This window comes from Kitasatospora sp. NPDC101183, from assembly GCF_044767945.1.
In the GTDB taxonomy this organism is placed as follows: domain Bacteria; phylum Actinomycetota; class Actinomycetes; order Streptomycetales; family Streptomycetaceae; genus Kitasatospora.
Window position 1 is genome coordinate 1 of record NZ_JBIWOW010000017.1, and the last position, 113,961, is coordinate 113,961.

Here is a 113,961-nt window from a genome sequence, read left to right on the forward strand (position 1 = left end):
GCGACCGCGGCGTGTGTGCCTCCGGCCGGGGCTGTGTTTGTGCGGCCGCCGCCCCGGCGGGGGGGGCCCCCCCCCCCCCCCGCGGGGGGGCCCCGCCCCCCCGCCCCCCCCCGCGACGGGGGGCCGTGCAGCGGGCGAGGCGCGCGGGTTGTTGGTGGCTGCGAACTTGCCCCAGGCCATGCCCTCTTCTGAGGTCCTGGACGAGCCCTGGCCGTGCGGCGAACGAGGCGTCCGTCGGGGCGAGTTCGGCTGAGGGCGACCAAACCGGCGGGGCGCCCCGGGCTGTCGAGCCCGGGGCGCGGTGCCGTCGGGCCGCACAGGAAGTCGAACCCGCCGACTTCCTGTGCGGCCTTCTGTCAGTCGCCTGCCCCGGCTGGTGGCGGCCGGAGCGCGCAGGAAGTCGGACCGGCCGACTTCCTGCGCAACCCGGATCAGTGGGCGCGGTCGGCGCAGACGGGCGGGCCGGGCCGGGAAGCAAGGGGCGGCGGGCGGGGCGGGTGTGAACTCACCCTGGGCGAGTTGCTCCTCCGAACCCGGAACGATCGGCGCCCGACCGCATACGTTGGTCGGGCGGCGAACGAGGCGTCCGCCGAGGCGAGTTCGGCCGATGGCGACCGTACGGGCGGCTGCCTGCGGATCAGGCTCGGGGCGTGTGATGCCGTCGCGGCCCGGCGCTGCGGGCCGCGACGCTCTGGGGGTCTTGTGCAGCGTGTGAGGCGTACGCCCGTTCGAGGCGGCGAACTCGCCGATGCGAGGTCGTCGCCCTCGGCTTGCGTCCACGGGATCGGGCGCCGGGCCGGCCACAGCTGCGATGGCCCCGGCCGCTGGCCGTGGGGCGGATGAGACTGCGGCCTCAGGCCAGGGCGCCCGCGCGCCGCGCCGCGCGAGCTGCATGGGTGGCCACGAGGGCGGCGGACGTGGAGCCGCCGCCCCGGATCGTCGGGCCCAAGGCATCCCACGCCGTCGCGGTCCGGCGCTGCGGGCCGCGACGCAACAGGGGATCGTGCAGCGGGCGAGGTGCGAGGGTTGCTCGGGGCGGCTGACTCAACCCCGGGAGAGCCCCTGCTCAGAAGCCGCGCTCAGGGCGGGACGGCGTCGCGGCCCGGCGCTGCGGGCCGCGACACCGAAGGCGAGCGGGCGCCGGGCCCGCCAACGCCGGCGCCAGCCCGCCCCGGTGGGTCGGGTGGGTCACATGTGGGTGCCGCCGTCGATGCGGATCTCGGTGCCCGTGACGAAGGCGCCGTCGTCGGAGGCGAGCATGGCGATCACGCCGGCGACGGTCTCCGGGCCGGCGAAGCCGTGGCCGAGGGCGGGGGAGAGCTTGGCGAGGAGGGAGAGGTCGGCGTCGGCGGGCAGGCCGGGGTTGTTGGTCATGCCGCTGTCGATGCTGCCGGGGGCGACGCAGACGGCGCGCAGGCCCTGCTTGGCGTACTCGAGGGCGATGGCGTGGGTGAAGGACTGGATGCCGCCCTTGGTCGCGGCGTACGCGGCCATGTAGGGGTGGGCGAAGGTGGCGGAGGTGGAGCTGAAGTTGACCACCACGCCCTTGCCGCCGGCGAGCAGCGCCGGGAGGGCTTCGCGGGTCATCAGGAAGGTGCCGGTGAGGTTGACCGCGAGGACCTTGTTCCAGAACGCGAGGGTGGTCTCGTGGGTGTGCGCGGAGCGCAGGATGCCGGCCGCGTTGACGAGGACGTCGAGGCCGCCGAGCCCGGCGACGGCCTCGGCGACGCCCGCGACGACGGCGTTCTCGTCGGAGATGTCGAGGACCTGGACGGTGAGGCGGTCCGCGGTGCCGTCGGCCTGCGCGCGGTCCAGGGTCCTCTTCAGGCCGTTCTCGTCGACGTCGACGGCGACGACGTTCCCGCCCTCGGCGAGCATCCGGTGCACGGTGGCCCGGCCGATGCCCGAGCCGCCGCCGGTGACGAGGACGTTCCGTCCGCTGAAGCGCTCCATGGTGGTACTCCGTTCGTTCGTGGTCTCTCGACCTCGAGAGACACCGTACGCCCGAGTGGCACGTTGTGCCAATAAGGCGAGGAGTGTCACAAAGGCGCAAGCTGTCACAACGGCACGTCGCGCCGACATGGCACCCGGCCGCGTACGCTGAGCCCGTGACCGGACGCCCCACCCTGAACCAGCGCCGCCGCGAGGCCACCCGGCTGGAGATCGCCCGTACCGCCGCCTCGCTCTTCGCCGAGCAGGGCGCCGAGGCGACCACCGCCGAGGAGATCGCCCAGGCCGCCGGGATCTCGCTGCGCACCTTCTACCGCTACTTCTCGGTCAAGGAGGACGCCGTCGCCCCCCTGCTGGCGGCCGGCGGACGGGAGTGGGTCGACCAGTTCGCCGCCGCCCCCGCCGACCTGCCGCCGCGCGAGGCGCTGGAACGGGCGGCCGTCGCCTCCCTCACCCCCGCCGACGACGACGCCGTCGAGGCGATGCACTGGACCCGCAGCCTCCTGCGCGACCCGCGCCTGGACGGCACCTGGCAGCGCGTCCACGCCGACTCCGAGGCCCGGCTGCGCGAGGTCCTCGCCGAGCGCTGCCCGCCCGGCACCGACCCGCTGGAGATCCGGCTCGCCGCCGCCGCCGCGACGGCTGCGATCCGCGTGGCCCTGGAGCAGTGGGCCTCCTCCGAGGCCGCCGCCGTCGGCCCCGGCTCTCCGCAGGACCTCGGCGGCCGCTGCATGCTCGAACTCACCCAGGGCCTGCGCCTGTGGTCCCGCGCGAACGGGCCCGCCTGACCGCGCGTCAGGCCGATAAGCCGTCCCAACTCCCTTTCCCGGAACGGAATCCAGGGAACCGGGTGACGTGTCCACCGCCGGATGATTCGATGGCCCTCCGAGGCCGGACGACCGGCCGGGAAGGACCCGCCGGGAGGGGCAGCTCATGATCCGGATCGATCTGGGCGCGCGGGGCCTCGGCAGGGTCCGCTTCGCCGCGTCCCCGCTGGACACGGCCAAGGACCTCCTCTTCATCCTCGCCCGCTCCCCGCAGACCCTCGGCCCGCGCTGGCGCGACAACGCCGTACGGGCCCTGACCGACCGCGGGCTCGGCCTGCTCGCCGTCGTCGCCGGAGGCGGCCCGCTCGGCTACGCCCCCGACTTCCTGCGCCCCGAGACCGTCGGCCTCGACACCACGCTCGCCGCCGCCCTGCACCGGGTCGCCACCACCCCGGCCGAGCGCGTCCACTACGAGCTGGCGGCGGCCGTCGGCGGCCACTCCTGGGACCGCACCCCGGCCCGCCGCCCGCCCCGCCTGCTCCTCACGGCCCTGGAGCGGGGCGAGGAGCACCTCGCCCAGCGCCTCGCCGGGGAGCTGGAGCAGTTCTGGCAGGCCGCCCTCGCACCCCACTGGCCCGGCATCCGCTCACGCCTGGAGGGCGAGGTCGCCGCCCGCGCCTCGGCGATCGCGACCCGGGGGATCTCCGAGACCCTCGACCGCCTCGCCCCCAACCTGGAGGAGCACGACGGTGTCCTCCAGGTGCGGCTCCTCGCCCCCGGCGTCCACCACATGGAGCTGACCGCCGAGGCCGCGATCCTCGTCCCCAGCGTCTTCGTCCGCAGGGCCGTCTTCTGCGGCGGCGAACCCCCGGGCGCCCCGGCGCCCCGCAGCCCGATGATCGTCTACCCGGCCGCGCCTGCCGACTGCCTGCCCCGCACGGGCCGCGACGAACTGCTCGGCGCGACCAGGGTGAAGCTGCTGGCCGAACTCGCCCAGCCGCACTCCACCGGCGAACTCGCCACCCGCCTGCGCCTGAGCCCCGCCACCGTCTCGTACCACCTGCAGATCCTGCACCGCGCCGGCCTCGTCCAGCGCACCCGCCGCTCGCGCACCGTGCTCTACCAGCGCCTGCTGCGCACCCCCGGCGAGGCCCCGGCCAGGCCCTGACCACGTCCTGATCAAGCCCTGGCCACGCCCTGAGCAGGGCCCCAACGAGGCCCCCCGCCCACCTGACATCCAGCTTTCTCCCAGGTGACGCTAGGGTTGGACCTCACGCCCCGGCGGGGGAACCGGGTGGACCTCCCCGGATGTCCCTGGCCCCGGGGGCGGGGAGGCACGAGGCGTGGGAGCAACTGGGACATGGGTCTGACGAGCCACAAGGTGCTGGCACTGACCGTACTGATCGCCGTCGCGATGACGGTCGGCACGGTCTGGCTCTGGCCCAGACTGGCGGGCAGGAGCTGGCAGGCGGTGCTCGGCCGGATCGGGGCGCTGCTGGGCACCCAGCTCACGGTGCTCGCCGCACTCGGCCTCGTGGCCAACAACTACTTCGCGTTCTACAGCAGTTGGGACGACCTGCTGGGCACCGGCTCGACCGGCCCGGTGGTCATCCACAACAAGGCGGACGCCTCCGGGCGCCTGCTCGTCGACACGATCGGCACCGCCTCCGTCAAGGGCGGCGGCGCGATGGGCCGCGAGCCCGCCCAGTCCGGCGAGATCCGCAAGGTCCGCATCGACGGCAAGACCAGCCGCCTCTCCACCGAGGGCTACGTCTACCTGCCGCCGCAGTACTTCCAGCCCGCCTACGCGAACCGGCAGTTCCCGGCCGTGATCGTCAGCACCGGCTTCCCGGGGATCGCCGAGAACCTGATCACCCGCTTCAACTACCCGGGCGCCGCGCTGAAGCTCCTCCAGGAGGGGCGGATGCAGCCGACCGTCATGGTGCTGGTGCGCCCCTCGCCGGCCCTGCCGCAGGACACCGAGTGCGAGGACGTCCCGAACGGGGCGCAGTCCGACACCTACTTCACCAAGGACGTCCCCTCGGCGATCCAGGCCAGCTACCGGGTCTCCACCGACCCGCAGGCCTGGGCGTTCATGGGCAACTCCACCGGCGGCTACTGCGCCCTCAAGCTGGCCATGCGCCACCCGGACGTCTTCCCGACGGCCGTCGCCCTCTCCGCGTACTACGACGCCCCGACCGACGACCCGACCACCGGGGACCTCTTCGGCGGCAGCGAGCAGCGCCGCAACGAGGCGAACCTGATGTGGCGGCTCAAGAACCTGCCGCAGCCGAAGGTCTCCGTGCTGCTCGCGGGCACCAAGAAGGGCGACGGGAACTACCGGCAGGAGACGGAGGCGTTCGTCGACGCGGTGCAGAGCCCGATGAAGGTCTCGTACAGCCTGCTGGAGAACGGCGGCCACAACTTCGAGACGTGGAGCGCGCTGCTGCCCTCCTCCCTGGAGTGGCTCTCGCAGCACCTCAAGGTGCCGGACACGGTGCCGGACCGGCCGGCCGCGCCCGTCACCGCCTGAACGGGGCGGACGAACGGCACCGGGGCCCGGGATCGGCGATCGATCCCGGGCCCCGGTGCGTGCGTACGAGCCGGGCGTACGGGCCGGGCGTACGGGCCGGGCGTACGGGCCGTCCGGACGGCCTCAGGCCTGCGGCTCCAGCGTCCCGGTGTGCAGCTGGCCGACGCGGCCGCCCTCGCCCTCGAAGGTCCAGAACGCCCGGACGGTGAGCCCGGCCAGGTCCATCACGTGGCTGACGGTGAGCCCGCTGCGCTCCGTCCAGCTCACGAAGTAGATGTCCGGTGCGACCTCGGCGACGTGCAGCGGCACGTCCTCCCACTGGCCCGCGGACTCGCCGAGCCCCTCCCAGCGCAGCCGCGTGCCGTCGGCCGAGTAGGTGTTGCGGAACGCCGCGCCGTTGTCGACCCGGAAGACGTAGGTACGGCCGGCGAAGGCGGGCAGGGACGCGGTCATGGCGGGGCGGCTCCTCGGTCGAGCTGGCGGGCTCTTGTGCACTGCGGAAGATGTCAGGCCTCCAATTTATCCGACGGGGCGCAGGAGGGAGGGCGTCCTTTCGCGGTACGGGTGCGGCGGTGTCCGTACGGGCCGGACGGCTGTGATCAACTCGCCCGCCACGCAGTGTGGTTGATCGACACCACTGTGAAGTGCGCGACAACCTGCCCCGGAGGGTTGTCCGCCCACGCACGGCCTGCCTAGCCTGCAAAGGTCGTCCGCCCCCGCGGACCCCGCCGCCGGGACGCCGAGTCCCGTCCACCCGCCGGCGGGCAGTCGAGCACCACCGTGGACGGGAGCGGGGGACCCAAGGTCAGTGCCCGGCCCTGCGCGCTCCCGCGTGCGGCCGCGGCTCGGGGTGAAGCCGCCTCCCACCGGCGGCCGGGCTTCCTCAGCCCGAACCCGACAGCTCACCTCGCAGGCGTCGCAGAGGACAGCCATGCACAAGCCTGCCCGGGCCCGCGCCCCGCGCCACGCCCTCCCCTCCCACCGCGGTCGCACCGCCGCCCTCGCCGCCACCGGCGCGCTCGCCATCGGCGGCGCCGGCCTGATCGGCCTCCCGGCCGCCACCGGCGCCCAGGCCGCGACCGCCCCGACCGTCACCCAGGACCGTCTGACCCCCGCCACGATGACCCCGGGCAAGGCGGCCACCGCCTCGCTCGCCCTGCACTCCTCCTCCTGCTTCACCGCGAAGACGGTGGGCGTGGGCGTGCGCGACGCCGCGGGCACCAACCTGGACTTCCCCGGCAACGCCTCCAACGTGCGGATCTGCCCGACCGGCACGACCTTCACCAGCGCGGCCCGCAGCCTGCCCGCCGGGACGTACACCCAGTTCGGCTTCTGGCAGGACCAGGCGGGCGCCTGGCACAACCTGGCCGCGCAGCAGCTCGTGGTCTCCGCGACGGCGACGCCGACCCCGGCTCCCACGCCGACCCCGACTCCCACGCCGAAGCCCACCGCGACCCCGTCCGCGAGCCCGTCCGCCACCCCGACCACGGCGCCCACCGCCGCGCCGACCTCCCCGGTGGCCGGTAAGTCCCTCACCTGGTCCGACGAGTTCAACGGCCCGATCGCCTGGGGCCAGCGCTGGGTCGGCGACAAGAGCAGCTCGTACAAGTACGGCAACCACAACCCCGGCGACAACAAGCTGGACTGGCTGAACAAGAACAACGTCACCGTCGCCAACGGCGTCGCCACCTTCACCGCGACCCCCGGCGGCCCGGCGCTGGAGAACGGCCAGCAGTCCTGGAACACCGGCTTCCTGACCACCGAGGGCTCCGCCGAGGGCTTCCAGGTCAAGACCGGCGACTACGCCGAGACCCGCGTCAAGCTCCCCGCCGGCACCGGCGCCTGGCCGGCCTTCTGGACGTGGAAGGACGGCAACGGGGAGATCGACTCCTTCGAGTACCACCCCGACAACCCGAACCTGCTCGAGCTGACCAACCACGTCAACCCGAGCAACCCCGAGTACTGGACGGACGCCAAGGCCGTCGCCAAGGACCAGTGGGTCACCATCGGCACGTACTACGGCGCCAACTCCGTGGACTGGTACGTCAACGGCGTGAAGGTCTTCTCGGACGGCAAGGGCGTGGGCGCCAACTGGTCGGCGTACCTGATCCTCAACCTGTCGGTGGGCGCGGGCAAGTACCACCCCGCGCCGCAGGGGAGCGCCCCGCTCACCTTCTCCGCCGACTACGTGCGGGTCTACCGCTAGAGGGGACCCGTCCAGGGGTTCCGTCCAGGGGTTCCGTCGGCCCGCAGGGTCAACGGGCGGCCGGATCGGCGACCGTGAGGTCGAACGGCTGCCCGTCCCCCTGCGGGTCCTCCGTGCTGCGCGCCTCCACCCGCCCGCCGACGACCGTGCCCGGGCGCAGCTCAGGGTCCAGGCGCACGGGCACCAGCGCCGTGGCGGTGCGCAGCGGCGGCAGCCCGGGCCCGAAGACGCAGCGCACCAGGCGGCCGTGGCGCAGCACCTCGCAGTCCGAGGGGAAGTACGGGCCCTGCGGGGTGACGCCCGGCGGCAGGACGACCAGGACGGTGACGGGGGAGGCCGTCGCCTCGGGGCCCCGGTTGGCGACGAAGGCGTGCACGGTGGTGGTGCCGCCGGGCGGGGCGGGGTCGGGGTCGATGCGGACGACCTCCAGCTTCGCCGGGGAGGCCGCGGGCGCGGCCCCCACGAGGGCCGCCACCACCGCCGTGACCCCCGCCACCACGATCGCCGTGGCGCCCCGTACCGCTGCGCGCACCATGCCCGCTCACCCTGCCCTCGCTCCGGCCGCCCGCTCCGGTCGCGGGCCGCGTCCGCACCAGGGTGGCGGAGCCGCCGCCGGGGCCCGGGCGCAACCCGCCGGGCGTCCGCCCGAACGGGGTACGGGAGTTGACGGACCGTCAGATATCCGGGGCGTCAGATATCCAGGGCGTCAGGTTATTCAGGGCGTCAGGTGGTCAGGTGGTCAGGGCGCCAGGACCTGCCCGAGGCGTGCGGCGATGCGGTGCATCACCGGGACGAGGGAGGCGGCGCCGGTCTGCTCCTCCAGTGCCCGGATGCGGGCCTCCGGGCCGGAGACGGACAGCGCGGTGGGCGTCGGCGCGCCCGGGACGGCGAGGGCGATGCAGCGTACGCCGATCTCCTGCTCCTGGTCGTCGACCACGTAGCCGCGCTCGCGCGCCTCGGCGAGCTGGTCCATCAGCTCCTGCGGGTCGGTGAGGGTGTACTCGGTGTGCGCGGGCAGGGGGTTGGGGCCCAGGACCGCGCGCGCCTCGTCCTCGGGGAGCTGGGCGAGCAGCGCCTTGCCGACGCCGGTGCAGTGGGGCTGCACCCGCCGCCCGACCTCGGTGAACATCCGCATGGAGCGCCGCGACTGCACCTGTCCGACGTACACGACCTCGCCGCCCTCCAGCACCGCCAGGTTGGCGGTCTCGCCGGTGGCCTCCATGAGCTCGGCGAGGTACGGGCGGGCCCAGCTGCCGAGCAGGCGGCCGGCGGTCTCGCCGAGGCGGATCAGCCGGGGGCCGAGGGTGTAGCGGCGGGCGGTGTCCTGGCGGACGTAGCCCTGCTGGACGAGGGTGCGTACGAGCCGGTGGATGGTGGGCATGGGCAGGCCCGAGGCGGTGGAGAGCTCGCTCAGCGTGGCCACGCCGCCGGAGTCGGCCAGCGCCTCCAGGAGCTGGAAGGCGCGTTCGACGGACTGGACGCCGCCGCTCGCGCGGTCGGTGCCGTTCGTCGATGCTGAGTCGGGGGTACGGGCCACCGGTGTTCCCTTCGCTGTCGGGGCGGAGTAGAGTCCCGGCGATCTTTCAACAAACCGTTGAAATTCTGTATCGCGGAAACTAGTCTCCACCTTACAGAATCGGACCCGCCGACAGACGGGTTCCGATCGCGGAAGTTCCCCGAGGGGGCTCCCACCGGGGCGCCCTCCGCCAGGCTCAACCGTCTTAGGAGTGTCCTGCTCATGGCTGCAGATCCCGTCGGCGCCTCCATCGTCGCTCCGGTCGTCACTGTCGCCGGTCCGCACGTCCACCGGGAGCAGGAGGTGCTCACCCCCGAGGCGCTCGCCTTCGTCGCCGGGCTCCATCGCGCCTTCGAGGGGCGGCGGCAGGAACTGCTCGCGCTGCGCAGGGCCCGGCGCGCCGGGATCGCCGCCGCCGGCACCCTGGACTTCCTGCCCCAGACCGCCGACATCCGCGCCGGGGACTGGAAGGTCGCCGAGGCGCCCCGTGCCCTCCGGGACCGCAGGGTCGAGATCACCGGGCCCACCGACCGCAAGATGGTGATCAACGCCCTCAACTCCGGCGCCCGCGTCTGGCTCGCCGACTTCGAGGACGCCACCTCCCCGACCTGGGAGAACGTGGTCGGCGGCCAGGTCAACCTGACCGACGCCTTCGAGGGGCGCATCGACTTCACCGCCCCCGGCGGCAAGGCGTACGTCCTGCGGCCCGCCGCCGAACTCGCCACCGTCGTGGTGCGCCCGCGCGGCTGGCACCTCGACGAGAACCACCTGCTCGTCGACGGCGCCCCCGTCGCCGGCGCGTTCGTCGACTTCGGCCTGTACTTCTTCCACAACGCCGCCCGGCTCATCGCCAAGGGCGCCGAGGACCCGAACTCCGGCCCGTACTTCTACCTGCCGAAGACCGAGAGCCACCTCGAAGCCCGGCTCTGGAACGAGGTGTTCACCCACGCCCAGGCCGAACTCGGCATCCCGCACGGCACCGTCCGCGCGACCGTCCTCATCGAGACCGTCACCGCCGCCTTCGAGATGGACGAGATCCTCTACGAGCTGCGCGAGCACGCCGCCGGGCTCAACGCGGGGCGCTGGGACTACCTGTTCTCGATCGTCAAGAACCTCCGCGACGCGGGCGCGGCCTACGTCCTGCCCGACCGCAACGGCGTCACGATGGCCTCGCCCTTCATGGCCGCCTACACCCGGCTGCTGGTGCGCACCTGCCACCGGCGCGGCGCCCACGCCATCGGCGGGATGGCCGCGTTCATCCCCAGCCGCCGCGACCCCGAGGTCAACGCCGCCGCCCTGGAGAAGGTCCGGGCCGACAAGGACCGCGAGGCGGGCAACGGCTTCGACGGCTCCTGGGTCGCCCACCCCGACCTCGTGCCCGTGGCCCGCGCCTGCTTCGACGCCGTGCTCGGCGAGCGGCCCCACCAGAAGGACAACCCCGGCCCGGCGGAGCCCGTCACCGCCGCCGACCTCCTCGACGTCGCGGGCGCCGGCGGCTCCTGCACCCGCGCGGGGCTGCACAACGCCGTCCAGGTCGGCGTGCGCTACATCGAGGCGTGGCTGCGCGGGCTCGGCGCCGTCGGCATCTTCAACATGATGGAGGACGCCGCCACCGCCGAGATCTCGCGCTCGCAGATCTGGCAGTGGATCCACAACGGCGTCGTGCTCGCCGACACCGGCGAGAAGACCACCGCCGAGCTGGTGCGCTCCCTGGTCGCCACCGAACTGGCGGAACTGTGCGCCGAGTTGGGCGAGGAGGCGTACGCGGCCGGCCGCTGGGAGGAGGCCGCCCGGCTCTTCGAGCAGGTCGCGCTGTCGGAGGAGTTCGTCGATTTCCTGACCCTCCCGGCCCTGCCGCTGCTCGGCTGAGCGACGGCCCGGCCCCCTCAACTCCGTTCCGCACGGCGGCGATTCCACTGTCCTCACGCCGTCGTGCGGAACGGCCTTCCGTAGTCAAGGAGTTCAGGCATGGCGCGCATCTTCTTCAACGGCCAGGCGATGGCCGGCGGTCCCTTCCACGCGAAGGTCGCCGACGCGCTGATCGGCCCGGCCAGGACGGCCCCCGGCTACCGCTTCTTCTCCATCGACGACGTCTGCCCGGGGCTGCTCGCCGACCCGGGCGTGGACACCGCGATCGAGGGGGAGCTGTACGAGATCACCCTGGAGCACCTGCGGGACGTGATCCTGCCGGGCGAGCCGAGGGAGCTGGAGCTGGGCGTGATCGGGCTGGACGACGGCTCGGCCTGCCTGTCCATGCTGCTGGCCAGGGGCGAGCTGGAGCGCGGCGTCCACCGCGAGATCACTCACCACGGTGGCTGGCGCGCCTACCTGGCGACGCTGGGGCGTACGGCCTGACGGCGAACAGATCACAAAAGACGGCGAACAGATAACAGCGAACAGATAACAGCTGACAGATTTCACCGAACAGATGTCAGCGAACAGATGATGTTCGCTGACATCTGTTCGCTGTTTTTTGTGATCTGTTATCTGTCGTCTGTCAGTTGTCACCTGTTCGCCGCCCCCGCGCACATCACGGCCCCGAACCCTCGCCGTGGGTCCGGGGCCGCGCTCCGCCCCGGCCCGTAGGCCGGGGCGGAGTCCGGGTGGCGTACCGTCCCTGGTCGCTCCCGGAGTCATAGGGGTGTCACACCGGCCTGGCGGCCAGTTCCTTGGCGGCCCGCGCGCAGGCGAGGGCGATCTGGCCTTCGTCGACGGTGGTCAGCACGCCCTTCTCCACCACCGCGTTGCCGTTGACGAACAGCACGGACAGCGGCGGCAGCGCGCCGAAGGTCAGCGCCGCGACGGGGTCGGCTATCGAGGAGTGCATCACCCCGTCGACCTTCCACAGCGCGAGGTCGGCCAGCTTGCCCGCCTCCACCGACCCGATCTCGTGCTGGCGCCCGAGCACCCGGGCCCCGCCCATGGTCCCGAGCCGCAGCGCCTGCCGCCCGGTGAGCGCGGCGGGGGAGCCGTGCAGCCGGTTGACGAGCAGCGCGTTGCGCAGCTCCGTCCCCAGCTCGCCGGACTCGTTGGAGGCCGTCCCGTCCACCCCGAGCCCGACGGGCACGCCGGCCCGCAGCATGTCGGGCACCCGCGCGATGCCGGCGCCGAGGCGGGCGTTGGAGGAGGGGCAGTGCGCGACGCCCGTCCCCGTCTCGGCGAACTTGGCGATGTCGGAGTCGTTCATGTGCACGCAGTGCGCCATCCAGACGTCCTCGCCGAGCCAGCCCACCGACTCGAAGTAGTCGGTCGGCCCCATGCCGAACAGCTCCTTGCAGAACCGTTCCTCCTCCGCCGTCTCCGACCCGTGGGTGTGCAGCCGCACGCCCTTGCGCCGCGCCAGCTCGGCGGACCGGCGCAGCAGGTCCGTCGAGACGGAGAACGGCGAGCAGGGCGCGAGCGCCACGTGCAGCATCGAGCCGAAGGAGGCGTCGTGGTACCGGTCCACGGCGGCCTCGGAGGCGGCCAGGATGGCATCGAGGTCCTCGACGGCGTGGTCCGGCGGCAGCCCGCCGTTCTTGCGCGAGCGGTCCATCGAGCCGCGCAGCGCCGTGAAGCGCAGCCCCAGCTCCCGGACGGCCTCGACGGAGGCGCCGAGCACGTCCCCGCCGTCCCGGGGGAACACGTAGTGGTGGTCCGAGGCCGTGGTGCAGCCGGATTTGAGCAGCGCCGCCGCCGAGCCCTGGGAGGCGGCGTGGACGAGGTCCTCGTCGATGCGCGCCCAGGTCGGGTACAGGGCGACGAGCCAGTCGAAGAGGATGGAGTCCTGGGCGAGCCCCCGGGTGATCCACTGGTAGAAGTGGTGGTGGGTGTTGACCAGGCCGGGGGTGACGAGGTGCCCCTCGGCGTTGATGCGGCGCACCACGTTGTCCAGCCAGGCGGGCGCGGGGCCGTCGCCGACCGACTCGATCCGGTTGCCGAGGATCACCACGTGCCCGCGGGCGTACTCGGTGTCGACGGCGTCGACGGTCGCGATCGCCGCGTTCTCGATGACGATCCGCTGGTCGGCGGGCGGGGGCTGGACTGACATGGTGTGACTCCTTGGGGGCGGGGGCCGGGAGGGGCGCCGATGAAGGGGTGCGCCCCTCCCGGGCCGGTCAGGACGGTGTCGCGGTGGACACCGTCGCGCCGGAGGCCTGGCCGGATCTGGCCCGGCGGGCGGCTCCGACGTGGTGGAAGAGCAGGTTGAGCAGGACGGCCGTCACGCAGCCGGCCGAGATCCCCGAGTGCATGAGGGTGCGCACGGCCTCGGGGAAGGCGTCGTAGAAGGTCGGCACGGCGATCGGCACGATGCCGACGCCGAGCGAGACCGACACGAGGATGGTGTTGCCGCCGGAGTCCATGCCGGCCTCCGCGAGGGTGCGGATGCCGCTGGCGGCGACGGTGCCGAAGAGCACGATCCCGGCGCCGCCGAGCACGGGCTGCGGCACCACGGAGACGACCGACCCGAGCACCGGGAAGAGCCCGAGCAGGACGAGGATGCCCCCGCCGGCCGCGACCACGAAGCGGCTGCGGATTCTCGTCAGCGCGACCAGCCCGATGTTCTGGGCGAAGGCGCTGGCCGCGAACCCGTTGAAGACCGGGCTGAGCGCGGTGGCGAGGCCGTCGGCCCGCAGGCCGGCGGCGAGGACGGGTTCGTCCGCCTCGCGGTCGACGATCCGGCCCAGGGCGAGCATGTCGGCGGTGGACTCGGTCATCGAGACCACCATGACGATGCACATCGAGGCGATCGCCGCCACGTCGAACCGCGGGGCGCCGAAGTGGAACGGCGAGGGGAGCGAGAAGACCTGGGCGTCCTGGACGGCGCCGAAGTCGGCCAGGCCCAGCGGGAAGGCGATCAGGGTGCCGACCGCCAGGCCGAGGAGCAGGGAGAGCCGCTGCCAGAACCCGCGCAGCAGCCGGTTGCCGAGCACCACTGCGACGAGGGTGATCGCGGCGAGGCCGACGGCCCGTACGGAGCCGTAGCCGGGCGCGGACGGCGAGCCGCCGCGCGCCCAGTTGACCGCCACCGGCAGCAGGGACACCCCGATGAGGGTGATCACGGTGCCCTGGACGACCGGGGGGAAGAACCGGATGAGCTTGCAGAAGTACGGCGCCGCGAGGAAGCAGAGCACCCCGGCGACGATCACCGCTCCGAAGATCACCGGGAGGGCGTTGTCGGAGCCCTGCTCCCGGGCGATGGCGACCATCGGCGCGACGCCCGCGAAGGAGACGCCGTTGACGAACGGCATCCGCGCGCCGATCCGCCAGACGCCCAGGGTCTGGAGCAGGGTGGCCAGGCCCGCGGTGAACAGGCTGGCCGATATGAGGAGGGCGAGGTCGGCCGGGGAGAGCCCGACCGCGGCGCCGACGATCAGCGGGGGAGCGACGACCCCCGCGTACATCGCGGCGACGTGCTGCAGCCCGGTGGTGAACAGCTTCGCCGGGGGCAGCATCTCGTCCACGGGATGGGTCCCGGGCGCGGCCTGGCCGGCCGCGCCGCCGGGGGTGTCCGGCGCGAGGGTTCTCGCCGGGGTGGAACCGCCGTCTGTACTGCTGGTGTTGCTGGGTGCCATGTCGAGCCCCTCTTGTGCCCGTGGCTCCCGGCGCGCCAAGGGCGCCGAAGACCGGCTGACGATCTGACGAATGCGGGTGGCCGAGGGCGGGACGGCGGTGCAAGGGTCCCTCGGCCGCGGTCTCCGGACGCCCCGGGCCGGCCGCCGCGAGGCAGACACGAACTCCGGTTGGTGGGGGTGGAGATACGGATGAGACGGGTGAGGCGGAAGCGGGGCGCGCGGCGCCCGGACACGCGCCGGCCCGAGGGGCCGGTCGGTGCGGCGATTCCGGGCGGCGGACGCACGGTGGGGGAGCGCGGGCGGGTCAGGCGACCGGGATGACCGGCGTGACGCCCTCGCGGTGCACGGTGCCCTCGATCAGGCCGTACATGCGGTCCGCGGCGTAGTAGACCTCGTTCTCGTTCTTGAGCCCGAAGGGTTCGAGGTCCACCAGGAAGTGGTGCTTGTTGGGCAGTTCGAGGCGTACCTCGTCCACCTCGGGCCGGTTGTTGAGGACCCGGGTGCCCATCGCGTGCAGGGTCTGCTGCAGCGAGTAGGAGTACGTCTCGGCGAAGGCCTCCAGCAGGTGGCGCCGGGCCTGGGCGTAGGAGCGGTTCCAGTTGGGCTGGGCCTCGCCGTCGCGCCCCGTGAATCCGTACGCCCAGCGGGCGGTGACCTGGGTGGCGAGGATGCGGTCGTACGCCTCCTGGAGGGTGGTGTAGCGGTCCTTGATGTAGCCCCAGAACTCCGAGTTGGTGGAGTTCATGACGACGAGGTCCTTGAGGCCGGAGACGACGCGGACGCGCTCGCCGTCGTAGACGACCTCGGTGGTGCGGACCTCCTGCCCGCTGCGGACGAAGGAGTGGCCGAGCTCCTCGGAGCCGATGAAGCGCGCCGAGCTGTCGGGCGTCCTGATCCGCTCCCAGGCGTACTCCTCGATCCGGATGCGGGCGCCGTGGACGACGCCGCGCTCGGTGTCGTCCACGAAGTGCCGGGCCAGCAGGACGCCGAAGGCCTCGGCCGACTCGATGCCGTGCTCCTTGGCGAAGGCGTACACGGTGTTCTTGGTGGTGTCGGTGGGAAGGCAGTTGGCGTTCGACCCGGTGAGGTGGACGTCCTCGAAATCGCCCTGGAGGGAGACGGAGACGTTCAGGTCCTTGATCTCGTGCCGGGTGGAGTCGCGCTGGACGCGGACGATGCGGTTCTCCGCCTTGCCGTACTGGTTCTGTCCGAGCACGTGGGCCATGACTGGCTCCTAGGGTTCCAGGTCGGTCTAGCTTCCGCGGTAGACCGAGTATCCGAACGGATTGAGCAGCAGGGGCACGTGGTAGTGCTGCTGCGCGGGCGCGACCGTGAGGACGATCGAGACCTCGGGGAAGAACGGCGGCTCCTGGGAGCGGAGCGCGTGGTACGCGCCCGTGTCGAAGAGCAGCCGGACGACCGAGCCCGCCTCCACGGCCGGGAGGTCCTTGACCCGGCCGTCGGAGTCCGTGGCGGAGGTGCCGAGCACCTTCCAGCCACCCTCGGTGCGCAGTGCGAGCTCGACGGGGACGCCTTCGGCCGGGCGGCCGAGGCTGGTGTCGAGCACGTGGGTGGAGATGCCAGTCATGGGTGAAGTGACCTTACTGATGGCAGAAGTGACGGTACGTCAGATCAGATGGTGCAGATGGCTGCTCGCAGAACATTCTTGACGGTCCGTCAGGATTGGAGCGTCAGGGCGCGTCGAGGAGACGGCCCAGCCGGATGTCGTTGATCCTGCGCAGCTCGCCCCGGACGATCTCCGCCTCGGTGGCGGGGTCGTTGGGGTGGCGCTCGCGCAGGGCGGCGAGCATGGTGGCGGCGGTGCGGCCGGTCGCGCAGATGAGGAACACGTGGCCGAACTTCGCCTCGTAGGCGGCGTTGGCCGCGTGCAGTTCGCCGAGGACGGCCTGGTCGACGCCCTGGACGCCCGCCTGTTCGCGCTCGGAGACGGCGTCGCCCGCCTTGGGCTCGCCGATCCGGGCGTGGCCGGCCATCGCGTCGTGGAGGTCGGCGGTGGTCAGCCGCGCCATGGCCGCCGCGTTGGCGGCGAACAGGGCGTCACGGCCGGACCAGGGCTTCGCCTCCGCGACCGCGGCGGCCCAGCGGGGGCTGGAGCAGACCTCCAGCAGGATCTCCTCCAGCTCGGCGGGGCCGGCCGAGGCCAGGGTGTCGAGGGAGTGGGGGTGGGGGTGGTTGGTCACGGGTGGACCTCCTGAAGAGTGGTGCCACCCGGAAAAGCTAGATCGGCCCCACCCGGCCGTCAACAGTTTGTTGAACGGTTGGTGGTTACTTTTTGAACCGGGCCCCGCCGGGGGCGCCCTGGTGTGCGATCCGCCAAGTGCGCCCCGCCGTCGGCCGATCCGCGCCCGCCGGGAGCCTGGAGCCGGGCCGGCGGGGCCACTCGTGCCGGAGCGCCTCGTGCCGGAGTGCCTCGTGCCGCTCAGGAGCTCTTCGAGCCGTCCTGGCGGTTGAGGTAGTTGTACACGGTGAAGCGGCTGACGCCCAGGGCCGTGGCGACGGTTTCGACGCCGTGCCGGACGGTGAAGGCGCCGCGCTCCTCCAGCAGGGCCACCACCCGCTGCTTCTCCAGGCGGTCCAGCTCGGTGAGCGGACGGCCGTCGAACTGGCGGGTCATCTCCGCCAGCAGGCGGTCCAGGGCGCTGCTCAGGTGCGGCAGTCGCACGGCGATGGCCGGCGCGCCCCCCCACTCCAGGACGACGTCCTCGGCCCGCACCTGGTCCAGGGGGACGGGCGTCGCGCCGACCGCGTCCAGCAGCGGCTTGACGGCCGCGGCGAGCGGGTGATCCACGTGCTGCTCGGTCACGCCGTACCGCCCTCCTCGTCCAGCACGCTGACCTGGACGGAGATGCGGGTCGCCCCGGCGTCCAGGGTCTCCCGCAGCAGCCGGGACACGGCGGCGAGCACCTGCTCGGCCTCGCCCTCGGCGCCGGTCCCGAAGGGGCCGACCGAGACGTCGAGGCCGGCCGCGTCGACGACCTCGCGGGCCTTCGCGGCGTGCGCCGGGAACGTGTCCAGCTCGAACGGTTCTGTCGTGAACTCCACCATCAATCGCACGTGGTCACTCTAGCGAGCGGCGCCGGGGCGGGGCAGGGGCCGCAGGTCCCGGGTGGGCGGCGGGGCGGTCCCGCTGCTTCAACAAATTGTTGCGAGAGGCCTTGACACCCCTCCGATCGTCCGGCGATGCTTCCACCACACAGAATCCTCCTTCCGCATTGTGGAAGTTGTAGATGTCGCGCCCGTCGGAGCGGAAGCCGCACCCGGCGGAAGAGAAGTGAGAGGTGAAGGACGTGACGGCCGCCGCCAAGCACAGCTTCACGGTCAACCTGTCGATCCTGTTCGGCGAACTCCCGCTGCTCGAACGCCCCGCCGCGGCCGCCGCCGCCGGGTTCACCGCCGCCGAGCTGTGGTGGCCCTTCGGCGCTGAGCACCAGCCCGCGCAGGCCGAACTCGACGCGCTGCGCAAGGCGTTCACCGACGCGGGCGTACGGCTCACCGGCCTGAACCTCGTCGACGACCTCAGCCTGGGCGCCCGCGGCACCGTCTCCCTGCCCGCCGAGCGCGAGCGCTTCCGGGCCAACGTCCCCGTCGCCGCCGACCTCGCCGCCTCCCTGGGGGCCACCGCCCTCAACGCCCTGTACGGCAACCGGACTCCCGGGGCGGACCCGGCCGAACAGGACGCGCTCGCCCTGGAGAACCTCGTGATCGCGGCCAGGGCCGCGCACGAGATCGGCGCCGTCCTGCTGATCGAGGCCCTCAACGCCGTCGAGTCCCCCGACTACCCGCTGGTGACCTCCGCCGCCGCCGTCGAGGTGGTCGACAGGGTCAACGCCGCCACGGGCCTCGGCAACGCGCGCTTCCTGTGCGACCTGTACCACCTGGCCCGCGGCGGCGAGGACCTCGGCGCCGTCATCGACGCGTACGCCGACCGGATCGGCCACGTCCAGATCGCCGACACCCCGGGCCGGGGCGAACCCGGCACCGGCGAGCTGGACTTCGAGGACCTCTTCGCCCGGCTCTCCGCCGCCGGGTACACCGGCCCGATCGGCCTGGAGTACCGCCCCGCCGGCGCCGACCCCTTCGCCTGGCTGCCGCGCGAGCTGCGCGCCGCCAAGTAGCCGCGGCCGTCCTGCCGAGCGGCCGGACTGCCGAGCAGCCGCAGCCGCACGCAAGCCCCGCCCGCCCCGCCCTCCCTGCCCGCACTTCGTTAAGGAACCCCGCGATGAGCCGCAAGATCGCCTTCGTCGGCCTCGGCATCATGGGCAAGCCCATGGCCGTCAACCTCGTCAAGGCCGGTCACCAGGTGACCGGATTCGACCTCTCCCCGGCCAATGTCGAGGCCGTCGTCGCGGCCGGCGGCCGGGGCGCCGCGAGCATCGCGGACGCTGTGAAGGACGCCGAGGTCGTCATCACCATGGTCCCGGCCGACCCGCACGTGGAGGCCGTCATCCTCGGCGAGGGCGGCGTCCTGGAGAACGTCCGCCCGGGCACCCTGGTGGTCGACATGTCCTCGATCACCCCGCAGACCTCGATCAAGGTCGGCAAGGCCGCCGCGGAGAAGGGCGTGCGCACCCTGGACGCCCCGGTCTCCGGCGGCGAGGCGGGAGCCGTCGAGGCCGTCCTGTCCATCATGGTCGGCGGCGGGGCGGCCGACTTCGCCGAGGCCGAGCCGCTGTTCGACGCGCTGGGCACCACCGTCGTCCACGTCGGCCCCGCCGGCGCCGGGCAGACCGTCAAGGCCGCCAACCAGCTGATCGTCGCCGTCAACATCCAGGTGCTCGCCGAGGCCGTGGTGTTCCTGGAGAACGCCGGGGTCGACCTCGCCGCCGCGCTGGACGTGCTCGGCGGGGGCCTGGCCGGCTCCACCGTCCTCAACCGCAAGCGGGACAACATGCTCAAGCGCGAGTTCGCCCCCGGCTTCCGCATCGACCTGCACCACAAGGACATGGGCATCGTCACCGACGCCGCCCGCGCCGTGGGCGCCGCGCTGCCCGTCGGCGCCGTGGTCGCCCAACTGGTCGCCTCCGCCCGCGCCAACGGCGACGGCTCGCTCGACCACTCCGCGCTGCTGCGCGGCGTCGAGCGGCTCTCCGGCCGCGACGTGGCGTAGCAACCCCCGGACTCCTCCTGGCGGCGTGTACCCATCCGGTCGTGCCCGCGCCGCCAGGAGGGACCTGCCGACCGGCGGCCGGGCGGGGCTCATCCGCCCGCCCGCCGGTCGATCCAGCCGGCGACGCGCACCACCCCCTGGGAGGCACTCCGGTCGTGCCCGCGCGTCGCCCGGCCCCCTCCCCGCCGAGGGGAGCCCCCGTACACGTCGGAAGCGGGACGGGTGGGGGTACCTCCCGGCCGAAGGCCGGGGGAGACGGCGGGGAGGGGGCCTTCGCCCCGGGGCCGTGCTGTACGTACGGCTCCCGCCGGGGCACACTGACGAACCACCCGCCAGACCGTACGGAAGTGAGGACCGCGCCATGCCCGCCACCCCCCACCAGGGCCATGTGGTCGTAGCTCCCGACAAGTTCAAGGGCACCCTGGACGGCGCCGAGGCCGCCGCCCGGATCGCCGCCGGCATCCGCCGCGCCGCGCCCGGCGTCGAGGTGCGCGAACTGCCCGTCGCCGACGGCGGCGAGGGCACCCTGGCCGCCGCGCTGGCGGCCGGCTTCACCCGCGTCCCCGTCAAGGTCGCCGGCCCGACCGGGCTGCCGGTGGACGCGGCGCTCGCCGTCCACGGGGACACCGCCGTGGTCGAACTGGCCCAGGCCAGCGGCCTCGCCAAGCTCCCCGGGGGCCGCACCGCCCCGCTCACCGCCGGCTCCTACGGCGTCGGCCAGCTCATCGCCCGGGCGCTCGCCCACGGCGCCAAGCGGATCGTGCTGGGCCTCGGGGGCAGCGCCGGCACCGACGGCGGCGCCGGGATGCTGCAGGCCCTCGGCGTCCGGCTGCGCGACTCCGAGGGCGCCGAACTCCCGCCCGGCGGCGCCGCGCTGCGCCGCCTCGCCTCGATCGACCCCGGGCACCTGGCCGCCGCGCTCGCGGGCGTGGAGGTCGTCGTCGCCTGCGACGTGGACAACCCGCTGCTCGGCCCGCGCGGCGCCGCCGCCGTCTACGGCCCGCAGAAGGGCGCCGAGGCGGGGGACCTGGCCGTCCTGGAGGAGGGCCTGACGCGCCTCGCCGACGAGGTCGCCGCCCTGACCGGACGGGACGTGCGCGAGGCCCCCGGCGCCGGGGCCGCGGGCGGGGTGGGCTTCGGAGCCCTCGCCCTGCTCGGCGCCGTGATGCGCCCCGGCATCGACCTGCTGCTCGACCTGCTGGGCTTCGAGGAGGCCGTGCGCGGCGCCCGTCTCGTCGTCACCGGCGAGGGCTGTCTGGACGCCCAGACGCTGCACGGCAAGGCCCCCGCCGGGGTCGCAGCCGCGGCCGCCCGGGCGCGCGTCCCCGTGGCGGCGGTGGCGGGGCGGCTGGAGCTGTCCGAGGCCGAGTGGCGCGCGGCGGGCTTCGCCGCCGCGATCGCCCTGACCGACCTGGCCGAGCAGCCGGGGGACAGCCTGACCAGGGCCGCCGAGCTCGCCGAGACGGCGGGGGAGCGGCTGGCGGCGGAGCTGCTCACGGGCTGAGCCCCTGCGTGGACCCTCGTACGTTCCTCCATTGACGTTTTGTTGAAGGCGGGCCTAGGCTCCCGGCAATCCTTCGGCTGCACCCCCGTTACCGCCCTGTTCCCGCCCCTGCGCCGCGCCCTGCACCACGCCCCGCTCCGAACGCCCGTGACGGCCCCACCGGCCGTGTCACCCGGCGCTGTTCGGCGTGCCCGTACCCACCCCCGCCCTGGTCTCGGAGGCCCCCATGCCCGTCAGTTGGCCCGTGGTGATCCGCTCCCGCCGGGTGGTCCTGCCCGAGGGCGAGCGACCCGCGGACGTCCTGGTCCGGGACGGCCGGATCGCCCGGATCGCCGGCCACGGCACCCTGCCCGTGGACCGCCCCGAGCAGCTCGCCGACCTCGGCGCCACCGCCCTGCTGCCCGGCCTCGTCGACACCCACGTGCACGTCAACGAGCCCGGCCGCACCGAGTGGGAGGGCTTCGCCACCGCCACCCGCGCCGCCGCCGCCGGGGGCGTCACCACCATCGTCGACATGCCGCTCAACTCGATCCCGCCCACCGTCACCGTCGAGGCGCTCCAGCTCAAGCGCAAGGCCGCCGAGGGCCGCAGCTGGGTCGACCTCGGCTTCTGGGGCGGGGCGATCCCCGGCAACGCCGCCGACCTCGAACCCCTGCACCGGGAGGGCGTGTTCGGCTTCAAGAGCTTCCTCGCCCCCTCCGGCGTCGACGAGTTCCCGCACGTCGAGGCAGCCGACCTTCGGGCGGCGCTCGCCGAGCAGGCCAGGATCGGGGCGCTGGCGATCATCCACGCCGAGGACCCGGCCGTGCTCGCCGCCGCCCCGCAGCAACCCGGCGCCCGCTACCGGGACTTCCTCGCCTCCCGCCCCGACGGTGCGGAGACCGCCGCCGTCTCCCGCCTGCTGGAGGCGGCCCGGCGCACCGGCGCCCGGGTGCACGTCCTGCACGTCTCCTCCGCCGCCGTGCTGCCCCTGCTGCGCCGGGCCCGGGAGGAGGGCGTGCGGGTGAGCGCCGAGACCTGTCCGCACTACCTGACCCTGGCCGCCGAGCAGGTCCCGGACGGCGACACCGCCTTCAAGTGCTGCCCGCCGATCCGCGACGAGGCCAACCGCGACGCGCTCTGGCAGGCCCTGGCCGACGGGGAGTTCGCCGCCGTCGTCTCCGACCACTCGCCCTCCACCCCCGACCTCAAGCTGCTGCCCGAGTACGGCGGCAGCGGCGACTTTGCCGCCGCCTGGGGCGGCATCGCCTCCCTGCAGCTGGGCCTGCCGGCCGTCTGGACGGAGGCCCGCCGACGGGGCCACGCCCTGGCCGACGTCGTGCGCTGGATGTCCGCCGGACCGGCGGAACTCGCGGGCCTGTCCGCGAGCAAGGGCGCCATCGCCGTGGGCCGCGACGCCGACCTGGTCGCCTTCGACCCCGAGGCCGAATTCGCCGTCCAGGCCCACGCGTTGCACCACCGCAACCCCGTGACCCCGTACGCCGGGCGGCAGTTGAGCGGCGCCGTGCGCGCCACCTGGCTGCGCGGCCGGGCCGTGGACACCGGCGCCGAGCCCTTCGGGCGGCTGATCGTCCGCCCCGCCAACCCCCGTGACCGTCAAGACTTCTGAGGAGAGTCAGTGAGTTCCGTGAGTTCCGTGAGTACTGCCGACACCCCGAGCGCTCCGTTCACCGAGCTGGTCAACCTGGCCTCCCGACTGCTCGGAGCGGGCGTCGTCGCCACCAACGAGGACACCTTCGCGGACGCCGAGAACCTGCTGGTCGCCAAGCCCGCCGAGTTCCGCCCGCACACCTTCGGCCACAAGGGCCAGATCATGGACGGCTGGGAGTCCAAGCGCCGCCGCGGCGCCTCCGCCGAGCAGCCGCACCCCACCGACGAGGACCACGACTGGACGATCGTGCGGCTCGGCGCCGCCGGGGTGATCCGCGGGGTGATCGTCGACACCGCGCACTTCACCGGCAACTACCCCGAGAGCACCGTCGTCGAGGCCGCCTCCGTACCCGGCCACCCCTCGCCCGAGGAGGCGCGGGCCGCCGACTGGACGGTCCTGGTGCCGCGCACCCCGCTGCGCGGGGACACCGCCCACGAGTTCGCCGTGGCCGACGACACCCGCTACACCCACGTGCGGCTGAGCATCTACCCGGACGGTGGCGTCGCCCGGCTGCGGGTGCACGGCGAGGTGCTGCCCGACCCGCGGGAACTGGACGGCCTCACCTTCGACCTGGCCGCCCAGGAGCACGGCGGCGTCGCCGAGGCCGCCTCCGACCGCTACTTCTCCTCCCCGCACAACCTGAACGCTCCCGGCCGCGCCTCCGTCATGGGCGAGGGCTGGGAGACCCGTCGTCGGCGCGACAAGGCCAACGACTGGGTGCAGATCGCCCTGGCCGGGGGCGGTGAGGTCCTGGCCGCCGAGGTGGACACGTCCCACTTTGTCGCCAATGCCCCCGGCTGGGCCGACCTGATCGGCTTCGACGCCTCGGCGGGGCAGGACCCGTCCGAGGGCGACTGGTTCGAACTGCTGCCCCGCACCCGCCTGCAGCCCGACACCCGGCACCGCTTCCGGCTGCCCGGCGGCCGTCCGGTCACCCACGTGCGGATCAACGTCCACCCGGACGGCGGGCTGGCGCGGCTGCGGCTCACCGGCCGCCTGACCGCCGCCGGCCGCACGGCGCTGGCGCTGCGCTGGTTCGACGCCCTGCCGGCCGTCGAGGCCGCCGACGCCCTCACCGCGGTGGGCCTGAGCGGCCAGGAGGCAGCGGCGCTCACCGCCGCCCGCCCGCTGGCGCGGGGCGGGGACGCCGCCGCGCGGGCCCTCGCCGACCTGGCCCCGGGCTCCCGCGAGGCCACCGCCTCCCTGCTCGGCCTCTGAACCACCGTTTCCCGGCGATGAATTGACGAGTCGTCAATTCCGCTTCCCCGTACCACCCTTTGTCGACACCCGAAGGACCCTCCATGCCCAAGACCCTGACCACGGAGTCCGGCGCCCCGATCGCCGACAACCAGAACTCGGCCTCCGCCGGAGAGCACGGCCCGCTGCTCCTCCAGGACCAGCAACTCCTGGAGAAGCTGGCCCGGTTCAACCGCGAGCGCATCCCGGAGCGCGTCGTGCACGCCCGCGGCTCCGGCGCGTACGGCTACTTCGAGGTCACCGACGAGGTGTCGGCGTACACCCGCGCGGCCTTCCTCGCCGGGGTCGGCAAGCGCACCGAGGTGTTCCTGCGCTTCTCCACCGTGGCCGGCAACCTCGGCGCCAGCGACGCGGTGCGCGACCCGCGCGGCTTCGCCGTCAAGTTCTACACGGAGGAGGGCAATTACGACCTCGTCGGCAACAACACCCCGGTGTTCTTCATCAAGGACCCGGTGAAGTTCCCCGACTTCATCCACTCGCAGAAGCGCGACCCGTACACCGGCGTCCAGGAGGCGGACAACGTCTGGGACTTCTGGGCCCACTCGCCCGCCTCGACCCACCAGATCACCTGGCTCTTCGGCGACCGCGGCATCCCCGCCTCGTACCGCCACATGAACGGCTACGGCTCGCACACCTACCAGTGGGTCAACGCCGAGGGCGAGGCGTACTGGGTGAAGTACCACTTCAAGACCAACCAGGGCGTGCGCAGCCTCGACGGCGGCCAGGCCGCCGAGGTCGTCGGCGCCGACGCCGACTCCCACCAGCGCGACCTCCACCAGGCCATCGAGCGCGGGGTGTTCCCGTCCTGGACGCTGTACGTCCAGCTGATGCCCGTCGCGGAGGCCGCGGACTACCGCTTCAACCCCTTCGACCTCACCAAGGTGTGGCCGCACGCCGACTACCCGCTGGTCAAGGTCGGCCGCCTGGTGCTCAACCGCAACCCGGAGAACGTCTTCGCCGAGGTCGAGCAGGCCGCCTTCTCGCCGAACAACTTCGTGCCCGGCATCGGCCCCTCCCCGGACAAGATGCTCCAGGGCCGGCTGTTCGCCTACGCCGACGCCCAGCGCTACCGCCTCGGCGTCAACCACACCCAGCTGCCGGTGAACGCCCCGCGCGCCACCGAGGCGCACACCTACGGCCGGGACGGCCTGGCCGCGCTCAACACGGGCGGCCGGGCGAAGAACTACGAGCCCAACTCCTTCGACGGGCCGACGCAGACGGACGCCCCGCTGGCCGCCCCGGTCAGGGTGGAGGGCCACACCGGCACCTCGGTCACGCCGGCGCACACCAAGGACGACGACTTCTTCCAGGCCGGCGAGCTGTACCGGCTGATGTCCGAGGGCGAGAGGGCCCGGCTCATCGGCAACATCGCGGGCTTCCTCGGGCAGGTCTCCCGCGACGACATCGTGGAGCGCAACCTCGCGCACTTCCGCGCCGCCGACGAGGAGTACGGCGCCCGCCTGGCGGCCGCCGTCGCCGACCTGCGGGCGGGCGACGAGGGCTGAGGCCCGCCCACCCGCCCGACGGGCCCCCACCCCGGGCGGCCGCCGGTCCCCGCGCCACCGGCGGCCGCCGACGGGCCCCTCCTCCCATGGCAGTGGGGGAGGGGCCCGCCGCGGTACGCCCGGATGCCCCGGAGTGCGCCGGGGCATTCTCGGGGCTCGGGCGCGGCTGCACGGAATGTTCACGGATATTCACGGACGGCGGTTGCCGGGCCGCCGCGCTCGATAGGCTGGAGGATGCCCGCGGGCGCTCCGTGGGGGACATCGGAAGGGGACGACATGTCGACACCAGCCCCGGGTCGTCACGCCGCGCCGGACCAGGGCCTCGGCGGCCCGTTCACCTCCCTGCGGTACGCCCTCAGACTGCTGGAGGCGGTCGACCGGCACCCGGACGGCGCGACGCTGGTCGCCCTCGCCCGGGAGACCTCGCTCGGCCTGCCCACTGTGCGCCGCCTCGCCGAACTGCTGGAGATCGAGGGCTACCTCCAGTGCCAGGACGGCGGCTGGGTGCTCGGCGGCACCTTCGCGCTGCTGGGGCAGCACAACCGGGAACAGCTGGTCAAGGCCCGGCTGAACCGCAAACTCGCGGAGCTGCGCGACGAGTTGGGCGCGGCCGTCTACTTCAGCCGGTACCACGACGGGGAGTTGTCGGTGGAGGCCGTCTCGGCCGCCGACCACGCCCCGGCGGTGCAGGAGTGGGTGGACTTCAGGGCCACCGCGCACGCGAGCGCGATCGGCAAGTGCCTGCTTGGGCAGCTCGACGCCGACGCCCTGCGCGACCACCTCTCGCGCCACCCCGTCGCCCGGCTCACCTCCCGCACCGTCACCGACACCGACCAGCTGATGCACCGCCTGGAGCGGCAGCCGGCCACCGTGCCGGTGCTGGACCTCCAGGAGTACGCGCTGGGCACGGTGTGCGCGGCCGTGCCGATCACGGCGGGCAGCACGGTCGGCTGCCTGGCCACCTCGATGCCGGTGGACAACCTGCACAAGCTCAAGGCCGCCGCCGAGCTGCTGGCGGCCCGGGCGGCGCCGCTGATGCTGGCGATGGCGGTCTGACGCGGCTGACACGGCTTCGACGACCGTTTGACGACCGTTCGACGGGCTCTGCTGGACGTTTCGCGTCCGGTGGAGCCCGTTCGTGTTCGCGGGGCGTTCGTTTCCGATCAGTGGTCACCGGAGGCCCGATCACTTATTAGACTCGATGTCGATAAGGGTGGTCGAAACCCTTGTCCCCGGAGCTACCCGCGAGTACGTTGCCCTGAGTCGAGCCGCCGCCCCCAGGTCAGGAGGGCCCTCCATGCCCCGCACCACACCCGTCCCCGCCCTCGCCGCCCCCGCCGCGCGCGTGCACGACAGTCTCGTGCTCGAACCCCGGGACGTCCGCTTCGACTGGGCCCAGCTGCCGCTGCACTGGATCCCGGACGAGCCGATGGCCACCCACGTCATCAACGTGCTGCACCTGCTGCTGCCCGAGGGCGAGCGCTGGTTCGTCAAGGTGTTCAAGGAGGCGCTGCCGCTCATCCGGGACGAGGGGCTGCGCGAGGAGGTGCTCGGCTTCATCGGCCAGGAGGCGATCCACGCCGAGGCGCACCAGGAGGTCCTGGACCACATGCTCGGGCAGGGGCTCGACCCCCGGCCGTACGTCCGCCAGGTGTCGTGGCTGTTCCGGCGCGTCCTGGGGGACAAGCCCGAACTGTCGCCCCGGCGGCGGCGCGAGAACGTCATCGAGCGGGTCGCCTTCATCGCGGCCATCGAGCACTTCACCGCCTTCCTCGGCGACTGGGCGCTCAACTCGCCCGGCCTGGACCGGGCGGAGGCCGACCCGACGATGCTCGACCTGCTGCGCTGGCACGGCGCCGAGGAGGTCGAGCACCGCAGCGTCGCCTTCGACCTGCTGGTCCACCTCGACCCGGGCTACCTGCGCCGGGTGCGGGGCATGCTCGTCTCCGGCCCGCTGCTCGTCCACCTGTGGGTGCGCGGCGCCCGCTTCCTGCTCGCCGCCGACCCGAGCCTGCACGGCCGCCTCAGGCCGACCTGGCGCGAGGCCGGCCGGATCGCCCGCCGCGGCCTGCTGCCCGACCCGGTCCGCTCCGTGCGCTCCGGGCTGCGCTACCTGCGCCCCGGCTACCACCCCACCCAGGAGGGGTCCTCCAGCCAGGCCATCGGCTACCTCGCCACCTCCCCGGCGGCCCGCGCGGCCGCCGGGCGCTGACGGACGACGACGGCGCACGGCCGACGGCGAACAGCGAACAGCGAACAGAAGTCAGCGAACAGATAACAGATAACAGATTTCAGACGACAGATAACAGCGAACAGATGTCACCGAACGAAATCTGTTCGCTGTCATCTGTTATCTGACATCTGTCACCTGACATCTGACATCCGTCCGCTGAAACCTGTCACCCGACCCCCACCCCAAGGACCCTCCCGGATGGACCTGCTCACCCCGCCCCCCGACCTCTACGGCCGCCCCCGCGCCGACACCTTCATGCGCCGGCTCACCGCCTTCGCCGACCGCTACAGCCCCGCCCTCGGCTCGCCCCTCCTGCGCCGCAGCCCGCGCCGCCCGTACAGCCGCCCCGTCCCGCCGCTGCAGCTCGTCGTCACCGCCCGCCGCGCCCTCGCCGCCGACGTCGTCGAGCTCACCCTCGCCGACCCCTCCGGCGGCCCCCTGCCGCACTGGCAGCCCGGCGCCCACCTGCGCCTGGCCCTGCCCTCCGGCCGCGAGCGCCACTACTCCCTCAGCGGCGACCCGGCCGACCGCGCCGCCTACCGCATCGCCGTACGCCGCCTGCCCGGCGGAGGCGGAGGCTCCGTCGAGGTCCACGACGCCCTCCACCCCGGCACCCGGATCACCGCCCGCCGCCCGCGCAACGGCTTCGCCTTCTGCGCCGAGCCCGCCGTGCTCCTCCTCGCCGGCGGCATCGGCGTCACTCCGCTGCTCCCCATGGCCCGCGAGGCGCAGCGCCACGGCCTGGACTGGCGCCTCGTCCACGTCGGCCGCAGCGCCGACACCCTCCCGTACGCGCAGGAGCTGCGCGCCCTCGACCCCGGCCGCGTCGTCCGGCGCACCGACGACGAGCACGGCGGCGTCCCCACCGGCGCCGAGCTGCTCGCCCACGCCCCGCGCGGCGCCGCCGTCTACTGCTGCGGCCCGGCCCCGATGCTCGCCGCCGTCCAGGCCGCCCTGGACGAATCCCCGGCCGCCTCCCTGCACTTCGAGCGCTTCGGCGCCGCCCCCGTCACCGACGGCGCCCCCTTCGCCGTCCGCCTCGGCACGGACGGCCCGACCCTCGACGTCCCCGCCGACCGCTCCGCCCTGGACGTGCTGCGCGAGCGGCGCCCCGACCTCCCGTACTCCTGCCACCAGGGCTTCTGCGGCACCTGCGAGGTCCGCGTCCTGGCCGGCACCCCCGAGCACCGCGACCGCCGCCTCACCCCCGACCGGCGCGAGGCCGGCGCCCTGCTGCCCTGCGTCTCCCGGGCCGCCGAGGGCGAGACCCTCGTCCTCGACCTCTGACAAGGAGCCCCCGTGGCGACAGCGACGACCCCGCCCTTCCGCTACACCGAGCGCGACCTCGCCCGCTTCCGCGAGACCCAGCAGCTCGCCTACCACTGCGCCGAACAGGTCGCCGCCTGGATCGAGCCCGGCGTCACCGAGCGCCAGGCCACCGCCGAGCTGCGCCGCCGCCTGGTCGGCGCCGGGGTGCAGGACTTCTTCCACGTCCCCTTCGCCTGGTTCGGCGACCGCACGGCGTTCCGGCACTTCCACACCCCGCTGCAGTTCTTCGCCGGCAACCGCCGCCTGGAGGAGGGCATGCCGTACGTCCTGGACTGCGCCCCGGTCGTGGACGGCTACACCGCCGACATCGGCTACGGCGGCAAGGTCGGCGAGAACCGCGTCTGGGACCGCCTCGCCGCCGACCTGGAGGTCTACCGCGCGCTGATCCTCGCCGAGGTCCGCGCCCGCAAGCCCCTCAGCGAGGTGTACGCCGCCGTCGACGCGCAGATCGCCGCCCACGGCTACGACAACCGCCACCAGGTCTACCCGGGCCGGGTGATCGGCCACCAGGTCACCCGCAACACCGCCCGGGGCCCGGCCGGGGTGAACGTCTTCGGCTTCGGCGTGCGCACCCTCCAGACCCTCGGCCGCGAGCTCATCTCCGAGCGCCTGCACGGCCGTTCACCGCTGTGGGCGGACGGCCGCTCCTCCCGGCACGCCCCCACCCCGGGCCTGTGGGCGGTCGAGCCGCACATCGGGTTCCGGGGCGTGGGCATCAAGTTCGAGGAACTGCTGGTGGTCACTGAGGACGACGCCTACTGGCTCGACGACGACCTCCCGCACGTCCGCCGCTGGACGACCGCGGCCACCGCGACCGCCGCCCCCACGACCGCCGAGGAGCCCGCCCGATGAGCAGCGCCCCCGTCCACCGCCGGACCGTCCACTCCGGCGGCCTGCCCCTGGCCGTCTTCGAACAGGGCGACCCCGACGCCCCCACCGTCCTGCTCGTCCACGGCTACCCCGACACCCACGCCGTCTGGGACGCCGTCGCCGACGACCTCGCCCGCACCCACCACGTCGTGCGCTACGACGTCCGGGGCGCCGGCGAGTCCGCCGCCCCCGCCGACCGCGACGGCTACCGCCTGGAGCACCTCGCCGACGACCTGTTCGCCGTCGCCGACGTCGTCAGCCCCGACCGCCCGGTGCACCTGCTCGCCCACGACTGGGGCTCCATCCAGTCCTGGGAGGCCGTCACCGCCCCCGGCGCCGAGAACCGCATTGCCTCCTACACCACCGTGTCCGGCCCCAGCCTCGACCACATGGGCCACTGGCTGCGCCACCGCCTGCGCCGCCCCACCCCCCGCCACCTGCGCCAACTCCTGCACCAGGGCCTGCACTCCTGGTACATCACCGCCTTCCACCTGCCCTACCTCGCCCCCGGCGTCTGGCGCCTGGGCCTGGCCCGCGCCTGGCCCCGGGTGCTGCGCGACCTGGAGCACGTCACCCCGCGCGCCGGCCACCCGCAGCCCACCCTGCGCCGCGACGCCGTGCGCGGCATCGAGCTGTACCGCGCCAACTTCCGCCCCGTGCTGGGCAGTCCGCGGGATCGGCCCACCGAGGTGCCCGTCCAGCTGATCACCCTCACCCGGGACCGCTACGTCGCGCCCTTCCTCTCCGAGGGGCTGGAGCGCTGGGTCCCGAACCTGACGCGACGCACGCTGCACGCCGGCCACTGGTCGGCGCTGCTGGAGAAGGGAGCCACCGTGGCCGCCATGGTCCGCGAGTTCACCGCCCGTACGGACCGGGGGAGTTCGAGTGAGCGGGAGGGCCGCCTGGTCGTCGTCACCGGCGGCGGCAGCGGCATCGGACGGGCCACCGCGCTCGCCTTCGCCGAGGAGGGCGCCCGGGTCGTCGTCTGCGACCTCGACCTCCCGGCCGCCGAGCGCACCGCCGAACTCGCCTCCCTGATCGGCCCGAAGGCCCACGCCTACCGGGTGGACGTCTCCGACGGCGCCGCCATGGACGCCTTCGCCGAGGCGGTCGCCGCCGAGCACGGCGTGCCCGACGTGATGGTCAACAACGCGGGCATCGGCCACTCCGGCACCTTCCTGCAGACCACCGAGAAGGAGTGGCAGCGCGTCCTGGACGTCAACCTGTGGGGCGTCATCCACGGCTGCCGCGCCTTCGGCGCCCTGATGGCCGAACGCGGCCGGGGCGGCCACCTCGTCAACGTCTCCTCGGCCGCCGCCTACCTGCCCTCCAAGGCCCTCACCGCCTACGCCACCAGCAAGGCCGCCGTCTTCATGCTCTCCGACTGCCTGCGCGCGGAGTTCGTGGAGCACGGCATCGGCGTCTCCACCATCTGCCCCGGCATCGTCAACACCAACATCACCCGCACCTCCACCTTCTCCGCCACCACCGCCACCGAGCAGGCCGCCAAGCAGGCCCGCGCCGCGAGGCTGTACGCCCGGCGCGGCTTCCCGCCGGAGAAGGTCGCCGCCGCCGTGGTGAAGGCCGTGCGCACCGGCAGGCCGGTCGTGCCCGTCACCCCCGAGGCCAAGGCCGCCCGCTTCCTGAGCCGCCTCAGCCCCGGCCTGCTGCGCCTCGCCGCCCGCCTCAACGTCACCTGAGCGACGAGCGGTTGCAGGAAGCTGCCAAACCCCTCGGAGCACACGGGCCCCACCCGTACGCTCTACCGGCAGGTAACCGACGAGGGGAACAGAGAACAGTGAACAAGCGTCTGGCATCGGTCGTGCTCGGTGTGTCCGGCCTGCTCCTGGCGACCGCCCCGGCGGCCGTCGCGGCCCCCGGGGCCCAGGCGGCCGGCACCCCGGGCGCCCGGGACTGCGGAGCGGTGACGCTCACCGGCAGCCTCCCGGTGCCGCCCGCGGGCCAGACCGTGCGGCAGAGCGTCACCATTGGCGAGGACTGCGCCGTCCACGAGGGCCCCGTCGTCTATGCCCCGGCCGCCGCCCCGAAGACGTTCAAGACCCTGGCCGCGACCGCCGCCGCCGGCAGCCGCAAGGTCACCAGCGCCAACGAGATGTACGACTGCTGCAACATCCGCATGAGCGGCCTCTACACCACCTCCACCTGGACCGCCGCCGACGGCCGGATCAGCAGCGCCGCCACGACCGCCACCCAGGGCTTCAACCGCGAGCCCTGGGACGCCGGCTGGTCGGTCAAGTCCGCCACCAACAGCGACGACTGCACCACCGACTGCGCCGTGGTGAACTCCCAGGCCCACGCCGACTTCTCCTACAAGGGCATCTTCGACACCACCGGCGACTGGTACGACAACACCCACCACACGTACCTGACCCTCAACCCCGACCTCACCTACAGCTGCACCTTCGACGTGCAGCTGCGCCACACCTTCCTCGGCTGGAACTGGCAGCGCAGCTGCCAGGCCGCCTGACCGCTCCGGCGACAGAGCAGCAGAGCGAGAGCGTAGGCCAGGGCCCCCTCGAAAGCCTCCGGGCGTCCCTGGCCTACGATGGCGCCCCGTGGAGATGACAACCGCCCTGTGGTCCTTCGCCCTCGTCGTGGGGCTCCTCACGCTCACGCCCGGCCTGGACACCGCACTCGTCCTGCGCACCTCCGCGCTGGGCCACCGACGGCAGGCCTGGGGCGTGGTCCTCGGCATCCAGACCGGCACCCTGCTCTGGGGCACGCTCACCTCCGCCGGGGTCACCGCCCTGCTGACCGCCTCGCAGCTCGCGTACGAGGTCCTGCGCTGGGCGGGCGCCGCCTACCTGGTGTGGATGGGCGTCGGCATGCTGCGCTCCCGGGGCGCCGGGGCCGAGGCGGAGCGGGAGCCGTGCGACGGCGGCTTCGCGTACGGCTGGCGGCGCGGCACCCTCACCAACCTGCTGAACCCCAAGGTCGGCGTCTTCTACGTGGCGGTGCTCCCGCAGTTCATCCCCGCCGGGGCCCCGCACTTCGCGGCGGGCGTGGCGCTGACCTGCGTCCACGTTGTCGAGGGCGTGCTCTGGTCGGCCGTCCTGGTGGGATTCGCGAAGGCGGTGCGCGGCTGGCTGCAGCGGCCGTCCGCGCGCCGCCTGATGGACCGGGTGACCGGCGCCGTGGTGATCGGCTTCGGCCTGAAGCTCGCACTGGACTGAGAACCCACTGCCCGCGCTCGCACTGGACTGAGAACCCACCGCCCGCGCTCGCACTCGCCCGTGCTCGTACGGGGCCGAGAACTCACCGCCCGCGCCGGGCCAGCCCCTCCGCGAGCTCCTCGGCGTTCATGCACAGGTGCACGTCGACCTCCGCGCCGAGCTGCAGCCAGAACGGCTCGCAGGTGGCGACGAGCGCCGCCTCGTCCGGCACGTCGGTGACGAGCACCATGGCGCGGCGCCCGCCGCGGTTGAAGAAGTACGCCGCCTCGGGCTTGAGTTGGCCCATGATCTGTTCGAAGAGCGGGCGGATCGCGCCGTCCGTGATGAGCTTGTTCGACGTCTGGGTGTCGAGGGTGACCTCCAGCAGGGCACGCATGACCCCTGCTCCTTCCCCGGGCCCGGGACGGGCCCGCACCTCCAGCCTCCGCCCCCGGGAGCGGCCACGCAACGTGACGGTCAGGCGGCGTGCGTCCGGGGCGCCGGCTCCTCGGGACGAGCGGCCGGGGCCGCCTCGTGGTGGATCGGCCCCTCGCCGGAACTCAGCGGCAGGCAGCTGCCGCCGCGCCGGTGCGCGACGATCTCGGCGGCCACCGACACCGCCGTCTCCTCCGGGGTCCGCGCGCCCAGGTCGAGCCCGATCGGCGAGCGCAGCCGCGCCAGTTCGGCCTCGCCCAGCCCCGCCTCGCGCAGCTTCGCCAGCCGCTCCCGGTGGGTGCGCCGCGAGCCCATCGCGCCGACGTAGCCGAGGGGCAGCCGCAGTGCCCGCTCCAGCAGCGGCACGTCGAACTTGGCGTCGTGGGTGAGCACGCACACCACGGTGCGTCCGTCGATCCGGCCGCGCTGGGAGTCCAGGTAGCGGTGCGGCCAGTCGACGACCACCTCGTCCGCCTCCGGGAAGCGCCGCTTCGTCGCGAAGACGGGACGGGCGTCGCAGACGGTGACGCGGTAGCCGAGGAAGCGGCCGATCCGGGCGACGGAGGCGGCGAAGTCGATCGCCCCGAAGACGAGCATCCTGGGCGCGGGCACGCAGGACTCGACGAACCAGGTGACGGTGCCCAGCCCCCGCTCGTCGCAGGGCCGCCCGTCCAGGCCGAGGACGACCTGCCCGGTGCGCCCGGCGTCCAGCATGGCCCGCGCCTCGGCGGCGATCGCCCGCTCCAGCGCGCCGGTGGTGGACGGCCCGGCGGCCAGCGTCCCGCGGTGCCCGCCGGCGGTGACGGCGAGGGTGGCGCCGAGGAGGTCGCCGGGCCCGTCGACGACCCGGGCGAGGGCCACGGGGGCGCCGTCGGCGAGGAGCTCCAGGCCCGCGTCCATTCCGGCGTCGGCGCCGGGGACGACGGGCTGGACGAACACGTCCAGCACCCCGCCGCAGGTCAGCCCGACGGCGAAGGCGTCCTCGTCGCTGTACCCGAAGCGCTCCAGCACGGGCTCGCCGCTGAGGATCGCGGCCCGGCACAGCTCGTACACGGCGCCCTCCACGCACCCGCCGGAGACGCTGCCGACCGCCTCGCCGTCCGCCGACACGGCCAGTGCGGCGCCCGGCTCGCGCGGGGCGCTGCCCGAGACGCCGACGACGGTGGCCACGGCGAAGGACCGCCCGGCCGCGTGCCAGGCCCGTACCTGCTCGGCGATGTCCTGCATGGCGTACCGCTCTCCTCACACAATGTCGACAGTAGCGGGGGCGCCGCCGTACGGGAAACGATCCCGTACGGCGGCGGGTGCGGGCTGGGCAGGGGCTGGGCAGGGGCGGGGTCAGTGCACCCCCAGCCACCCCTTGAGCGGCGTCAGCGCGAAGTAGCCGAGGAAGACGAGGGTCAGCACCCACATCAGCACGCCGGGCTCGCGCCACCGCCCCCGGCCGGCCTTGATCACCGTGTACGAGACGACGCCGGCCGCGACGCCCGCCGTGATGCTGTACGTGAACGGCATCAGCACGCAGGTCAGGAACGCGGGGATCGCCACGTCCCGGTCCGACCAGTCGATGTGCCGGGCCTGGCTCATCATCATCGCGCCGATCACCACCAGGGCCGCCGAGGCGACCTCCACCGGGACGATCCCGGCCAGCGGCGAGAAGAACAGCATCAGCGCGAACAGGCCGCCGGTGACGACGGAGGCGAGCCCGGTGCGGGCGCCGTCGCCGACGCCGGTGGCGGACTCGACGAACACCGTCTGCCCGGAGGCGCCCGCCAGGCCGCCGACCGCGCCGCCGGCGCCGTCGACCAGCAGCGCCCTGGACAGGCCGGGCATGCGGCCGCGTTCGTCCGCGAGCCCGGCCTCGGTGCCGACGCCGATGATGGTGGCCATCGCGTCGAAGAACCCGGCCAGGACGAGGGTGAACACGGCCACGGAGGCGCTGATCGCGCCCATGCCGTGCCCGCCGAAGGCGCCGAACAGGTCGACGTGGCCGAACAGCGAGAAGTCGGGCGCGGAGACGGGGCTGCCGGGCCACACCGGCACGGTGCTCTTCCAGGCCGAGGCGGGCACGTCGGCCAGCTTGTTGACGGCGACGGCGAGCACCGTGCCCCCGGCGATGCCGAGCAGGATGGCGCCGCGCACGCCGCGCGCCATCAGCACGAAGATGGCGAGCAGGGTGACGCAGAAGACCAGGACGGGCCAGCCGGTCAGCTCCCCGGCCGGGCCGAGGGAGAGCGGGGTGGGCCCGCCGGTGTGCACGAACCCGGCCTTGTAGAGGCCGATGACGGTGACGAACAGGCCGATGCCGATGGTGATCGCGTGCTTGAGCGGCAGCGGGATGCCGTTCATGATCCTCTCGCGCAGCCCGGAGACCACCAGCAGCACGATCAGCAGCCCGTAGACCACGCAGAGCCCCATGGCCTGCGGCCAGGTGGTGTGCGGCACGACGAGCGCGGAGACGGCCCCGGAGACGGACAGCCCGGCGGCCAGCGCCAGCGGCACGTTGCCGACCAGGCCCATCAGCAGGGTGGTGACGGCGGCGGCGAGCGCGGTGGCGGTGGTCAGCGCGGCGTGGTCGAGCTTGGCACCGGTGGCGTCCGCGCCGCCGAGGATCAGCGGGTTGAGCAGGACGATGTACGCCATCGCCATGAAGGTGGTGAGCCCGCCGCGAAGTTCGCCCGCGAGGCTCGACCCCCGGGCGGAGACCTTGAAGTAGGCGTCCAGGACGCCTGATGGGACCGGGGCCGGGGCCCGGGTGGGGGCCTCGGATCTGTCGTCGGTGGTGCCGGGCTCCGTGGGGATCCGGGTCATGTCCACTCCCAAGTGTCAAAGGGGGTTGGGGTGGGCGAGCCGACCTGACCGCCGGTCCACGGGGGGACGGGCGCAGGGGGACGCATCGACTCACGGCAGGGTGGGTGGGGGCGCACCGCGCGGCGCCCCGGCGTGGGCGCGGCGGTGGGGCCCGGGGCGGCGCGTCGGGATGCGCGGCCCCGGGGGTTCAACGTTCCGGGCTCAACTGCCCGGGCTCAACTGCCTGGGCTCAACTCCTCGGCTCAGCCCGGCTGTTCGGTGGTCAGGTGCTCGGGCCGGACGGGAATCCGGTTGAGCGCCAGGCCGGTGGCGGCGCGGATCGCCGCGACGATCGAGGGCGTCGCGGAGACGGTCGGCGCCTCGCCGACCCCGCGCAGCCCGTACGGGGCGTGGGGGTCGGGCAGTTCGAGGATCTCCACCGGGATGGGCGGGGTGTCCAGGATGGTGGGGATCAGGTAGTCGGTGAAGGAGGCGTTGCGCACCTTGCCGTCGCGCACGATGATCTCCTCCATCACGGCCAGCCCGAGCGCCTGGGTGCAGCCGCCCTGGATCTGGCCGACGACGGAGAGCGGGTTGAGCGCCTTGCCGACGTCCTGGACGGCGGTCAGCTCGACCACCTTGACCAGGCCCAGCTCCACGTCCACGTCGACCACCGCGCGGTTGGCGCAGAAGGTGTACTGGACGTGGCCGAAGCCCTGCCCGGTGACCTTGTCGAAGGCCTCGGTGGGCCGGTGGTGGTGCTCGCGGGTGAGGTCGATCGCCTCGTCCCCGAGCAGGTCCACGATGGAGGTCAGCACGCCCGCGCTCGCCGAGACGACCTTGCCGCCGGCCAGCGAGAGGTCGTGCTGCGTCCAGCCGTAGCGCCGCCGCCCCTTCTCCAGCAGGGCGTTGCGCACGGCCTCGGCGGCCAGCTTCACCGCGCCGCCGGTCATGTACGTCTGGCGCGAGGCGGAGGTCGAACCGGCCGACCCCACCTCGGTGTTGGCGGGGTGGATGGTGACCTGCTCGACGCCCAGTTCGGTGCGGGCGATCTGCGCGTGGACGGTGACACCGCCCTGCCCGACCTCGGCCATCGCGGTGTGCACCAGGGCGACGGGCTCGCCGCCGATGGCCTCCAGGCGCACCCGGGCGGTGGAGTAGTCGTCGAAGCCCTCGGAGAAGCCGACGTTCTTGATGCCCACCGAGTACCCGACCCCGCGCACGATCCCCTCGCCGTGCGAGGTGTTGGACAGCGCCCCGGGCAGCCGCCGCACGTCGAGGTGCTGAGTGTCCAGGGGCGGCGGCAGCGGCATGTCCTTGACGCGGCGCAGTAGTTCGGCGACGGGCGCGGGCGCGTCGATCTCCTGCCCGGTCGGCATCCGGTCGCCCTGGGTGACGGCGTTGATCTGCCGGAGCTCCACCGGGTCCATGCCGAGTTCGGCCGCCAGTTTGTCCATCTGCGACTCGTAGCCGAAGGCCGCCTGCACCGCGCCGAAGCCGCGCATCGCCCCGCAGGAGGGGTTGTTGCTGTACAGCGCGATCGCGTGCATCCGCACGTTCGGGATGACGTACGGGCCGTGGCCGAGCGAGGCCGCGTTGCCGACGACGGCGGGGGAGGCGGAGGCGTAGGCGCCGCCGTCCAGCACGATCCGGCAGTCCGCGTACACGAGCTTCCCGTCGCGGGTGGCGCCGTGCTCGTAGTGCATCCGCGCGGGGTGGCGGTGGACGTGGCCGAAGAAGGACTCGTCCCGGGAGTAGACGATCTTGACGGGCTTGCCGGTGCGCAGCGCCAGCAGGCAGGCGTGGATCTGCATCGACAGGTCCTCGCGGCCGCCGAAGGCCCCGCCGACCCCGGCGAGGGTCAGGCGGACCTTCTCCTCGGGCAGGCCGAGCACCGGGGCCATCTGCTGGCGGTCCACGTGCAGCCACTGGGTGGCGATGTAGAGGTCGACGCCGCCGTCCTCGGCCGGCACCGCCAGGCCCGACTCGGGGCCCAGGAACGCCTGGTCCTGCATGCCGACCTCGTAGTCCCCGCTGACCACGACGTCCGCCAGGGCCCGCACCTCGTCGGTGACGCCGAGGCCGGAGACGAGGTGCTGCTCGTGGCAGATGTTGCCGTGCGCGTGGGACTTGTACTCGTGCGGCTCGTGCACGTACCCGTACGTCTCGGGGTGGAGGCACTGCTCCTCGGTGACGATCGGGTCGAGCACCTCGTACGCGACCCGGATCTTCTCCACCGCCCGCCGGGCCGTCTCCGGGTGGTCGGCGGCGACGAGCGCGATCGCCTCGCCGTGGTAGCGGACCTTGTCGATGGCCAGCGCGGGCTGGTCGGCGATCTCCAGCCCGTAGTACTTGGCGCCGGGGATGTCCTCGTGGGTGAGCACCGCGTACACCCCGGGCACCGTCAGCGCCTCGGAGACGTCCACGGACAGGATGTTCGCCCGGGGGTGCGGGGAGCGCAGGGCCGTGCCCCAGAGCATGTCCTCGTGCCACATGTCCGAGGAGTACGCGAACTCGCCGCGCACCTTCAGCGTGCCGTCCGGGCGCAGCGGCGAGCCGCCGATGCCGCCGCCGGCCGCCTGGTGGATGTTCTGCAGGTTCTTCTGCCCCTGCACGGTGCGCGCGCTCACGTCGAACTCCCGTCGTCCCCGGCGCACTTGCGGGCCGAGGCGAGCCGCACCGCGTCCATGATCTTCTCGTAGCCGGTGCAGCGGCACAGGTTGCCCGACAGCGCCTCGCGGATGTCGTCGTCGCCCGGGGCGGGGTCGCGCTCCAGCAGGGCGTCGGTCTGCACCAGCAGCCCGGGGGTGCAGAAGCCGCACTGGACGGCCCCGGCGTCCACGAACGCCTGCTGGACGAGGCCGAGCCGCCCCTCCCCGTCGGCCAGGCCCTCGACGGTGCGCACCTCGCGGCCCTGCACCTGCCCGGCGGCGACCAGGCAGGAGCACACCGGCACGCCGTCCAGGTAGACGGTGCAGGAGCCGCACTCGCCCTGCTCGCACGCGTTCTTCGAGCCGGGCAGGCCGACCCGCTCGCGCAGGACGTAGAGCAGGCTCTCGCCCTCCCACACGTCGTCGGCCTCGACGGGCCTGCCGTTGGCGGTGAACGTGACCCTCATGCCGCGCTCCCAATCTGCTTGCGGTAGTCGTTCCAGCACCAGGTGAGGGTGCGCCGCGCCATCACGGCCAGCGCGTGGCGCCGGTACTCGGCGGTGCCGCGGACGTCGTCGATGGGGGAGGCGGCGGCCCTGACCAGCTCGCCGAAGCGCCGGACGACCTCGGGGCCCGGCGCCTCCCCGCTCTCCCAGAGCCCGCGCCGGGCGAACTCCTGGGCCAGGTACTCCTCGGCCTCGACGGCGCGGCGCGGGGTGGGGGCGGCCGAGCCGATGCCCGTGCCGACCGTGCCGTTCTTCGGGTGCAGGGCGAAGCCGAACGCGCAGACCGCGATGACCATCGCGTTGCGGGTGCCGATCTTCGAGAACTGCTGCGGCCCGTCGGCGACGGGGATGCGCACCGCCCGGATCAGCTCGTCCGGCTCCAGGCTGTTGCGCTTCACGCCGACGTAGAAGTCGTCGATCGGGATCAGCCGGGTGCCGCGCACCGAGGCCGCCTCGACGAACACGTCCCGCCCGGCCGCCAGCAGCGCCGGGTGCGAGTCGCCGGCCGGGGAGGCGGCGCCCAGGTTGCCGCCGACGCTGCCGCGGTTGCGGATCTGCGGCGAGCCCACGGTGTGCGCGGCCAGCGCCAGCCCGGGCAACGGCCCGGACAGCTCCTCGATGATCCGGGCGTACGGGACGGCCGCGCCCAGGCGCACCGTGCCGCCCTCCACGGACCACTCGGCGAGCTCGGCGACGCGGTTCAGGTCGAGGACCGCGGCGGGGCGGTGCACGTCGAAGTTCAGCTCGACCATGACGTCCGTGCCGCCCGAGATCGCCGTCGCGTCCGGGTGAGCGGCCTTCGCCGCGAGCGCCTCGTCCCAGGTGGCGGGCCGAAGGAACTCCATGCGGGTGTCTCCTCACGTTCTCGCCCGCCGGGGCTCCGGCGGCGTGCCGCCCAGTGAACCGCTGTGACGCGGCCCACTGGCAGTCACCGATGGCATGAAGCCCCGGCTGTGGTCCGGCCCGGCATCCTGTACGTTCCTCTAAGGCGGCCGTCCGGGCCGTCCGGGTGTTCCCCGGGCGCCACCTCCGACCGTAATCCCGCCGTGACCGGGAGGCCACGGCCCCGTGATCCGCCCTCCCGCCCGTCCCGTTCCTGCGGCCCCGGCGATCGGGCACACTGTCACCCCACCCCCACGCCCTGCCCTCGCTAAGGAGTCCGCGGATGCGCGTCCGTGACCTGCTCGCCCCCGGCGCCCCCCGCCTGCGCCTGCTCGCGGCCGAGGAGGAGCTGGACCGGCAGGTCGGCGGCGTGATGACCACGGACCTCCAGGACCCGGGCCGCTACCTGCACGGCGGCGAGCTGGTCCTCACCGGCATGCTCTGGCGCACCGGCCCCGCCGACTCCGAGCGCTTCGTGCGCACCCTCGCCGCGGGCGGCGCCGTCGCCCTGGCCGCCGGGGAGGCCGAGGTCGGCCCCGTCCCCGCCGACCTGGTGGAGGCCTGCCGCCGCCACCGGATGCCGCTGCTCGCCGTCCCCGACGACATCGCCTTCGGCACCGTCACCGAGTTCATCGGCCGCCAGGTCTCCGCCGACCGCGCCGCCGACCTCGCCGCCCTGGTCGACCGCCACCGCCTGCTGGTCTCCGCCGCCGGGGGCGGCGGCCTCGACGCCGTCCTCGACCTCCTCGGCGGCGACCTCGACCTCGACTGCTGGGTGCTCACCCCCACCGGCGCCGTCATCGCGGGCCCCGGCGAGCGCCTCGGCGCCGCCGACCGCGACCAGCTGGTGCGCGCCCACCTCGCGGCCCAGCGCGGCCGGCGCCGCCCCCCGCACCGCGCCCGCCTGGCCGACGGCTTCTACTCCCTGCTGCCCGCCGCCGCCTCGCCCGACGACGAGCGGCCGCTGGCCGACTGGCTGCTCGTCGTCGCCGGGGACGTCACCGAGTGGACGCCCAAGCGCCAGCAGCTCGCCGAGAACCTCGCCCGGCTCGTCGCCGCCGAGCGGCACCGCCGCGACGAGGGCCGCAGGCTGCGCCGCCGCCTCGCCGACGAACTGCTCGCCCTGCTGCGCCGCGACGCCGACCCGGCCGAGATCGGCCGCGCCCTGTACGCCTCCACCGCGATGGCCGCCCGCTACGAGTCCCCCGAGCCCAAGTCCCTTGAGGGGGAGGGTTCCTGGCTGGTCGTCAGCGCCGAGGGGACCGGCCTTCCCGAGGGCGCCGTACGGGCCCTGCTGGAGGAGGCGGTCGGCGGCACCACCGACCGCGCGCTGGTCGCCGGCACCGGCTCCGGCGCCGTCGTGGTGCTGCCCGCCGCCCTGGAGGGCGCCGTCCCCGCCGAGGCGCTGCGCGCCCTGCTCGCCCCGCTGGAGGCCGGGCTCGGCTCCGAGGGCCGCGTCACCCTGGGCGTCTCGGCGCCCGCCGCCGAGCCCGGCGGCCTGCGCGGCGCCCTGGAGGAGGCCCGGCACGCCCGCCGCATCGCCGCCGCCCGGATCGGCCGGGTCTGCGTGGCCGGGCCCGAGGAGCTGGCCTCGCACGTCCTGCTGCTGGCCGCCGTCCCCGACGAGGTCCGCCGGGCCTTCCGCGGCCGGCTGCTGGACACGGTGATCGCCTACGACCTGGAGCACCAGGCCGACCTCGTCCGCACCCTGGAGGCGTTCCTGCGCTCCGACGGCTCCTGGACGCGCTGCGCCGCGCAGCTGCACGTCCACGTGAACACCCTGCGTTACCGGATCGGCCGGATCGAGGAGCTGACCGGCCGGGACCTCTCCCGGCTGGAGGACCGGGTGGACTTCTACCTGGCCCTCGAACTGGCCTGAGCGCTCCCGGGGTGGCCCGGACGTACGCCGAGGGGCCCGCCGCGAACGATCGCGGCGGGCCCCTCGGCGTACCCGGAGTGGGAGGGCGGGCGGCTCTACTGGGGCGGGATGACACCCGTCATCCACTCGAAGACGCCCGGCACCATGGTCTTCCACATGTCGGTGGTGTGCGGGCCGTTGGTCTCCTGGATCTGCACCTTGGTCGGGTCCTTGGCCGCCGCGGCGACCGCCTGCGCGTCCTCCAGGCCGTCGCCCTTCTTGCCGGCGATCAGCAGCGAGACCTTCGGCGGGGTCTGGGCGGTCTTGAGGATGGTGACCGGGTTGTTGGCCTCGCGCAGCTTCGGGTCCTTGCCGACCAGCGAGTCGGGCTCGCCCGCCGGGTCGTTGTAGCCGGAGAGCGAGATCGCGGCGCGGTACCGGTTGGGGTGGGCCACGGCCAGCTTCAGCGCGCAGTGGGCGCCCGCGGAGTAGCCGGCGATGCCCCAGCGGTCCGGGTTCGGGTCGGCGCGGAAGTTGTCCAGCACCATCTGCGGGACGTCCCGGGTGATCCACGCGTCGGCGTTGATCTTGCCGGGGATGTCGGTGCAGCCGGCGTCCTGGTTGCTGCCCAGCAGCAGGGTGCGCGGGGTGACCAGGATGAACGGGGAGACCTTGCCCTGCTGCATCAGCGGCTTGAGCTGCTCGGAGACCTTGAGGCTGCCGTACCAGGTGGAGGAGGAGCCGGGGAAGCCGGGGATCAGCTCGACCACCGGGAACTTCTTGTCCTTGAACGCCGGGTCGTCGTACTGCGGCGGCAGCCAGACCAGCACCTCGCCGTCGACGCCGGAGACCTGGCCCTTGAGGTCGGTCTTCTGCACGTCCTTGGGCACCAGCCGGTCGTCGACCGAGCTGAACTTCTGGGTCACCTTCGGCTGCTTGGCCGCGTCCCCGCCGCCGACCGGGTGCCCGTTCGCGTCCAGCGGGGCCACCGAGGGAACGGCCCGGACGTGGTCGCCGGTGCCGAGCAGGTCGTCCCAGGTCCCGTAGATCAGGTTCGCGTTGTTCACCATCACGAAGACCATCAGCACGGCCGTGACCTGGCAGAACATGATCATGACCAGGCGGGAGAGCACGCGCACCGGATTCGGGCCGCGGACCTTGCCCCAGAACAGCAGCGCCACCGCGATGGACACCGGCACCAGGATGACGGTGAGGATGAAGAATGGCGTACCTGTGAGTTGCATCAAGTTCTCGTATCCGGGTAGCTGGCCGCCCGGGCCCCACTCGCCCGAACGCACTCCAATGCATCAGACGGTGAGAAACCGATGATCGGTTGCCGTCCGAATCTGTGCGGAACCTGAGAGGAACATCACGTGACCGTGCTGCTCCTCTTTCGGGTCGGCCCATAGTCTGCCACCCGGACGGACGCCGTCCGGACGGGATGCCCAGCGAACTCCCAGAATCGGTCCCCCGGAGAACCCTACCCCGGGCACCGCGCGCGCCGCCGGGCGAGGCGGTGCGAGCCCGCGCGGCCCCGGAAGGGAGACTAGGGGGATGAGCACAACCCGCTTTCGCCCGTCCCGCCGCCTCTGGCCCGTGTGCGCCGTCCTCGCGCTCGCGGTCGCCGCGGCCGGCTGCAGCAGTACCGGAGGCAGACGCGCCGAGGAGGCCCGCGCCAAGGCCGCGGCCGCCGGCGGCAGCGCCGTCACCACCCCGCGCTGGAAGGTCGCCATGGTGACCCACGCCGGAGCCGGCGACGCCTTCTGGGACAGCGTGCGCAAGGGCGCCGAGCAGGCCGCCGCCAAGGACAACATCACCTTCCTGTACTCCAACGACGCGCAGACCCAGAACCAGGTCCAGCTCGTCCAGGCCGCCATCGACCAGAAGGTCGACGGCCTGCTGGTCACCCTCGCCAAGGGCGACGCCATGGCCGAGGTCCTCGGCAAGGCCAAGGCCGCCGGCATCCCCGTGATCACCGTGAACTCCGGCCAGGAGTACTCCCAGAAGTTCGGCGCGCTCACCCACATCGGCCAGGACGAGTCCACCGCCGGCCAGGCCGCCGGGGCCGAACTGGCCGCACGCGGGCGGAAGAACGTGCTCTGCGTCATCCACGAGCAGGGCAACGTCGGCCAGGAGCAGCGTTGCGGCGGCGCCCAGGCCAAGTCCGGCGCCGGGTTCCAGGTGCTCTACGTCAACGGCGTCAACATGCCCGACGCCCGCGCCGCGATCTCCGCCAAGCTCCAGGCCGACCAGGGCATCGACACCGTCCTCACCCTCTCCGGCCCGATGGCCGCCACCGGCCTGCAGGCCGTCCAGGACGCGCACCGCGCCGTCGAACTGGACACCTTCGACCTCGGGACGCAGGTCGTCTCCGGCCTCAAGTCCGGCGCCGTCGGCTTCGCCGTCGACCAGCAGCCCTACCTCCAGGGCTACGAGGGCGTCGACCTGCTGTGGCTCTACAGGTCCAACCTCGACATGCTCGGCGGCGGCAAGCCCGTCGAGACCGGCCCGCAGATCCTGACCAAGGACGACGCGGACAAGCTCGCCGAGTACGTCGCGAGGGGGACCAGGTGAGCACCGCCGCCCCCGACCTCCTCGTCCAGGACCGCCCGGCGGCCCTGCGCCGGCTGCTCGCCCGGCCCGAACTCGGCGCGCTGATCGCCGCCGTCGCGGTGTTCGCCGTCTTCGCCGCCGTCGCCGAGCCCTTCCTGCGGGTCTCCTCGCTGGGCACCGTGCTCTACGCGGCCTCCACCATCGGCATCATGGCCGTGCCGGTCTCGCTGCTGATGATCGGCGGCGAGTTCGACCTGTCCGCCGGCGTGCTCGTCACCACCGCCGCGCTGACCTCCTCGATGGTCTCCTACCAGTTCACCGCCGTCACCTGGGTCGGCGTCCTGGTCTCGCTCGCCGTCACCCTGGCCTTCGGCTGGTTCAACGGCTGGATGCTGGGGCGCACCGGGCTGCCCAGCTTCATCGTCACCCTGGGCAGCTTCCTGATGCTCACCGGCGCCAACCTCGGTGTCACCAAGGCGATTTCGGGCACCGTCTCCACCAAGTCCATCGCCGACATGCAGGGCTTCGAGACCTGCCGGTGGCTGTTCGCCTCCGAGGTGAGCATCGGCGGGCTGTCGATCAAGGCCACCGTCTGGTGGTGGCTGGGCCTGCTCGCCGTCGGCAGCTGGGTCCTGCTGCGCACCCGCTTCGGCAACTGGGTCTTCGCCGTCGGCGGCGACGCCGAGGCCGCCCGCGCCGTCGGCGTGCCCGTCGCCCGGACGAAGACCGTCCTCTACCTCGGCGTCGGCTTCGGCGCCTGGGTGCTCGGGCAGCACCTGCTGTTCTCCTTCGACACCGTGCAGTCCGGCGAGGGCGTCGGCAACGAGCTGATCTACATCGTCGCGGCCGTCATCGGCGGCTGCCTGATCACCGGCGGCTACGGCTCCGTGGCGGGCTCCGCGCTCGGCGCGCTGATCTTCGGCATGGCCAGCAAGGGGATCATCTACGCCCAGTGGAACCCCGACTGGTTCAAGTTCTTCCTCGGCGCGATGCTGCTGCTGGCCGCGCTGCTCAACGCCTACGTCAAGCGCCGGGCCGAACGGGGGCCGCGATGAGTGGCGCGGAACTCCTCTCCCTGGAGGGCGTCGGCAAGACGTACGGGACGGTGCGGGCGCTCCAGGACGTCTCGCTGACGCTGCGCGCGGGCGAGATCAGCTGCGTGCTCGGCGACAACGGCGCCGGCAAGTCCACCCTGATCAAGATCATCGCGGGGCTGCACCGGCACGACGAGGGCGTCTACACCGTCGCCGGGGAGGAAGTGCGCCTCGACTCCCCGCGCCAGGCCCTGGACCTCGGCATCGCCACCGTCTACCAGGACCTCGCCGTCGTCCCGCTGATGCCGGTGTGGCGCAACTTCTTCCTCGGCTCCGAGCGCGGCCTGCGCCGCTGGGGCGGGCTTCGCCTGGACGCCGACGGCATGCGCGCCACCACCCGCGAGGCGCTCGCCCGGATGGGCATCGACCTCCAGGACGTCGACCGGCCGATCGGCACCCTCTCCGGCGGGCAGCGCCAGTGCGTGGCCATCGCCCGGGCCGTCCACTTCGGCGCCAAGGTGCTGATCCTGGACGAGCCCACCGCGGCGCTGGGCGTCAAGCAGTCCGGGGTGGTGCTCAAGTACGTCACCGCCGCCCGCGACGCCGGGCTCGGGGTCGTCCTGATCACCCACAACCCGCACCACGCGTACCTGGTCGGCGACCACTTCACCCTGCTCAAGCGGGGGCGGATGGCCGGCAGCCACGCGCGTGCGGAGATCGGCCTCGAACAGCTCACCACGGAGATGGCCGGGGGCTCCGACCTCGCCGAGCTCTCCCACGAGCTGGCCCGGCCCTCGTCCAGTGACCCCCGAGAACCCCGTGAGGAGCGTCCGCAGCCGTGACCAGCACCCCGGGCGGCACCCGGCCGCCCGTCCTGCCCACTCTGCTGGGCCTCGGCCCGCGCGCCGAGCGCCGCCGCCGCGCCCTGCCCGCCGGGATACTGCGACTGCCCACCATCGGCGTCGACATCGGCGGCACCAAGGTCGTCGCCGGGGTCGTGGACGGGGAGGGCACGGTGCTCGAGAAGCTGCGCACCGACACCCCCCACAAGAGCAAGAGCGCCAAGGTCGTCGAGGACGTCATCGTCGACCTGGTGCTCCAGCTCGCCGACCGGCACGACGTCCACGCGGTGGGCATCGGCGCGGCCGGCTGGGTCGACGCCGACCGCTCCCGGGTGCTCTTCGCCCCGCACCTCAACTGGCGCAACGAGCCGCTCCAGCAGGCCCTCAGCGAGCGACTGCGCTTCCCGGTGATCGTCGAGAACGACGCCAACGCCGCCGCCTGGGCCGAGTGGCGCTTCGGCGCCGGGCGCGGCGAGGACCACATGGTGATGCTCACCCTCGGTACGGGCATCGGCGGCGCCGTCGTCCGCGACGGGTACGTGGACCGCGGGAAGTACGGGCTGGCGGGGGAGTTCGGGCACATGCAGGTGCTGCCCGGCGGGCACCGCTGCCCCTGCGGCAACCGGGGCTGCTGGGAGCAGTACTCCTCGGGCAACGCGCTGGTGCGCGACGCCCGGGAGCTGGTCGCCGAGGAGTCCCCGGTGGTGCAGCCGCTGCTCGCCCGGGCGGGCGGCACGGTCGAGGGCATCACCGGGCCGCTCGTCACCGAGGCCGCGCAGGACGGGGACCCGGTGGCGACGGAGCTGCTCTACGAGGTCGGCACCTGGCTGGGCGTCGGCATCGCCAACCTGGCCGCCGCCCTCGACCCGGGCCGCTTCGTCATCGGCGGCGGCGTCTCCGAGGCCGGCGACCTCCTCCTCGGCCCCGCCCGCGACACCTTCCGCCGCACCCTCACCGGCCGCGGCTTCCGCCCCGAGGCCGCCATCGTCCACGCCGCCCTCGGCAACGAGGCCGGCCTGGTCGGCGCGGCCGACCTGGCCCGCCAGGTGGCGCGGCGCTTCCGCACCATCAAGCGGCGGCGGGTGGAGCGCAGCGCGCCGTAGGGCGGGCGCCCGGTGACGGGACGGGGCGGGCGAACAGATCACAACTTTCAGATTTCAACTTTCAGATTTCAGACGACAGCGAACAGATGACAGCTGACAACTTTCAGCGAACAGATGTCAGCTGGCGTTCGCTGACATCTGTTCGCTGAAAGTTGTGATCTGTTCGCCGCCCGCTGTCATCCGATCGTCATACGGCGTGGTTGTCCCATCGGCGGCCCCTGGGTAACAACGGAGGTGACGTCGACTCAGGAGGACACGCATGAGGGCACTCGCCCGTCTCGTACCGTCGCTGTTGGCCGCCACGGCCCTGGTCTGGGCCACCACCGGCCCCGCCGCAGCGGCGGCCCCGCCGCCCAAGGCCCCCGAGGCGGTGGGCTGGGGCGGGGCGGTCGCCAGCGTGGACGCGGACGCCACCGCCGCCGGCATCGAGGTGCTGAAGCAGGGCGGCAACGCCGTGGACGCGGCGGTGGCCGCCGCCGCAGCCCTCGGGGTCACCGAGCCGTACTCCTCCGGCATCGGCGGCGGCGGGTACTTCGTCTACTACGACCACGCCACCGGCCGGGTCCACACCATCGACGGCCGCGAGGTCGCCGGCCGCACCGCCGACTCCGGGCTGTTCCTGGAGGACGGCAAGCCGCTGCCCTTCGCCGACGCCGTCACCAGCGGCCTGTCCGTCGGCGTCCCCGGCACCCCCGCCACCTGGGACGCGGCGCTGCGCCAGTGGGGCACCCGCTCGCTCGCCGACACCCTGCGCCCCGCCGAGCGGATCGCCGACAACGGCTTCGTCGTCGACGACACCTTCCGCGGCCAGACCGCCGACAACTACGCCCGGTTCAAGGACTTCCCCGCCACCGCCAAGCTCTTCCTCCCCGGCGGCCGGCTCCCCGAGACCGGCAGCGTCCTGCGCAACCCCGACCTCGCCGCCACCTACCGGCTGCTCGGCAAGGACGGCGTGAACGCCTTCTACCAGGGCGAGTTGGCGAAGGACATCGCCGCCACCGTCCAGCACCCGCCCGTCGACCCGGCCTCCGGCCGCACCGCCCGCCCCGGCAAGGTCGACGCCGCCGACCTCGCCGCCTACCAGGTCCGCCGCCAGGCCCCCACCCACGTCGCCTACCGCGACTACGACGTCTACTCGATGGCCCCCTCCAGCTCCGGAGGCACCACCGTCGGCGAGGCGCTGCACATCCTGGAGGACGGCGAACTCTCCGGCTACAGCGCCACGCAGTACTACCACCACTTCCTGGAGGCCTCCCGGATCTCCTTCGCCGACCGCAACCGCTGGGTCGGCGACCCGGCGTTCGAGGACGTTCCGACCCGGCAGCTGCTCTCCGAGCGCTACGCCGCCTCCCGGGCCTGCCTGATCAGCCCCGACAAGGCCCTCACCAGCCCGCTCGCCCCCGGCGACCCGCGCCACCCGGCCGACTGCGCCGACACCGGCCAGGCCGTCCCCGAGCCGTACGAGGGCCCCAACACCACCCATCTGACGGTCGCCGACCGCTGGGGCAACATCGTCTCGTACACGCTCACCATCGAGCAGACCGGCGGCAGCGGCATCACCGTCCCCGGTCGCGGCTTCCTGCTCAACAACGAGCTCACCGACTTCGACTTCGCCCCGCTCGCCCCCGGCGTTCCCGACCCCAACCTGCCGGGCCCCGGCAAGCGGCCGCGCTCCTCGATGTCGCCGACGATCGTGCTGCGCGACGGCGAGCCGCTGCTCGCCACCGGCAGCCCGGGCGGCGCGACCATCATCACCACCACCCTCCAGGTGCTGCTGGGCCGGCTCGACCGGGGCCTGAGCCTGGAGCAGGCCATCGCCGCGCCGCGCGCCAGCCAGCGCAACACCGCCGCCACCCAGGCCGAGCCCGCCTTCCTCGCCCTGCCCGAGCGGCCCCAACTGGAGGCGCTGGGGCACCGGTTCAGCTCCACCCCGGAGATCGGCGCGGCCACCGGCGTCGAACGGCTGCCGGACGGCCGGTGGGTCGCGGCCGCCGAGCCGGTGCGGCGCGGAGGCGGCTCGGCGGCGGTGGTCACGCCGTCCCGTTGAGCGTGCTTCCACCCGCTGTCGCCCGACTTGTCAGTCCCGGGCGGTATGTTCGGGGTGGGCCTCTCCCCCGGGGGAGCGGCCCGCCCCGTCCGTGCCGAACCACCGGGAAGGCCGCCCGCAGTGACCGTCCGCATCGCCACCTGGAACATCAACTCCGTCACCGCGCGGCTGCCCAAGCTCCTGGAGTGGCTGGAGAGCGCCAAGCCCGACGTGCTCTGCCTCCAGGAGCTCAAGTGCGCGGCCGACGCCTTCCCGTACGAGGAGGTGCGCGCGCTCGGGTACGAGACGGCCGCGCACGGCAACGGCCGGTGGAACGGTGTGGCCATCGTCTCCCGCCTCGGCCTGGAGGATGTCGTGCGCGACCTCCCCGGCCAGCCCGGGTACCTGGCCGACGGCGCCCTGCTGCCCGACGTCGAGCCCCGCGCGATCGCCGCGACCTGCGGGCCCGTGCGCGTCTGGTCGGTCTACGTGCCCAACGGCCGCGAGGTCGACCACCCGCACTACCACTACAAGCTGGAGTGGCTGGAGGCCCTGCGCCTGGCGAGCGTCGAGGACGCGGCGGGGGAGCGCCCGTTCGCCGTCCTCGGGGACTTCAACATCGCCCCGACCGACGAGGACGTCTACGACGTCGCCGCCTTCGAGGGCCTCACCCACATCACCCCCGTGGAGCGCGCCGCGCTGGCCGCCCTCGACGGGATCGGCTTGCGCGACGTGATGCCCCGCCCGCTCAAGTACGACCACCCGTACACGTACTGGGACTACCGCCAGCTGGCCTTCCCCAAGAACCGCGGGATAAGGATCGACCTCACCTACGCCAACAAGCCCTTCGCCGACGCCGTCAGCGACAGCTACGTCGACCGCGAGGCGCGCAAGGGCAAGGGGACGTCGGACCACGCGCCGGTGGTCGTCGACCTCGACCTGTGAGCCGGGGCGAGCCGGGGTGGGGCGAGCGGGGTGGGCCCGGTCACGGCAGGTGACGGGCGGTAACCCGAACGGTCCTGAGCGGTGGCCGGGCCCCGGGCACCTGCCTACCTTCAGGGAGTGACCGGGCACGGTTGTTCGACCACGGAGACATGGGTGTCCCCGGCCCTGCCCGAGAATCCCGGAGGTTCCGGCATGCGCCCCACGCGTACGGCCGCCGCCGCTCTGATCGGCGCGGCGGTGCTGACCGGTCTGACGGCCCCCCTCGCATCCGCCAGGGACGGCTCGGCCTCGGTCAGCCCGTCCCAGGCCGCACCGGGCCAGACCGTGACGGTCACGGTCTCCTGCGAGAAATCGGACAAGCCCGACGCCAAGACCATCACCGCCCGCTCCGCCGCCTTCGAGGGCGGCCCCGCCACCCTCACCCTCGGCGCGGACGGCAAGCACACCGGCTCCGCCCGGCTGGCCGGCGAACACGCCGGTGACAGCAAGGTCGACGGCACCTGCCCGGACGGCGGGGCCTTCTCCACCAGCGTCACCGTCACGGTCACCAGCGCCTCCACACCCGACAAGGGCCTCGGCGACTGGGGCAAGGCGGCCGGGGAGTGGGCCGGATCGCTCGGCCAGTCCGGCGCCGGGAGCCAGCAGGTCGCCCCGCACGGCGCCGTCCAGACCGGCCTCGGCGGCTCCGTCGCCTCCAGCCCGGCGGAGCTGGCCGGGGGGCTGGCCCTGGTGGTCGGCGGCGTCGGCGGCTTCTGGCTGCTGCGGCGGCGCGGTGCCTGAAGGCGGACGCCCCGCCGCGCCGCCCGTCCCGTCAGGGGCTCGGGCGGCGCGGTGGTGTCAGGGGCCGGTCCGGGCCTCGTCGTCCCCGTCGGCGTGGCGCAGGGTGCCGGTGGCCAGCAGGTACTGCGCCAGCACGTACGTCGCCATGATCCAGAACTGATGGCCCGGAAGCTCCCGCCACTTCGCCAGCTGAGTGGCGATCAGCGTGTCGGAGAGCAGGAACAGCGCCCCGCCCAGGCCCGTGCGCCAGCCCAGGCCCGCCGAGGTCACGGCCGTCGAGGCCAGCAGCAGGCTGTAACCGGCCACCGGGACGCGCAGGTCCCCCAGATCCGGCCACAACTGCCCGACCATCGCCGCCCAGGCCGTCGCGTACGCGGCCGCCACCACGAAGGCCCGGCGGCGGTCCGTCAGCGCGCCGCGCCGCACGAACATCGCCACGTAGCAGACGTGGGCCGCCGCGAAGGAGCCCATTCCGGCCAGGAACGCCGTGTCGTCCTCGATCTGGAGCAGCACGTCCCCGCCCGCGCTCAGCAGCAGCGCCGGCGCCAGCAGCTTCGGCGCCCGCCGCCCCTCCCGGGTGGCCGCCGTCACACTGTGCGCGGCCAGCAGCGGCATCAGGGCCGGCTTGGTCGCACGGCGCACCACGGAGGAGCCGGACAGGATCGCGCCCAGGTGCGTCGCGGAGGCGGCGGCGTACCCGCCCAGCAGGCCGGTCGCCGAACGCAGCCGCTCGGAGCGCAGACCCGCGCCCAGGACGGCGCGGGCGGTCGTGCGAAGAGTCATGCGGGTGCTGCCTCCGTGATCGGACGGTGGGGGAGGGTTCGACCCTATGGGAGCCGACGGGGCGGCGGAAGGGCGGGTTACCGGTGCGTAACCCCGATGCGGCGCGGGCCGCCGGGCGGGGGCGGCGGCCGGGTCGGCATTTCGCCACGGCGCCCCGTTGGTGCCACCGGGTGACGCGGCCAGCGTCTAGTCTGGTCCCCGACATGGAGCAGCAGGAGTACGCGGGCGGTGCCACCACAGTGGCCGCCGGACGGACGGACGGGCGCACGGGCGGGGTGGGGACCACCGACGCCGCCGTCGCCGTACGCCCGCCCGTCCGGCCGGAGAGCCGTGCGGAGGCCCGCTCGGAGGTCCGCCCGGGTGTTCGTGCGGAGACGGCTGACGGTGCGCCCGATGCCGTGCCCGCGGCCCGCACTGACGCCGCGCAGCCCGGACGGCCCGCCGACCCCGAGCTCTCGCCCGACCCGGGCCTGCTGCGCCTCGCCCACTGGTTCGCCGCCGCCACGCCCGGCACCGCCGACGACCTGTGCGCCGCCTCCTTCGGGCTCTACCCGGCCCGGCACTTCGGCGCCCCCGCGTCCTGCGGCCCGGCGACGCCGGACCCGGACGTCAGCTGGTGGCACGGGCCGACGGCGCACGCCCCCGGCCGGCGCGCCCGCGACCCGCGCGACGGCGGCCCCCGGCGCGCCCGGCGCGACGACGCCCAGGCACCCGTCGTCCGCTCGGGCGCCAAGCCCGGACGGCCCGGACGGCACCGCCGCCCGGAGCGGGCGCGGTCGCCGCAGGACCGTTCCGCCGTGGAGTCCATGGGGTCCGTGGGGGCCGTGGATTCCGTGGATTTCGCGGAGGCGGCCGCGCAACTGCCGGACGCCGAACGGCGGATCGCCGCGCGGCTGCTGCTCGCCCACCCGCTCGTCACCGCCTCCGGCCCGCACGCGGACGGCTTCCCGCTGATCCGCCGTCACCGCGACTGGCTCACCGAACGGTTCGACACCCTGCTCGGCTACCGGCTGGTCGTCGGCCCCTGGCACGCCCGGCTCTGCAAGTCGGGCCTCGGGCCCGGATCCGCCCGCCGCCTGGAGGACCCGGGCACCGGCACCCCGTTCACCCCGGCCGCGTACGCCCAACTCGCCCTCGCCCTGGCCCTGTTGGTCGACGCCCCCGAGCAACTGCCCTACCGGCGCCTGCTCGACGCGATGCGCGCCGCCGCCCCCGAACTGTCCGCCGCCCCCGCCGACACGGCGACGGCCCTCGGCGCGCTCGCCGGGTGGCAGGTCCTCGGAGACCTGCCCGAAGGGCCCTCGGACACGGCCTTCGTCCTCACCGTCGACCGCGAACTCGCCCGCGCCGTCCCCGCCGGCCCGCCCGCCCTCGCCGACGGCCCCGCCGACCTCATCCGCCGCGCCGCCGAGGCCGAACCCGCCACCGCCGTACGGCGGCTGCTCGCCGAGACCCCGGCCGTCCTCGCCGCCGACCTGCCCGAGGACCGCCGCGCCTGGCTGCACGAGCACCGGCTCAGCGGGCCCGCCGCGCTCGCCGAGTTCCTCGGCCTGGAGACCGAACTGCGCGCCGAGGGCGTCGCCCTGCTCGACCCCGCCGAGGAACTCACCGACCTCGCCCTCCCGGGCACCGGCACCCTCGCCGGGGCCGCGCTGCTGCTCGTGGAGCGCCTGGTCGAGGAGGTCCGGCCGCTGCCCGGCGAGACCGCCGAGGGGGACGTGCCCGTCGCCGACGCGCTGATAGACGGCGTCCTCGGCGACATCGCCGACGACCACGGGCTCCCCGGCCGCTACCTCGCCGACCGCACCGCCCTGCGCCGCGACGCCCTCGACCTCCTCCACCGCCTCGGCCTGATCACCCCCACCCCCCGCACCACCTGGCTCCTGCGCCCCCCGGCCGCCCGCTACGCCCCGGCCCCCGACCTCCACCCCACCCCGGGCACCGGCCGCCACTCCCGCCGCGACCACCCCTGACCCGGCCGCCACCCACCCCTCCCGGCCCCGGGCGCACCCCGGAGTCGGAGCTGGGACTCACTCCGGGGCGATTTCTCGGGCCCGGCCTCGGGCGGAGCGCCCGAGGCCGGGCCGGAAGGCGGAGCGAGGCGTTCGAGGCCGGGGGAGGACGCGGCTGGGCCGGAGCATGGATCAGGGTGCCCGGGGCCGGGCAGGGGGACCGAGGTGCTCGGGGTGGCGCTGGAAGGTCGGCCGGGGCGCAGGGGGCCGGGAAGGCGAAAGCACCGCGGTCCCGTCGGGACCAGCGGTGCTTGGTGGTGGGTGCTACTTGCCCGTGCTGCCCGTGGCGGTCGTGGTGATGCCGTGCTGGACGGTTTCCACGGTGGCGCCGACGCCGAGGGTGCCGAGGGCGATGGAGGCGAGGACGGCGGTGCAGGCGAGCAGACGGCGGTGGCGCTGGGGGAGCGGGAAGCGCTGTTCCTCGTAGGGCGCCGGAGGGTTGGCGGTCATGTCAGGGAGGGTTCCAGGGCGGTGTGAACGGTCGGTACGCGCGGGTGAAGTCCGGACGGGGGTTGGGCGTCGGTTGGCCGCGTACACCCAGGTGCGCCCCGCCCGTCGCCGGGCGGGGCGTCCGTGCAGGTCAGCGGCGGGTGCGGCGTTCGGCGAGGGCTTCGCCGACGGCGACGCGGACGGCGTCGCGCAGGCCGTGGGCGGGGTGGAAGCGGGAGGGGCCGGCGGCCGGGTCCTCCCGTAGCTCCTTCACCAGGGAGACGCACAGCAGGAGCATCACCACGACGAAGGGCAGCGCGACGAGGATGGTGGCGTTCTGCAGCGCGGTGAGCCCGCCGGCGAGCAGCAGGGCGGCGGCGACGCCGCCCATGAGCACACCCCACACGACCACGGTCCAGGTGCGCGGGTGCAGTGAGCCGCGGCTGGAGAGGGAGCCGAGGACGAGGGAGGCGGAGTCGGCGCTGGTGATGAAGAAGGTCATGACGAGCAGGACGGCGACGACGCTGGTGAAGGAGCCGAGCGGCAGCGATTCGAGCATCTCGAAGAGCGAGGCCTCGGCGCCCTGGGGGATCGTGGAGACGAGGTCGGCCGCGCCGGTGGTGACGAGGCGGATCGCGGTGCCGCCCATGACGCAGAACCAGATGACGGTGGCACCGCTGGGCACGAGCAGCACGCCGAGGAGGAACTGGCGGATGGTGCGGCCGCGGGAGATGCGGGCGATGAAGGTGCCGACGAAGGGGGCCCAGGAGAGCCACCAGGCCCAGTAGAAGATCGTCCAGGAGCCGAGCCAGTTCTCGTCGGTGAGCGCCCCGGTCTGGGTGGACATGCCGAGCAGGTTGGAGAGGTAGCCGCCGACGGTGGCGGGGATGGAGTCGAGCACGAACACGCTGGGGCCGAACACGAAGACGAAGAGCATGATCAGCGAGGCGAGCACGACGTTCGCCGTGGAGAGCCACTTGACGCCCTTGTGCACGCCGGAGAAGGCCGAGAGCACGAACGCGGCGGTCAGCGATCCGATGATGATCATCTGGACGTTCTGGGTGCTGCGGATCGAGGTGATGAACCCGAGCCCGTCGGCGACCTGGAGCGCGCCGAGGCCGAGGCTGGTGGCGGAGCCGAAGACGGTGGCGAAGACGGCCAGCAGGTCGATGCCCCGCCCCGCCCAGCCGTCCGCCCGCCGTTGGCCGATCAGGGGGACGAACGCGGCGGAGATCCGGTTGCCCCGGCCCTTGCGGAAGGTGGTGTAGGCGAGGGCGAGGCCGCCGACGGCGTAGATCGCCCACGGGTGCAGCGTCCAGTGGAAGAGCGAGAACTCCAGCGCCTGCTGCGCGGCGGCGGCGCTCTGCGGCTCCAGGCCGGAGCCGGGCTGCGGGGCGGCGAAGAGCTGCAGCGGCTCGCCGACCCCGTAGAACATCAGGCCGATGCCCATGCCGGCGCTGAACATCATGGCGACCCAGGCGAGGGTGGAGAACTCCGGTTCGTCGTCGTCGCGGCCGAGGCGGATGCGGCCGAAGCGGCTGAAGGCGAGCAGCACGGTGAGGGCGAGGAAGACGTCGGCGGCGACGACGAACAGCCAGCCGAAGTTGTGCAGGACCCAGCCGAGCGCGGTGCTGGAGGTGCGGCCGAGGGAGTCCTCGGCGAAGACGCCCCAGGCGACGACCCCGAGGACCAGCGCGGCGGCGACGCCGAACACCACCTTGTCGACGGGGAGGGTCTCGGCGGGTTCGTCGGGCTCCTTCGCGCGCGGCTCGGTCTGCGGGGGCTGGCTGCTCATCGGGTGGACCTCTCGACATGCTGGGTTTCAGAGGGCATGTCGCACTATGTCCAGTTCGCCCCGCGCGCGGCGGGAGGGCGCGCCGGGGAGGCGGCGGGTGAGGACTTACGTCCCGTCAGCGCCGCCGCTCCCCGGGCGGGGGCTTGGGCCCGTCTTGTCGATCAGCTCGGATCAGCGTGCGGCGTCGGGGTGCGTGCATCGCAAGGCGGAGGAGGGAGCCACTGCGGAGCATTGGCGACCGACGACAACGCGGCGAGGTGCGTGCCCCGGCGTCGCACGCCCGGGAATGATCGGCAAGACGGGCCTTAGGGGCGGGTCGCCGGCTGAATGTCGTACGGCGCCGGGTACGGCGTCTCGTACGGGTTCAGCACCAGCCGCACCACGTCCTCCAGCCGCCGCCTGGCGTCCCCGAGGGTGGTGCGGCCGGTCACCCAGGCCGTCAGCTCCCCCTGCCAGGCGTGCACGACGATGTGCCGCACCAGGTCGCTGGCCGCGGGCGGCACCTCGGCCGTCACCGCCTGGAGGGCGGTGCTGTCGGCCCTGGCCATGCCCTGGAGGGCCTCGCTGGCGAAGGGGTCGGTGGAGGCGGCGACGGCCACGCGCAGGCGGGCCAGCTCGGGTTGTCGCTGGTAGGCGCGCATCCCCCCGCGGACGAACCGCACCGCCCGGTCGGTGGCGCCGAGCCCTGCGCGCGGGCCGCGCAGCTCGGCCACCAGGTCGGCGAGCAGCAGGCGGTGCCATTCGGCGATCGCCGCGGCCAGGAGGTGGTCCTTGGAGGAGAAGTAGCGGTACGCCGTCCCCAGGGCGACTCCGGACCGCTCGCAGACCTGCTTCATCTGCAGCCGTTCGACGCCGATCTCGTTCACCAGGGCGAGCGCGGCCGCGATCAGGGAGTCGCGGCGTTCGAGCTGGCGCGGAGACATCGCCTCCACCGGACGTGGTGACAGGTCAACCTTGGTCACCCGCACCATGATACGGGCCGGGGCCGCTCAGGAGTATGACGCCGACCGGCCCCCTTGCGTTCGCCCGGGCTTCACCGGCCCCCGCGGCCCCTGTCGGCGCCCGCCGCCGCTACCGGCGCTCGCGGATCAGCGCCTCCTGGACGGCGGAGGCGACCAGCCGGCCCCGGCGGTCGTAGAACTCGCCGAGGGAGAGGCCCCGGCCGTCCGAGGAGGAGGGGCTGCGCTGGGCGAACAGCAGCCACTCGTCGGCCCGGAAGGGGCGGTGGAACCACATCGCGTGGTCCAGGGAGGCCATCAGCAGGCGGGGCGGCTCGGTGCGCTGGAAGAAGTTCGGCTGCCGGTGCAGCCCGGCGGTGGAGGCCAGGGTGAGGTCGGAGAGGTAGGTGAGCGCGCACACGTGCAGCAGGGGGTCGCCGGGGCGCAGCGGGTCGGCGGGGCGCAGCGGGGAGGCGATGCGCAGCCAGACGAACTGCTGCGGCATCCCGGGCACGGCCTCGGGCACGCCGGGGGCGTCCGCCGGGACGAAGCGCACGTCGAGGTCGCGGAAGCCGCCGGTGCCGGTCATCTCGGCGCGCAGCCCGAAGGCGTCGGGCAGGCTCTCGGGGCCGGGGAGGGCGGGCATCTCGCGGTGGCGGTCGTCGCCCTCCTCGGGGTGCTTGAAGGAGGCGGAGAGGGTGAAGATCGCGGCGCCGCGCTGCACGGCGGTGACGCGGCGGGTGGTGTAGGACAGGCCCTCGCGGACGCGTTCGACCTCGTAGTCGATCGGCCGGGTCGGGTCGCCGGGCAGCAGGAAGTAGCCGTGCAGGGAGTGGACGGCGCGGTCCTCGCCGCAGGTGCGTCCGGCGGCGGTGAGGGCCTGGGCGGCGACCTGGCCGCCGAAGGCCCGCATCGGGGCGCCGGCGTGGCACCGGCCCCGGAACGTGTTCTCGTCGAGCCGCTCGATCTCCAGCAGTTCGGCGAAGGAGCCGTCGGGGCGAGGGGTCTCGGTGTCCTGGTCGGTCAGGTCGGTCACCCGCTCATAGTGGCAGACGGGGCGGCCGGGGCGGTGTGACGGGGGTAACGATCGAGGCACGGCGGCGGGTGGGATCAGATGGTAGAACCTGTTCCAGTCCGATGGGAGGCGGGCGGAGTGTCAGACCCGTCACCTAACGTGCTCGGCATGACGCAATCCGCACACGCGTACGCCTACCTGCGCCCGTCGGCCGTCCTGGACGGCTCCGACGGCCGGCGGCTCGACCTGGCCACCTCCGGGGGAGCCACGCCCCTCGGGGCGGTGGCCAACCCGCGCTTCTTCGCGGGCTTCCTGGCCGACCCCGCGCCGGCGGCGGCCGCGCTGCTCGCGGTCGCGGACGTCGCCGCCGCCCGCTACTACCAGCCGCAGCTGCGCGCCTCGCTCGACCCGGTGGTCACCGCCAACGGGGACAGGCTGCGCTTCGAGTCCTTCTCCGGGTGCTGCGGCGTCTACGCCCGTCTGGACGTGCTCCGGGCCGGGCTCGACGGCGACGACATAGGCCACGGCACCACCAACGTCGACGTCAACAACCCGCTGCGCGAGGCGCTCACCAGGATCGGCCCGTCCGACCCGCTGCACCTCGCCGTCGGGCCGGACGCGCTGGAGGTCACCACCTTCGACGGGCCGCTGGTGGAGAAGAAGGTGCCGCTGCCCGAGCGCTGGCTGCGCGGCTTCGCCGAGACGCAGGTGATCGCCGCCGGGTTCGACCTGCGCGCCGAGCTGCCCGCCGCCGAGGCCGTGCGCTTCCTGCGGTCCCTGCCGCGCGGCGGCGGGCGCTCCGGCGCCGGCTGGGTCGTCCCGGCCGGGCGGACGCTGCGGCCCACGACCCGCCCGGTGCCCGGCGCCGTCTGCCTGCCCGGCCCGGAGCGGCTGGTGGCGCTGCAGCGCGTGCTGCGGCACGCGCTCGCCCTGCGGGTGTACGGGCCGCCGGCGGCCTCCGCGCCCGCCGCCTCCGCCTGGGAGGTCGTGCTGCCCGGCATGCGGCTGACGCTGACGCTCTCGCCGGACGCCTCGCGGGGCTTCTCCGGCGAGGGCGGGGTCCTCGGCGCGCTCGCGGGCCCCACCGTCGAGCAGGACGCCGAGCTGGTCGCGGTGCTCCTCGCCTGGGAGCCGAGGATCGACACCGCCGAGCTGGCCGAGCAGTGCGGGATCGGCGTCGAGCGGGTGCGCGCCGCGCTCGCCCGGCTCGGCACGGCCGGGCAGATCGGCTACGACACCGCCGAGGCCGCCCACTTCCACCGCCAACTGCCGTACGACGCGGCGCGGGCCGAGGCCGCCAACCCCCGGCTGCGGGCCGCCCGGGCGCTGGTCGCGGCGGGCGCGGTGCGCTTCGAGGAGGGCGGGGGCACGGCAGTGGTCGCCGTCGACGACCACGTCCAGCGGGTGCGCACGGACGCGGCGGGGCGGGTGAGCTGCACCTGCCTGTGGTGGGCCAAGTACCGGGGCGGGCGCGGGCCGTGCAAGCATGCGCTGGCGGTCGGGATGGCGCGGTCGGGCGAGGGCTCGGGCACGAACGCGGACACGAACGGGGAGCGGGCATGAGCGGCGGCGACACCGGGGTCCTGTCGGTGATGGAGGCCGAGGAGGGCGTCGAGCGGCTGCTCGCGGCCGTCCGGGCGGGGCGGATGTCCTGGGTACCCGCCCTGGTCGAGAAGCTGGACGCCGCGCAGCGCCGTGCGGCCCTGCCCGGGCTCAAGGCGCTGCGCAAGGAGCTGCGCGACGACTGGTCCCGCACAGGCCTGCCCGCCCGGGGCGCCCTGCTGGTCGCCGGCGCGGGCTGCCACGCCGGCCCGGCGGGCGCCGCCACCTGGATGGCGGGGAGCGACTTCGCCGGGCGCGACTGGGCGCGCGGCCGCGAGCTGGCCGCGGTGGTCGCGGCGCGGCCCGTCGAGTGGCAGGTCGAGGTGGCGACGCGGCTCGCGGACCGCTCCGTCCCGCGCTGGGACTGGTGGCTGTACTACCCGCTGGTCGACGGGATCGTGCGGCGCACCGGCTGCCCGGTGCCCGCCGGCGAGACCTTCCTCCGCGCCTGGCTGGTGCAGGAGTTCGAGGGCGACGGAGGGAAGACCACCCTCGTCGGGAGGCTGCGGGAGAACCCGCACACCCCGCTGCTCGTCCCACTGCTGTTCGAACTCTCCGATGCCTCCCAGGAGTTGGCCTGGAACCAGGGCCGCCGGCCCGGCGACAGCTGGGCGGAGGCGATCGGCGAGATGGCCGCCGCCGGCGACCTGGACCGCGTCGACCTGCTCGACCGCTGCCTGGCCCGGCTGCTGCGCGGCGGGAGGACCGCCGACCAGAAGGCCTTCCTGGAGGTGCTGCGCGCGCTCGCCCCCACGCCCGAGGAGTACGCGGCGCGCCTGCGGGACGTCCTGGCGCTGCTGGACGGGCCCTCGGTGCTCGCCACCCACGCCCAGGAGGTGCTGATCGGGCTGGACGAGGCCGGGCTGACCGGCGCCGAGACGATGGTCGAGGCCTCGGCCGTGGTGCTGTTCCGCACCGAGAAGAAGCTGGTGCGCGCCCAGCTGGGATGGCTGGAGGCGGCCGCCAAGCGCTCGCCCGAGCTGGCCGGGCCGGTGGCGCTCGCTGCGGCCGAGGCCTTCGGGCATCCGGACGCGGGCGTGCAGGAGCGGGCGCTGAACGTGGTGGCCCGCCGGCTCAAGGCCGCCGGGGAGGCCGTGCTGCCCGAACTGCGGCAGGCCGCCGAACTGCTGAGCCCCGCGCACCACGCGCGGGCGGGCGAGCTGTTCGGCGCGCCGGTCGGCGGCCCTGCCGGGGAGGAGGCGGACACGGAGGAACTGCTCCCGCCCGTCCCCGTACCGCTGCCGCTCGGGGAGCCGGTCGGCTCGGCGGCCGAGCTCGCCGAGGAGCTGTCCGCGCTGCTCGCGCGGGAGCGGCCCGAGACCGCCGAGTTCGAGCGGGTGCTGGACGGGCTCGTCCGCCAGGACCGCCTCGACCGGGAGGGGCTGCTCGCCGCGCTGGAGCCCGTGCGCCGCGTCCACCCGTGGAACCACGGCGCCGGCCGCTGGGGGGACTGCGCGCCCCGCGACATCCTGCACGTCGTCGCCTCGATCGCCGGGGAGACGCCGCCGAACCGGCTGTGGGACTCCCTGCGCGGCAAGCGGCGCTCCCCGCTGCGCGGCACGCGCTCCACCGTGTACGGCGGCGCGCTGGCGGCCCGGCTGGAGGAGGCCGCCTGGCAGGTGACGGCCACCCGGCCGCCGTACCTGCTCGCCACGCCGACGGACGCGACCGGGGCGCTCGACCCCGCCGCGCTCGTCGCCCGGCTGGCCGGCTACGAGGCGCAGGGCGTGGCGCCCGGCCAGGTCGACCTGAGCGCCGCCCTGCTGAGGGTCGGCCCGCTCCCGGCGCGGGAGTCCGTGCTGAGGGAGGCCGACGCGCTCGCCTCCCAGGCCGGGCGGCAGCTGGCGCGGTGGCTGCGGTCCGGCGGCGCGCCCGCGCAGCCGTCCGAGCGGGTGGAGTTCGAGCCGGGCAAGGGCATCAAGCGCCGTTCGCGCTACGAGGACCGCTGGTGGGAGGACCTGCGGCGGCTGGCCGTCGCCCAGCCGGGCCTCGACGCGGCGGCCGGCGAGCAGCTCGCCGAGGAGTTCCGGGAGCTGCTCGCCGCCACCGGGCCCAGCGTCGCCCGCGCACGGCGCGACTACGACTGGGGCTGGCTGCCCGTCACGCACTGGGCCGCGATGCTCCCCTGGCACCGGGAGGAGCTGGCGGCCCGCTGGCTCGACCACTTCGCCGAGGCCGCCGACCGCGACCAGCGCGGCCCGGGCCGGCTGCTGCCCCGGCTCGCCGAGGCCGGGGGCCGTGCCGGGCCCGCCGTCCACCTGGCGCTGGCGTACTGCCTGGGCTCGGCCGCGGCCGAGGACCGCACCGGGGCCGTCGACGCGCTGCTCGTCCTCGCCGCCCGGGGCGACCTGGACGCGGCGCTGCTCGGGCGCGAACTGGGCGAGCTGGCGGCCTGGGGGACGGTCAAGACCAACCGGATCGCGGCCTCCCTCGCCCTGGCCGCCGACACCGGCGCCCACCGCACCGTCTGGGCGGTCCTGGCCGCCGCCCTGCCCGGCCTCCTCGCGGCCGACCCGGCGCCCCGGGGCCTCGGCGACCTCCTTGCGGTGGCCGCCGACTGCGCCCGCCGAAGCGGAGCCCGGGGGCCGCTCGCCGAGGTGACGGCGCTGGCGGCGCGCGGCGGCTCCAGCCGGACGGTCAAGGAGGCGCGGGCGCTGCGGGAGGTGCTCGGGGGCTGACGCGCCCTAAGGTGGGCGACTCGCCCCCACACGTTCGGAGTCCTCCCGTGCTGCACCTTCGGCTGATCGTTCCGCCCGACCTGAGGGGCGAGGTTCTCGGCTGCCTGGACGACGTGGTCGGGGTGACGCACGTGGCGGTGCTGCCCGGGGCGGCGGTGCGGCCGGCGGGGGACGTGGTGCTGTGCGACGTGGCGCGGGAGTCGGCGGACGAGGTGCTGGCGGCGCTGCGGGCGACGGGGGTGACGGAGCGCGGGGCGATCGACGTCTCGGGGCTGGACCTGTCCCTGTCGGCGGCCGCGGAGGAGGCGGAGCGGGAGGCGCCGGGGGAGGGCGCGGACGCGCTGGTGTGGGAGCAGGTCTCGGAGATCACCCACGAGGAGTCCACGCTCTCCGGGGTGTTCCTGGCCTTCCTGACGGTGGCGACCATGCTCGCGGCCTGCGGCGCCGTGCTGGACAGCGCGATCCTGGTCGTCGGCGCGATGGCGGTCGGGCCGGAGTTCGGGCCGCTGGCCGGGCTCTGCGTGGCGCTCGTCCAGCGCCGCGCCCGGCCGGCGGTGCGCTCGCTCACCGCGCTGGTGGCGGGCTTCGCGGTGGCGATGGCGCTGACCGTCGTCTTCGGGCTGGTGATGGACGGCCTCGGACTGTTCAGCGAGGCGAAGTTCGACGCGGCGCGCCCGAACACCTCGTTCATCTGGCAGCCGGACGCGACCTCGTTCGTGGTCGCCTTCCTCGCGGGAATCGCCGGGCTGTTGTCGCTGACCTCCGCGAAGGCGGGCACCCTCGTCGGCGTGGCGATCTCGGTGACCACCGTCCCGGCCGCCGCCAACGCGGCCGTCGCGCTGGGGTACGGCAAGGTGGACCAGTTCTGGGGCTCCAGCGTGCAGTTGCTGCTCAACCTCGCCGGGATCGTGCTGGCGGGGGTGCTGACGCTGGTGGTGCAGCAGGAGGCGTGGGCGTCGATCCGTCGGCGGTGGCGGAAGCGGAAGCAGGCCACGAACAGACGACGGGTGGCGGGGAACGGCTGACAGGTGTCGGCGAACAGAAAACAAAAAACAGATGACAGCGAACAGATAACAGCGAACAGATTTCAGATGACAGATAACAGCGAACGGATGTCAGCGAACAGACGATGAAATCTGTTCGCTGAATTCTGTGATCTGTTCGCCCGCCTCCGGAGCGGCCCCCGCCACCGCCCGCCACCACGGCTGGACGGCCGGAGGACCGGCAGGTTCGAAGGGGCGGCCCGGGCGGGGGACGGCGAGGCGGGCGCCGAGGGCGCGGGCGGCGGCGAGGACCCGTTCGGCGGGCTCCTCCCAGGGGTGCATGGCGAGGTTGAAGGTGCACCAGTGGATCGGGAGCAGCAGGTCGCCCCCGAGGTCCAGGTGGGCCCGGACGCCCTCCTCCGGGGTCATGTGCACCTCGGGCCAGAACCGGCTGTACGCGCCGACCTGCATCATCGTCGCGTCGAAGGGCCCCAGCCGGCGCCCGATCTCGGCGAACCCGGGGAAGTACCCGGTGTCCCCGCTGTGGAAGACCCGGTGCCCGCCGCCCGCCACCACCCAGGAGGCCCACAGGAACAGCGGGCTGGTGCGCGGCCCGCGCGAGCAGTAGTGCCGGGCCGGGGTCGCGGTCAGGGTCAGCCCGGCGACCTCGGCGCTCTCCCACCAGTCCAGCTCGACGATCCGCCCCGCCGGCACCCCCCAGTGCTCCAGATGCGCCCCGACCCCCAGCGGCACGGCGAACACCGCCTCCGTCGAGGCCAGGGCCCGGACGGTGGCCATGTCGAGGTGGTCGTAGTGGTCGTGGGAGACCACCACCACGTCCACCGGCCCGAGTTCGGACAGCGGCAGCGGCACCGGGTGCAGCCGCCGGGGCCCCGTCCAGGAGAACGGCGAGCAGCGCTCGCCCCACACCGGGTCGATCAGCACCCGCCGCCCGCCGATCTCGGCGAGGACGGTGGCGTGGCCGAGCCAGGTCAGCCGCAGGCCGGAGGCGGGCGCTTCGGCGAGGTCGGAGGGCAGGAGCCGGTGGACGGGCACGGCGGCGGTCGGGGAGCGGCGGGTCTTGTCCCCGGTCAGCTGGGCGTGGGTGATCTCCAGCGGGCTGCGCTCGTACACCAGCCGCCGGGTGGGCAGGGGGTTGCGGAAGGCGCCGTCGGCGAACTGGGGCGAGCGCCGGATGCGGGCCAGCCGCTCGCCCCGGGGCTCGGCCCCGAAGGCGTCGGTGCGCACCCGGTGCCAGGCCGCGCGGGGCAGTCCGGCGAGTCCGGGGACGGCGCGGGCGGCGGAGGGGGTGGTCGGCGGGACGAAGAGGGCGGACAGACCGGCGAGGCGGGAGAACCAGGGGACGGGGCGGGGCACGGCTCCTCCAAGGACGGTCACGGCTACCGGGCGTGCCGGGGCGCGTACCGCGACGGCCACCGGGGCCTGTGCGGTACGACAACCATCTCGTCGGAGGTTACTCGTCGTGCGCCGTCCGGACCCGGTGGAGGCCCGGGCGCGGGCCGAACGGCGTACCCGGGCCCGGGCGGCGCACCCGGGCGCTCAGGCGTAGAACCGGGTGATCGTCTCCGCGACGCAGTGCGGCTTGGCGCCCCCCTCGCTGGTGACGGTGAAGCGCACCACCACCTGCACCCCGCCGGCCACCTCGGTGGCCGACAGCAGCTCGGCGGTGGCCCGGATCGCCGTGTCCACGGGAACGGGGGAGGGGAAACGCACCTTGTCCGAGCCGTAGTTGAGCGCCATCCGCACGCCCTCGACCCGGTAGCACTCCGCCGCGAACACCGGGATCATCGCCTGGGTCAGGTAGCCGTGCGCGATGGTCGAGCCGAAGGCGCTGTCCTTCGCCCGCTCCGGGTCCACGTGGATCCACTGGTGGTCCCCGGTGGCCTCGGCGAACAGGTCGATCCGGCGCTGCCCGATCGTGTGCCACCGGCTGGTGCCCAGTTCGGTGCCGACGGCGGCGGTCAGCTCGGCGAGGGAGGCGAAGCTCGTCACGGTGCGCTCCTGGAGGGGGAGGGGCCCCGGATCGGGGCCAGGACGCCGGAAGCGTATGCCTACCCGCCGGTATCCGTCACGGCCCACCGGGAATGAGCGCGGAACGGCCTCAGGCCCGCCCCGACGTTGACCGCCCTGCCGCCGTCCGCTCTGCCGCCGTCCGTCCCGACGCCGTCCGCCCCGCCGAGAACAGCAGCCGCCGGCCGCTGACCAGTTCCGGCACCAGCGCGACGAACACCGGCTCCGGGCCGCCCACCCACGGCCGCAGCCCGCTGCGCAGCACCCGCTCCGCCCGCTCCACCTGCTCCGCCCGCCGCAGGACGTCGGCCCGCCCGTGCACCAGCACGCTCCAGCCGGTCCGGGTGACCGGGTCCAGCAGGTCCGCCTGGAAGGCCACCACCGTGCCGTCGAGGCCCCGCGCGGTGCTGCTGTCCCTGCGCACCGCCAGCACCAGCCGCCCGTCCAGCACCTCGAACGAGACCGGCAGCACGGCCGGCAGCGCGTGCTCGGTGTACACCACGCGCCCCACGGGCACGGTGCTGAGCAGCCGCAGGCACTCGGCCTCGCTCAGGGTCTCCACGCGGTCCTCACGCTCCATGCGTCCGATCGTCCACCGACGGGCGCGCGCGCCGATAGGGCCCATGGTCCCTGAGCGGACGGGTCGGGAGCCCCGCCGGGGGCCCCGCGGGGCGGTAGCCTGCCCGGCGACGGACGTACGGGACGCGGACGTACGGCACCGGGGCCCTCGGGCCCGCGGCGCACGAGCAGGAGGGGGCGCACGCATGGCGGGCGGGGTGGACCTGGTGGTGATCGGGGCGGACGGCGGGCCCGACCGGGCCTTCGCGGGATCGGCGCACGCGCCGCAGGGGGCGGGGCTGCTGGCCGGGGTGCTGCCCGGGATGTTCTTCGACACCGGGGCGGCGGGCTGCCGGGTCACCGCCGTCGATCCGGGGGCGGACGCCAACGCGATGCTCACCGCCGTCCGCGACACGGCGCAGCACTCCGGCCGCTGGCTGGTGGTGTGCCTGGTCGGCCAGCTGGTCGCCGACCCGCGCGGGCGCCGGCTCGCCCTCGTCACCGCCGGCAGCACGGGCGACAACGCCTACCGCCGGGGCCTGGCCTGGGACTGGGTGGTCAGCGCGATGGTGCACGGCGACCACGAGGAGGCGCTGCTGGTGGTCGACGCCGTCGCCGACAAGGACACCTGGGCGGCCCTGGAGCGCGGCGGCGGCGAGGACGGCGCCGGCGAGCTGCTCAGCTACCCGAGGGTGCCGCTGTGGGGCAGGGTCGGCCGCTTCACCGCGGGCAGACGCGGCCGGGACGCCGTACTCCCGGGCGACGAGGGCTCGTTCAGCAGCGCGCTGACCACCGTCCTGCGCCACGGCGTCCCGGGTGCCCCCGCGGCCGTCGCCCCGCTGGACCTCCAGCCGGCCGTCGCCCCGCTCCTCGACACGGGGGGATCCCCCGCCGCGCCCGGCGCACGCCTGCTCGTTCCGCCGCACGGCGGGCGCCTGTTGATGCGCAATCGGGCCGCCGTTCGGGGCGCATTGGCCGGATTGTCGCTTTCCGAAGAACTGTTGGCCGTCCTGTGGCGGGAAAGCGCCCCGACGGAACCGCCTTCCGCGTAAGGTCAGGGGGCCTGAGGTGTTGCCGTGATGGGGTGGGTTGGCGAAGAATCGATCCCCGGCGGAAACTCCGACGAGGCGGCGGAATTCCTGAGGCGACCGTGGCTCACGGATCGGTTCGGTCGCGACGAGGTGGGGCGATGCGGCAGCGCGGAAATGTGTTGCGCCCTGGGGCGGTTGGGGTCGGTGGGGCGGTTCTGGTGGTGCTTCTCGGTGCGTGCGCGAGCGGTGGTTCCGGTGGTTCCGCCGATCGTCTCGGGACGGGTGCGCCCACGGTCGCGGCAGTGAACCCGCTCACTCCTTCGGGTGGTCCGGGTTCGGGGGCGTCCGCGCCGACGGACGGGCCGGAAGGCGCCATGTCCAGGCTCGCCCTGAGCACCTATCAGGACTGGTGGAAGGCCCAGGCCGACGCCTTCGGCAGTGCGGATTCGGACGGAATCGCCCTGGAGGCGTTCTCCTCGGGCCGCGCTCTGACCGACACTCTGGTGGGGCTGCGTCAACTCCACGCCGCGAAACTGGTGATGACCGGGGCCCCCCGCAATTCCCCGGTGGTCACGGCCGTCGACCTGAAATCCGATCCGCCCACCGCCGTGATCGAGGACTGCGTCGACGTTTCGGGCTGGCAGCGGGTCGACGCCGCGAGCAAGGCCGTACGGGAACCGAGTGGAGCGCTGCGCCGGTACGTCGCCACGGCGTCCCTGCGCAGGTTCCAGGAGCACTGGCTGATCTACGACTTCAAGCGAGAGGCGGGCCGGACATGCTGAATTCGCGCAAACGGGGCGCACGGTTCGCGGTCGTCGCATCGCTGTCCGCGGGACTGCTGATCACCCCGGCGGTCACGGCGGCGGCGGACGACCCGGGGGGTGCCGACGCCACAGCCTGTTTTCCGAACGTGATCTGCGAGCACGCCGACGGCGGCTCGAAGACGCCCGGGCCCGGCTCCACCGGGTCGGGCGGCGGGGGCGGCGGCGACGCCGGGGTGCCGGTGTGCAGCTACCACGGCGTCGAGTGGGCCTGCCACGACCCCGAGCGCGGCTGGTTCGACAACAGCAAGGGCTGCTACTACCGGCCGGCGCCCGAGCAGCCGTCCGAGAGCGACCGGGTCTGGGAGGGGCACAACGCCACCCAGGGCTCGATCTACTCCGTCGCCTGCCCCGGCACGGACGGCGCCCTGACGGCGGAGCTCAAGTTCGTGGAGAACGGGGCGGCGCCGAAGGTGATCTCCCCGGAGGACGTCGCCCGCGACCTCGTCTATCACAAGATCCACTTCCCCAAGCCCGTCCCCGGCCTCGCGCCGAAGGAGACGGCCGTGGTCAACAGTCCGGTCTGGCTCTGGGTGGAGGGATCGGCCACCCCCGCGCCGAAGACCGCCAGCGCGGGCGCCTCCTCCGTCACCGTCACGCCCCGGCTGGTGAAGGTGAGTTGGGACTTCGACGGGCAGAAGGTCGACTGCGACACCGTCGGCACCCCGTACGACCCGAAGTACGGCGGCGCCAAGTCCCCCGACTGCCCGACGGAGTTCAAGACCGGCTCGGGCGCTCGCAAGAACGGGGTGTTCGCCGCCTCGGTGCGCACCTCCTGGGCGGCCGACGTGGTCATCACCGGGCCCGGGGCCAGGACGTACACCATCGGCGGCCTCTACCAGGACAGCGGGGCCTTCACCTTCCGGGTGGCCGAGGTGCAGGTCCTCAACTGACCGTACGGGCCGGGCGGTTCGACCACGACCGCCCGGCGGGCAGCAGTGCCGAGTGAGCAGCAGTGCCGAGTGAGCAGCAGTGACGAGCACGAACGCGGACGAACGAGGACGAGGGAAGGGCGGAACCCGGTGGACAACCGTACGCTCGCGACGCCGGGAGCCGGCACACCCGCAGGCGCCGCGGCGTCCGTGGCCGTGCCCGAGCAGCAGGAGCAGGGCGGCGGCGGCCGCCGGGGCCGCGCCGCGCCGCACGCCCCCGGCCGGGCGATGGGCGCCCGGCGCCGGCGCCCGGCGGTGCTGGCGATGGCCGTCGCGCTGATAGCCGCCGGCGGGCTCGGCGGCGCGGCCCTGTACAACAGCACCGGCCAGCGCGTCGCCGTGCTGGCGCTCGCCCGGGACGTGCCCTGGGGGCAGGTGATCACCGAGGACGACCTCGTGGTGGCCCGCATCGCCGGGGACCCGGCCCTGCACCCGCTCTCCGCCCAGGACCGCGCCCGGGTGGTCGGCATGCGCGCCGCCACCGACCTCAAGCGCGGCGCCATGCTCACCGGCGCCGACGTCGCCCAGGGGCTCAGCGTCCAGCCCGGCCAGATCGTGGTCGGCGTCTCCGCCAAGCGCAGCCAGCTGCCCGCCGGCCGGCTCCAGGCGGGCATGCAGGTCGTCGTGGTCTACACCCCGGACGGCGGACGGGCCGACTCGCTGCCGGCCACCGTCATCACCGTCGGCCGGGTGGACACCGACGGCAGCCAGGTGATCGACGTCGCGGTCGGCGCGGCGGACGGGCCCCGGTTGGCCCAGTGGGTCGCCGCCGGGCGCCTCCAGGTGCTGCTCGCCCCGCGCGCCGCCTCGGCCGCCGGGGCCGGCGCCGCGGGCGATGTGCCCGCACCCGCGCCCACCGCCGCCCCCGCCGCCACGCCCACCGGCGCGGCACCCGCCACCGGCGGGGCCGCCACCCCCGGCCGCGCGGCCTCAGGGCCCCCCGCCGCGACGGGCGGGCCCTGATGGCGGTGATCGCGGTGGCCGGCGGCCCGGGAGCCCCCGGGGCGACCACCACCGCCCTGGCCCTGCTGCTCGCCTGGCCGCTGGCGCCCGGGCGCCGCGTCCTCCTCGTGGAGGCCGACCCGGACGGCGGCGCCGTGCTCGCCGGCGCCCTGGAGGGCCGCGTCGAGGCCGTGTACGGGCTGCGCAACCTCGCCGTCGCCGACCGGCGCGGACTGCTCGCCCAGACCATCTGGGAGCAGCTGATCGACCTCTCGCCCGAGGGCGACGCCCGCCGCCTGCTGCTGCCCGGCCTCACCGACCCCGCCCAGGGCCCCGGCCTCGCCTACACCTGGGAGCCGCTGGCGGAGCTGCTGCACGGCCTGGAGGCGCAGGGCTACGACGTCATCGTGGACCTCGGGCGCTCCGGCGCCACCGGGCCGAGCGCCGTGCTGGCCCGCCGGGCCGACGCGGTGGCGGCCGTGGTCCGCACCACCCTGCGCGGGCTCAGCTCGGCCCGCCCCCGGCTCGCCGCGCTCGCCGAGGACCTCGCCTCCGGCGGCACCGGCGCGGACGCGCTCGGGCTGCTGCTGGTCGCCGAGGGGCCGTACCCGGGGGCGGAGGTGGCGCGGGAGTTCGGGCTGCCCGTGCTCGGGACGCTGCCGCACGCCGTGCGCACCGCGCGGGTGCTCTCGGACGGCGGGGACACCGCCGACCGGCGCTTCGTGCGCTCGGAGTTGATGCGCACCGCGCGCTCGGCGGCGGACGAGGTGCACCTGCTGGTGCGCCGTCGGCGCCAGCGGCTCGCGCCCTCCCCGGCGGCCCTGCCGGGCGGGTCCCCGGCCGCCGCACCCGCGCCCACCGGGGCGCCCGTCGCCATGCCCGCCCCCGGTGCGATGCCTGTCGCCGTGCCCGTCGCCGTGCCCGCCTCGATGCCCGTCGCGATGCCCGCGCCGGGGCCGATACCCGGGCCGGTACCCCCGGTGCCCGGGCCCGTGGCGCCCGCGCCCGTACCGCCGTTCCCCGTACCGCCGTCCCCCGCCCCGCCCGCGCCGGCCCCGCCCGTACGTCCCGTGCCCGGCCCGGTGCCGACGTACCGGGCCCCCGGGCCGTACGTGGCCGCGGACCCGTACGGCGGCGGCGCGGCCGAACCGCCCTCGTACGCCCCGCCGGTGATCACCACCGGCCCGGTGGCGCCGCTCGCCGGGCTGGCGCCGCAGCCGGCCGCGCCCGCGCCGTTCCCCGCGCACGTCCAGCCGCGCCACGGCGCGCCCGACGGCCAGTACCCGCTCCAGCAGCCGGTGGTGACGAACCGTCAGGACGCCGTGGACGGGCAGTGCCCGCCGTACGACCCCGAGGAGGTGCTCCGTGCGCGGTAGCCCCCTGCACCAGCACCCCTCCGCCGACCCGGCGGCACTGCCCTGGGCGGCGCCCGCCCCGGCCCTCGCCGTCACCACCGGGCCCGTCCAGGCGCCCGCGCCCCAACAGCCGTACCGGCCCGGCCCGGTGGCACCCCAGGGCCCCGCCACCCCCACCGCCGTCCCCTCCCAGCTGCCCGCCCTCGACCCGCGCGGCGCCGGAACCCGCCCCGCCGTCGACCCGCAGGTCGCCCGCGAGCTCAAGCGCCAGGTCGCCGCCGAACTCCACCAGCAGATCGCCCGGTTGACCACCGCCTCCGGCTCCGACCCCGACCGCGCCACCCGCCGCCAGCGCGGCCGCGCGCTCATCGAGGAGGCCGTCGCCCGCTGGTCCGACGCCTACGCCCAGACCCACGGCATCCCGCCCACCCGCGACCAGGACCGCGCCCTCTCCGAGGCCGTCTTCGACCTGCTCTTCCGCGCCGGGCGCCTCCAGCCCTACCTCGACGACCCCGAGATCGAGAACATCCTCATCAACGGCTGCGACGACGTCTGGGTCTCCAAGGTCCACCAACCCCTGCGCCAGGTACCGCCGGTGGCCGACACCGACGCCGAACTCGTCGAGCTCCTCCAGGACCTCGCCCGCCAGCACGGCGGCGGCGAGCGCAGCCTCTCCACCGCCAGCCCCACCCTCGCCCTGCGCCTGGAGGGCGGCATGCGCCTCCAGGCCCTCACCGAGGTCACCCCCCGCCCCTACGTGGCCATCCGCCGCCACAGGGTCGCCTCCGCGACCCTGCCCGAGATGGTCGAACTCGGCACCCTGGACGCCACCTTGGCCGCCTTCCTGGCCGCCGCCATCCGGGCCCGCAAGAACGTCATGATCACCGGCACCCAGGGCGTCGGCAAGACCAGCCTGCTGCGCGCCATGGCCGCCGAGATCCCGCCGGACGAGCGGATCGGCACCCTGGAGTCCGAGTTCGAGCTCTGGCTGCACACCCTCGGCCACCTGCGCCAGGTCGTCCCCATGGAGGCCCGCGAGGGCAACGGCGAACGCGTCGAGGGCCGCCTGGCAGGGGAGTTGACGCTCGGCGACCTCATCCCCGCCGCCCTGCGGATGACGCTCTCGCGCATCATCGTCGGCGAGGTACGCTCCGGCGAGGTCGTCCCGATGCTGCGCGTCATGACCAACGGCGAGGGCGGCTCCATGTGCACCCTGCACGCCCGCGGCCCGCACATGGTCGTCGACCGCATCGCCGAACTCTGCCTGGAGTACGGCTCCCACATGACCGACGCCCTCGCCTACCGCCTCACCGCCAACGCCCTGGACCTCATCGTGCACGTCACCATGGTCGACGAGACCGCCGTCGGCGGCCGCCGCCACCGCTTCGTCTCCCACGTCCTGGAGGTCACCGGCCTCGGCGAGAGCGGCCGCCCCGCGCTCAACACCGTCTTCGGCCCCCGGCCCGAGTACGGCGAGCCCCGGGCCGTCCCGCACACCCCGCCGCAGTGCCTGGACGACCTGCGCCGGGCCGGCTTCGACGCCTCCCTCCTCGGCTCCCGGTACGGGAGCTGGGCCACCCCGCTGCAGCTGCGGATCGGCGGTGGCCCGCGATGATGCTCCTCTACGCCCTGTGCGGCCTCGTCCTCGCCGCCGGCCTCGTCGCCCTCGCCGTCTGGGCGCGCGGCAGCGAACCCGTCCCCGAGGACCAGGAGGACGGCAACCCGCTCGCCACCCGCCTGCACGTCCTCTGGTACGGCGCCCCCGGCGCGGCCAACCCGCGCATGGTGCGCCTGCGCCGCCTCCAGTTGCCGCTCGCCCTCGTCGGCGCGCCCCTGGCCTGGCTGTTCACCGGCATCCCGCTCACCGCCCTGCTGGTGCCGCTCGGCGTCTTCGGCCTGCCCTGGCTCTTCGACACCACCCGCCCGGACACCCACCGCATCGAGCGGCTGGAGGCCCTGTCCGAGTGGACCCAGCGCATCGCCGACGTGCTGCTCCTCGGCGTCGGCCTCAACCAGGCCATCGTCACCAGCCGCCGCACCGCCCCCGCCGCCCTGGAGGAGGAGATCGGCGAGCTCGCCTCCCGCCTCCAGGCCCGCTGGCGCCCCGAGGAGGCGCTGCGCGCCTTCGCCGACGGCATCGCCGACGCCACCGCCGACAAGGTCCTCGCCGCCCTCGTGCTGCGCGCCGGGGACAGCGGCCCGGGCCTCGCGCGGGCGCTGTCCGACATGGCCGACTCGGTGCGCGAGGAGGTCCGCCAGCGCCGCGCCATCGAGGCCGACCGCGCCAAGCACCGCACCACCATCCGCTGGCTGGTCGGCATCATCGTGCTGGTCGTCACCGTCGGCTCGTTCAACAGCGAGTACACCCGGCCGTACGGCACCTTCCTCGGCCAGGTCGTCCTCGCCGTCGTCGCCGCCCTGTTCGTCGCGATCATCGCCTGGATGCGGGCACTGGCCTCCCACCCGCCCGTGCCCCGGCTCCTCGTGCCGGACCGCCGCAGCAAGAGCGGGCGCCGCCTGCGCATCCGCACCGAGGACAACGACGAGCAGATGGAGGAGGCCCGGTGATCTCGCCCTGGTCCGTCCTGGCCGGAGCCGTCGCCGCCGGCGGCCTCGCCCTGCTGATCTCCGAACTGCGGCCCGCGCCACCGGACCTGCGCCAGGCCATGGACCGGCTGCACCGCACCCCCGCCGACCGGCCGGAGGACCCGGACGCCCGCCCGAGCTGGTACGACCGGATCGGCGAACGCGCCCTGGAGGTCCGCGGGATCACCGTCCCGCGCCGCGAACTCTCCCTGATCGGCCGCAGCCCGGCCCGGTACATGGTGCACAAGCTGCTCTTCGCCGCCCTCGGCCTGGCGATGCCCGCCTACCTCGGCGCGCTGGCCGCGCTGATGGACGTCGGATTCTCCTTCGCCCTGCCGCTGGTCGTCGGCCCCCTGCTGGCCGGGCTGCTCTGGTTCGTCCCCGACGCCGTCGTGCGCGGCGAGGCCAAGCAGGCGCGCACCGAGTACCTGCACGGCATCGCCGCCTACCTCGAACTCGTCGCCATGGAGCGGGCCGCCGACTGCGGACCGGCCGAGGCGCTGCGCCGCGCCGCCTCCGTCGGGCAGGGCGTGGTGATCCTGCGCATCCGCGACGCCCTGGAGCGCGCCGCCACCGACCGCCTCCCGCCCTGGGCCGGACTCGACGCGCTGGCCGAGGAGTTGGGCCTCAGCCCGCTCCAGGACGTGGCCGACATCATGCGGATCTCCGGTACGGACGGCGCCGCCGTGTACGACACCCTGCGCGCCCGTGCCAAGGGCCTGCGCGGAGAGCTCCTCGCCGAGGACCTCGCCCGGGCCAACGCCGACAGCGAGCGGATGGTCGCCCCCGGGGCGGCGCTGACCCTGCTGATGACCGTCCTGATCGTCTTCCCGGCCCTCCACCAGATGCTCAACTGAGCCGATGGCCACCCACGTTGCGACCGCAACACCTCCGTCCGCAACACCCCCGACCGCGACACCTCCGTCCCCAGTTCCAGAACCCGGGAGCGCCCCGATGACCGTCCGAACCGTCCACCAGGCCGCCGCCAGAGCGCTGCGGACCTTCCTGTGGCCCGTCCTGCTGCCGGTGCAGTTCGCGCTGCTGCTGTTCACCTTCCGCCTCGGCCGGCTGCGCGCCGCCCGGGCGCGCGGCGACCGGGGCGCGATCAGCATCGAACTCGCCCTCGCCATCATCGCGTTGGTGTTCGTCGCGGGCGCCGTCGCGGCCGCGATGTACATCCTCAAGGACAAGGTGGTCAAGAAGGTCGAGCAGGACCCGAACGCCCCCGGCGGTGCGGCCGGTGGCGGTGCGGGCGCCGGCGGTGCGGCGGGTGCGGGCGGCTCCACGTCGTGATCCGCCGTCCTCGCCCGCGCGGCGACCGGGGGTCGATGAGCCTGAGCCTGGCCTTCGTCTTCCCGGTCGTCCTCTTCCTCCTGCTGCTGATCGTCCAGGCCTCCCTGTGGTGGTACGAACGGCAGTTGGCGCTGACGGCCGCCCGCGAGGGCGTGGACGCCGGCCGGGTGCAGGGGAACGCGACGGACGAGGTCAAGAACGAGGCGGCGCGCCGGCAGGCCCGGGACTTCCTCGAGCGCCAGGGCGCCCACTCCTACACCGTGCTCACGGACGGCAGTTCGCCCGACACCATCCGCGTCACCGTGGAGGTCACCGCGCCGCTGCTGCTGCCCGGCCTGCACGGGCCCGCCATCCGGCAGTACGCCGAGGCGCCGCGCGAGCGGTTCGTCCCCCCGGCGGTGACGGGGTGAGCCGGTGGACGGGCTGGGCGGGCTGGGCGGAGCGGACGAGGCTGCGGCGGCTGCGGCGCCGGGACGAGGGTGGGCTGGCGATCGAGGCGGCGCTGATCACGCCGACCGTCGTCGCCCTCGTCCTGGTGGCCGTCGCCGCCGGCCGGGTGCAGACCGCGGCCGGCACGATCGAGGCGGCGGCCCGCTCCGGTGCCCGTACGGCCTCGCTCCAGCGCGACCCCGACGCCCGGGAGAAGCCCGCCAGGGAGTCCGCCCTCGCGACGCTCGCCCAGCAGGGCGTGGTCTGCCGCAGCAGCGAAGTGCGCTACCGGACGGGGCGGTTGCAGCTGCCCGGCGGGCCCGTCGACACGGTGACCGTCACCGTGGCGTGCGAGGTGGAGCTGACCGACCTGCTCGGCGGGCCGACGGGGGTGGGCGTGGCCAAGCGCCTGGAGGGCAGCTTCACCTCCGTCGTCGACCGCTACCGGGGGCGGTGACGGTGCGCGCGCGGACCCGGGCGGGCATGCGGGCGGCGACCGGGCGCGCGGCGCCCCGGATCGCGGGCCCGGGCGGGGGATTGGGGACGCCCCGGGCGGGGGAGACGCAAGCGGAGAGCGCACGGGGGCGGCGCGGCGCGGCCGGAAGGCGCCCGCCGGGGGAGCGCGCGGGGCACGGGACGTACGGGGAGCACGGCGGGCCGGGAGGGGGTGACGACGGGATGGGGCGCACGCGCACGGGGCTTGCCCTGCGGCGGCTTCGCGGCCGGCGCGGCGACGGCGGCGCGGTGTCCCTGTTCGTCGCGCTCTGCGCCGGCGGCCTGGTCGTCGTCATCGCCCTGGTGATCGACGTCGGCGGCCGCCTGCGCGTCGCCGAACGGACGGACGCCTGCGCCCAGGAGGCCGCCCGCGTCGGCGGCCAGCAGCTGGACCAGGCCGCGGTGTTGCAGGGCCGGGGCGTCAAGGTTCAGCAGGAGTACGTACGGCAGGCGGCCGACGCCTACCTGGCGGAGTGCGGCGGCCTGCGGGCCGGGGACATCGCCTTCTCCGGCGACGGCAGGGTCGTCACCGTCACGGTGCAGGCGCCGTTCAAGCCGGTGCTGCTGGGCGGGCTCGGAAAGCGGATGGTAACGGGCAGGGGCAGTGCGACCCTCGTCCACGGAGTCGAGAAGGCGGAGACGGACTGATGGCCGCGCCACGTGCCAAGGACAAGGGCCTCAAGGACAAAGGCGTCAAGGACAGGGGCGTCACGGACCGGGCCGCCGGGGGGCGGGCCCGTGCCGCGAGGAGCGGGCCCGCCCGGCCCGGCCGCCCCGGCGCCGGACACGGGGCCGGGCGGGGGCCCGGACGCGGGCGCGCCGCCGGGGTGCTGACGGCGCTCGCCGCCCTCGTCACCCTGCTCGCCCTGCTGGTCGGCCTGCCCGCGCTGCTGGTCTACGGCACGCGGGCCGTCGCCGGGATGGGCGAGGTCGCGCCGAACGGCGTCGGCCAGGCGCTCACCAGCGCGGACGACGGGCAGCTGTTCCTGTGGGTACTGGTCGGCGTCGGCTGGCTCGCCTGGGCCTGCTTCGCGCTGTCCGTCCTGCTGGAGGTCCCCGCGCAGCTGCGCGGCCGCATCGCCCGGCGGATCCCCGCGTTCGGCTGGAGCCAGCGGATCGCCGCCGGGCTCGTCGGCTCCGTCCTCGCGCTGCTGCCCGTGGCCGGCTCCGCCTTCGCCGCCGTCCCCGAACTCGGCCACTCCGCCGCCGCCCCGGCCCGGGTCACGGCCTCCGCGCCGCGCGCCGCCCTGCCCGCCGCCGACCGGACGGCCCCCGCGCTGGCGCCCGCCGCCGAGCAGCAGCCCACCTACACCGTGCGCGACAGCCGGCCCGCCGACAGCCTCTGGTCCATCGCCGAGCAGCAACTCGGCTCGGGCGAGCGGTGGGTGGAGATCGCCAAGCTCAACGACGGGCGGGCGATGGACGGTTCGGGCGTGCGCTTCGACGCCGACCGGCCGATCCAGCCCGGCTGGGAGCTGCTGATGCCGGCCGACGCCAAGCCGGACGCGGCGAAGGCCCCCGCCCCCGCCCCGGCCCCCGCACCCGCTCCCGCGCCGCCCGCCCCCTCCGCCCCCGCGCCGGCCCAGACCCCGCAGGCGGGCACCGGGACGGGCGCCCACGCCACGGTCACGGTCCAGGAGGGGGACAGCCTCTCCGCCATCGCCCAGCGGGAGTTGGGGGACGCGGAGGCCTGGCCGAAGCTCTTCGAGGCCAACAAGGGCGTGCAGGCGCCGGACGGGGAGCGGCTCACGGACCCGGACGTGCTGGCGCCGGGCATGGTGCTCGCGGTGCCGGGGGCTCCTGCCCCTGCCCCGGCTCCCGCGCCTTCGCAGGACCAGCCGCCCGCGCAGCAGGCCCCGGCCCCCGCGCAGCCCGCCCCCGCGCAGCCCGCGCCCGCCCAGCAGGCCCCGGCGCACACCCCCGACCCCGCGCCCGCCGCGCACGCCGAGGCCGCGCCCAGCGACGACTACAGCACCGCCCTCGCCGCCTCCGCCGTCGGCGTGCTGCTCGCCGCCGTCATGATCGGCACCGTCGCCCACAAGCGCGGCACCCAGCTGCGCGCCCGCCGCCCCCGCCACCGCATCCCCATGCCCGAGGCCGAGGCCGCCGCCTTCGAGAACGAGCTGCGCGCCCGCCAGGACGGCCACGGCCTCGACCTCCTCGACCGGGCCCTGCGCACCCTCGCCCGCAACACCGTGCGCGGCGGCAAGCGCCTGCCCGCCATCGTCGCCGCCCGGATCACCCCCGCCGGCACCATCGAGCTGCACCTGTCCGGCCCCGCCACCCCGATCGCGCCGTTCCGCGCCGCGCACGCCGCCAACGTCTGGTGGTGCGGCGACGACGCGCCCGACCTGCTCAGCGCCTCCCAGGCCCGCAAGCACGCCGCGCCCTACCCCGCCCTGGTCACCCTCGGCACCGCGCCCGACGGCTCGGTGGTGCTCGCCGACCTGGAGGCCGTCCGGCTGCTCCACCTGTCAGGCCACCCCGACGACGCCCGGGACGTGCTGCGCACCCTCGCCGTCGAGCTGGCCCACAGCCCGCTGGCCGACCGGCTGCACCTGCACCTCGTCGACCTCGCCGAGGAGGTGCCGATCAGCGGCCCCGCCGCCGAGCGCGTCCACCGCCACGCCACCCTGGAGGCCGCGCTCGCCGCCCTCGGCCCGCGCACCGCCAAGGCCCGCGCCACCCTGGTCGCCGCCGACGCGGCCAGCCCGCGCGACGCCCGCAGCCGGGGCCAGGCCGACGAGGCGTGGACGCCGGAGATCGTCCTGTGCGCCCACCAGCCCGGCGGCGAACTGCCCGCCGAGCTCGGGCGCCTGCTCGACGCCCGCCCGCGCACCTGCGTGGCCGTCGTCACCCGCGCCCCCGAGCGCGGCACCGGGCCCGTCGCCCGCTGGACCCTGCCCACCGCCGGGCAGGCGGCCATCCCCGGGCTGCACCTGACCGTCGAACTGCAGCGGCTCACCGGGCACCAGTACGAGCAGGTCGCGGAGCTGCTCCGGGTCGCCGAGGACACCACCCAGCACCCGGCCCCGGCTTGGACACTGGACGGGCCCGGGTTCGACGAGGACGACGACACCGCCGAACTGCGGCCGCCCGTACCGGTGCTGGCGGGGGTCGGCGCCGCGCTCGGCGCCTCCGCGTCCGTCTCCGTCGACGGAGAGTCGGGGCCGGCGGCCGGGCCGAGGATGCTCGCCCGGGTCATCGGCACCGGCGCCAGCCCGTTCGCCGGTACCGACCCGGTGACGCCCGCGCCCGCGCCGGTGCTGACCAAGGCGTCCGCGGCGCCCACCGCTTCCCTGACGTCCACGGCGTCCACGCAGGTCATGCCCGCGGTGCCGGCCGCCGCCGTTGTTCCCGTTGTTCCGGCCGTGCCCGCTGTTCCCGCGCAGGCGACGCCCGAGTCCACGCCCGCCGGGCCCGCCCGCTTCGCCGTCAACGGCCAGGGCCGCCTGGCCTCGACGGGCGAGGCGGACGAGACCACGCTGGGCCTGCGGCTCCCCGAGGCGCCCGAAGCTCCCGACGCTCCCGAGACCTCCGGGGCCCCGGACGTGCCGGAGGAGCCGGCCGGGGAGCCCGCCGCCGCGCAGGCCGTGCCCGTCGTGCAGCCGGTGCAACCGGTCGGGCCCTCGCCGGAGCCGTCCGTGGAGCCTTCCGCAACGCCTTCCGCAACGCTTTCCGCGGAGCCCGAGCCCGGCCCCGCCGCCGTCGTCCCCGTGGCCCGCACCACCCCGGGGCGCAGCGACAGCGACGACCTGCTGGCCATACTCCGCTCCCCGGAGGCGCACGCCACCCGCAACTCCCCGCGCATCCGCCTGCTCGGCCCGGTCGACGTGTCCGGCCTGCGCGGCAGCGCCGAACCGGGGGCCCTCGCCCGGCTCACCGAACTGGCCGTCTACCTGGCGCTGCGCCCGGGCGCCGACCACATCGCCCTGGACCACGACCTCCACCCCGGCGCCGCGCACCTCGACCCGCACCCCACCACGATCGCCGGTGCCGGGAGCCCGCTGCCGGCCAAACTCGCCGACCTGGCGGGCTGGTTCGGCACCTCGCCCGAGGGCCGCCCCTTCCTGCCGACCGACTCCGCCGAGGGCTACGCCTTCACCCCGGCCGTCACCTGCGACTGGGACGAGTTCCGCAGCCTCTACCGGCGCGGCATGCGCAGCACCAGCGCCACCGCCGACGCGGCCCTCGCCCACGCCCTGGCCCTGGTGCGGGGCGCCCCGTTCGCCGAGGCCCCGCCCGCCTCGTACGGCTGGGCGGAGTCGGAGCGCCAGGACATGATCGCGGCGATCGTCGACACCGCGCACGAACTGGCCGCCCGCCGTCTGCAGTACGGCGACCACCGCAGCGCCGAGGCCGCCGTGTTCCGGGGCCTCGCCGTCGCCCCGGACGTCGAGCTGCTGCACCGGGACCTCTTCTACGCATACGCCTCCGCCGGTGCCCGGGACCAACTCCTGCGCGCCGTCAACCGCCTGGACGCGCTGAGCCGCCGCACCGGCCGCGACCTCGACGCCGACACGGTGGCCCTCCTGCGCGACCTGCTCGCCGGCTCCTGAGCCCTGGGCCCGTTCTCCGGCCCGCTTCTCGTCCGGGGAGCGGGCCGACGGGCTCGGCTCAGCGCAGCCAGTCCTCGATGGCCGCGAAGTCCGCGTCCCCGAGGCCGCGTTGGGGATTGACGCGGTGCAGCAGCGTCCGGGCGGGGGAGTGGGCGGCGACCCAGCGCCGGTCGACGGCGGTGATCTCGTCGTCCACCCAGACGAACGGCCGCCCCGCCGCCCAGGCGACCAGGGGGCGGGTCTTCCAGTGCAGCCCCGGCGGGTCGTCGCCGTCCTCGCCCTCGTACGCGTCCTCGGGCGGCCACTCGACGAAGGGCAGCGGTGGCAGGCCGAGCCAGGGCGCGAGGCGGTCGTTGGCCTCCTCCTCCCAGGTGGTCGCCCACACCAACACGCAGGGCAGGCGCAGGAGTCGGCGTCCGACGGCCGGATCCGCCCGCGCCAGCAGGGGGTTGTCGTCCGGGGCCGGTGCGCGTCCGTGGGCGCCCCGGTGGAGGGGACGGCCGCCCGGCGGGGGCGGGCCGAAGGGGATGAGGGGCCCGTCGACGTCGAGGAACAGCAGTGGTGTGCCCGAACTCGCCATGACGGCACGATAGTGCGGCGCGGCGCGCCGATCGGCGACCCGGCCTGGAACCCCCGCGCCGGGATCTCGTAGGGTGGCGCGCACGGGAGTGGTGGCAGGCACCACATGGCAAGGGCATCAGACGCCGCGACAGCGGCGGGGCGGGGCGGTGACCAGAAGATGGCGGAGACGACTGCTGTTTCCGGAGGTCCCGACCCGGCCGCGGACTCGGGCCCCCGGGACGCCGTACCGCCGCCGTCCGCCGAGGAGCACCCGCCCGGGCCCGCCGCGCTGTACGAGCCGCCGCCCGCCCCGCCCGCCCCGCCGACCGGCTGGACCCTCGCCGGCGTGCCCCTCGCCGCGGCGGCCGCCGCCCGGGCACCGGCGCCGACGGGCGGGTTCGGGGCCGCGCCGCGCGGGCGCGTGCTGGCGATCGAGGGCGGCTACGGTGCCTCGGGGCGCCGCACCTGGGGCGGGCGCGGCGGGGCCGGGCACGCGCCGGTGCTGTCGGCGATGCTGGCCGCCGTGTCGCCGCAGGTGCTGCTCGCCGCCGACGCCGTGGACGCCGTCCACCTGCCCGGGGCCGTCGACCCGCAGACCGTCCTCGCCCACCTGCGCGCCGCCGCCCTGCACCCGGGGCCGCTGCTGGTGCACCTGGGCGGGCACGTGGTGGCCGACAAGCGCGGCGGGCAGCTCCACCTCACCCTGCGCGACTCCCGGCAGGACGGCCTGCCCTGGTCGGCGGTCGCCGCCGAGCTGAGCGGCAGGCCCGCCGACTGGCCGACCCTCGTCATCGCCGACCTGAGCGCCGATCAGAACGCCTGGCCCTACCTCCAGGGCACCGTCTCGCCGCTGAGCGAGGGCATCCCGCTGTGGGCGGTCGTCAGCCCGGACCCGGAGCAGATCGGCACCTTCACCCGCGCCCTGATCGAGGCCCTGCACGGCGGACGGCCGGGGGCGGGGGAGGTGCTCGCGCCGGAGCAACTGCGCCAGCAGGTGTACTCGGTGCTGCGGCCGGACGTGATCATCCTCGCCACGCACGCCAAGGACCGGCCGGTGTTCCGCAACACCGCCCGGCGCGCGGACGGCCTGCCGGCGGACGCCGTCCCGCTGCCGGTGCCGGTGCCGGTGCCGGTGCCGTCGCCCGTCGCGGCTCCGGCGCCGTACGCTCCGCCGCTCCCGCCGCCGCGTCAGGAGGAGCCCCGGGACGCGGCGGTCGAATCGGCGGCCCCGGCTCCGGCCCCGGTGGAGCCGGCCCGGCCCGTGGCGGGCGAGCCGGTGAGCCTGGTCAAGCGCGGCGTGCCGCCGGCCCCGCCGCGCCCGTCCCGGCCGGTCAGCCTGGTGAAGGCGGACGCGGTGGAGGAGATCGCGCCGGAGGTCGCACCGGAGATCGCGCCGGACGGCGTGTCCCTGGGCAAGCCCGTCCCGGCCGACGCCGTCCCCGAGGAGGCCGTGCCCGCCGAGGGCGTCACCCTGGCCAAGGCGCTTCCCGAGGCGGAGGATGAGCCCGAACTCCCGCAGCCGGAACCGGAGTTGGAGGGGCCGCAGGACGCCGTCCCCGCCGACGCCGTCCCCGAGCCGGCCGACGCCGAAGCGGCCGCTGAGCCGGTCGCTGAGCCGGCCGCCGAGCCGCGCGAGGACTACCGCGAGGTCATCGGACGGATCGTCCGCAGCGCCGACGCGGGCGACCACGCGGCCGCCACCGACCTCGCCTTCGCCCTCGAACTGGAGGCGATCTCCGAGCACGGCGCCGTCTCCGAGCCCGTCCTGCAGGTGCGTCAGGTCCGCGCCCACGTCTGCCGCCTGGCGGGCCGCCTCGGCGAGGCCGCGGTCATCTACCGGGAGGTGGCGCTGACCTTGCTGCGTTCGCGCGGCCCCGAGAGCACGGAGACCCAGCAGGCGGCCACCAACGCCGAGGCCTGCTGGCGCAAGATCGCCGACCGGAACGAGGCCGTGCGCATCGCCCCCGAGATCATCGAACTGCGCGCCCACCTCCCGGGCCCGGACGGCCGCAAGCTGCGCGCCGCCGAGCGCTACCTCGCCCAGCTCGTCGCGGCGGCCGCCCCGGCGGCGGGCAAGTGACAACCGACGGCTGACAGCTGACAGCTGACAAAAGACAGCGAACAGATAACAAAAAACAGAAAACAGCGAACGGATAACAGATGACGAAATCTGTTATCCGTTCGCTGTTACGTGTTCGCTCGTTTCCTACTGCTCGTTCTCGTCACCCTGAATGTCGCCCGCGAGCGCGTGGACGAACGTGGTGCCGTCGATGGTGCCGAGGCCGCTGGCGAGGTCGTAGCCCTCGGTGGCGTTGTAGCCGGTGACGCCGCCCCAGCCGTTGTCGCCCGCCTTGACGTCGACGATGCCGCTCCACTTGCTCGGCAGCATGCTCAGGCCGTACAGGCGGCCGTTGATCTGGCCGATGCGGTGGCCGGCCAGCTGGTCGGCGAGGGCGACGATGCCCGAGAACAGCGGGGTGGCCTCGCTGGTGCCGCCGGTGAGGTGCCAGCCGACGGCGGTCGGGTCGTAGGACTCGTACGTCCAGGCGGCGCCGTCGACGGCCGCGCTCATGCTGATGTCGGGCGTGCCGCGGTGGTCGCCGGTGACGTTGGCGACGCCGGTCTGGTACCACGGCCGGGAGAAGACGCCGGAGACGCCGCCGCCGCCCGCGCCGGACTGGTCGTGCCACACCTTGTCGGGCGCGGTGCGCTTGCCGCTGTCGTCCAGGGTGAGCTGGGTGCCGCCGATGGAGGTGACCAGCGGGTCCGAGGACGGCCAGGAGTTGACCTTGAACGGGTACAGGTCGGTCCCGTTGGGCTGCGCGTCGGTGGCGCCGTTGTCGCCGGAGGCGGCGAGCACGGTCACGCCGCGGTCCGCGGCGGCCTTGAAGGCGTAGCGCAGGTCGGTGATCGACTTGAAGTCGCCCTTGTCGTAGCCCGGGAAGGTGTTCTCGGTGGCGCCGAAGCTCTGCGAGATGACGTCGCCGCGGCCCTTCTTGATCATGTCCTTCTCGGCGTCCATCATCTCGGGCAGGCCGGTGGTGCCCTCGGTCTCGGCGACACCGGTCTCGACCAGGACGATGTGCGCGTCGGGGGCCATCGCGTGGGCGTACTCGACGTCGAGGGTGGTCTCGCCGGCCCAGCCCGTGTGGTCGGGGTTCTTGGGGTCGAAGGCGGGGACGTTGCCCCACTTGACCACCTCGACCTGGGTGTCCTGGATGCCCCACTGCTTGTCGAAGACCTCCAGGTCGTGCTGGACGGTCGGCGAGCCGAAGGAGTCGACGATGACGATCGTGCGGCCCTTGCCCGTGACGCCCTCCTTGTAGAGGGGGTTCAGGTTGTAGGCCGTGCGGTACTGCAGCGGCGAGTAGCAGTGGATGCCGATCTGGCTGACGCACTGGGTGGTGCTCAGCGGGGCGACGCGGGCCTGGGCGTTGTGGTGCCCGAAGGAGGCCGGGCGCACGTGGACGCCCGAGTAGTCGTGCGAGGTGGGGGCGGCGGTCGCGATACCCGCGGCGGGTACGGCGACGGTGCCGGCCGTGAGGGCGGTGGCCCCTACGGCGAGCAGAGCCAGGGCGCGGCGGAGGGTGGCGGGGCTGCCCATGGGACTCCTTGGGACGCTGGGCCCGACCGGGGTCGGTCGGGTCGGTTGGGCCATCCCATCGATCGCCGCATGATCATGCCATAGTCATTCCGTAGGGTCGGATGACCGCAGGCATGGTCAACTTCGGCCACGCGAACAGGTAAAGGCCGTCCCACGGGAAAGTAACCATTCACGGGGGACGGCCATATGATGACACGTCAGTAGAATTTTACGGCTTAGCGGGCGCCGCCGTTGACGTACAGGGTCTGTCCGCTGACGTACGAGGCGTCCTCACTCGCCAGGAACGCCACCACCGACGCGATCTCCTCCGGCTGCCCGACCCGGCGCAGCGGCGTGCGGGCCGCGACCTCGACCTGGTGGTCCTCGGCGGTGGCACCGACCCGCTCGGCGGTGGCGGCCGTCATCGCGGTGGCGACGTACCCGGGCGCCACGGCGTTGACGTTGACGTTGAACGGCCCCAGTTCGATCGCCAGGGTCGCGGTCAGCCCCTGGATGCCGGCCTTGGCGGCGGCGTAGTTGGCCTGGCCCCGGTTGCCGAGCGCCGAGCGCGAGCTGAGCGAGACGATCTTCCCGAACTTCTGCGCCACGAAGTACTTCTGGGCGACGTGGCTGCAGTTGTACGCGCTGGTCAGGTTGACCGTCAGCACCACGTCCCAGTCCGCCTTGGGCATCCTGAAGAACAGGTTGTCCCGGGTGATCCCGGCGTTGTTGACCAGGATGTGCACCCCGCCGAGGTCCTCGACGACCTGCGCGAACACCCGCTCCACCGCGTCGTAGTCCGCCACGTCGCAGCCGTAGGCGCGCGCGGTGCCGCCCTTGGTCGTGATCTCGGCGACCGTCCCCGCCGCCCGCTCGGCGGTGAGGTCGACGACGGCGACCGCCGCCCCCTCCTCCGCCAGGCGCCGCGCGGTGGCCGCACCGATCCCCTGCGCCGCGCCGGTCACCACGGCGACCCTGCCCTCGAAACGCGCCATGCCACTTCCTCCGATCATCGAATCATCGAAAAAGGAAAACCCACCGAAGACCCACGACGGACCTCAGGCGTTCTCGACCAGGACGGCCGTCCCCTGCCCGACCCCCACGCACATCGTGGCCAGCCCCCGCCGCGCGCCGGTGCGCCGCATCCGGTGCAGCAGGGTGGTGAGGATGCGCGCCCCGGAGCCGCCCAGCGGGTGGCCGAGGGCGATCGCCCCGCCGCTGGGGTTGACCACCTCCTCCGCCAGCTCCGGGCTGAACCCGAGGCCGTCCGCCGAGGCCAGCGCCTGCGCGGCGAACGCCTCGTTCAGCTCGGCCGTGTCCAGGTCGGCCAGCGACCAGCCGGCCCGCCCGAGCACCTTGCGGGTCGCCGGGACGGGCCCGATCCCCATCACGTCCGGGTGCACCCCGGCCGAGGCGCCGGCCACGTACCGCCCCAGCGGCGTGAGACCGAGGTCGCGCAGCGCCTCCTCGCTCACCAGGACGAGCCCGGCCGCGCCGTCGTTCATCGGCGAGGCGTTCCCGGCGGTCACGGTGCCGCCCGGCCGGAACACCGGCTTGAGCGAGGCGAGCTTGGCGAGGCTGGTGTCCTCCCGGATGCCCTCGTCCGCCACGACGGTCACGCCGTCCGCCCGCTCGACCGGGACGAGCTCGGCGTCGAAGTGCCCGTCCTTGCGGGCGGCGGCGGCCCGCTGATGGCTGCGCAGCGCGAAGGCGTCCTGCCGCTCGCGGGTGATGCCGTACCGGCAGGCCACCTCCTCGGCCGTCTCGCCCATGCTCAGGACGCCGTGCAGCTCGGCCATCCTCGGGTTGGTGAGCCGCCAGCCGAGCCGGGTGTCGTACGTCTCGATGCGGTGCGGCAGCGCCTCGTCGGGGCGGGGCAGCACGAAGGGGGCGCGGGTCATCGACTCGCAGCCGCCGGCCAGGACGACGTCGGCCTCGCCGGAGCCGATGGCCCGGGCGGCGAGGGTGACGGCCTCCAGGCCGGAGGCGCAGAGCCGGTTGACGGTGGCTCCGGGGACGGTCTCCGGCAGCCCGGCCAGCAGGACGGCCATCCGGGCGGCGTTGCGGTTGTCCTCGCCGGCCTGGTTGGCGGCGCCCCAGTAGACGTCGTCGATCCGGGCCGGGTCCAGGGCGGGGAGGTCGGCGAGCAGGGCGCGCAGCACGGTGGCCGAGAGGTCGTCCGGCCGGACGGTCGCGAGCGCTCCGCGCAGCCGGCCGACGGGTGTGCGGCGGGCGGCGGCGAAGTAGACAGGGCGCACGGTGTGCTCCTTATCGGAAAATCGGAGGGGGGAGGTCAGAAGGCGTTGACGCCGGTGAGCGCGCGCCCGATGAGCAGGTGGTGGATCTGGCTGGTGCCCTCGTACAGGGTCATCACCCGTGCGTCGCGCAGGTACTTGCCGACGGGGTACTCGTCGATGAAGCCGTAGCCGCCGAACACCTGCAGCGCGTTGTTCGCGGCGCGCACGGCGGCCTCGCTCGCGAACAGCTTGGCCATCGAGGACTCGGTGGCGAAGGGCAGGCCGCGCTCGATGTGGTCGGCGACCTTCCAGGTGAGCAGCCGGGCCGCCTCCACGTCGACGGCGATCCCGGAGAGGAGCTCCTGGACGAGCTGGTGCGCGGCGATCGGCTTCCCGAACTGCTCGCGCTCCCCGGCGTAGCGCACGGCGGCCTCCAGGCAGGCGCGGGCGATGCCCACGCAGCCCGCCGCCACCGACATCCGGCCCTTGGCCAGGGCGGCCATCGCCACCGAGAAGCCCTTGCCGACCTCGCCGAGGCGGGCGTCGTCGCCCACCCGTACGCCGTCGAGGGCGAGTTCGGCGGTGGCCTGGCCGCGCAGGCCGAGCTTGCCGTGGATCTCGGTGCGGCCGAAGCCGGGCAGGCCGGTGGGCACGAGGAAGGCGGTGACGCCCCGGTGGCCGCGCAGCGCCGGGTCCTGGCCGCCGGTGCGGGCGAAGACCAGGGCGACGTCGGCCCAGGTGCCGTTGGTGATGAAGGTCTTGGTGCCGGTGATCACCCAGCCGTCGCCGTCGCGTTCGGCCCGGGTGGTGAGGTTGGCGGCGTCGGAGCCGGTGCCGGGTTCGGTGAGGGCGAAGCAGCCGAGGGCCTCGCCGGAGGTGAGCCGGGGCAGCCAGTGGCGCTTCTGCTCCTCGGTGCCGTGGGCGTTGACCGACTTGGCGACCAGGCCGAGGGAGACGGAGACGATTCCGCGCACCGCCGAGTCGGCGCGCCCCAGCTCCTCCAGGACGAGGCAGTAGGCGAGGTGGTCGCCGCCGCTGCCGCCGTACTCCTCGGGGATCGTCAGGCCGAGGAGGCCGAGCTTCGCGAGCTTGCCGACGATCGCGCGGTCCACGGACTCGGCGCGGTCCCAGGCGGCGGCGTGCGGCACGATCTCGCGGTCGGCGAAGGAGGCCGCGAGGTCCCGTACGGCGCTCTGCTCCTCGGTCAACTCCAGGTTCACGGCGGACCGCCCTCGTTAAACTAGCGCTGCAAGTTTTAAGGGGACTGTAGCCCCGGCCCGCCGCGCTGGGAAGGGGCGCCTGCCAGAATCGGTCCCCACCCGCCCGAACCCACCCGCACGACCTCACCCGACCGGAGGAAGCGACCCGATGGCCCGCCCGCGCACCCCGCTGCTCAGCCGCGAGCGCATCGTCACCGCCGCCCTGCGGCTGATCGACGGCGCCGGGCTGGAGGCCCTGTCCACCCGCCGCCTCGCCACCGAGCTCTCGGTCAGCGGCCCCTCGCTCTACAACCACTTCGCGACCAAGGACGAGCTGCTGGACGCGGTGGTGGACAGCGTCATCGGCGAAGTCGACCTGTCGATGTTCGACGACGGCGCCGCGGCCTGGCCCGAGGCGCTGCGCGACTGGGCCCGCTCCTACCGCGCCGCGCTGGCCGCCCACCCCAACATCGTCCCGGTGCTCGCCCAGGGCCCCGGCCGCCGGCCGAACGCGCTGCGCCTGGCCGACGCCGTCTTCGGGCACCTCGTCGGCGCCGGGTGGCCGCGCGCCCAGGCCACCCGGATCGGCGCGCTGATGCGCTACTTCGTCACCGGCTCGGCGCTCGCCTCCTTCGCGGCCGGGTTCCCCGCCGACGCCGACGTGTACGACGCGGCCGACTACCCGCACCTCGGCGAGGCCCACCGGCTGGCCGGGCACCGGGGATCGGTGGACGAGGGCGCCTTCGAGACCGGGCTGGAGGCGCTGCTGGACGGGCTGGCGCTGCGCTTCGAGCGCCTCGCCGCCCGTCCCTGAGGCCGTCGGGTTCTCAGGCCCGCCGCTACCAGGGCTCGCGGGGCACGAAGGCCGGGCGCAGCGACGGGTCCACCGGGTCGTAGTAGCGGTGGTAGACCGGGGTCAGCCCGCCCGAGACCGGCGGCACGATCCAGCTCCAGTCCGCCGGGACGGGCCGCCCGAGCCGCTCCTCCTGGGCGACGTGCTTGAGGAAGCGGTGCGACTCGGTGTGGTGGTCGGCCATCGTCACCCCGGCCTCCTGGAAGGAGTGCAGCACCGCGAGGTTGAGCTCGACGAGCGCCCGGTCGCGCCACAGGGTGCGGTCGTTGGAGGTGTCCAGGCCCAGGTGCTCGGCGACGGTGGCGAGCATGTCGTAGCGGTCGGCGTCGGCGAGGTTGCGGGCGCCGATCTCGGTGCCCATGTACCAGCCGTTGAACGGCGCGGCCGGGTAGCGCACCCCGCCGATCTCCAGCGTCATGTCGCTGATCGCCGGCACCGCGTACCAGCGCAGCCCCAGCTCCGCGAACCAGTCGTGCTCGGGGTGGGTCAGCGGGACCTCCAGCGCCGTGTCGTCCGGGTGCCCGTACCAGTGCGGGCGCTCGCCGGGGCGCTCCTGGACCAGCAGGGGCAGCACCTCGAAGCGGTCCTCGGCGCACTTCCAGCCGAGGTCGCGGGCGCGGGCGGTGAGCGTGACGCCGGCCGGGTCGCCCACCGTGGCGCCGTCGACGCGGTGGCCGGCGTAGCGGACCAGCTGCTGGTTGAGGATGCGCGGGGCCGGGCGGCCCGGGCGGTCCGGGGCGAACACCGAGATCACCGGGCGGATCCGGCCGCCGTTGGTCGCCAGGCGCAGGTGCTCGAAGCACTCGGCGGCCACGTCGTCGGCGGAGGAGAGGTGGCGCAGGTCGCGCACCACCAGGCTGCGCCAGTACAGCCGGCCGATGCAGCGGGCGGCGTTGCGCCAGGCGAGCTTGGCCCCGTACGCGAGTTCGGCGGGGGTGTGGGCGTAGGTGCCGGTGCGGTCGATCTCGTCCAGGACGGCGCGCAGCCGCTCCCCGGGGGCTCCGGCGGCGGGCTGCTCCCGGTGGAAGCGCCGGACGAACTCGGCGGCCTGGCCGGGGTCGGTGAACGGCGCGGGCGCGGGCGGCAGCCGGGCCTCGGGGGCCGGCGGCGGTGCCGCATGAGCGGTGGCGTCGGCGTGAGCGTGGGCCTCGGCGTGAGCGTGGGCGTATGGGCAGCCGCCGCCGACGGGGGCGGTGGCGGGTCTGCGGGTGCGAAGCCGGTCGAAGATCAAGGACACATCCCTCCTGGCGAACAGGAGTACCCCAGGTGTCCGGGCCGCCGCAGAGAGTGAACGATTCGGCCCCGCACCCGCGCGGATCGCGCTAGGGTGCGGGGCCGGTCGGACTGTCGGATCAGCGCACGGCCGGATCCGTCCGCGTCGACGGGGGAGGCGGGCTCAGCCCATGTCCTCCAGGCGGACGCCCTTGGTCTCCTTGAGGAACCTGGCCACGAAGAGGATCGACAGCGCCGCGAAGGCCGCGTACACCAGGTACGTCGCCGACAGGTTCCACCGCGACATCGACGGGAACGACACGGTGATCGCCCAGTTGGCGATCCACTGCGCCGAGGCGGCGACGGACAGGGCGGCGGCGCGGATGCGGTTGGGGAACATCTCGCCGAGCATCACCCAGACCACCACGCCCCAGGACATGGCGAAGAAGAGCACGAAGGCGTTGGCGGCGATCAGCGCGACGGTGCCCTGGAGGTCGGGCAGGGTGACGTCCCCGCCGGTGCCGGTGGCGGAGGAGAACGCCCAGCCGGCGGCGGCCAGGGAGACGGCCATGCCGACCGAGCCGATCAGGGCCAGCGGCTTGCGGCCGATGCGGTCGACGAGCAGGATCGCGACCACGGTGCCGAGGATGTTGATGACCGAGCCGATGAAGCTGATCAGCATCGAGTTGCTCTGGTCGATGCCGACCGACTGCCACAGGATCGACGAGTAGTAGAAGATCACGTTGATGCCGACCAGCTGCTGGAACACCGACAGGCCGATGCCGACCCAGACGATGGGCAGCAGGCCGAAGCGGCCGCCGAGCAGGTCGCGGAAGCGCGGGCGGTGGTCGGAGGCGATCAGCGCCCGGACCTCGGCGATCCGCGCGTCGGCGTCCACGCCCTCGCCCTCGACCTCGGCGAGCACCCGGCGGGCGTCGTCGAGGCGCTCGGCCTGGATCAGGTAGCGCGGGGACTCGGGGATGACCGAGGAGAGCACGAAGTAGACGGCGGCCGGCACGACGCAGGCGCCGAGCATCCACTGCCAGGCCTCCAGGCCGAGCAGGTGGCCGCGGGTCTCGCCCCCGGCGGCCTTCGTCAGCAGCCAGTTGACCAGCTGGGATATCGCGATGCCGAGCACGATCGCGGCCTGCTGGAAGGAGGCCAGACGGCCCCGGTAGCGGGTCGGCGCGACCTCGGCGATGTAGGTCGGGGCGATCACCGAGGCGATGCCGATGGCGGCGCCGCCGAGGACGCGCCAGAAGGCGAGGTCCCAGGCGGAGAACGGCAGCATCGAGCCGACGGCGCTGACGGCGAACAGCAGCGCGCCCGCCTTCATGACCTTGATGCGGCCGTACCGGTCGGCGAAGCGCCCGGCCAGCGCGGCGCCGAGCGCCGAGCCGAGCAGGGCGGAGGAGACGATCAGGCCGGTCACGCCGTCGCCGACCCCGAACTTCTCCTGGATCCCTGAGACGGCGCCGTTGATCACCGAGCTGTCGTAGCCGAACAGGAACCCGCCGAGGGCCGCGGCGGCGGTGATGAAGACGACGAATCCGAGGCGGCCGGGCGCGGAGGCCTCGACCGCCCCGGAGGGCTGCTGGGTGACGCTCACGATCTCTGCTCCTGTACTCAACGCTGAGCTGGGGTAGCCGAGATCGTAACCCCTAATCGTTCAAGGCTTGTACATCCAATGCTCAGATTTCGCTCTGAGAATTCGTAAGATGAACAAGCAAATGGGCCCTTCGTCGTACGCCCTCGTCCTGGCCCTTCGTCGGGCGCGCTACGCGGGGGAGGCCAGCGAGAGGCCGAAGCGGCCCGCCTCGTCCGTCCACCAGTGGTCCAGCCGCAGGCCCGCGCGGGCCAGTTCGGAGGCCACCCGCTCGCGGCGGAACTTGGCGGAGACCTCGGTGCGCAGCTCCTCGCCCCGCTCGAAGTGCACCGGCAGGTCCAGCGCCGGGATCTTCACCGTCTGGTCGCGCAGCGAGCGCAGCCGCATCTCGATCCACTCCTGCCCGGCGTCCCAGAGCGCGACGTGCTCGAAGGCGTCCGGCTCGAAGTCGGCGCCCAGCTCCCGGTTGAGGACGTTCAGCACGTTGCGGTTGAACTCGGCCGTCACCCCGGCGGCGTCGTCGTAGGCGGCGACCAGCGCGGCCGGGTCCTTGACCAGGTCGGTGCCCAGCAGTAGGGCGTCGCCCGGCTCCAGGGAGGCGCGCAGGCCGCGCAGGAACGCGTCGCGCTCGGCGGGCAGCAGGTTGCCCAGGGTGCCGCCGAGGAAGGCGACCAGGCGGGGGCCGCCGCCGGGCGGCACGCCGAGGCGGGAGGTGAAGTCGGCCAGCACGCCGTGCACGGCCAGGCCCGGGTACTCGGCGGCCAGGGCGACGCCGGCGGCGGTGAGCGCGCTCTCGCTGACGTCCACCGGGACGTACGTCTCCAGGGTGCCGAGCCCGCGCAGGGCGTCCAGCAGCAGCCGGGTCTTCTCGGAGGAGCCGGAGCCCAGCTCGACGAGGGTGCGGGCCCGGGTGGCGGCGGCGATCTCGCCGGCCCGGGCGGCGAGGATGGCCCGCTCGGCGCGGGTCGGGTAGTACTCGGGCAGGCGGGTGATCTCCTCGAACAGCTCGCTGCCGCGGGCGTCGTAGAACCACTTCGGCGGCAGCCACTTGGGCGCGGCGGTCAGCCCCTGGCGCACGTCGTGGTGCAGGGCGGTGCTGAAGTGGTCGTCGGGCAGCAGTCGGGTGAGATCGAAGGTGTCCATGACAGGGTCGTTCCTCTGTTCAGAAGATGAAGGGACGGTGCTGGTCAGTCGCGGCCGGGCAGCCGCTGGACGGTGACGCCGGAGGCCTCCACCAGCAGCAGCGAGGCGTCCTCGGCGCGCTGCCAGGAGGGCTCGTCGTCGTACGGTTCGGAGGCCACCACGGTGCCGAGGCCCGGCAGGGCGCGGTGGTACAGGGTGTCGCCCCAGGCCGTCGCGGCGATCGAGCGGCCGTCGGTCAGCAGCAGGTTCAGCCGGGCGCTGGTGTGCTTCGCGACGTCGGCGACGGTGGCGGCCAGCGCCTCGCCGGGCGTGGCGCCCGCGCGCAGCCGGTGCAGGACCAGTGCCCACACCAGCGCCGAGTCCGTGCGCGCCTCCAGCTCCAGCAGCTCCGCCGGGGGCAGCAGCGCGGCGAGGGCGCCCAGCTCGCCGGGCCAGCCGGCCACCGCGCCGTTGTGGCTGAACAGCCAGGGCCCGGCGGCGAACGGCGCCGCCGCGGCCTCGCCGTCCGCGCAGCCCGGGGTGGCCGAGCGCACGGCCGCCACCAGCGCCCGGGTGCGCAGCACCCGGGCGAGGTCGGCGAAGGCGGCGTCCGCCCAGATCGGCCCGGCCCGGCGGTAGCGGGCGGGCGTCTCGTCGCCGTCCGCGTACCAGCCCAGGCCGAAGCCGTCCGCGTTCACCGTGCCGTGCCGCTGCTCCCGGGGCGCCCAGGACTGCCGGTACAGCGCGTGCGGGGGTGCCACCAGCAGCTCGCCAGGCGCCAACGGCTCGCCCAGGTAGGCGAGGTGACGGCACATCAGGCGCGCTCCGCGTCGCGGGCGGTGCGGAATCCGGAGAAGATCTGCCGCCGGACGGGGTAGTCCCAGTTGCGGAAGGTGCCCCGGCAGGCGACGGGCGCCACCGCGAAGCAGCCGCCGCGCAGCACCTTGTACTCGGGGCCGAAGAAGACCTCCGAGTACTCCCTGTACGGCCAGGCGGTGAAGCCCGGGTAGGGGTGGAGGTCACTGGACGTCCACTCCCACACGTCGCCCATCAACTGCCGGACCCCGTACGGGGACTGGCCGTTCGGGTAGCTGCCCGCCGGGGCCGGGCGCAGGTGGCGCTGGCCGAGGTTGGCGTGCTCGGGGCCGGGCGGGCCGTCGCCCCAGGGGTAGCGGCGGGAGCGGCCGGCCGCCGGGTCGTGGCGGGCGGCCTTCTCCCACTCCGCCTCGGTGGGCAGGCGCCGGCCCGCCCAGCGGGCGTACGCGTCGGCCTCGTACCAACTGACGTGCAGCACCGGCTCGTTCGGCGGTACGGGCTCGACGGTGCCGAAGCGGCGGCGCAGCCACTGCCCGTCCTCGTGGCGCCAGAACAGCGGGGCGCCCAGGTCGGCGCGCAGGCGGTGCTCCCAGCCCTCGGCCGTCCACCAGCGCGGCTCCCGGTACCCGCCGTCGTCGATGAACCGCTGGTAGGCGGCGTTGGTGACGGGCACGGTGTCCAGGAAGTAGGCGGGCAGGTCGACGGTGTGGGCGGGGCGCTCGTTGTCCAGCGCCCAGGGCTCGGTGTCCGTGCCCATGGTGAACGGCCCTGCGGGCACGAGGACTTCGGCGGGCAGCAGGGCGGCGTCCGCCGGGGCGGGCGGGGGCGGGGGAGCGGCCAGGGCGGGCTCGCCGCGGCGTAGCTGGTGGGTGATCAGCATGGTCTCGTCGTGCTGCTGCTCGTGCTGGGCGATCATCCCGAAGGCGAAGCCCGCGTCGAGCAGCGGCGCGCCCTCCAGCGGGCTGGCGGCGAGCAGGTCCAGGACCCGGCCGCGCACGTCCCCGGCGTAGAGCCGGGCCTCGGCGGGCGGCAGCAGGGGCAGGGCGGGGCGCTCGGCGCGGGGGTGCTGGAAGGCGTCGTAGAGCGGGTCGATCTCCGGGTGCATCGGGTCGCGGCCGCCGACGTTGCGCAGCAGCCAGAGCTCCTCCTGGTTGCCGATGTGCGCGAGGTCCCAGACCAGCGGGGACATCAGCGGGGAGTGCTGGGCGGTCAGGTCCCGGTCGTCGACGCAGTCGGTGAGGGCGGCGGTGCGGGCGCGGGCGGCCAGCAGCTCGGCGGCGATGGCCTCGCGCAGCGCCTCGGCGCCCGCCGGGAGGCCGGCGTCGGCGGCTTCGGGGGGTCGTACGTCGGTCATGGTGCGGGCTCCTCGGGGGGCGTGCGACGGGCGCCGGCGCGCAGGGCGTCCAGCTGGTCGTCGGCCGGGCAGCGGCCGCGAGCGGGGTAGCGCTCGGCGAAGGCGGCGACGGTGGCGCGCAGCCGCTCGGCGCCGGGCAGGCGGCCCAGCGCGGCGTCGGCGGCGGCGAAGCAGGCCAGGGTGGCGCGGCGCAGCTCGGGGTCGGCGACGGCGAGTGTCGCGGCGCGGCGCCAGGCCTCGCTGCGCGGGGCGCGGGCGTCGGGGGCCCGGCCGTCCGGGCCGTCGGGGCCGTCCAGGCGGTGCAGCGGCTCCAGGGCGGCGAGGGCGGCCTCGCCGGCCGCCGGGTCGTCCAGCAGCGCGGTGACGAGGGCGGTGGGCACCACCCAGCCGTCGCCGGGCTGGGCGTCGATCATCCGCAGCTCCAGGTGGCCGCGCGGGCGCACCGGTGGGAAGAGCGTGGTGCCGTGGTAGTCCAAGTCGGCCAGGGTGGGCGGGCGTTCGCCGCCGCCGCGGACCCAGTCGCGGAAGGTGAGGCCGGGCGGGGCCGTCCAGGGCAGGCCCTGGGGCCGCCGTACGCACAGGACCTGGGCGTCCAGCACGTACTGCGCCCAGGCCTCGGCGGGGTCGCCGTGGTCGGGGGCGGGGGCGAGCGTGCGGGTCGGGTCCATCCGGGACCAGACGGTCTGCCGGGTGGAGCGGTGGCCCGTCGATCTGCCGTCCAGCACGGGGGAGTTGGCGAAGGCGGCGACCAGCACGGGGCCGAGGTGGTGGACGAGCTGCCAGCGCCGGGCGACGGCCTGCGGGCCGGCGGCCTCGCCCGCGTCCACGCACACCTGCACGGAGGCGGTGTCCGTCATCATGATCCGGCCCCAGGGGCCGGCGGAGTCGAAGAAGCGCTCCATCGCGAGGTAGCGCGGGTGGTCCAGCACCATGCGGCGCGGGCGGGCCAGGGGGTCGGTGCCGGTGCCGGTGAGGCGCAGGCCCCGGGCCGCGAAGGCGGCGCGCAGGGCGGTCAGGTCGCGGCGGGTGCCGTCGACGCAGGCCAGGAGGCCGGTGGCGGGCGGGGAGCTGAGCTCGACCTGTCCGCCGGGTTCGAGGGTGAGGCGCGAACCCGAGGGGAGAGCGGTTCCGTCGGGGCCGCCGAGGGGCAGCGACTCCAGGGCGGAGTGGATGAGTTCCGGCGCTACCGGCCGGTCGGGACATCGGTCGTCGTGGACGAACCACTCGACCTCGACGCCCACCAGCCGGGGCGGGCCGATCTTGAAGCAGACCCCCGACACGTGGCTGCGGGCGCCGGACTCCGTCAGCGGGGTCACCCCGCTCGGAGGCGGCGGCGCCTCGGGCCGGTCGGGGGGTGTGGTGCGGGAGACGGGTATCACCGGACTCACCATCCTCGGGATCACGAATTGCGGCCCGGTCTACCTTGCCCAGTCTGCTACGGAGCATGCGACGGCGCTTCGCAAAAATCGCGTGAATGTTCGTTTTCGCAGGTCGTGGGTGGTGCGAACGGGTGATTCAGACAATCCCGGGGCGCTTTCGACTGCCTTTCGGGCGGCTTTCGGAAGGGTTCCGTGCGCGGGCGGCGAAGGGCCTTCCCGGTGCCTTCTCAGCCCCTTCCCAGGCGGGCCAGGCGCTCCAGGACGGTGGCCAGCAGGGGCTCGGGGAGGGCGTAGTTGAGGCGCAGGAAGCCGGCGCCGCCGGGGCCGAACGCGTCCCCGGCGGTGGCCTCCAGGGCGCAGCGCTCCAGCAGCGCTCCGGCGGCGCCCCCGGGCGGCAGGCCGAGCGCGGCGGCGTCCAGCCAGAGGAGGTAGGAGGACTGCGGGGCGGAGCGGACGGCGGGGCCGAGCAGGCCGGTCAGCCGGGCGCGGGCGGCGGCGAGGTGGGCGAGCAGGGCGTCCAGCCAGGGGCCGCCCTCGCCGAGTGCGGCCCGCAGGACGGTCTGCTCCAGGAGGCCGCCCTCCCAGAGGCCGTAGCCGGCGAGCTCCTCGGTGAAGCGGGCGCGCAGCGCGGGGTCGGGGACCAGGGCGAAGGCGCTGGGCAGGCCCGAGCAGTTGAAGGTCTTGCCGACGGAGTTGAGGGTGACGGTGTGCGGCCGCAGGGCCTGGCCGACGGCGTCGACGGCCACGGGGTGGCGGTGCCCGGGGTGGGTGAGGTCTCCGTGCACCTCGTCGGAGACGAGCAACGCGCCCGCCTCGGCGGCCCGTTCGGCCAGCGCGCGCAGCTCGTCGGCGGGCCAGACGCGGGCGGAGGGGTTGTGCGGGCTGCTCAGCAGCACGGCCGAAGTCGGGCCGGGCAGCGGGCCGTTGGGCAGGTGGTAGCCGTCCGGGCCCAGGGGGAGCGGGAGTTCGCGGTACGGGAGGCGGGCGGCGCGGCACAGCTGGGCGAAGCCGCCCCACTCGGGAGTGGGGAAGGCGAGCGGCGCCCGGGGCCGTACGGTCTCCAGCAGCACGCGCAGCGCGGTGCGGGGGCCGCAGGGCAGCAGGACGACCCAGTCCGGGTCCACCTCGGCGCCGTGGCGCTCGCGGTACCAGCGGGCGACGAGCTCGCGCCCGGCCGGGTCGCAGACGGTGTAGCCGTACGCCCGGTGGCGGGCGCGGCGCTCCAGCGCCTCGGCGACGGCGGCCGGGCCGGGCAGGTCCATGTCCGCGAGGCCGAGCGGGATCACGCCGGGGGCGCCGGCGCGGGCCCACTTGGCGCTGCCGGTGCCGGTGCGGTCGAAGGGGGCGGCGAACAGAGGTGGAAAACTGTTCGCTGACATCTGTTCGCTGTTATCTGTCATCTGAACTCTGTCGATTGTCATCTGTTCGCTGTCATCTGTTCGCCGCCCGCCGCTCCCCGCCCGCGAGGTGCGCCGCGAGCCCGCGCCGCCCCCGCCACATCATCACCGCGTGGTTGGCGCGGAACACCGGGTGCAGCGGCAGGGCGAGCCGGCGCAGCAGGGACTTGCCCGGCCGCGCGTCCTCCTCGAACAGGACCCGGCTCCCGCGCCCTCCCGGCCCCTCCGGTGCGACGGTGAACCTGGTCCAGCCGACGAGGTCGCCGCTCATGGCGACCTCCAGCACCCCGGCCGCCGGGTCGCGTCGGCGCGCCTCCAGGCCGATCACCAGCCGGTACGGCAGCACGGCGCGTATCACCACGTCCCCGGCCTCCGGGCCCCTGCGCCGCACCTCGCGCACCTCCGGCCACCACCGCGGGTACCCGGCCACGTCCTCCAGCGCCGCGTAGACGGCGGACGGGGGCGCGGGGAGGTGCCAGAGGCCGCGGAATCGGTAGTGATTGGGGTCCACGCGCTCCCCCTGCCCCGGCTGCGAGCCCTCCACACGCCCGCCCCTCGGGGGCCGGGGTCGCGGCGGTGAACGACCGGTGAAGGTCCGCGGTCGAAAGGCGGGCACTGCGCTTGCAGCCGTTCGGGGGGCGAGGGAGGATCTTGTGTGCTTGTAGTCTCATCTGTCACAGCAGTTGCCACTAGGCACTGCACCCCCGTAACCGGAGTGAAGGAGTCACAGGCATGCGGCGACCGAGCTGGGTACCGGAGGGCACGGACCTGGACAAACCGAACGCCGCGCGGGTCTACGACTACTACCTCGGGGGCTCCCACAACTTCGAGGTCGACCGCGAGATGGCCCGCAAGGCCCTGGCCCTGTGGCCCGAGCTCCCGCAGATCATGCGCTCCAACCGGGCCTTCCTGCGCCGCGCCGTGACCCACCTCGCCGAGCGCGGCTTCGCCCGCTTCCTCGACATCGGCTCCGGCATCCCGACCTTCGGCGCCGTCCACGAGATCGCCCGCACCATCCGCCCCGAGGCGCAGGTCGTCTACGTGGACCGCGACCCCGTCGCCGTCGCCCACAGCCGCCTGCTGCTCGAGGACGACCCCGCCAGCGCCGTCGTCCAGGCCGACCTGCGCGACGCCGAGGACCTGCTCGCCCGCCCCGAGGTGACCGAACTCCTCGCCGCCGGCGAGCCCGTGGCCGTCCTGCTGGTCGCCGTCGCGCACTTCGTCACCGACGACGACGACCCGTGGAAGCTCATCGCCACCGTCCGCGACGCCCTCCCGCCCGGCAGCGCCCTCGTCCTCTCCCACGCCTCCCTCGAGGGCCGCCCCGACCAGGCCGAGGACCACCAGCGCCTCTACCAGAAGACCCCGACCCCGCTGACCATGCGCACCCACGAGCAGATCACCGCCATGTTCGAGGGCTTCGAGCTGCTCGAACCCGGCGTCGTCTACCTGCCGCAGTGGCGCCCCGACCAGCCCGAGTCCGTCGGCGAGCACCCCGAACGCATGACCGGCGTGGCGGGCGTGGGGCTGCTCCCTTGAACGCCCGGCGCGCGGGCGCGTCCGACCGTAGCGGGGGCGCGGGCACCGGCCCGGCCGCCCCCGCCCGCACCGGGGCGCCCGCATGAGCACTGCCCCGGGGCCCGGCGGCGCCGAGCGGTTCCACGAGGAGTGGTCCCGGCTGCTCTCCGCGGACCACGGCATCGCCGTGCGCCCCGACCTGCTCCACCGCCTGGTCACCCGCACCGCCGACCTGCTCCACCGCGCCCAGCGCGGCGTGCCCTTCGACCCCGTGCTCGCCACCCGGGCCGGGTCGGAGTTGGTCGACGCCCACTTCACCGACCCCTGCCTGCTCGCCCGCGCCGTCGAACTGCTCCAGGCGCAGCCCGTCCCCGACGACCGCGGCCCCGCCCTCACCGGCGCCTTCGCCGCCGGCTGGGCCGCCGCCCTGCGCGAGCGCACCCTCAGCGAGCAGGAGGCCATCCGCACCGCCGCCGACGCCGCCCGCAAGGAGGCCGAACGGGCGCTGCGCGCCTCCGAGGCCCGCTTCCGCGCCCTGTTCGAGAGCGCCGCCATCGGCATCGGCATCGGCGACACCGACGGCAACATCCTCGCCGTGAACAAGGCCCTCCAGGACCTGTTCGGCGCCGGCCCGGCCGACATGATCGGCCGCCGGGTCGGCGACCTCGTCCACCCCGAGGACACCCCGGGCGTCTGGGAGGCCTACGAGGAGCTGATCAGCGGTAAGCGCGACTACTTCCAGTTCGACAAGCCGTACTACCGCCAGGACGGCGAGGTGGTCTGGACGCACCTGACCGTCTCCCTCATCCGCGACGACGACGGCGCCCCGATCTACCAGGTCGCCATGCTGGAGGACGTCACCGACCGCTACCGCCTCCAGGAGCGGCTGCGCCACCAGGCCACCCACGACCCGCTGACCGGCCTGCCCAACCGCGCCGCCTTCTTCGAACGCCTGGAGAAGGTCTTCGAGGATCCGGAGCCCGGGGCCCGCTTCGGCCTCTGCTACGTCGACCTCGACGGCTTCAAGGTCGTCAACGACAGCCTCGGCCACGACATGGGCGACGAACTGCTCTCCGCCGTCGCCGACCGTCTCCAGGCCGCCCTCGGCCCGCTCGGCCACCTCGTCGCCCGGCTCGGCGGGGACGAGTTCGTCGTCCTGCTGGAGAAGTGCCGGGGCGAGCAGGAGGCCGTCGCCGCCGCCAAGACCGTCCTCAAGGCGCTGGCCGGGCCGGTGCTGATCGGGGACCACAAGCTCGCCGTCGGCGCCAGCGTCGGCGTCCTGGAGCGCCGGGTGTCCACCACCACCCCCGGCGCCGCCGTCCGCGCCGCCGACCTCACCCTCTACCGCGCCAAGGAGGCCGGCCGGGGCCGCTGGACGCTGTTCGACCCCAAGGAGAACGCCCGCGCGGTCAACCGCTACGCCGTCTCCGTGCGGATGCCCGCCGCCCTCGACCGCGGCGAGTTCTTCATCGACTACCAGCCGCTCTACCGCCTGGCCGACGGCCGGATGGCCGCCGTCGAGGCGCTGGTGCGCTGGCGCCACCCGCAGCTCGGCGTCCTCGGCCCCGACGAGTTCGTCACCACCGCCGAGGAGACCGGGCTGATCATGCCGCTCGGCCGCTGGGTCCTCGAACAGGCCTGCGGCCAGGCCGCCGACTGGATCAAGCGCTACGGCGACGCGGCCCCCCAGCTCAACGTCAACCTCGCGGTGCGCCAGGCCCGCAGCGCGGCGCTGGTCACCGACCTCGCCCGCATCCTCGACGGCACCGGGCTCGACCCGGCCCGGCTGCAGCTGGAGATCACCGAGTCGACGGTCGTCGGGCCGGAGGACGAGGCGCTGCGCACCCTGCACGGGCTCGTCGACCTCGGCGTGTCGCTGGCCGTGGACGACTTCGGCACCGGCTGGTCCAACCTCGCCTACCTGCGCGACCTGCCCGTCTCCGGGCTCAAGGTCGCCGGCTCCTTCGTCGGCGACCTGCACGACCCCTCCAAGGACGAGTCCACCGGATGGCGGATCGTCAGCGGCCTGGTGTCGATGGCGCACGCGCTCGGACTGACCGTCACCGCCGAGGGCGTGGAGACCCGCAAGGACGCCGAGCGGCTGCGCGCCATCGGCTGCGACTGGGCGCAGGGCTGGCACTTCGGCCGCCCGGTGCGCCCGGCCGAGATCGACCGGCGCATCGTCGAGGAGCCGGCCGGGCGGCCGGTGGACGGCGCCTGAGGGCCGCTGAGGGCCGCTGCGGGCCTCCGAGGGCCTGAGAGGAGCCGGGTTGTCCCGGTTCCGTACCGGGCTCCCGCCGGTTCGCCGAAAGCGCCGACACGCCGCCCCGTCTGCGGGATGATGGCGCGTCGAGATCACCACCCGGCTCCCGTGCGCGCGAGGACGACCGCCCCGCACCGGCCCCGGGGAGCGGAGGGAACGCCTTTCATGCGCACACCGGGGGACGACGGGCGGGGGCCTCGGGAGACGCCGCGGACCAGGGTGGACCGCAGGCCCTGGTGGAACCGGGACGTCCCGGACGGCGGCGAGAGCACCGACCGCCCCTCGCGCCTGGGCCGCCGGGCGACCGGGGTCGACCCCGAGGCCACCACCGTCCGCCGGGCCGATCCCCGGGCCGATCCGCGCGCTGATCCCCAGGCCGGGCCCCGGGCCGATCCCCAGGCGGGCCCGGAGGCGGTCACCGCCGTGGTGCCCCCGCCCAGGTGGGCCGCCGGCATGGGCCCGGGTCCGCACCGGGACGAGCCGCCGCAGGCCGCGACCCGCCCGGGCCGGCCGTTCGACGGCGCCTTCCCCGACGCGCTGCGCGGCCGCTTCGCCCCGCAGGAGGTCGCGGGCTCCGGCACCGAGGGCACCGTCTGGCGCGTACGGCGCGCCGCGGGCGGCGAGGCCGCCGTCAAGGTCGCCACCGCCGGGCACCCGATGGACGCCGCCCTGCTCGCCCGGCTCTCCGACGACCGCTTCCGCCGCCACGTCCCGCACCTGATCGACCACGGGAAGGTCCGCCACCACGGCGGCGAGCTCGACTGGGTCGCCATGGAGTACCTGCCCGTCACCCTCTCCGCGCACTTCGCCGCCCTGCGCCGCGCGGGCCGTCACACCGACCGGTGGCTGACCGAGCAGATCGTCCGCGAACTCGTCGCCCTGCTCGACTTCTGGCAGTGCGCCATCCAGCTCAACCCCCTGGACTTCAAGCCCGCCAACATCCTGGTCCGCCCCGGCCAGGGCTCAGGGCCCGGCCAGTTCGTGATCGCCGACTTCGGCGGCGTCGACCGGCTCACCGCCAGCCGCCGCTTCACCTCCCAGATGACCGCCACCATCGCCTACATGGCCCCCGAGCAGCTCGCGGGCAACAACCACCGCGCCGGGCCCTGGTGGGCGCTCGGCAACGTGCTGTACGAACTCTTCGCCGGCCGCCCGAGGTTCGTCGGCGCGGACGGCCGGGCGGTGACCGAACGGGAGCTGGAGCTCGAACTCGTCGTCGGCGAGGAGCCCGACCTCACGGCGCTCACCGACCCCCGTCAACTCCTGCTCCTGCAAGGGCTGTTCACCCGGCAGCCGGACGACCGCTGGACGGCCGCCGAGGTCCGCGCCTGGCTGGACGGCGCCAGCCCGCCCGTGGTGCGCCGCCGCCCGCAGTCCCACCGGCCGATCAGCTACCACGGCGCCTCCTACGGCGATCCGGCCCGCCTCGTCGAGGTCCTGCTGCGCGACTCCCTCGCCGCCGCGCAGTGGCTGGCCACCGGGGGAGCGCAGCGGCTGCGCACCTGGCTGAGCGAGGACGTCCGCGACACCGTCTTCGACCTCCACTACCTCACCGAGGTCGTCCAGGCCCCCGGCTCCCGGCGCACCGAGGCCGCGGGCGTCGCCCTCCTCGCCCTCGGCGTCGCCTTCCTGCCCTCCGCCGCCCCGCAGTACCTCGGGCGGCCGGTCGACACCACCGGGCTGGAACTCCTCGCCGCCGACACCGAGGCCGACGGCTACGCCTTCATCGAACAGCTGGTCGCCTCCGGGGCGGCAGGGGTCGCCGCCCGGTACGACTGCTTCCACCCCGAGTGCGCCGGGGACCACTGCTCCCGGCTGCTCGCACTGGCCGCGCTGCCCCAGGTCATGGCCGAGGTCGAACGGGCCGCGCGGACGGTCGGCGGCGGACGGCGCGGCGGCGACGGGCTCAGCCCCGGCGAGCGGGAGGAGGCGCGGCGCCTGGCCGTCTGGCTGAGCATCCGGCCCCGGGAGCGCGAACGGGTCCTCGGCCGGCTCTCCCCGCTGCCCGGCGCCCTCCACCGGCTGCCCCTGCCCGTACGGGCCTCGGAACTCGCGGCCGTCGTCGCGGCGGCCGTGGTGGACGCGGCCCTCGCCGCCGGGGCCAGGGCCCGTACGGCGGTGCGCGCGGACGCGGGCCAGGACCGCCGGGGGGTGCGGCGGCGCTGGTCCGCGCTGCGGCGGCGGGCGCTGGGCGCCGACCCCGGGGAGGCCGCCGGACGGGCGGCCCTGACCGCCGCCGAGACACTGCGCCCGCGCGCCCGGGGGCGGGAGGAGCAGGCCGAGGAGACCACGTCCCGTACGGCGCAGCCGGGGCCCGTCGCCCGCTGGTGGAGCGGCCGGCGGCTGCTGCTGGCGGCTTGGGGCGCCCGGGTGCGGGCCTGGTGGCCGTACGCCCGCCGGACGGTGCCCCGGCGGGCGGTGGCCGCGCTGCTGCTCCTGCTCGGGTTCGGGCTGCTGCTGTGGGCGGGGGCGGTGTTCCGGCATCCCGTCGAGGCGGGCGAGCAGCTGAAGATCCTGCCGAACGGGGCCTTCGGCGGGCCGCTGCGCACGGCCGGGGAGCAGGCGGCGCGGCAGGTGGTCGGGCAGTTGGGCGCGGCGTTCACGGCGGCCGTGCTGCTGGCGTTCTTCCCGGCGCGGGTGGGGGTCGGCACCGGCCTGCTGACCGGGGCGGGGGCCTTCGCCATCGGCTACCTGAGGCTCGGGCCGCCGCTGCCCGCGGTGCAGGCGCCGGGGCCGGTCGCGGACCGGGTGGTCATGTTCGAGGGAGGGATGGGCAGTTGGGCCGGTGTCATGGCCGTGGTGGCGGTGGTGCTGTCCCTGCTGCTGATCGAGCGGTCGGCCCGGCGCTTCCTCAAGGCCGTCCACGAGGAGCGGCCGCGGCAGCGGCCCCCGGGCGGCGGGGAGCGGAAGCCGTGGCAGCGGCCCTGGCGCCCGGGCGGCGCGGGCACGCGGGAGCGGCTGCGGTTCGCGCTCGGCGGCACGGCGGTGCTGGTGCTGCTGCTGTGGGCGGCGGTCGAGGTGCGGCTCGCCGCCACCGGGCACCACCCGACGGCGGCCTCCTGGGGCACCGGGCAGACCGGCGCGGCCTACCAGGCCGGGTTCGTCGTCCTGCTCGCGGCGGCCTCGCTGGCCTGCACCTTCGGCACGCCGCTCACCGCGCGGGTGCTGCTCGGCCTCTGGATCCCCGCCACCCTCCTCCTGGGCGCCTGGCCCGGCCCCCTCGGCCCGGTCGAGGCCCTGCGCATCCCGGTGTTCGAGGGCTGGTTCGGCGCCGTCGCCGCCTGGTGGGGGCACGCCGCGTTCTGGGCGGCCCTGCTGATCGCCCTGCCGCTCGCCGCGTACGGGGTGCTGCGGACGATGCGGTGGCCGGCGGCGGTGGAGGAGTGAGGGCGAACAGCTGACGGAGAACAGCGAACAGATGTCAGCGAACGGATGTCAGCGAACAGATGACAGATGACAAAAGACAGCGAACGGATAACAGCTGGCAGATGATGAAATCTGTTATCTGTTCGCTGACATCTGTCATCTGTTCGCGCCCTCAGCCGACCAGGCGCGGCAGCTCGATCGAGTGCCCCGTCCGCTCGACCTTGGCCGTCAGGTAGCGCACGTTGCTCTCGGAGAGGTGCACGCCGGTCGGGATGCGGTGGCGGACGGTGACGCCGAGGTCGGCCAACTGCCGGGCCTTGTCGGGGTTGTTGCTCAGGAGGTCGACGGTCGTCGCGTCGAGGGCGGCGAGCATCTGCGCGGCGGCGGTGTAGTCCCGGCCGTCCTCGGGCAGGCCCAGGGCCGCGTTGGCCTCGTACGTGTCGAGCCCGGAGTCCTGCAGAGCGTACGCGTCGAGCTTGTTGTAGAGGCCGATGCCCCGGCCCTCCTGGCGCAGGTAGAGCAGGTACCCGCCGGCCTCGGCTATGCGCTCGACGGCCTCGCGCAGCTGCGGGCCGCAGTCGCAGCGGTCGGAGCCGAAGACGTCGCCGGTCAGGCACTCGGAGTGCAGGCGCACCAGCGGTGTCGCGCCCTCCTCGACGGTGCCGAAGGCGAGCGCGAGGTGCTCCGCGCCGTCCTCGAGGCCGTGGAAGGTGGTGACCTCCGCCTCGGCGCGGTAGCCGTCCGGGAAGGTCAGCGGGATGCGCACGCGCGAGCGCACCGTGGCGGGACCGGGCTGCGGCATGGGTGTGCCTCCGTCGTTCGGGGTGTGTCTGCCGGGCTGGAGCGGGGTGCTGGAGCCGGGTGACCGGGTCATCGGGTGGATCGGGTGGATCGGATGTCGACCGTACTCGGTAGTTCCAATTTGAACAACTGAGTACCGTCGGTGCACAGGACGATCACGCAGCCGCACAACACCCCACCCGCCCCGCCTGTTCCCGCCCCCGGGGAGCGGCCGCGCGTCGCCGTGCGTTCCCAGGGTGTTCGCAGGATGTTCCAGCATGTGGAAGACGGGATCGCGGCGCTGGACAGGGTGGCACTCCGTCCCGTTTCCTGTGCACCGGCACACCTGAGCGACTGCGACCACCGACGACACTCGACGTCCATCGACGACCACGGAAGGGTCCCCAACGGATGCCCACCAGCCGCCCCACCGTCACCACCTCGCCGTCCGGCTTCGAAGCCGAGCAGCGCGTCATCGAGTCGCTCTTCGCGGACGTGGTCCGCCGCAACCGGGGCGAGGAGGAGTTCCACCAGGCCGTCCACGAGGTGCTGGAGACCCTCGCCCCCGTGCTCGCCCGCCGGCCCGAGCTGGTCGACGCCCGGATCGTCGAGCGGATCGTCGAGCCCGAGCGGCAGTTGATGTTCCGGGTGCCGTGGACGGACGACTCCGGCGTGATCCACGTCAACCGAGGCTTCCGGGTGGAGTTCAGCAGCGCCTTGGGCCCGTACAAGGGCGGGCTGCGCTTCCACCCCTCGGTGAACCTCGGCATCGTCAAGTTCCTCGGCTTCGAGCAGATCTTCAAGAACGCGCTCACCGGCCTGGCCATCGGCGGCGGCAAGGGCGGCTCGGACTTCGATCCCAAGGGCCGCTCGGACGCCGAGATCATGCGGTTCTGCCAGTCCTTCATGACCGAGCTGTACCGCCACCTCGGCGAGCACACCGACGTCCCCGCCGGGGACATCGGCGTCGGCGGCCGGGAGATCGGCTACCTCTTCGGCCAGTACAAGCGCATCACCAACCGCTACGAGGCCGGCGTGCTCACCGGCAAGGGCCTCGGCTGGGGCGGCGCGAAGGTGCGCACCGAGGCCACCGGCTACGGCTGCGTGCTGTTCACCGCCGAGATGCTGCGCAGCCGCGGCGAGAGCCTGGACGGCCGCCGGGTGGTCGTCTCCGGCTCCGGGAACGTCGCGATCTACGCGATCGAGAAGGCGCAGCAGCTCGGCGCGACGGTGCTCACCTGCTCCGACTCCTCCGGCTACGTCGTGGACGAGAAGGGCATCGACCTCGACCTGCTCAAGGAGGTCAAGGAGGTCCGGCGCGGCCGGGTCTCCGACTACGCCGAACTGCGCGGCTCCCACGTGAAGTTCGTCGAGGGCCCGGGCGTGTGGAGCGTGCCCTGCGAGGTCGCGCTGCCCTGCGCCACCCAGAACGAGCTGACCGAGACCGACGCGCTCGCGCTCGTGCGCGGCGGCGTGCTGGCGGTGGCCGAGGGCGCCAACATGCCCACCACCCCGGAGGCGGTGCGGGTGTTCCAGGAGGCGGGCGTGGCCTTCGGACCGGGCAAGGCGGCCAACGCGGGCGGGGTGGCGACCAGCGCCCTGGAGATGCAGCAGAACGCCTCGCGCGACTCCTGGAGCTTCGAGCGCACCGAGGAGCGGCTGGCCCAGATCATGCGGCACGTCCACGACACCTGCTTCGCCACCGCCGAGCGCTACGGGCACCCGGGCGACTACGTGGTGGGCGCGAACATCGCGGGCTTCGAGCTGGTCGCGGACGCGATGCTCGCGCAGGGCCTCGTCTGACACCGCTCGCCGCCCCACCCTGCCGCACCCCGCCGCATCCGCCGCACCCGACCGGAGCGGGCACCGATCGTCGGGTGCGGCAGGGTGGGTCCTTCCTACGGTGGAGGTCAGTAAGGGAAGGACGGGGGCAGGAATGCTGGAACACCTGAACCGGGCGATGGAGCGCATCGAGGACGGCCTCGACGGCGAGATCGACGTGGCCGCCCTGGCGAGGATCGCGATGACGTCGGAGTACCACTTCCGACGGCTGTTCTCGATGCTCGCCGGGATGCCGCTGTCGGAGTACGTACGGCGCAGGCGGCTGACCGTCGCTGGCGCCGAAGTACTGGACGGCGAGCGGACGTTGCTCGAGATCGCGGTGCGCTACGGCTACACCTCGGGCGAGGCCTTCGCCCGGGCGTTCCGGGCCGTGCACGGGGTCGGCCCGGGCGAGGCCCGGCGCGACGGCGCGGTGCTCATCTCGCAGCCCCGGATGTCCTTCCGACTCGTCGTGGAGGGAAGCAGCAGCATGGAATACCGGATCGCCGAGAAGCCCGACTTCAGGGTCGCCGGTCGCAAGGCGCGGGTGCCCCTGATCTACCGGGGCGTCAACCCGCACATCGCGGAGTTCATCAAGGGGCTCGGCGCGGAGACCGTCGAGCGGATCACGGCCCTGACGGGAAAGGAGCCGCTCGGCATCGTCTCGGTGACCGACGACTTCTCGCCCAACCGGGAGGAGGGCTCCGAACTCGACTACTGGCACGCGGTGGTGGCGCGCGAGGGCGCCGTCGTCCCGGACGACCTGGAGGTCCTCGACGTCCCGGCCGGGACGTGGGCGGTGTTCACCAACACCGGCGCGTACCCGCAGGCGTTGCAGGAGATGTGGGGGGACGTGTACGGCCAGTGGTTCCCGTCCAACCCGTACGAGTCCCGGCCGGGCCCGGAGATCCTCCAGGTCCGCTTCGTGCCGGGGGCGGGCGACGCGCAGGCCGAACTCTGGATCCCGGTGAGCCGGGCCGGGGCACGGGGCTGACAGGGAACAGCTGACAGCAAACAGATAACAGCAAACAGATGACAGCGGACAGATGATGAAATCTGTCCGCTGTCATCTGTTATCCGTTATCTGAAATCTGTCATCTGTTACCTGTCACCCGTCATGTGTTCGCCCGCCCCCGTTCGGCCCACCACCGCCCCCCGCCGCTCCCGCGCGCCCCGCATGCTGGGGCGGGGGAGAGCGAGGGCGCGCGGTGGCGCGGCCGGGACCCGAGGAGTGGGATCACCGATGGCCAAGGCGTTCGGCTTCGTCGACTACGGAGGCCCCGAGACCCAGGAGTTCCTGGACCGCCCCGACCTCGCCCCGGGCCCCGGCCGGATCGCGGTCGCCGTCCGCGCGGCCGGGGTGAACCCGGTGGACTGGAAGATCCGCCGGGGCTTCCTCGGCCGCGAGCGCCAACTGCCCGCCGTCATGGGGCAGGAGGCCTCCGGAGTGGTCCAGCGCGTCGGCCCCGGCGTCGAGGGCTTCGCGCCGGGGGACGAGGTGTTCGGCATCGCCGCCGCCGGGGCCTTCGCCGAACAGACCCTGCTGCGCGCCGAGTCCAGCGCCCTCAAGCCCTCCGCCGTCGGGTTCGACCAGGTCGCCGTCCTGTGCGTGGCCGCCGCCACCGCCGACGACGCCCTGCGCGACCTCGGCCTGGGCGCCGGCCGCACGCTGCTGGTCGTCGGTGCCTCCGGTGGCGTCGGCAGCGTCGCCGTCCAACTCGCCCGCCGCCAGGGCCTCACCGTCCTCGGCACCACCAGCGAGACGGGCCGCCCCCATGTGGAGGCCCTCGGCGCGGTGCCCGTGCGCTACGGCGAGGGCGTCGCCGAACGGCTCGCGGCCGCCGCCCCCGAGGGGGTCGACGGCATCCTCGACCTGGCCGGCGGCGACGCGCTGCGCGCCGTCGCCGGAGCCCTCACCGACCGCGCCAACCTGGTCAGCACCGCCGACCCGGTCACCGCCACCGAACTCGGCGGCCGCTACGTCACCCGCTCGACCACGCCCGCGAGCCTCGCCGTCCTCGCCGCCCTGGTCGCCACCGGTGAGCTGGACCCGCAGGTCACCGCCCGCTACCCGCTCGCCCATGCCGCCGAGGCCGTCGCCCTCGTCGAGTCCGGCCACCCCCGGGGCAAGGTCGTTCTCGAAGTCTCCGAAGGCTCGGAAGTCCCCTGAGAACAGCGAAATCTGACGGATCGTCGGAAACGAATGAGGCACACCGTGAAGCAGACCAGCGTCACCGTCAACGGCCCCTGCTGGGTCGAACTCGGCACCTCCGACCCCGAGGCCGCCCGGCGGTTCTACGGCGAGCTGTTCGGCTGGCGCGCCGTGACCGACGTCCGCCCCGAGGCCGGCGGCTACACCCAGATGCACCTGGGCGACGCCCCGGCCGCCGCCGTCACCCCGATCTACGCCCCGCGGCAGCCCGTCGCCTGGACGGTCTCCTTCGCCGTCGCCGGGGCCGACGCCACGGCCGCGGCCATCGAGGAGGCGGGCGGCAGCCTCCTGGCGGGCCCCGCCGACGTGTCCGACCTCGGCCGCTTCGCGGTGGCCGCCGACCCGTCCGGCGCCGTCTTCACCCTCTGGCAGGCCCGCGCCTTCACCGGCGCCGGGGTGTTCAACGAGCCGGGCTCCCTCGGCTGGGTCGAACTGCTCACCCGCGACCGGGAGACGGCGCTCGCGTTCTACCCGGCGGTCTTCGGCTGGTCCGTCGCCCCGTCCGAGCAGTACACCCAATGGGGCCTGGAGGGCCGGGACTTCGGCGGGATGCTGGTCATGGACGAGGCCTTCCCGCCGCAGGTGCCGCCGCACTGGCTGCCGTACTTCTGCGTCGCCGACGTCGACCTGACCGTCGCCCGGGCGGTCGGTCTCGGCGCGGACGTCCTGATGCCGGCCACCGACGTGCCGGACGGCCCGCGCATCGCCGTGCTGCGCGACGGCCAGGGCGCGGCCTTCGGCGTCTACCTGGCGGGCGCGGAGGGCTGAACCCGGGAGGTGGAGGCCCGCGAGCGCCAGGCGGCCGCCCCCGCTCCCGCGGTGACCAGCAGGGCGCCCAGCGGCACCACGTCCCCGATCCGGTCGTACCAGGTCCGTGTGGAGGTCGCGGTGAGCGGCAGCCGTACGGTCAGCGCCCCCGTGCCGTCGGTGCCGAGCCGGGCCAGCTCCCGCCCCTGCGCGTCGAAGGCGGCCGACACCCCGGTCAGCGAGGCCTGGACGGCCGGACGGCCCGTCTCGGCGGCCCGGATCGCCGCCAGCGAGACGTGCTGCTCGGGCGCCCAGGTGCGCTGGAAGGTCGAGGTCGAGGACTGGTACACCAGCACCCGGGCGCCGTCGCGCGCTGCCGTGCGCGCCATGTCCGGGAACGCGGACTCGAAGCAGATCAGCGCCCCCACCGGCAGCGGCGCGCCCGACCGGTCGGTGACGGGCAGCAGGTGGAAGGCGGTGCCGGGGGCCCGGTTCTCGCCCGCCGCCCGGCTGACCCCGGAGATCCAGCCCAGCGCCGGCCGCAGCGGGATGTACTCGCCGAACGGCACCAGCCGGATCTTGCGGTAGCGGTCCAGCACCCCGGCGGGGGAGACGAGCACCGCGTCCTTGGAGATCCGCCCGTCCGCCTTGCGCGCGTCCTCCCCGGCGAGCAGTTGGGCGCCGGTGGCCGCGGACAGTTCGCGCAGCCGGTCCAGCGAGGCCGTGTCGTGGTCGAGGTCGGCGGTGGTGCTGCTCTCGCCCCAGACGATCAGGTCCACCGGCCGGCCGACCAGCGCGGCCGTGGCCCGGGCACTGGCGTCGAACCGTTCCTGCGGGTCCTCGACGATGCCCGGCTGGACCAGTGCCACCGTCACCGCCCCGTCCCGCACCGGCGCCGGGCGCAGCGCGAACAGCAGCGGACCGGCCGCCAGCACCGCCACCACGCTCAGCGCCGCGACCGCCCGGGGCGTGCGGTTCACCGCCGTCAGCAGCACCAGCACCCCGGTGTTGACGGCCGCGACGGCCACGCTGACCAGCCAGATCCCGCCCGCCGAGGCCAGCGCCAGGACCGTCGGGTGCTGCCACTGGGTCGCGCCGAGCAGTGCCCACGGCCCGCCCAGCGCGTGCCAGGAGCGGGCGTACTCGGTGGTCACCCACACCGCCGGGACGACGAGCAGGGCCAGCAGCGCCCGACGGGTGGTCAGCGGCGGGCCCAGCAGCCGGTGCACCGCGTACCCGAGCCCGGCCTGGAGCGTGCCGAACAGCAGGGCGATCACGGGCAGCCCGGGCCCGATGGACGGCAGCAGCCAGTACATCGCCGTCAGGATGAACCCGGCGCCGAACCACCACCCGCGCACCGCCGCCTCCCGCGCCCCCGGCGCCCGCTGCATCAGCAGCAGCCCGGGCACCAGCGCGACCCACGCCAGCCACGCCTGCCCGGCCTGCGGGAACGCCACCACCGGCACCGCCCCGCAGGCCAGCGCCGCCGTCCGCCCCCGGTACCGGTGCGGGTGCGCCGCGCGCGGCTCCTGCCCGTGTGCGGGGGCCGTGCTCTGGGCGGTGCTGGCGGGAGCGGTGCGGCGCGACATGCCCCGTATTGTCCGCCCGGGTGGCGGATCGTGCCAGACGGCGGGGCACGGGGTTGACGGGCTACTGCAGCAGGTGGGTGACCCCCGAAATCACCTGGGTGAGGAGGTTCGCGGCGGAAAGGAGGGCGACCGCGAGCTTGATGCGTTCCTGGATCTTCTTCGTCGTCATGCTTCGAATCTGCTGTACCGGAACGTGTCGATTACGGAACCGGGCAAAGCCTTACCGGGTGATACGAAGCGCGACCTCGCGAGACGCGAACGCTGTAACGTTTTACGGGGAGTTACAGAAAAAAAAATGGGGGCAATACGTGCAAAACGGTGGACCGCTCGCCGACCTGACCGCGCGACTTCGCGAACTGCACCTCAACGCCGGCGAGCCCAGCACCCGCCGCATCGCCGCCCGGACGGCCGGCGCGGTTAGCCACAGCACCGTCCACCAGGCCCTGACCGGCAAGCGGCTGCCCAGGTGGGGCGCGCTGGAGCTGATCGTGGAGGCGCTCGGGGGAGAGGCGGAGGAGTTCCGCAAGGCGTGGAAGGCCGCCCGGCTCCAGGAGAGCGGCCCGGAGGAGGAGCAGCACGTCGACCCCGTGTCCACCGGGGAGCGCTACCGGTTGATGGAGTGGAACGAGGTGCTCCGGGGGAGGGGAAACGTCGCCCGTCACATCGCCGAGCGGCTGATCGGTGAAGGACGCGTTCCGGAGGCGACGGAATTCCTGAAGAGGGAGGTGGGGAAGGCGCCGGCGAGTCCGCTGACGGTGCTCTACCTGAGAATCCTGAAAGACCAGGAAGAGTCGGCGAAGCTCCTCGAAGCTCTCCGGAACGTGGAGATGGAGTCGGCAGAGGCCGCGGAGGAGGTCGCCGGTTTCATGGAGGACCGCCTCGGCGACATCGAGGCGGCCTGTCGGCACATGCGCAACGCCCTGCGGCTCGACCCGGGCAATGCCTTCCAGGCCTGGGCGGTGGCGGGCTATCTCGACACCCTCGGCCGGACCGAGGAGGCCCTGCGGTACTACCGGCGGGCGGCCGAGCGCTGTCCCGATGACGACGACTACGTCGGCGGCTACCTCATGGCGCTGGTCCGGGAGGGAGAGTTCGCCGAGGCCGAGCGGTTCGGCCGCGCCGTTCCCACCCGGGGTGACGAGGCCACGGAGTGGCTGGCGCAGGCCCTCGCCCTCCAGGGAAAGCTCGGTGAGGCGGAGCAGGAACTCCTGCCCCTGCTGGACCAGGGGCACATCGCCTTGATCCTGGCCAGGATGCGGGCCACCGCCGGGCGGTACGACGACGCGCTGGTGCTGCTGGAGCGACACGTGGGCGACGAGGAGCACGGGCTCGCCTTCCAGGCCGAGTACGTCGACGCCCTGATCGCCGCCGGTCGGACCGAGGAGGCCGACCGTATGCGCGAGCGCCTCGAAGCCGAGTGGTGGGAGCGTGAAGGCCGCCGGTCCTGAGACCGGCGGCCTTCACGAACAAGGAGAGGGGCCGTCAGCCCTCCTCGCC

Annotated in this window: 96 protein-coding genes and 1 riboswitch (1 of these 97 only partly in view); of the genes, 54 read left to right on the top strand and 42 right to left on the bottom strand. The window is 74.5% G+C overall.

Translation table 11 applies throughout. The features are described from left to right. Positions 1-1,188: 1,188 nt before the first annotated feature. A complete protein-coding gene (locus tag ACIRRS_RS23865) occupies positions 1,189-1,953 on the bottom strand; it encodes an SDR family NAD(P)-dependent oxidoreductase (protein WP_402974127.1) in 765 nt (254 codons plus the stop codon). Between the two features lie 155 nt (positions 1,954-2,108). On the opposite strand from ACIRRS_RS23865, the gene ACIRRS_RS23870 reads away from it, so the two are divergent. From ACIRRS_RS23870 to ACIRRS_RS23880, 3 genes are all read left to right on the top strand, one after another. Beyond that, the gene (locus ACIRRS_RS23870; RefSeq protein ID WP_402974130.1) at positions 2,109-2,738 is read left to right on the top strand and encodes a TetR/AcrR family transcriptional regulator; all 630 of its coding nucleotides are present in this window, start codon (positions 2,109-2,111) and stop codon (positions 2,736-2,738) included. 145 nt (positions 2,739-2,883) lie between these two features. Further along, positions 2,884-3,885: an ArsR/SmtB family transcription factor gene (locus ACIRRS_RS23875; RefSeq protein WP_402974133.1), complete on the top strand. Its 1,002-nt coding sequence runs from the start codon at positions 2,884-2,886 to the stop codon at positions 3,883-3,885. 192 nt (positions 3,886-4,077) lie between these two features. Beyond that, positions 4,078-5,250 carry an alpha/beta hydrolase gene (locus tag ACIRRS_RS23880; RefSeq protein ID WP_402974135.1) on the top strand — a complete coding sequence of 391 codons (1,173 nt, stop codon included), beginning with the start codon at positions 4,078-4,080 and terminating at the stop codon, positions 5,248-5,250. Between the two features lie 123 nt (positions 5,251-5,373). On the opposite strand, the gene ACIRRS_RS23885 is transcribed toward ACIRRS_RS23880, so the two are convergent. Continuing rightward, complete coding sequence (locus tag ACIRRS_RS23885; protein ID WP_402974138.1) at positions 5,374-5,703, bottom strand: MoaF-related domain-containing protein; 330 nt, start codon at positions 5,701-5,703, stop codon at positions 5,374-5,376. A 313-nt stretch (positions 5,704-6,016) separates the two neighbouring features. After that, positions 6,017-6,181, top strand: a riboswitch (cyclic di-AMP (ydaO/yuaA leader). Here ACIRRS_RS23885 and ACIRRS_RS23890 point away from each other — a divergent pair. Next, entirely contained in the window at positions 6,182-7,456 is a 1,275-nt protein-coding gene (locus ACIRRS_RS23890; RefSeq protein WP_402974140.1) for a hypothetical protein, read from the top strand. Between the two features lie 49 nt (positions 7,457-7,505). On the opposite strand, the gene ACIRRS_RS23895 is transcribed toward ACIRRS_RS23890, so the two are convergent. Both ACIRRS_RS23895 and ACIRRS_RS23900 read right to left on the bottom strand, forming a co-directional pair. Continuing rightward, complete coding sequence (locus ACIRRS_RS23895) at positions 7,506-7,991, bottom strand: hypothetical protein (RefSeq protein WP_402974143.1); 486 nt, start codon at positions 7,989-7,991, stop codon at positions 7,506-7,508. A gap of 204 nt (positions 7,992-8,195) precedes the next feature. Further along, entirely contained in the window at positions 8,196-8,993 is a 798-nt protein-coding gene (locus ACIRRS_RS23900; protein WP_402974146.1) for an IclR family transcriptional regulator, read from the bottom strand. A gap of 201 nt (positions 8,994-9,194) precedes the next feature. Between ACIRRS_RS23900 and aceB the strand changes: the two genes are divergently transcribed. After that, positions 9,195-10,841, top strand: coding sequence for a malate synthase A (gene aceB / locus ACIRRS_RS23905; protein ID WP_402974149.1), 1,647 nt, complete (start codon positions 9,195-9,197; stop codon positions 10,839-10,841). Positions 10,842-10,940: 99 nt separating this feature from the next. Beyond that, positions 10,941-11,327 carry a gamma-glutamylcyclotransferase gene (locus ACIRRS_RS23910; RefSeq protein WP_402974152.1) on the top strand — a complete coding sequence of 129 codons (387 nt, stop codon included), beginning with the start codon at positions 10,941-10,943 and terminating at the stop codon, positions 11,325-11,327. Between the two features lie 289 nt (positions 11,328-11,616). On the opposite strand, the gene ACIRRS_RS23915 is transcribed toward ACIRRS_RS23910, so the two are convergent. The 7 genes from ACIRRS_RS23915 to ACIRRS_RS23945 all read right to left on the bottom strand — a co-directional run bounded on the left by ACIRRS_RS23915 (position 11,617) and on the right by ACIRRS_RS23945 (position 17,602). Continuing rightward, positions 11,617-13,002, bottom strand: a complete 1,386-nt coding sequence (locus ACIRRS_RS23915; protein WP_402974155.1) for an 8-oxoguanine deaminase — start codon at positions 13,000-13,002, stop codon at positions 11,617-11,619. A gap of 67 nt (positions 13,003-13,069) precedes the next feature. Next, the gene (locus tag ACIRRS_RS23920) at positions 13,070-14,527 is read right to left on the bottom strand and encodes a nucleobase:cation symporter-2 family protein (RefSeq protein WP_402974158.1); all 1,458 of its coding nucleotides are present in this window, start codon (positions 14,525-14,527) and stop codon (positions 13,070-13,072) included. A gap of 304 nt (positions 14,528-14,831) precedes the next feature. Continuing rightward, positions 14,832-15,752 carry a factor-independent urate hydroxylase gene (gene pucL, locus ACIRRS_RS23925; RefSeq protein WP_402974161.1) on the bottom strand — a complete coding sequence of 307 codons (921 nt, stop codon included), beginning with the start codon at positions 15,750-15,752 and terminating at the stop codon, positions 14,832-14,834. A gap of 27 nt (positions 15,753-15,779) precedes the next feature. Then, the gene (gene uraH / locus ACIRRS_RS23930; RefSeq protein ID WP_402974164.1) at positions 15,780-16,115 is read right to left on the bottom strand and encodes a hydroxyisourate hydrolase; all 336 of its coding nucleotides are present in this window, start codon (positions 16,113-16,115) and stop codon (positions 15,780-15,782) included. Between the two features lie 103 nt (positions 16,116-16,218). Further along, on the bottom strand, positions 16,219-16,728 hold the full coding sequence (gene uraD / locus ACIRRS_RS23935) for a 2-oxo-4-hydroxy-4-carboxy-5-ureidoimidazoline decarboxylase (RefSeq protein ID WP_402974167.1): 510 nt from the start codon (positions 16,726-16,728) through the stop codon (positions 16,219-16,221). Positions 16,729-16,967: 239 nt separating this feature from the next. After that, positions 16,968-17,351, bottom strand: coding sequence for a helix-turn-helix domain-containing protein (locus ACIRRS_RS23940; protein WP_402974170.1), 384 nt, complete (start codon positions 17,349-17,351; stop codon positions 16,968-16,970). Beyond that, complete coding sequence (locus ACIRRS_RS23945; RefSeq protein WP_402974173.1) at positions 17,348-17,602, bottom strand: thiamine-binding protein; 255 nt, start codon at positions 17,600-17,602, stop codon at positions 17,348-17,350. Before ACIRRS_RS23945 ends, ACIRRS_RS23940 begins: the two co-directional genes overlap by 4 nt. A 224-nt stretch (positions 17,603-17,826) precedes the next feature. Here ACIRRS_RS23945 and ACIRRS_RS23950 point away from each other — a divergent pair, with 224 nt between their 5' ends. The 13 genes from ACIRRS_RS23950 (at position 17,827) to ACIRRS_RS24010 (ending at position 33,198) form a co-directional block, all read left to right on the top strand. Further along, on the top strand, positions 17,827-18,663 hold the full coding sequence (locus ACIRRS_RS23950; protein ID WP_402974176.1) for a hydroxypyruvate isomerase family protein: 837 nt from the start codon (positions 17,827-17,829) through the stop codon (positions 18,661-18,663). Positions 18,664-18,767: 104 nt separating this feature from the next. Continuing rightward, a complete protein-coding gene (locus ACIRRS_RS23955) occupies positions 18,768-19,655 on the top strand; it encodes a 2-hydroxy-3-oxopropionate reductase (protein WP_402974179.1) in 888 nt (295 codons plus the stop codon). A gap of 361 nt (positions 19,656-20,016) precedes the next feature. Beyond that, positions 20,017-21,159, top strand: coding sequence for a glycerate kinase (locus tag ACIRRS_RS23960; protein WP_402974182.1), 1,143 nt, complete (start codon positions 20,017-20,019; stop codon positions 21,157-21,159). Between the two features lie 226 nt (positions 21,160-21,385). Continuing rightward, the gene (allB, locus tag ACIRRS_RS23965; RefSeq protein ID WP_402974603.1) at positions 21,386-22,768 is read left to right on the top strand and encodes an allantoinase AllB; all 1,383 of its coding nucleotides are present in this window, start codon (positions 21,386-21,388) and stop codon (positions 22,766-22,768) included. Between the two features lie 27 nt (positions 22,769-22,795). Then, complete coding sequence (gene alc, locus ACIRRS_RS23970) at positions 22,796-24,028, top strand: allantoicase (protein ID WP_402974184.1); 1,233 nt, start codon at positions 22,796-22,798, stop codon at positions 24,026-24,028. An 83-nt stretch (positions 24,029-24,111) separates the two neighbouring features. Further along, a complete protein-coding gene (locus ACIRRS_RS23975; RefSeq protein WP_402974187.1) occupies positions 24,112-25,572 on the top strand; it encodes a catalase in 1,461 nt (486 codons plus the stop codon). A gap of 276 nt (positions 25,573-25,848) precedes the next feature. Beyond that, positions 25,849-26,628 carry an IclR family transcriptional regulator gene (locus ACIRRS_RS23980; RefSeq protein ID WP_402974190.1) on the top strand — a complete coding sequence of 260 codons (780 nt, stop codon included), beginning with the start codon at positions 25,849-25,851 and terminating at the stop codon, positions 26,626-26,628. A gap of 241 nt (positions 26,629-26,869) precedes the next feature. After that, on the top strand, positions 26,870-27,784 hold the full coding sequence (locus ACIRRS_RS23985) for a metal-dependent hydrolase (protein ID WP_402974193.1): 915 nt from the start codon (positions 26,870-26,872) through the stop codon (positions 27,782-27,784). 219 nt (positions 27,785-28,003) lie between these two features. Beyond that, entirely contained in the window at positions 28,004-29,092 is a 1,089-nt protein-coding gene (locus ACIRRS_RS23990) for a PDR/VanB family oxidoreductase (RefSeq protein ID WP_402974196.1), read from the top strand. A 12-nt stretch (positions 29,093-29,104) separates the two neighbouring features. Then, a complete protein-coding gene (locus ACIRRS_RS23995) occupies positions 29,105-29,986 on the top strand; it encodes a M24 family metallopeptidase (protein WP_402974199.1) in 882 nt (293 codons plus the stop codon). Further along, on the top strand, positions 29,983-31,704 hold the full coding sequence (locus ACIRRS_RS24000; protein ID WP_402974202.1) for an SDR family oxidoreductase: 1,722 nt from the start codon (positions 29,983-29,985) through the stop codon (positions 31,702-31,704). The genes ACIRRS_RS23995 and ACIRRS_RS24000 overlap by 4 nt, the downstream gene beginning before the upstream one ends. A 98-nt stretch (positions 31,705-31,802) precedes the next feature. Continuing rightward, the gene (locus tag ACIRRS_RS24005; protein ID WP_402974205.1) at positions 31,803-32,492 is read left to right on the top strand and encodes a hypothetical protein; all 690 of its coding nucleotides are present in this window, start codon (positions 31,803-31,805) and stop codon (positions 32,490-32,492) included. Between the two features lie 94 nt (positions 32,493-32,586). Continuing rightward, the gene (locus tag ACIRRS_RS24010) at positions 32,587-33,198 is read left to right on the top strand and encodes a LysE family translocator (protein ID WP_402974606.1); all 612 of its coding nucleotides are present in this window, start codon (positions 32,587-32,589) and stop codon (positions 33,196-33,198) included. An 82-nt stretch (positions 33,199-33,280) separates the two neighbouring features. Here the strand turns inward: ACIRRS_RS24010 and ACIRRS_RS24015 are convergent, their stop codons facing one another. The 6 genes from ACIRRS_RS24015 to ACIRRS_RS24040 all read right to left on the bottom strand — a co-directional run bounded on the left by ACIRRS_RS24015 (position 33,281) and on the right by ACIRRS_RS24040 (position 40,404). Beyond that, entirely contained in the window at positions 33,281-33,574 is a 294-nt protein-coding gene (locus tag ACIRRS_RS24015) for a hypothetical protein (RefSeq protein ID WP_402974208.1), read from the bottom strand. 80 nt (positions 33,575-33,654) lie between these two features. Then, positions 33,655-34,839: an XdhC family protein gene (locus ACIRRS_RS24020; RefSeq protein ID WP_402974211.1), complete on the bottom strand. Its 1,185-nt coding sequence runs from the start codon at positions 34,837-34,839 to the stop codon at positions 33,655-33,657. Positions 34,840-34,950: 111 nt separating this feature from the next. Next, on the bottom strand, positions 34,951-36,423 hold the full coding sequence (locus ACIRRS_RS24025; protein WP_402974214.1) for an NCS2 family permease: 1,473 nt from the start codon (positions 36,421-36,423) through the stop codon (positions 34,951-34,953). A 242-nt stretch (positions 36,424-36,665) separates the two neighbouring features. Continuing rightward, complete coding sequence (gene pucD / locus ACIRRS_RS24030; protein WP_402974217.1) at positions 36,666-39,032, bottom strand: xanthine dehydrogenase subunit D; 2,367 nt, start codon at positions 39,030-39,032, stop codon at positions 36,666-36,668. Further along, positions 39,029-39,520, bottom strand: a complete 492-nt coding sequence (locus ACIRRS_RS24035; protein ID WP_402974220.1) for a (2Fe-2S)-binding protein — start codon at positions 39,518-39,520, stop codon at positions 39,029-39,031. The genes pucD and ACIRRS_RS24035 overlap by 4 nt, the downstream gene beginning before the upstream one ends. Continuing rightward, positions 39,517-40,404, bottom strand: a complete 888-nt coding sequence (locus ACIRRS_RS24040) for an FAD binding domain-containing protein (RefSeq protein ID WP_402974223.1) — start codon at positions 40,402-40,404, stop codon at positions 39,517-39,519. The genes ACIRRS_RS24035 and ACIRRS_RS24040 overlap by 4 nt, the downstream gene beginning before the upstream one ends. A gap of 320 nt (positions 40,405-40,724) precedes the next feature. On the opposite strand from ACIRRS_RS24040, the gene ACIRRS_RS24045 reads away from it, so the two are divergent. Next, the gene (locus ACIRRS_RS24045; protein WP_402974226.1) at positions 40,725-42,320 is read left to right on the top strand and encodes a PucR family transcriptional regulator; all 1,596 of its coding nucleotides are present in this window, start codon (positions 40,725-40,727) and stop codon (positions 42,318-42,320) included. Positions 42,321-42,415: 95 nt separating this feature from the next. Here ACIRRS_RS24045 and ACIRRS_RS24050 read toward each other — a convergent pair whose 3' ends face one another. After that, positions 42,416-43,543 carry an alpha/beta hydrolase gene (locus ACIRRS_RS24050; RefSeq protein WP_402974229.1) on the bottom strand — a complete coding sequence of 376 codons (1,128 nt, stop codon included), beginning with the start codon at positions 43,541-43,543 and terminating at the stop codon, positions 42,416-42,418. Between the two features lie 310 nt (positions 43,544-43,853). Between ACIRRS_RS24050 and ACIRRS_RS24055 the strand changes: the two genes are divergently transcribed. The 7 genes from ACIRRS_RS24055 (at position 43,854) to ACIRRS_RS24085 (ending at position 51,582) form a co-directional block, all read left to right on the top strand. Next, the gene (locus ACIRRS_RS24055) at positions 43,854-44,873 is read left to right on the top strand and encodes a substrate-binding domain-containing protein (protein ID WP_402974232.1); all 1,020 of its coding nucleotides are present in this window, start codon (positions 43,854-43,856) and stop codon (positions 44,871-44,873) included. After that, positions 44,870-45,907, top strand: a complete 1,038-nt coding sequence (locus ACIRRS_RS24060; protein ID WP_402974234.1) for an ABC transporter permease — start codon at positions 44,870-44,872, stop codon at positions 45,905-45,907. Before ACIRRS_RS24055 ends, ACIRRS_RS24060 begins: the two co-directional genes overlap by 4 nt. Further along, on the top strand, positions 45,904-46,728 hold the full coding sequence (locus tag ACIRRS_RS24065) for an ATP-binding cassette domain-containing protein (RefSeq protein WP_402974237.1): 825 nt from the start codon (positions 45,904-45,906) through the stop codon (positions 46,726-46,728). The genes ACIRRS_RS24060 and ACIRRS_RS24065 overlap by 4 nt, the downstream gene beginning before the upstream one ends. Next, on the top strand, positions 46,725-47,831 hold the full coding sequence (locus tag ACIRRS_RS24070; protein WP_402974240.1) for an ROK family glucokinase: 1,107 nt from the start codon (positions 46,725-46,727) through the stop codon (positions 47,829-47,831). Before ACIRRS_RS24065 ends, ACIRRS_RS24070 begins: the two co-directional genes overlap by 4 nt. Before the next feature lie 259 nt (positions 47,832-48,090). Next, positions 48,091-49,878, top strand: a complete 1,788-nt coding sequence (gene ggt, locus ACIRRS_RS24075; RefSeq protein WP_402974243.1) for a gamma-glutamyltransferase — start codon at positions 48,091-48,093, stop codon at positions 49,876-49,878. Positions 49,879-49,998: 120 nt separating this feature from the next. Beyond that, positions 49,999-50,802, top strand: coding sequence for an exodeoxyribonuclease III (locus tag ACIRRS_RS24080; RefSeq protein WP_402974246.1), 804 nt, complete (start codon positions 49,999-50,001; stop codon positions 50,800-50,802). A 192-nt stretch (positions 50,803-50,994) separates the two neighbouring features. Next, positions 50,995-51,582: a hypothetical protein gene (locus tag ACIRRS_RS24085; RefSeq protein WP_402974249.1), complete on the top strand. Its 588-nt coding sequence runs from the start codon at positions 50,995-50,997 to the stop codon at positions 51,580-51,582. A 57-nt stretch (positions 51,583-51,639) separates the two neighbouring features. Here the strand turns inward: ACIRRS_RS24085 and ACIRRS_RS24090 are convergent, their stop codons facing one another. Further along, positions 51,640-52,365, bottom strand: a complete 726-nt coding sequence (locus ACIRRS_RS24090) for a lysoplasmalogenase (protein WP_402974251.1) — start codon at positions 52,363-52,365, stop codon at positions 51,640-51,642. Positions 52,366-52,568: 203 nt separating this feature from the next. Between ACIRRS_RS24090 and ACIRRS_RS24095 the strand changes: the two genes are divergently transcribed. Then, on the top strand, positions 52,569-54,338 hold the full coding sequence (locus ACIRRS_RS24095; RefSeq protein ID WP_402974253.1) for a DUF2398 family protein: 1,770 nt from the start codon (positions 52,569-52,571) through the stop codon (positions 54,336-54,338). 303 nt (positions 54,339-54,641) lie between these two features. On the opposite strand, the gene ACIRRS_RS24100 is transcribed toward ACIRRS_RS24095, so the two are convergent. From ACIRRS_RS24100 to ACIRRS_RS24115, 4 genes are all read right to left on the bottom strand, one after another. Next, complete coding sequence (locus tag ACIRRS_RS24100) at positions 54,642-54,827, bottom strand: hypothetical protein (protein WP_402974255.1); 186 nt, start codon at positions 54,825-54,827, stop codon at positions 54,642-54,644. Between the two features lie 130 nt (positions 54,828-54,957). Continuing rightward, complete coding sequence (locus ACIRRS_RS24105; protein WP_402974258.1) at positions 54,958-56,601, bottom strand: BCCT family transporter; 1,644 nt, start codon at positions 56,599-56,601, stop codon at positions 54,958-54,960. 305 nt (positions 56,602-56,906) lie between these two features. Continuing rightward, on the bottom strand, positions 56,907-57,563 hold the full coding sequence (locus ACIRRS_RS24110; RefSeq protein ID WP_402974260.1) for a TetR/AcrR family transcriptional regulator: 657 nt from the start codon (positions 57,561-57,563) through the stop codon (positions 56,907-56,909). A 109-nt stretch (positions 57,564-57,672) separates the two neighbouring features. Further along, positions 57,673-58,575 (bottom strand): acyl-CoA thioesterase, encoded by a 903-nt coding sequence (locus ACIRRS_RS24115; protein WP_402974263.1) that lies wholly within the window; start codon positions 58,573-58,575, stop codon positions 57,673-57,675. A gap of 147 nt (positions 58,576-58,722) precedes the next feature. On the opposite strand from ACIRRS_RS24115, the gene ACIRRS_RS24120 reads away from it, so the two are divergent. From ACIRRS_RS24120 to ACIRRS_RS24130, 3 genes are read left to right on the top strand one after another with little or no spacing between them, the layout of a single operon-like run. Further along, positions 58,723-60,117 (top strand): SWIM zinc finger family protein, encoded by a 1,395-nt coding sequence (locus tag ACIRRS_RS24120; protein WP_402974265.1) that lies wholly within the window; start codon positions 58,723-58,725, stop codon positions 60,115-60,117. Beyond that, a complete protein-coding gene (locus ACIRRS_RS24125; RefSeq protein ID WP_402974268.1) occupies positions 60,114-62,834 on the top strand; it encodes a DUF6493 family protein in 2,721 nt (906 codons plus the stop codon). The genes ACIRRS_RS24120 and ACIRRS_RS24125 overlap by 4 nt, the downstream gene beginning before the upstream one ends. Before the next feature lie 47 nt (positions 62,835-62,881). Continuing rightward, positions 62,882-63,859 (top strand): DUF389 domain-containing protein, encoded by a 978-nt coding sequence (locus tag ACIRRS_RS24130; protein WP_402974271.1) that lies wholly within the window; start codon positions 62,882-62,884, stop codon positions 63,857-63,859. 90 nt (positions 63,860-63,949) lie between these two features. Here ACIRRS_RS24130 and ACIRRS_RS24135 read toward each other — a convergent pair whose 3' ends face one another. The 3 genes from ACIRRS_RS24135 to ACIRRS_RS24145 all read right to left on the bottom strand — a co-directional run bounded on the left by ACIRRS_RS24135 (position 63,950) and on the right by ACIRRS_RS24145 (position 66,428). Beyond that, a complete protein-coding gene (locus tag ACIRRS_RS24135) occupies positions 63,950-65,089 on the bottom strand; it encodes an MBL fold metallo-hydrolase (RefSeq protein ID WP_402974609.1) in 1,140 nt (379 codons plus the stop codon). 288 nt (positions 65,090-65,377) lie between these two features. Then, entirely contained in the window at positions 65,378-65,830 is a 453-nt protein-coding gene (locus ACIRRS_RS24140; RefSeq protein ID WP_402974274.1) for a MaoC family dehydratase, read from the bottom strand. A gap of 109 nt (positions 65,831-65,939) precedes the next feature. Beyond that, a complete protein-coding gene (locus ACIRRS_RS24145) occupies positions 65,940-66,428 on the bottom strand; it encodes a pyridoxamine 5'-phosphate oxidase family protein (RefSeq protein WP_402974277.1) in 489 nt (162 codons plus the stop codon). Between the two features lie 184 nt (positions 66,429-66,612). On the opposite strand from ACIRRS_RS24145, the gene ACIRRS_RS24150 reads away from it, so the two are divergent. From ACIRRS_RS24150 to ACIRRS_RS24210, 13 genes are all read left to right on the top strand, one after another. Further along, entirely contained in the window at positions 66,613-67,458 is an 846-nt protein-coding gene (locus tag ACIRRS_RS24150; protein WP_402974280.1) for a hypothetical protein, read from the top strand. A gap of 353 nt (positions 67,459-67,811) precedes the next feature. Then, positions 67,812-68,219 carry a hypothetical protein gene (locus tag ACIRRS_RS24155; protein WP_402974283.1) on the top strand — a complete coding sequence of 136 codons (408 nt, stop codon included), beginning with the start codon at positions 67,812-67,814 and terminating at the stop codon, positions 68,217-68,219. Further along, positions 68,213-69,151, top strand: coding sequence for a hypothetical protein (locus ACIRRS_RS24160; RefSeq protein WP_402974286.1), 939 nt, complete (start codon positions 68,213-68,215; stop codon positions 69,149-69,151). The genes ACIRRS_RS24155 and ACIRRS_RS24160 overlap by 7 nt, the downstream gene beginning before the upstream one ends. A 129-nt stretch (positions 69,152-69,280) precedes the next feature. After that, positions 69,281-70,153, top strand: a complete 873-nt coding sequence (locus ACIRRS_RS24165; RefSeq protein WP_402974289.1) for an SAF domain-containing protein — start codon at positions 69,281-69,283, stop codon at positions 70,151-70,153. Continuing rightward, entirely contained in the window at positions 70,153-71,508 is a 1,356-nt protein-coding gene (locus ACIRRS_RS24170; RefSeq protein ID WP_402974292.1) for a hypothetical protein, read from the top strand. The genes ACIRRS_RS24165 and ACIRRS_RS24170 overlap by 1 nt, the downstream gene beginning before the upstream one ends. Next, complete coding sequence (locus ACIRRS_RS24175) at positions 71,498-73,102, top strand: CpaF family protein (protein WP_402974295.1); 1,605 nt, start codon at positions 71,498-71,500, stop codon at positions 73,100-73,102. The genes ACIRRS_RS24170 and ACIRRS_RS24175 overlap by 11 nt, the downstream gene beginning before the upstream one ends. Continuing rightward, complete coding sequence (locus ACIRRS_RS24180; protein WP_402974298.1) at positions 73,099-74,055, top strand: type II secretion system F family protein; 957 nt, start codon at positions 73,099-73,101, stop codon at positions 74,053-74,055. The genes ACIRRS_RS24175 and ACIRRS_RS24180 overlap by 4 nt, the downstream gene beginning before the upstream one ends. After that, a complete protein-coding gene (locus tag ACIRRS_RS24185) occupies positions 74,052-74,930 on the top strand; it encodes a hypothetical protein (RefSeq protein WP_402974301.1) in 879 nt (292 codons plus the stop codon). Before ACIRRS_RS24180 ends, ACIRRS_RS24185 begins: the two co-directional genes overlap by 4 nt. A gap of 97 nt (positions 74,931-75,027) precedes the next feature. Next, complete coding sequence (locus ACIRRS_RS24190) at positions 75,028-75,366, top strand: hypothetical protein (protein WP_402974303.1); 339 nt, start codon at positions 75,028-75,030, stop codon at positions 75,364-75,366. Between the two features lie 35 nt (positions 75,367-75,401). Next, positions 75,402-75,776 (top strand): TadE/TadG family type IV pilus assembly protein, encoded by a 375-nt coding sequence (locus ACIRRS_RS24195; protein WP_402974305.1) that lies wholly within the window; start codon positions 75,402-75,404, stop codon positions 75,774-75,776. Continuing rightward, positions 75,773-76,252 carry a TadE/TadG family type IV pilus assembly protein gene (locus tag ACIRRS_RS24200; protein ID WP_402974308.1) on the top strand — a complete coding sequence of 160 codons (480 nt, stop codon included), beginning with the start codon at positions 75,773-75,775 and terminating at the stop codon, positions 76,250-76,252. The genes ACIRRS_RS24195 and ACIRRS_RS24200 overlap by 4 nt, the downstream gene beginning before the upstream one ends. A 221-nt stretch (positions 76,253-76,473) precedes the next feature. Further along, complete coding sequence (locus ACIRRS_RS24205; protein WP_402974310.1) at positions 76,474-76,938, top strand: hypothetical protein; 465 nt, start codon at positions 76,474-76,476, stop codon at positions 76,936-76,938. Beyond that, on the top strand, positions 76,938-80,849 hold the full coding sequence (locus ACIRRS_RS24210; RefSeq protein WP_402974313.1) for a LysM peptidoglycan-binding domain-containing protein: 3,912 nt from the start codon (positions 76,938-76,940) through the stop codon (positions 80,847-80,849). The genes ACIRRS_RS24205 and ACIRRS_RS24210 overlap by 1 nt, the downstream gene beginning before the upstream one ends. 58 nt (positions 80,850-80,907) lie before the next feature. Here ACIRRS_RS24210 and ACIRRS_RS24215 read toward each other — a convergent pair whose 3' ends face one another. Then, complete coding sequence (locus ACIRRS_RS24215; protein WP_402974316.1) at positions 80,908-81,429, bottom strand: HAD domain-containing protein; 522 nt, start codon at positions 81,427-81,429, stop codon at positions 80,908-80,910. A gap of 159 nt (positions 81,430-81,588) precedes the next feature. Here ACIRRS_RS24215 and ACIRRS_RS24220 point away from each other — a divergent pair, with 159 nt between their 5' ends. Continuing rightward, a complete protein-coding gene (locus tag ACIRRS_RS24220; RefSeq protein ID WP_402974319.1) occupies positions 81,589-83,490 on the top strand; it encodes a hypothetical protein in 1,902 nt (633 codons plus the stop codon). A 126-nt stretch (positions 83,491-83,616) separates the two neighbouring features. Here the strand turns inward: ACIRRS_RS24220 and ACIRRS_RS24225 are convergent, their stop codons facing one another. The 4 genes from ACIRRS_RS24225 to ACIRRS_RS24240 all read right to left on the bottom strand — a co-directional run bounded on the left by ACIRRS_RS24225 (position 83,617) and on the right by ACIRRS_RS24240 (position 88,450). After that, positions 83,617-85,014 carry a S8 family serine peptidase gene (locus tag ACIRRS_RS24225; protein ID WP_402974322.1) on the bottom strand — a complete coding sequence of 466 codons (1,398 nt, stop codon included), beginning with the start codon at positions 85,012-85,014 and terminating at the stop codon, positions 83,617-83,619. 215 nt (positions 85,015-85,229) lie between these two features. Then, positions 85,230-85,988, bottom strand: a complete 759-nt coding sequence (fabG, locus tag ACIRRS_RS24230) for a 3-oxoacyl-ACP reductase FabG (RefSeq protein WP_402974325.1) — start codon at positions 85,986-85,988, stop codon at positions 85,230-85,232. Between the two features lie 63 nt (positions 85,989-86,051). Beyond that, positions 86,052-87,251 carry a thiolase family protein gene (locus ACIRRS_RS24235; protein WP_402974328.1) on the bottom strand — a complete coding sequence of 400 codons (1,200 nt, stop codon included), beginning with the start codon at positions 87,249-87,251 and terminating at the stop codon, positions 86,052-86,054. A 35-nt stretch (positions 87,252-87,286) separates the two neighbouring features. Then, positions 87,287-88,450, bottom strand: coding sequence for an acyl-CoA dehydrogenase family protein (locus ACIRRS_RS24240; RefSeq protein ID WP_402974330.1), 1,164 nt, complete (start codon positions 88,448-88,450; stop codon positions 87,287-87,289). 148 nt (positions 88,451-88,598) lie between these two features. On the opposite strand from ACIRRS_RS24240, the gene ACIRRS_RS24245 reads away from it, so the two are divergent. After that, the gene (locus ACIRRS_RS24245; protein ID WP_402974333.1) at positions 88,599-89,243 is read left to right on the top strand and encodes a TetR/AcrR family transcriptional regulator; all 645 of its coding nucleotides are present in this window, start codon (positions 88,599-88,601) and stop codon (positions 89,241-89,243) included. 25 nt (positions 89,244-89,268) lie between these two features. Here the strand turns inward: ACIRRS_RS24245 and ACIRRS_RS24250 are convergent, their stop codons facing one another. From ACIRRS_RS24250 to ACIRRS_RS24285, 8 genes are all read right to left on the bottom strand, one after another. Then, a complete protein-coding gene (locus ACIRRS_RS24250; protein ID WP_402974612.1) occupies positions 89,269-90,369 on the bottom strand; it encodes a nitric oxide synthase oxygenase in 1,101 nt (366 codons plus the stop codon). Between the two features lie 309 nt (positions 90,370-90,678). Then, positions 90,679-92,106 carry a sugar porter family MFS transporter gene (locus ACIRRS_RS24255; protein WP_402974615.1) on the bottom strand — a complete coding sequence of 476 codons (1,428 nt, stop codon included), beginning with the start codon at positions 92,104-92,106 and terminating at the stop codon, positions 90,679-90,681. Between the two features lie 165 nt (positions 92,107-92,271). Next, positions 92,272-93,243 (bottom strand): L-histidine N(alpha)-methyltransferase, encoded by a 972-nt coding sequence (gene egtD / locus ACIRRS_RS24260; RefSeq protein ID WP_402974336.1) that lies wholly within the window; start codon positions 93,241-93,243, stop codon positions 92,272-92,274. A 44-nt stretch (positions 93,244-93,287) separates the two neighbouring features. Beyond that, positions 93,288-94,037 carry an ergothioneine biosynthesis protein EgtC gene (gene egtC / locus ACIRRS_RS24265; RefSeq protein WP_402974339.1) on the bottom strand — a complete coding sequence of 250 codons (750 nt, stop codon included), beginning with the start codon at positions 94,035-94,037 and terminating at the stop codon, positions 93,288-93,290. Next, positions 94,037-95,392: an ergothioneine biosynthesis protein EgtB gene (gene egtB / locus ACIRRS_RS24270; protein WP_402974342.1), complete on the bottom strand. Its 1,356-nt coding sequence runs from the start codon at positions 95,390-95,392 to the stop codon at positions 94,037-94,039. The genes egtC and egtB overlap by 1 nt, the downstream gene beginning before the upstream one ends. Beyond that, positions 95,389-96,783: an ergothioneine biosynthesis glutamate--cysteine ligase EgtA gene (gene egtA, locus ACIRRS_RS24275; RefSeq protein WP_402974345.1), complete on the bottom strand. Its 1,395-nt coding sequence runs from the start codon at positions 96,781-96,783 to the stop codon at positions 95,389-95,391. The genes egtB and egtA overlap by 4 nt, the downstream gene beginning before the upstream one ends. A 215-nt stretch (positions 96,784-96,998) precedes the next feature. Continuing rightward, the gene (locus tag ACIRRS_RS24280) at positions 96,999-98,150 is read right to left on the bottom strand and encodes an aminotransferase class I/II-fold pyridoxal phosphate-dependent enzyme (RefSeq protein WP_402974348.1); all 1,152 of its coding nucleotides are present in this window, start codon (positions 98,148-98,150) and stop codon (positions 96,999-97,001) included. A gap of 52 nt (positions 98,151-98,202) precedes the next feature. Beyond that, complete coding sequence (locus tag ACIRRS_RS24285) at positions 98,203-98,679, bottom strand: SRPBCC family protein (RefSeq protein WP_402974351.1); 477 nt, start codon at positions 98,677-98,679, stop codon at positions 98,203-98,205. Positions 98,680-98,900: 221 nt separating this feature from the next. Here ACIRRS_RS24285 and ACIRRS_RS24290 point away from each other — a divergent pair, with 221 nt between their 5' ends. From ACIRRS_RS24290 to ACIRRS_RS24300, 3 genes are all read left to right on the top strand, one after another. Next, positions 98,901-99,707 (top strand): SAM-dependent methyltransferase, encoded by an 807-nt coding sequence (locus tag ACIRRS_RS24290; RefSeq protein WP_402974354.1) that lies wholly within the window; start codon positions 98,901-98,903, stop codon positions 99,705-99,707. A gap of 82 nt (positions 99,708-99,789) precedes the next feature. Then, positions 99,790-101,907 (top strand): putative bifunctional diguanylate cyclase/phosphodiesterase, encoded by a 2,118-nt coding sequence (locus ACIRRS_RS24295; RefSeq protein WP_402974357.1) that lies wholly within the window; start codon positions 99,790-99,792, stop codon positions 101,905-101,907. Between the two features lie 261 nt (positions 101,908-102,168). Then, positions 102,169-105,336 (top strand): hypothetical protein, encoded by a 3,168-nt coding sequence (locus tag ACIRRS_RS24300; protein ID WP_402974360.1) that lies wholly within the window; start codon positions 102,169-102,171, stop codon positions 105,334-105,336. 151 nt (positions 105,337-105,487) lie between these two features. Here the strand turns inward: ACIRRS_RS24300 and ribA are convergent, their stop codons facing one another. Beyond that, entirely contained in the window at positions 105,488-106,117 is a 630-nt protein-coding gene (gene ribA, locus ACIRRS_RS24305; protein WP_402974363.1) for a GTP cyclohydrolase II, read from the bottom strand. A gap of 389 nt (positions 106,118-106,506) precedes the next feature. Between ribA and gdhA the strand changes: the two genes are divergently transcribed. From gdhA to ACIRRS_RS24325, 4 genes are all read left to right on the top strand, one after another. Then, the gene (gdhA, locus tag ACIRRS_RS24310; protein ID WP_402974366.1) at positions 106,507-107,898 is read left to right on the top strand and encodes an NADP-specific glutamate dehydrogenase; all 1,392 of its coding nucleotides are present in this window, start codon (positions 106,507-106,509) and stop codon (positions 107,896-107,898) included. Positions 107,899-108,031: 133 nt separating this feature from the next. Then, on the top strand, positions 108,032-108,910 hold the full coding sequence (locus tag ACIRRS_RS24315) for a GyrI-like domain-containing protein (protein ID WP_402974369.1): 879 nt from the start codon (positions 108,032-108,034) through the stop codon (positions 108,908-108,910). 249 nt (positions 108,911-109,159) lie between these two features. Next, positions 109,160-110,086, top strand: coding sequence for an NADP-dependent oxidoreductase (locus ACIRRS_RS24320; protein WP_402974372.1), 927 nt, complete (start codon positions 109,160-109,162; stop codon positions 110,084-110,086). A 45-nt stretch (positions 110,087-110,131) separates the two neighbouring features. Continuing rightward, positions 110,132-110,896, top strand: coding sequence for a VOC family protein (locus tag ACIRRS_RS24325; protein WP_402974374.1), 765 nt, complete (start codon positions 110,132-110,134; stop codon positions 110,894-110,896). Here the strand turns inward: ACIRRS_RS24325 and lnt are convergent. Then, the gene (gene lnt / locus ACIRRS_RS24330) at positions 110,872-112,464 is read right to left on the bottom strand and encodes an apolipoprotein N-acyltransferase (protein ID WP_402974377.1); all 1,593 of its coding nucleotides are present in this window, start codon (positions 112,462-112,464) and stop codon (positions 110,872-110,874) included. The two genes, ACIRRS_RS24325 and lnt, sit on opposite strands and share 25 nt — an antisense overlap. Before the next feature lie 308 nt (positions 112,465-112,772). On the opposite strand from lnt, the gene ACIRRS_RS24335 reads away from it, so the two are divergent. Beyond that, a complete protein-coding gene (locus tag ACIRRS_RS24335; RefSeq protein ID WP_402974380.1) occupies positions 112,773-113,912 on the top strand; it encodes a hypothetical protein in 1,140 nt (379 codons plus the stop codon). A 34-nt stretch (positions 113,913-113,946) separates the two neighbouring features. Here ACIRRS_RS24335 and cobN read toward each other — a convergent pair whose 3' ends face one another. Then, positions 113,947-113,961, bottom strand: the 3' end of a protein-coding gene (cobN, locus tag ACIRRS_RS24340) for a cobaltochelatase subunit CobN (RefSeq protein WP_402974383.1). The gene runs 3,597 nt beyond the window's last position; only the last 15 of its 3,612 coding nucleotides appear in the window; its start codon lies off the right edge, out of view — the gene reads right to left on this strand; it ends in the stop codon at positions 113,947-113,949.

Excerpts from the sequence above, each read along its gene's own strand:
- ACIRRS_RS24290 (WP_402974354.1), top strand. The coding sequence starts at position 98,901 with ATGCGGCGACCGAGCTGGGTACCGGAGGGCACGGACCTGGACAAACCG.
- egtB (WP_402974342.1), bottom strand. The coding sequence starts at position 95,392 with ATGACCGACGTACGACCCCCCGAAGCCGCCGACGCCGGCCTCCCGGCG.
- fabG (WP_402974325.1), bottom strand. The coding sequence starts at position 85,988 with ATGGCGCGTTTCGAGGGCAGGGTCGCCGTGGTGACCGGCGCGGCGCAG.
- ACIRRS_RS24160 (WP_402974286.1), top strand. The coding sequence starts at position 68,213 with ATGCTGAATTCGCGCAAACGGGGCGCACGGTTCGCGGTCGTCGCATCG.
- ACIRRS_RS24190 (WP_402974303.1), top strand. The coding sequence starts at position 75,028 with ATGACCGTCCGAACCGTCCACCAGGCCGCCGCCAGAGCGCTGCGGACC.
- ACIRRS_RS24020 (WP_402974211.1), bottom strand. The coding sequence starts at position 34,839 with ATGCAGGACATCGCCGAGCAGGTACGGGCCTGGCACGCGGCCGGGCGG.
- ACIRRS_RS23890 (WP_402974140.1), top strand. The coding sequence starts at position 6,182 with ATGCACAAGCCTGCCCGGGCCCGCGCCCCGCGCCACGCCCTCCCCTCC.
- ACIRRS_RS24065 (WP_402974237.1), top strand. The coding sequence starts at position 45,904 with ATGAGTGGCGCGGAACTCCTCTCCCTGGAGGGCGTCGGCAAGACGTAC.
- ribA (WP_402974363.1), bottom strand. The coding sequence starts at position 106,117 with ATGCCGCAGCCCGGTCCCGCCACGGTGCGCTCGCGCGTGCGCATCCCG.
- ACIRRS_RS24215 (WP_402974316.1), bottom strand. The coding sequence starts at position 81,429 with ATGGCGAGTTCGGGCACACCACTGCTGTTCCTCGACGTCGACGGGCCC.
- ACIRRS_RS24050 (WP_402974229.1), bottom strand. The coding sequence starts at position 43,543 with ATGCAACTCACAGGTACGCCATTCTTCATCCTCACCGTCATCCTGGTG.
- ACIRRS_RS24295 (WP_402974357.1), top strand. The coding sequence starts at position 99,790 with ATGAGCACTGCCCCGGGGCCCGGCGGCGCCGAGCGGTTCCACGAGGAG.
- ACIRRS_RS23955 (WP_402974179.1), top strand. The coding sequence starts at position 18,768 with ATGAGCCGCAAGATCGCCTTCGTCGGCCTCGGCATCATGGGCAAGCCC.
- ACIRRS_RS24220 (WP_402974319.1), top strand. The coding sequence starts at position 81,589 with ATGGCGGAGACGACTGCTGTTTCCGGAGGTCCCGACCCGGCCGCGGAC.
- ACIRRS_RS24195 (WP_402974305.1), top strand. The coding sequence starts at position 75,402 with ATGAGCCTGAGCCTGGCCTTCGTCTTCCCGGTCGTCCTCTTCCTCCTG.
- ACIRRS_RS24100 (WP_402974255.1), bottom strand. The coding sequence starts at position 54,827 with ATGACCGCCAACCCTCCGGCGCCCTACGAGGAACAGCGCTTCCCGCTC.
- ACIRRS_RS24045 (WP_402974226.1), top strand. The coding sequence starts at position 40,725 with ATGCGCGTCCGTGACCTGCTCGCCCCCGGCGCCCCCCGCCTGCGCCTG.
- ACIRRS_RS23865 (WP_402974127.1), bottom strand. The coding sequence starts at position 1,953 with ATGGAGCGCTTCAGCGGACGGAACGTCCTCGTCACCGGCGGCGGCTCG.
- ACIRRS_RS24125 (WP_402974268.1), top strand. The coding sequence starts at position 60,114 with ATGAGCGGCGGCGACACCGGGGTCCTGTCGGTGATGGAGGCCGAGGAG.
- ACIRRS_RS23920 (WP_402974158.1), bottom strand. The coding sequence starts at position 14,527 with ATGGCACCCAGCAACACCAGCAGTACAGACGGCGGTTCCACCCCGGCG.
- ACIRRS_RS24320 (WP_402974372.1), top strand. The coding sequence starts at position 109,160 with ATGGCCAAGGCGTTCGGCTTCGTCGACTACGGAGGCCCCGAGACCCAG.
- egtC (WP_402974339.1), bottom strand. The coding sequence starts at position 94,037 with ATGTGCCGTCACCTCGCCTACCTGGGCGAGCCGTTGGCGCCTGGCGAG.
- egtD (WP_402974336.1), bottom strand. The coding sequence starts at position 93,243 with ATGGACACCTTCGATCTCACCCGACTGCTGCCCGACGACCACTTCAGC.
- ACIRRS_RS23990 (WP_402974196.1), top strand. The coding sequence starts at position 28,004 with ATGGACCTGCTCACCCCGCCCCCCGACCTCTACGGCCGCCCCCGCGCC.
- ACIRRS_RS23910 (WP_402974152.1), top strand. The coding sequence starts at position 10,941 with ATGGCGCGCATCTTCTTCAACGGCCAGGCGATGGCCGGCGGTCCCTTC.
- ACIRRS_RS24035 (WP_402974220.1), bottom strand. The coding sequence starts at position 39,520 with ATGAGGGTCACGTTCACCGCCAACGGCAGGCCCGTCGAGGCCGACGAC.
- pucL (WP_402974161.1), bottom strand. The coding sequence starts at position 15,752 with ATGGCCCACGTGCTCGGACAGAACCAGTACGGCAAGGCGGAGAACCGC.
- ACIRRS_RS24095 (WP_402974253.1), top strand. The coding sequence starts at position 52,569 with ATGGAGCAGCAGGAGTACGCGGGCGGTGCCACCACAGTGGCCGCCGGA.
- egtA (WP_402974345.1), bottom strand. The coding sequence starts at position 96,783 with ATGGTGAGTCCGGTGATACCCGTCTCCCGCACCACACCCCCCGACCGG.
- ACIRRS_RS24025 (WP_402974214.1), bottom strand. The coding sequence starts at position 36,423 with ATGACCCGGATCCCCACGGAGCCCGGCACCACCGACGACAGATCCGAG.
- ACIRRS_RS24280 (WP_402974348.1), bottom strand. The coding sequence starts at position 98,150 with ATGTCAGCGAACAGTTTTCCACCTCTGTTCGCCGCCCCCTTCGACCGC.
- ACIRRS_RS24090 (WP_402974251.1), bottom strand. The coding sequence starts at position 52,365 with ATGACTCTTCGCACGACCGCCCGCGCCGTCCTGGGCGCGGGTCTGCGC.
- lnt (WP_402974377.1), bottom strand. The coding sequence starts at position 112,464 with ATGTCGCGCCGCACCGCTCCCGCCAGCACCGCCCAGAGCACGGCCCCC.
- ACIRRS_RS24010 (WP_402974606.1), top strand. The coding sequence starts at position 32,587 with ATGACAACCGCCCTGTGGTCCTTCGCCCTCGTCGTGGGGCTCCTCACG.
- ACIRRS_RS24170 (WP_402974292.1), top strand. The coding sequence starts at position 70,153 with ATGGCGGTGATCGCGGTGGCCGGCGGCCCGGGAGCCCCCGGGGCGACC.
- uraH (WP_402974164.1), bottom strand. The coding sequence starts at position 16,115 with ATGACTGGCATCTCCACCCACGTGCTCGACACCAGCCTCGGCCGCCCG.
- ACIRRS_RS24055 (WP_402974232.1), top strand. The coding sequence starts at position 43,854 with ATGAGCACAACCCGCTTTCGCCCGTCCCGCCGCCTCTGGCCCGTGTGC.
- ACIRRS_RS24145 (WP_402974277.1), bottom strand. The coding sequence starts at position 66,428 with ATGGAGCGTGAGGACCGCGTGGAGACCCTGAGCGAGGCCGAGTGCCTG.
- gdhA (WP_402974366.1), top strand. The coding sequence starts at position 106,507 with ATGCCCACCAGCCGCCCCACCGTCACCACCTCGCCGTCCGGCTTCGAA.
- ACIRRS_RS23875 (WP_402974133.1), top strand. The coding sequence starts at position 2,884 with ATGATCCGGATCGATCTGGGCGCGCGGGGCCTCGGCAGGGTCCGCTTC.
- ACIRRS_RS24225 (WP_402974322.1), bottom strand. The coding sequence starts at position 85,014 with ATGGGCAGCCCCGCCACCCTCCGCCGCGCCCTGGCTCTGCTCGCCGTA.
- ACIRRS_RS24000 (WP_402974202.1), top strand. The coding sequence starts at position 29,983 with ATGAGCAGCGCCCCCGTCCACCGCCGGACCGTCCACTCCGGCGGCCTG.
- ACIRRS_RS24245 (WP_402974333.1), top strand. The coding sequence starts at position 88,599 with ATGGCCCGCCCGCGCACCCCGCTGCTCAGCCGCGAGCGCATCGTCACC.
- ACIRRS_RS24120 (WP_402974265.1), top strand. The coding sequence starts at position 58,723 with ATGACGCAATCCGCACACGCGTACGCCTACCTGCGCCCGTCGGCCGTC.
- ACIRRS_RS23915 (WP_402974155.1), bottom strand. The coding sequence starts at position 13,002 with ATGTCAGTCCAGCCCCCGCCCGCCGACCAGCGGATCGTCATCGAGAAC.
- ACIRRS_RS24210 (WP_402974313.1), top strand. The coding sequence starts at position 76,938 with ATGGCCGCGCCACGTGCCAAGGACAAGGGCCTCAAGGACAAAGGCGTC.
- ACIRRS_RS24180 (WP_402974298.1), top strand. The coding sequence starts at position 73,099 with ATGATGCTCCTCTACGCCCTGTGCGGCCTCGTCCTCGCCGCCGGCCTC.
- ACIRRS_RS23960 (WP_402974182.1), top strand. The coding sequence starts at position 20,017 with ATGCCCGCCACCCCCCACCAGGGCCATGTGGTCGTAGCTCCCGACAAG.
- ACIRRS_RS23895 (WP_402974143.1), bottom strand. The coding sequence starts at position 7,991 with ATGGTGCGCGCAGCGGTACGGGGCGCCACGGCGATCGTGGTGGCGGGG.
- ACIRRS_RS24205 (WP_402974310.1), top strand. The coding sequence starts at position 76,474 with ATGGGGCGCACGCGCACGGGGCTTGCCCTGCGGCGGCTTCGCGGCCGG.
- ACIRRS_RS23985 (WP_402974193.1), top strand. The coding sequence starts at position 26,870 with ATGCCCCGCACCACACCCGTCCCCGCCCTCGCCGCCCCCGCCGCGCGC.
- ACIRRS_RS24315 (WP_402974369.1), top strand. The coding sequence starts at position 108,032 with ATGCTGGAACACCTGAACCGGGCGATGGAGCGCATCGAGGACGGCCTC.
- ACIRRS_RS24085 (WP_402974249.1), top strand. The coding sequence starts at position 50,995 with ATGCGCCCCACGCGTACGGCCGCCGCCGCTCTGATCGGCGCGGCGGTG.
- ACIRRS_RS24040 (WP_402974223.1), bottom strand. The coding sequence starts at position 40,404 with ATGGAGTTCCTTCGGCCCGCCACCTGGGACGAGGCGCTCGCGGCGAAG.
- ACIRRS_RS23880 (WP_402974135.1), top strand. The coding sequence starts at position 4,078 with ATGGGTCTGACGAGCCACAAGGTGCTGGCACTGACCGTACTGATCGCC.
- aceB (WP_402974149.1), top strand. The coding sequence starts at position 9,195 with ATGGCTGCAGATCCCGTCGGCGCCTCCATCGTCGCTCCGGTCGTCACT.
- ACIRRS_RS23980 (WP_402974190.1), top strand. The coding sequence starts at position 25,849 with ATGTCGACACCAGCCCCGGGTCGTCACGCCGCGCCGGACCAGGGCCTC.
- ggt (WP_402974243.1), top strand. The coding sequence starts at position 48,091 with ATGAGGGCACTCGCCCGTCTCGTACCGTCGCTGTTGGCCGCCACGGCC.
- ACIRRS_RS24015 (WP_402974208.1), bottom strand. The coding sequence starts at position 33,574 with ATGCGTGCCCTGCTGGAGGTCACCCTCGACACCCAGACGTCGAACAAG.
- ACIRRS_RS23885 (WP_402974138.1), bottom strand. The coding sequence starts at position 5,703 with ATGACCGCGTCCCTGCCCGCCTTCGCCGGCCGTACCTACGTCTTCCGG.
- ACIRRS_RS23975 (WP_402974187.1), top strand. The coding sequence starts at position 24,112 with ATGCCCAAGACCCTGACCACGGAGTCCGGCGCCCCGATCGCCGACAAC.
- ACIRRS_RS24105 (WP_402974258.1), bottom strand. The coding sequence starts at position 56,601 with ATGAGCAGCCAGCCCCCGCAGACCGAGCCGCGCGCGAAGGAGCCCGAC.
- ACIRRS_RS24150 (WP_402974280.1), top strand. The coding sequence starts at position 66,613 with ATGGCGGGCGGGGTGGACCTGGTGGTGATCGGGGCGGACGGCGGGCCC.
- ACIRRS_RS24155 (WP_402974283.1), top strand. The coding sequence starts at position 67,812 with ATGTCCAGGCTCGCCCTGAGCACCTATCAGGACTGGTGGAAGGCCCAG.
- allB (WP_402974603.1), top strand. The coding sequence starts at position 21,386 with ATGCCCGTCAGTTGGCCCGTGGTGATCCGCTCCCGCCGGGTGGTCCTG.